Origin of the sequence: Prevotella pallens, assembly GCF_900454935.1 — a bacterium.
In the GTDB taxonomy this organism is placed as follows: Bacteria; Bacteroidota; Bacteroidia; order Bacteroidales; family Bacteroidaceae; genus Prevotella; species Prevotella pallens.
The window spans coordinates 865,072-980,414 of the sequence record NZ_UGTP01000001.1; the positions used below are offsets into that span (position 1 = coordinate 865,072).

94 protein-coding genes, 3 tRNA genes and 1 riboswitch (2 of these 98 only partly in view) are annotated in these 115,343 nt (G+C 37.1%); of the genes, 57 read left to right on the forward strand and 40 right to left on the reverse strand.

Going from position 1 to position 115,343, the window contains the following annotated elements; genetic code table 11:
• Together DX009_RS03735 and DX009_RS03740 are read right to left on the reverse strand one after the other, a co-directional pair.
• A protein-coding gene (locus DX009_RS03735) for a SprT-like domain-containing protein (protein WP_115083056.1) crosses the window boundary here: on the reverse strand, positions 1–654 show its 5' portion. Its footprint begins 9 nt before the window's first position; the window shows 654 of its 663 coding nt (coding positions 1–654); it begins with the start codon at positions 652–654; the stop codon falls past the left edge of the window.
• A complete protein-coding gene (locus DX009_RS03740; protein ID WP_115083057.1) occupies positions 654–2,075 on the reverse strand; it encodes an ATP-dependent DNA helicase in 1,422 nt (473 codons plus the stop codon). Before DX009_RS03740 ends, DX009_RS03735 begins: the two co-directional genes overlap by 1 nt.
• 306 nt (positions 2,076–2,381) lie before the next feature.
• Between DX009_RS03740 and DX009_RS03745 the strand changes: the two genes are divergently transcribed.
• Both DX009_RS03745 and rsmD read left to right on the forward strand, forming a co-directional pair.
• Positions 2,382–3,194, forward strand: coding sequence for a DUF3822 family protein (locus DX009_RS03745; protein WP_115083058.1), 813 nt, complete (start codon positions 2,382–2,384; stop codon positions 3,192–3,194).
• 45 nt (positions 3,195–3,239) lie between these two features.
• Positions 3,240–3,770 carry a 16S rRNA (guanine(966)-N(2))-methyltransferase RsmD gene (gene rsmD, locus DX009_RS03750; RefSeq protein ID WP_115083059.1) on the forward strand — a complete coding sequence of 177 codons (531 nt, stop codon included), beginning with the start codon at positions 3,240–3,242 and terminating at the stop codon, positions 3,768–3,770.
• A 486-nt stretch (positions 3,771–4,256) separates the two neighbouring features.
• Here the strand turns inward: rsmD and DX009_RS03760 are convergent, their stop codons facing one another.
• Together DX009_RS03760 and DX009_RS03765 are read right to left on the reverse strand one after the other, a co-directional pair.
• Positions 4,257–4,814 carry a hypothetical protein gene (locus DX009_RS03760; protein ID WP_115083061.1) on the reverse strand — a complete coding sequence of 186 codons (558 nt, stop codon included), beginning with the start codon at positions 4,812–4,814 and terminating at the stop codon, positions 4,257–4,259.
• Positions 4,815–5,006: 192 nt separating this feature from the next.
• Positions 5,007–5,399, reverse strand: coding sequence for a hypothetical protein (locus tag DX009_RS03765; RefSeq protein WP_006045285.1), 393 nt, complete (start codon positions 5,397–5,399; stop codon positions 5,007–5,009).
• A gap of 254 nt (positions 5,400–5,653) precedes the next feature.
• Between DX009_RS03765 and DX009_RS03770 the strand changes: the two genes are divergently transcribed.
• The 6 genes from DX009_RS03770 to DX009_RS03795 all read left to right on the forward strand — a co-directional run bounded on the left by DX009_RS03770 (position 5,654) and on the right by DX009_RS03795 (position 13,284).
• On the forward strand, positions 5,654–7,138 hold the full coding sequence (locus tag DX009_RS03770; protein ID WP_115083062.1) for a phosphohexomutase domain-containing protein: 1,485 nt from the start codon (positions 5,654–5,656) through the stop codon (positions 7,136–7,138).
• Between the two features lie 8 nt (positions 7,139–7,146).
• Positions 7,147–7,719 carry a GNAT family N-acetyltransferase gene (locus tag DX009_RS03775; protein ID WP_115083063.1) on the forward strand — a complete coding sequence of 191 codons (573 nt, stop codon included), beginning with the start codon at positions 7,147–7,149 and terminating at the stop codon, positions 7,717–7,719.
• A gap of 36 nt (positions 7,720–7,755) precedes the next feature.
• Positions 7,756–9,789 carry a TonB-dependent receptor gene (locus DX009_RS03780; RefSeq protein WP_115083064.1) on the forward strand — a complete coding sequence of 678 codons (2,034 nt, stop codon included), beginning with the start codon at positions 7,756–7,758 and terminating at the stop codon, positions 9,787–9,789.
• A 15-nt stretch (positions 9,790–9,804) separates the two neighbouring features.
• Positions 9,805–10,923 (forward strand): YncE family protein, encoded by a 1,119-nt coding sequence (locus tag DX009_RS03785; RefSeq protein WP_245944577.1) that lies wholly within the window; start codon positions 9,805–9,807, stop codon positions 10,921–10,923.
• An 11-nt stretch (positions 10,924–10,934) separates the two neighbouring features.
• Positions 10,935–11,942 carry a hypothetical protein gene (locus tag DX009_RS03790; RefSeq protein ID WP_245944578.1) on the forward strand — a complete coding sequence of 336 codons (1,008 nt, stop codon included), beginning with the start codon at positions 10,935–10,937 and terminating at the stop codon, positions 11,940–11,942.
• Positions 11,943–12,594: 652 nt separating this feature from the next.
• On the forward strand, positions 12,595–13,284 hold the full coding sequence (locus DX009_RS03795; RefSeq protein ID WP_115083065.1) for a hypothetical protein: 690 nt from the start codon (positions 12,595–12,597) through the stop codon (positions 13,282–13,284).
• A 322-nt stretch (positions 13,285–13,606) separates the two neighbouring features.
• Here DX009_RS03795 and DX009_RS03800 read toward each other — a convergent pair whose 3' ends face one another.
• Together DX009_RS03800 and rpsO are read right to left on the reverse strand one after the other, a co-directional pair.
• Positions 13,607–14,116 carry a Dps family protein gene (locus tag DX009_RS03800; RefSeq protein ID WP_115083066.1) on the reverse strand — a complete coding sequence of 170 codons (510 nt, stop codon included), beginning with the start codon at positions 14,114–14,116 and terminating at the stop codon, positions 13,607–13,609.
• A gap of 351 nt (positions 14,117–14,467) precedes the next feature.
• A complete protein-coding gene (rpsO, locus tag DX009_RS03805; protein WP_006045277.1) occupies positions 14,468–14,743 on the reverse strand; it encodes a 30S ribosomal protein S15 in 276 nt (91 codons plus the stop codon).
• 206 nt (positions 14,744–14,949) lie between these two features.
• Between rpsO and typA the strand changes: the two genes are divergently transcribed.
• Together typA and DX009_RS03815 are read left to right on the forward strand one after the other, a co-directional pair.
• Entirely contained in the window at positions 14,950–16,752 is a 1,803-nt protein-coding gene (gene typA / locus DX009_RS03810; protein WP_006045276.1) for a translational GTPase TypA, read from the forward strand.
• Between the two features lie 111 nt (positions 16,753–16,863).
• The gene (locus DX009_RS03815) at positions 16,864–17,553 is read left to right on the forward strand and encodes a porin family protein (protein WP_115083067.1); all 690 of its coding nucleotides are present in this window, start codon (positions 16,864–16,866) and stop codon (positions 17,551–17,553) included.
• 695 nt (positions 17,554–18,248) lie between these two features.
• On the opposite strand, the gene DX009_RS03820 is transcribed toward DX009_RS03815, so the two are convergent.
• Positions 18,249–19,910, reverse strand: coding sequence for an AMP-binding protein (locus DX009_RS03820; protein WP_115083068.1), 1,662 nt, complete (start codon positions 19,908–19,910; stop codon positions 18,249–18,251).
• Between the two features lie 125 nt (positions 19,911–20,035).
• Positions 20,036–21,283 carry an ABC transporter permease gene (locus DX009_RS03825; protein WP_115083808.1) on the reverse strand — a complete coding sequence of 416 codons (1,248 nt, stop codon included), beginning with the start codon at positions 21,281–21,283 and terminating at the stop codon, positions 20,036–20,038.
• Between the two features lie 183 nt (positions 21,284–21,466).
• On the opposite strand from DX009_RS03825, the gene DX009_RS03830 reads away from it, so the two are divergent.
• From DX009_RS03830 to DX009_RS03895, 14 genes are all read left to right on the forward strand, one after another.
• The gene (locus DX009_RS03830; protein WP_115083069.1) at positions 21,467–21,949 is read left to right on the forward strand and encodes a DUF4494 domain-containing protein; all 483 of its coding nucleotides are present in this window, start codon (positions 21,467–21,469) and stop codon (positions 21,947–21,949) included.
• Between the two features lie 35 nt (positions 21,950–21,984).
• A complete protein-coding gene (locus tag DX009_RS03835) occupies positions 21,985–22,656 on the forward strand; it encodes a YggS family pyridoxal phosphate-dependent enzyme (RefSeq protein ID WP_115083070.1) in 672 nt (223 codons plus the stop codon).
• Between the two features lie 54 nt (positions 22,657–22,710).
• Positions 22,711–24,291 (forward strand): NAD(P)/FAD-dependent oxidoreductase, encoded by a 1,581-nt coding sequence (locus DX009_RS03840; RefSeq protein ID WP_115083071.1) that lies wholly within the window; start codon positions 22,711–22,713, stop codon positions 24,289–24,291.
• 15 nt (positions 24,292–24,306) lie between these two features.
• Positions 24,307–24,861 (forward strand): DNA-3-methyladenine glycosylase I, encoded by a 555-nt coding sequence (locus DX009_RS03845; protein WP_115083072.1) that lies wholly within the window; start codon positions 24,307–24,309, stop codon positions 24,859–24,861.
• 792 nt (positions 24,862–25,653) lie between these two features.
• Positions 25,654–26,496: a hypothetical protein gene (locus DX009_RS03850; protein ID WP_147278666.1), complete on the forward strand. Its 843-nt coding sequence runs from the start codon at positions 25,654–25,656 to the stop codon at positions 26,494–26,496.
• Between the two features lie 19 nt (positions 26,497–26,515).
• Positions 26,516–27,349, forward strand: coding sequence for a zinc ribbon domain-containing protein (locus DX009_RS13500; protein ID WP_115083074.1), 834 nt, complete (start codon positions 26,516–26,518; stop codon positions 27,347–27,349).
• 651 nt (positions 27,350–28,000) lie between these two features.
• Positions 28,001–29,533 carry a glycosyltransferase family 2 protein gene (locus tag DX009_RS03860; protein ID WP_115083075.1) on the forward strand — a complete coding sequence of 511 codons (1,533 nt, stop codon included), beginning with the start codon at positions 28,001–28,003 and terminating at the stop codon, positions 29,531–29,533.
• A 41-nt stretch (positions 29,534–29,574) separates the two neighbouring features.
• Positions 29,575–30,429 carry a DUF4922 domain-containing protein gene (locus DX009_RS03865; RefSeq protein WP_245944579.1) on the forward strand — a complete coding sequence of 285 codons (855 nt, stop codon included), beginning with the start codon at positions 29,575–29,577 and terminating at the stop codon, positions 30,427–30,429.
• A 12-nt stretch (positions 30,430–30,441) separates the two neighbouring features.
• Positions 30,442–31,773 carry a SpoIID/LytB domain-containing protein gene (locus DX009_RS03870; protein WP_115083077.1) on the forward strand — a complete coding sequence of 444 codons (1,332 nt, stop codon included), beginning with the start codon at positions 30,442–30,444 and terminating at the stop codon, positions 31,771–31,773.
• A gap of 88 nt (positions 31,774–31,861) precedes the next feature.
• On the forward strand, positions 31,862–33,139 hold the full coding sequence (locus tag DX009_RS03875; RefSeq protein WP_115083078.1) for an MFS transporter: 1,278 nt from the start codon (positions 31,862–31,864) through the stop codon (positions 33,137–33,139).
• A 106-nt stretch (positions 33,140–33,245) separates the two neighbouring features.
• Positions 33,246–34,496, forward strand: a complete 1,251-nt coding sequence (locus tag DX009_RS03880; RefSeq protein WP_115083079.1) for a nucleotide sugar dehydrogenase — start codon at positions 33,246–33,248, stop codon at positions 34,494–34,496.
• A gap of 578 nt (positions 34,497–35,074) precedes the next feature.
• A riboswitch (TPP riboswitch) is annotated at positions 35,075–35,173 on the forward strand.
• A gap of 19 nt (positions 35,174–35,192) precedes the next feature.
• Positions 35,193–37,550: a TonB-dependent receptor gene (locus tag DX009_RS03885; RefSeq protein ID WP_115083080.1), complete on the forward strand. Its 2,358-nt coding sequence runs from the start codon at positions 35,193–35,195 to the stop codon at positions 37,548–37,550.
• Positions 37,551–37,618: 68 nt separating this feature from the next.
• Positions 37,619–38,239 (forward strand): nicotinamide riboside transporter PnuC, encoded by a 621-nt coding sequence (pnuC, locus tag DX009_RS03890; protein WP_115083081.1) that lies wholly within the window; start codon positions 37,619–37,621, stop codon positions 38,237–38,239.
• A 12-nt stretch (positions 38,240–38,251) separates the two neighbouring features.
• Positions 38,252–38,914, forward strand: coding sequence for a thiamine diphosphokinase (locus DX009_RS03895; protein ID WP_115083082.1), 663 nt, complete (start codon positions 38,252–38,254; stop codon positions 38,912–38,914).
• A gap of 12 nt (positions 38,915–38,926) precedes the next feature.
• Here the strand turns inward: DX009_RS03895 and dnaA are convergent, their stop codons facing one another.
• On the reverse strand, positions 38,927–40,333 hold the full coding sequence (gene dnaA, locus DX009_RS03900) for a chromosomal replication initiator protein DnaA (RefSeq protein WP_006045259.1): 1,407 nt from the start codon (positions 40,331–40,333) through the stop codon (positions 38,927–38,929).
• A 594-nt stretch (positions 40,334–40,927) separates the two neighbouring features.
• Here dnaA and DX009_RS03905 point away from each other — a divergent pair.
• Positions 40,928–42,235, forward strand: a complete 1,308-nt coding sequence (locus DX009_RS03905; RefSeq protein WP_115082696.1) for an IS5 family transposase — start codon at positions 40,928–40,930, stop codon at positions 42,233–42,235.
• A gap of 510 nt (positions 42,236–42,745) precedes the next feature.
• On the opposite strand, the gene DX009_RS03910 is transcribed toward DX009_RS03905, so the two are convergent.
• Positions 42,746–45,259: a YfhO family protein gene (locus DX009_RS03910; protein WP_115083083.1), complete on the reverse strand. Its 2,514-nt coding sequence runs from the start codon at positions 45,257–45,259 to the stop codon at positions 42,746–42,748.
• A gap of 96 nt (positions 45,260–45,355) precedes the next feature.
• Between DX009_RS03910 and DX009_RS03915 the strand changes: the two genes are divergently transcribed.
• From DX009_RS03915 to DX009_RS03925, 3 genes are all read left to right on the forward strand, one after another.
• The gene (locus DX009_RS03915) at positions 45,356–46,054 is read left to right on the forward strand and encodes a 5'-methylthioadenosine/adenosylhomocysteine nucleosidase (RefSeq protein WP_115083084.1); all 699 of its coding nucleotides are present in this window, start codon (positions 45,356–45,358) and stop codon (positions 46,052–46,054) included.
• 14 nt (positions 46,055–46,068) lie between these two features.
• Entirely contained in the window at positions 46,069–46,557 is a 489-nt protein-coding gene (locus DX009_RS03920; protein ID WP_115083085.1) for an S-ribosylhomocysteine lyase, read from the forward strand.
• A 184-nt stretch (positions 46,558–46,741) separates the two neighbouring features.
• Entirely contained in the window at positions 46,742–48,226 is a 1,485-nt protein-coding gene (locus tag DX009_RS03925) for a BspA family leucine-rich repeat surface protein (RefSeq protein WP_115083086.1), read from the forward strand.
• A 735-nt stretch (positions 48,227–48,961) separates the two neighbouring features.
• Here DX009_RS03925 and DX009_RS03930 read toward each other — a convergent pair.
• Complete coding sequence (locus DX009_RS03930) at positions 48,962–50,866, reverse strand: DEAD/DEAH box helicase (RefSeq protein ID WP_115083087.1); 1,905 nt, start codon at positions 50,864–50,866, stop codon at positions 48,962–48,964.
• A gap of 315 nt (positions 50,867–51,181) precedes the next feature.
• Between DX009_RS03930 and DX009_RS03935 the strand changes: the two genes are divergently transcribed.
• From DX009_RS03935 to DX009_RS03945, 3 genes are read left to right on the forward strand one after another with little or no spacing between them, the layout of a single operon-like run.
• Positions 51,182–52,141 carry a type I phosphomannose isomerase catalytic subunit gene (locus DX009_RS03935; RefSeq protein WP_115083088.1) on the forward strand — a complete coding sequence of 320 codons (960 nt, stop codon included), beginning with the start codon at positions 51,182–51,184 and terminating at the stop codon, positions 52,139–52,141.
• A 60-nt stretch (positions 52,142–52,201) separates the two neighbouring features.
• Positions 52,202–52,801, forward strand: coding sequence for a thymidine kinase (locus DX009_RS03940; protein WP_115083089.1), 600 nt, complete (start codon positions 52,202–52,204; stop codon positions 52,799–52,801).
• A gap of 44 nt (positions 52,802–52,845) precedes the next feature.
• A complete protein-coding gene (locus DX009_RS03945) occupies positions 52,846–53,955 on the forward strand; it encodes an AI-2E family transporter (RefSeq protein WP_006045251.1) in 1,110 nt (369 codons plus the stop codon).
• Positions 53,956–54,284: 329 nt separating this feature from the next.
• Here DX009_RS03945 and DX009_RS03950 read toward each other — a convergent pair whose 3' ends face one another.
• The 11 genes from DX009_RS03950 to DX009_RS03995 form a co-directional block, all read right to left on the reverse strand.
• Positions 54,285–54,608 (reverse strand): cupin domain-containing protein, encoded by a 324-nt coding sequence (locus DX009_RS03950; protein ID WP_174262614.1) that lies wholly within the window; start codon positions 54,606–54,608, stop codon positions 54,285–54,287.
• A 343-nt stretch (positions 54,609–54,951) separates the two neighbouring features.
• Positions 54,952–55,024: transfer RNA gene (locus DX009_RS03955), tRNA-Lys, on the reverse strand.
• 172 nt (positions 55,025–55,196) lie between these two features.
• A complete protein-coding gene (locus tag DX009_RS03960) occupies positions 55,197–56,588 on the reverse strand; it encodes an MATE family efflux transporter (protein ID WP_115083090.1) in 1,392 nt (463 codons plus the stop codon).
• A gap of 7 nt (positions 56,589–56,595) precedes the next feature.
• Positions 56,596–56,733, reverse strand: a complete 138-nt coding sequence (locus tag DX009_RS13295) for a hypothetical protein (RefSeq protein ID WP_006045248.1) — start codon at positions 56,731–56,733, stop codon at positions 56,596–56,598.
• Between the two features lie 2 nt (positions 56,734–56,735).
• Positions 56,736–56,981: a hypothetical protein gene (locus DX009_RS03965; protein ID WP_006045247.1), complete on the reverse strand. Its 246-nt coding sequence runs from the start codon at positions 56,979–56,981 to the stop codon at positions 56,736–56,738.
• A 22-nt stretch (positions 56,982–57,003) separates the two neighbouring features.
• Positions 57,004–57,477, reverse strand: coding sequence for an alanyl-tRNA editing protein (locus DX009_RS13505; RefSeq protein WP_115083091.1), 474 nt, complete (start codon positions 57,475–57,477; stop codon positions 57,004–57,006).
• Positions 57,478–57,480: 3 nt separating this feature from the next.
• Complete coding sequence (locus tag DX009_RS03975) at positions 57,481–59,175, reverse strand: alpha-amylase family glycosyl hydrolase (protein ID WP_115083092.1); 1,695 nt, start codon at positions 59,173–59,175, stop codon at positions 57,481–57,483.
• 174 nt (positions 59,176–59,349) lie between these two features.
• On the reverse strand, positions 59,350–60,249 hold the full coding sequence (gene fabD / locus DX009_RS03980) for an ACP S-malonyltransferase (protein ID WP_115083093.1): 900 nt from the start codon (positions 60,247–60,249) through the stop codon (positions 59,350–59,352).
• A 345-nt stretch (positions 60,250–60,594) separates the two neighbouring features.
• On the reverse strand, positions 60,595–61,512 hold the full coding sequence (locus DX009_RS03985) for an IS982 family transposase (protein ID WP_115082805.1): 918 nt from the start codon (positions 61,510–61,512) through the stop codon (positions 60,595–60,597).
• 476 nt (positions 61,513–61,988) lie between these two features.
• Positions 61,989–62,765 (reverse strand): tRNA pseudouridine(38-40) synthase TruA, encoded by a 777-nt coding sequence (truA, locus tag DX009_RS03990; RefSeq protein WP_115083094.1) that lies wholly within the window; start codon positions 62,763–62,765, stop codon positions 61,989–61,991.
• 24 nt (positions 62,766–62,789) lie between these two features.
• On the reverse strand, positions 62,790–64,343 hold the full coding sequence (locus DX009_RS03995) for a ComEC/Rec2 family competence protein (RefSeq protein WP_115083809.1): 1,554 nt from the start codon (positions 64,341–64,343) through the stop codon (positions 62,790–62,792).
• Positions 64,344–65,199: 856 nt separating this feature from the next.
• Between DX009_RS03995 and DX009_RS04000 the strand changes: the two genes are divergently transcribed.
• A complete protein-coding gene (locus tag DX009_RS04000; RefSeq protein WP_006045241.1) occupies positions 65,200–65,397 on the forward strand; it encodes a hypothetical protein in 198 nt (65 codons plus the stop codon).
• A 58-nt stretch (positions 65,398–65,455) separates the two neighbouring features.
• On the opposite strand, the gene DX009_RS04005 is transcribed toward DX009_RS04000, so the two are convergent.
• Positions 65,456–66,217 (reverse strand): hypothetical protein, encoded by a 762-nt coding sequence (locus tag DX009_RS04005; RefSeq protein WP_115083095.1) that lies wholly within the window; start codon positions 66,215–66,217, stop codon positions 65,456–65,458.
• A gap of 553 nt (positions 66,218–66,770) precedes the next feature.
• Between DX009_RS04005 and DX009_RS04010 the strand changes: the two genes are divergently transcribed.
• Entirely contained in the window at positions 66,771–67,688 is a 918-nt protein-coding gene (locus DX009_RS04010; protein WP_115082805.1) for an IS982 family transposase, read from the forward strand.
• Positions 67,689–68,130: 442 nt separating this feature from the next.
• Here DX009_RS04010 and carB read toward each other — a convergent pair whose 3' ends face one another.
• The 5 genes from carB to DX009_RS04035 all read right to left on the reverse strand — a co-directional run bounded on the left by carB (position 68,131) and on the right by DX009_RS04035 (position 77,078).
• The gene (carB, locus tag DX009_RS04015; protein WP_115083096.1) at positions 68,131–71,355 is read right to left on the reverse strand and encodes a carbamoyl-phosphate synthase (glutamine-hydrolyzing) large subunit; all 3,225 of its coding nucleotides are present in this window, start codon (positions 71,353–71,355) and stop codon (positions 68,131–68,133) included.
• On the reverse strand, positions 71,355–72,431 hold the full coding sequence (carA, locus tag DX009_RS04020; RefSeq protein WP_115083097.1) for a glutamine-hydrolyzing carbamoyl-phosphate synthase small subunit: 1,077 nt from the start codon (positions 72,429–72,431) through the stop codon (positions 71,355–71,357). Before carA ends, carB begins: the two co-directional genes overlap by 1 nt.
• 36 nt (positions 72,432–72,467) lie before the next feature.
• A complete protein-coding gene (locus DX009_RS04025) occupies positions 72,468–74,357 on the reverse strand; it encodes an amidophosphoribosyltransferase (protein WP_115083098.1) in 1,890 nt (629 codons plus the stop codon).
• A gap of 25 nt (positions 74,358–74,382) precedes the next feature.
• Entirely contained in the window at positions 74,383–76,230 is a 1,848-nt protein-coding gene (gene glmS, locus DX009_RS04030) for a glutamine--fructose-6-phosphate transaminase (isomerizing) (protein WP_006045235.1), read from the reverse strand.
• A gap of 71 nt (positions 76,231–76,301) precedes the next feature.
• Positions 76,302–77,078, reverse strand: a complete 777-nt coding sequence (locus DX009_RS04035) for a polysaccharide biosynthesis/export family protein (RefSeq protein ID WP_115083099.1) — start codon at positions 77,076–77,078, stop codon at positions 76,302–76,304.
• A gap of 393 nt (positions 77,079–77,471) precedes the next feature.
• Between DX009_RS04035 and DX009_RS04040 the strand changes: the two genes are divergently transcribed.
• The gene (locus DX009_RS04040) at positions 77,472–78,521 is read left to right on the forward strand and encodes an asparaginase (RefSeq protein WP_115083100.1); all 1,050 of its coding nucleotides are present in this window, start codon (positions 77,472–77,474) and stop codon (positions 78,519–78,521) included.
• A gap of 60 nt (positions 78,522–78,581) precedes the next feature.
• On the opposite strand, the gene dapA is transcribed toward DX009_RS04040, so the two are convergent.
• Entirely contained in the window at positions 78,582–79,469 is an 888-nt protein-coding gene (gene dapA, locus DX009_RS04045; protein ID WP_115083101.1) for a 4-hydroxy-tetrahydrodipicolinate synthase, read from the reverse strand.
• 224 nt (positions 79,470–79,693) lie between these two features.
• Between dapA and DX009_RS04050 the strand changes: the two genes are divergently transcribed.
• The 9 genes from DX009_RS04050 to DX009_RS04090 all read left to right on the forward strand — a co-directional run bounded on the left by DX009_RS04050 (position 79,694) and on the right by DX009_RS04090 (position 89,073).
• The gene (locus DX009_RS04050) at positions 79,694–81,262 is read left to right on the forward strand and encodes an LTA synthase family protein (protein WP_410525566.1); all 1,569 of its coding nucleotides are present in this window, start codon (positions 79,694–79,696) and stop codon (positions 81,260–81,262) included.
• A 74-nt stretch (positions 81,263–81,336) separates the two neighbouring features.
• Entirely contained in the window at positions 81,337–81,585 is a 249-nt protein-coding gene (locus tag DX009_RS13815; protein WP_410525567.1) for a hypothetical protein, read from the forward strand.
• A 616-nt stretch (positions 81,586–82,201) separates the two neighbouring features.
• Positions 82,202–83,500 carry an exodeoxyribonuclease VII large subunit gene (gene xseA, locus DX009_RS04060; RefSeq protein WP_115083103.1) on the forward strand — a complete coding sequence of 433 codons (1,299 nt, stop codon included), beginning with the start codon at positions 82,202–82,204 and terminating at the stop codon, positions 83,498–83,500.
• An 18-nt stretch (positions 83,501–83,518) separates the two neighbouring features.
• Positions 83,519–83,698 (forward strand): exodeoxyribonuclease VII small subunit, encoded by a 180-nt coding sequence (gene xseB, locus DX009_RS04065; protein ID WP_006045229.1) that lies wholly within the window; start codon positions 83,519–83,521, stop codon positions 83,696–83,698.
• 105 nt (positions 83,699–83,803) lie between these two features.
• Entirely contained in the window at positions 83,804–84,817 is a 1,014-nt protein-coding gene (locus tag DX009_RS04070; protein WP_006045228.1) for a branched-chain amino acid aminotransferase, read from the forward strand.
• Between the two features lie 17 nt (positions 84,818–84,834).
• Positions 84,835–85,839 carry a hypothetical protein gene (locus DX009_RS04075; RefSeq protein ID WP_115083104.1) on the forward strand — a complete coding sequence of 335 codons (1,005 nt, stop codon included), beginning with the start codon at positions 84,835–84,837 and terminating at the stop codon, positions 85,837–85,839.
• A 127-nt stretch (positions 85,840–85,966) separates the two neighbouring features.
• Positions 85,967–86,878, forward strand: a complete 912-nt coding sequence (locus DX009_RS04080) for a DMT family transporter (RefSeq protein ID WP_115083105.1) — start codon at positions 85,967–85,969, stop codon at positions 86,876–86,878.
• A gap of 98 nt (positions 86,879–86,976) precedes the next feature.
• Positions 86,977–88,293, forward strand: coding sequence for a toxin-antitoxin system YwqK family antitoxin (locus DX009_RS04085; RefSeq protein WP_115083106.1), 1,317 nt, complete (start codon positions 86,977–86,979; stop codon positions 88,291–88,293).
• Positions 88,294–88,452: 159 nt separating this feature from the next.
• Positions 88,453–89,073 carry a DUF4738 domain-containing protein gene (locus DX009_RS04090; protein WP_115083107.1) on the forward strand — a complete coding sequence of 207 codons (621 nt, stop codon included), beginning with the start codon at positions 88,453–88,455 and terminating at the stop codon, positions 89,071–89,073.
• 625 nt (positions 89,074–89,698) lie between these two features.
• Here the strand turns inward: DX009_RS04090 and DX009_RS04095 are convergent.
• The 3 genes from DX009_RS04095 to DX009_RS04105 are packed head-to-tail and all read right to left on the reverse strand — an operon-like array spanning position 89,699 to position 92,410.
• Complete coding sequence (locus DX009_RS04095; RefSeq protein WP_115083108.1) at positions 89,699–91,069, reverse strand: MATE family efflux transporter; 1,371 nt, start codon at positions 91,067–91,069, stop codon at positions 89,699–89,701.
• Between the two features lie 29 nt (positions 91,070–91,098).
• Positions 91,099–91,731 carry a DUF4230 domain-containing protein gene (locus tag DX009_RS04100; RefSeq protein ID WP_115083109.1) on the reverse strand — a complete coding sequence of 211 codons (633 nt, stop codon included), beginning with the start codon at positions 91,729–91,731 and terminating at the stop codon, positions 91,099–91,101.
• Positions 91,724–92,410: a DUF4230 domain-containing protein gene (locus DX009_RS04105; RefSeq protein ID WP_006045220.1), complete on the reverse strand. Its 687-nt coding sequence runs from the start codon at positions 92,408–92,410 to the stop codon at positions 91,724–91,726. The genes DX009_RS04100 and DX009_RS04105 overlap by 8 nt, the downstream gene beginning before the upstream one ends.
• A 219-nt stretch (positions 92,411–92,629) precedes the next feature.
• Between DX009_RS04105 and DX009_RS04110 the strand changes: the two genes are divergently transcribed.
• Together DX009_RS04110 and DX009_RS04115 are read left to right on the forward strand one after the other, a co-directional pair.
• On the forward strand, positions 92,630–93,229 hold the full coding sequence (locus DX009_RS04110) for a hypothetical protein (protein ID WP_245944580.1): 600 nt from the start codon (positions 92,630–92,632) through the stop codon (positions 93,227–93,229).
• Positions 93,230–93,404: 175 nt separating this feature from the next.
• Positions 93,405–94,322 carry an IS982 family transposase gene (locus DX009_RS04115; RefSeq protein ID WP_115082805.1) on the forward strand — a complete coding sequence of 306 codons (918 nt, stop codon included), beginning with the start codon at positions 93,405–93,407 and terminating at the stop codon, positions 94,320–94,322.
• 474 nt (positions 94,323–94,796) lie between these two features.
• On the opposite strand, the gene DX009_RS04120 is transcribed toward DX009_RS04115, so the two are convergent.
• The 3 genes from DX009_RS04120 to DX009_RS04130 all read right to left on the reverse strand — a co-directional run bounded on the left by DX009_RS04120 (position 94,797) and on the right by DX009_RS04130 (position 96,329).
• Positions 94,797–94,878: transfer RNA gene (locus DX009_RS04120), tRNA-Tyr, on the reverse strand.
• A gap of 7 nt (positions 94,879–94,885) precedes the next feature.
• Positions 94,886–94,960 (reverse strand) — tRNA-Val (locus DX009_RS04125).
• A 487-nt stretch (positions 94,961–95,447) separates the two neighbouring features.
• Positions 95,448–96,329: a DUF4339 domain-containing protein gene (locus DX009_RS04130; protein ID WP_115083111.1), complete on the reverse strand. Its 882-nt coding sequence runs from the start codon at positions 96,327–96,329 to the stop codon at positions 95,448–95,450.
• A gap of 216 nt (positions 96,330–96,545) precedes the next feature.
• Here DX009_RS04130 and ffh point away from each other — a divergent pair, with 216 nt between their 5' ends.
• The 11 genes from ffh to rpiB all read left to right on the forward strand — a co-directional run bounded on the left by ffh (position 96,546) and on the right by rpiB (position 107,672).
• On the forward strand, positions 96,546–97,898 hold the full coding sequence (ffh, locus tag DX009_RS04135; RefSeq protein WP_006045215.1) for a signal recognition particle protein: 1,353 nt from the start codon (positions 96,546–96,548) through the stop codon (positions 97,896–97,898).
• Between the two features lie 41 nt (positions 97,899–97,939).
• Positions 97,940–98,824, forward strand: coding sequence for a bifunctional methylenetetrahydrofolate dehydrogenase/methenyltetrahydrofolate cyclohydrolase FolD (folD, locus tag DX009_RS04140; RefSeq protein WP_115083112.1), 885 nt, complete (start codon positions 97,940–97,942; stop codon positions 98,822–98,824).
• A gap of 117 nt (positions 98,825–98,941) precedes the next feature.
• The gene (locus DX009_RS04145) at positions 98,942–99,121 is read left to right on the forward strand and encodes a tetratricopeptide repeat protein (RefSeq protein WP_006045213.1); all 180 of its coding nucleotides are present in this window, start codon (positions 98,942–98,944) and stop codon (positions 99,119–99,121) included.
• 13 nt (positions 99,122–99,134) lie between these two features.
• Entirely contained in the window at positions 99,135–99,368 is a 234-nt protein-coding gene (locus tag DX009_RS04150) for a 4Fe-4S dicluster domain-containing protein (protein WP_006045212.1), read from the forward strand.
• A gap of 2 nt (positions 99,369–99,370) precedes the next feature.
• A complete protein-coding gene (locus DX009_RS04155; protein WP_006045211.1) occupies positions 99,371–100,456 on the forward strand; it encodes a 3-methyl-2-oxobutanoate dehydrogenase subunit VorB in 1,086 nt (361 codons plus the stop codon).
• 17 nt (positions 100,457–100,473) lie between these two features.
• Positions 100,474–101,244 (forward strand): thiamine pyrophosphate-dependent enzyme, encoded by a 771-nt coding sequence (locus DX009_RS04160; RefSeq protein WP_006045210.1) that lies wholly within the window; start codon positions 100,474–100,476, stop codon positions 101,242–101,244.
• Between the two features lie 22 nt (positions 101,245–101,266).
• Positions 101,267–101,812 (forward strand): 2-oxoacid:acceptor oxidoreductase family protein, encoded by a 546-nt coding sequence (locus DX009_RS04165; protein WP_115083113.1) that lies wholly within the window; start codon positions 101,267–101,269, stop codon positions 101,810–101,812.
• A 779-nt stretch (positions 101,813–102,591) separates the two neighbouring features.
• Positions 102,592–103,743, forward strand: a complete 1,152-nt coding sequence (locus DX009_RS04170) for an OmpA family protein (protein WP_115083114.1) — start codon at positions 102,592–102,594, stop codon at positions 103,741–103,743.
• Between the two features lie 427 nt (positions 103,744–104,170).
• A complete protein-coding gene (locus tag DX009_RS04175; RefSeq protein ID WP_245944581.1) occupies positions 104,171–104,941 on the forward strand; it encodes an acyl-[acyl-carrier-protein] thioesterase in 771 nt (256 codons plus the stop codon).
• A gap of 218 nt (positions 104,942–105,159) precedes the next feature.
• A complete protein-coding gene (locus DX009_RS04180; RefSeq protein WP_040595638.1) occupies positions 105,160–107,175 on the forward strand; it encodes a transketolase family protein in 2,016 nt (671 codons plus the stop codon).
• A gap of 53 nt (positions 107,176–107,228) precedes the next feature.
• On the forward strand, positions 107,229–107,672 hold the full coding sequence (gene rpiB, locus DX009_RS04185) for a ribose 5-phosphate isomerase B (protein ID WP_006045204.1): 444 nt from the start codon (positions 107,229–107,231) through the stop codon (positions 107,670–107,672).
• 101 nt (positions 107,673–107,773) lie between these two features.
• On the opposite strand, the gene pyk is transcribed toward rpiB, so the two are convergent.
• The 5 genes from pyk to DX009_RS04215 form a co-directional block, all read right to left on the reverse strand.
• Positions 107,774–109,222, reverse strand: a complete 1,449-nt coding sequence (pyk, locus tag DX009_RS04190; protein ID WP_115083116.1) for a pyruvate kinase — start codon at positions 109,220–109,222, stop codon at positions 107,774–107,776.
• Positions 109,223–109,523: 301 nt separating this feature from the next.
• Complete coding sequence (locus DX009_RS04200) at positions 109,524–110,303, reverse strand: TFIIB-type zinc ribbon-containing protein (protein WP_115083117.1); 780 nt, start codon at positions 110,301–110,303, stop codon at positions 109,524–109,526.
• Positions 110,304–110,867: 564 nt separating this feature from the next.
• Positions 110,868–112,841 (reverse strand): NAD-dependent DNA ligase LigA, encoded by a 1,974-nt coding sequence (ligA, locus tag DX009_RS04205; protein ID WP_115083118.1) that lies wholly within the window; start codon positions 112,839–112,841, stop codon positions 110,868–110,870.
• A gap of 9 nt (positions 112,842–112,850) precedes the next feature.
• Positions 112,851–113,516, reverse strand: coding sequence for a B3/B4 domain-containing protein (locus DX009_RS04210; protein ID WP_006045199.1), 666 nt, complete (start codon positions 113,514–113,516; stop codon positions 112,851–112,853).
• A complete protein-coding gene (locus DX009_RS04215) occupies positions 113,507–113,902 on the reverse strand; it encodes a (deoxy)nucleoside triphosphate pyrophosphohydrolase (RefSeq protein WP_115083119.1) in 396 nt (131 codons plus the stop codon). The genes DX009_RS04210 and DX009_RS04215 overlap by 10 nt, the downstream gene beginning before the upstream one ends.
• Positions 113,903–114,061: 159 nt before the next feature.
• Here DX009_RS04215 and nhaD point away from each other — a divergent pair, with 159 nt between their 5' ends.
• Positions 114,062–115,343: the 5' portion of a sodium:proton antiporter NhaD gene (gene nhaD, locus DX009_RS04220; protein WP_112316932.1), read on the forward strand. It continues 101 nt past the right edge of the window; the window shows 1,282 of its 1,383 coding nt (coding positions 1–1,282); its start codon is at positions 114,062–114,064; its stop codon lies beyond the right edge, outside the window.

Here is a 115,343-nt window from a genome sequence, read left to right on the forward strand (position 1 = left end):
TGTCCACCCACTTTTGTCTCTTATTAATGTCATTTGTGCAGTAAGGCGAGCAAATACTTCTGCCGATACTGCGTGGGCACGCAAAGTTCGTACTCTCGAGAAGTTACGAAAGTAAGGGTCTTGCGTAACATACCAGCCGTAGTTGCTTATCTTCGACACTCTTTTCATCTGGCTTTCCAAGTTTGCTATCGCTGTTCGTGCAACGGAGCTAAGCAAATGCGAACCGTCGTTCAGTTCTATTGCCAGCACCAGAAAGGTTTCTGTCGGGTCGTCTTGGTGTGGTGCATAGTCCATCATACGCTTGCTTATGGTAATGTTTCGATGGTGTTTGCGGTTTATTTCCTCCATTCTTTGGCGAAACAAAGTGCCGTGTGCCGATGTATCTTTTAGGTTTTTGTAGGCTATTTCGTAGTGAATCATTTCGTGTATAAGCGTGTCTTCTATGAGCGATTGTGGAGTATCGTAATAGTTAGATATCGAAATAGTGAAGCTACGGTGTGTTTTTCCCCATACTCTTTGTATGCGATAGCTCATAGAACCTAACCTTTGTTTAGCGTTGGACACACGCAAGTTTGGTATTGGAAGTGTGTTTCCAAATATTTCTTCATTGTATTTGTTGAAGGCTGCTTTAAGATAAGCTATTGTTATATCCATTATTCTGCAATTTGTTTTTTGTTCCAATTCACTAAATAAAGGTGTTCAGTGGCACGTGTGAAAGCTGTGTATAACCAGTGAATATAGTCGGTTGTAAGCATTTCGTCGGTCATATAGCCTTGGTCGAGATAGATATGTGCCCACTGTCCGCCCTGCGCTTTGTGGCATGTAACGGCATATCCGAACTTTATTTGCATAGCATTAAAATATTGGTCTTCACGCAATTGCTTCATACGGTCTGCTTTTCGTGGTATATCGGTATAATCTTCCATAACACTTTGAAATAGTTTTGTGTTCTGCTCCTGTGTTAGTGCTGGTGCTTCTGCAACGAGCGTGTCGAGCACGACCACCGTGTCTAATTCTGTTTTATTATAATCTGGGAACTCTAAAGAGACGTCGGCAAAACGAAAACCATACAGCTCGCGAATGTTGCGCACACGCCGCACCACGGCATGGTCGCCGTTTGCAATGAACGAAAGATCGGTGCTGCGGTCTTTTTCCAGGTATTTGTTCTTTACCACCATAACCAAATCGCCAGTGGTAAGTTCGTCTTCACAACCAAGAATGGTATTGCGAATGCCTTGATTAAAAATGTTTGCTCGTTTGTTAGAGCGTGTTATCACCATTGTTTCGTCGGTTCCAACAGTAGCATAGCTTGATGCGATACTCTCAATAAGTTCATCGCCAGAGACAATGGAGATGTCGGCAAATCCCTCTAAACGTATTTTGGGTAATTGGGTAGCTGTGTTCCGAGAAATCATTTGGCGAATGGTGGTGGCATTCCACAATATTCCTGAATGCTGACTTTGGCGTAACACTTCGTTCAGATCGCATTCGTAGACATGTAAGCCATATCCTTGCAGTACATCGAAACGTAGTGCTGGACTTTCTTGTTCGCCTACTGGAGGTAGCTGTGCCTTATCGCCAATGAGCAACAGGCGACAATTGCCACCACTATTATAGATGTATTGTACTAAATCGTCGAGCAAACAACTACTGCCAAACATAGTGTTGTTTTGCGAAGTACTAATCATAGAGGCCTCGTCTACCATAAACAGCATATTGCGAAACATATTGTTGTTAAGTTGAAACTGACCATCGGTGCCATTAAAAGCTTTTTCGCGATAGATTTTACGATGTATGGTAGAGGCGGTTAGTCCAGCATTGAGCGAGAAAACCTTTGCAGCTCGTCCCGTAGGTGCTAACAACGACACTTTGATGCGTAGCCGAGTAACAACTCGAACAATGGCTCCAGCAAGCGAAGTTTTACCAGTTCCAGCACTTCCACGTAGTATCATAACTGCATTATCTCTTCTATCGGTCATAAATTGAGCGAAGGTTTGCAAAGCATTTCGTTGATCGTGTGTAGGCTCAAAGCCAAAGTCTTGCAATATTTGGTAAATCAATTCGTCTTGTATCATCTATTAGCACATTTTATTATGGCGGTACAAAGTTAGTTATTTTTATCTTATTGCAATTTCTTTCCATAGTATTTTACAATTTATATTATGGTGTTACTATTATTAAATCAGCCATTTGTTATATTATTTGTATACTGGTGATACTATTATTTTTAGATGAAATAAATGTGAATCATTGTTGAAATGTTGAACAACCATAGTGAAAAGGAACGAAAGGAAGCAAGCGTACCAGCAATAATCTACATTTATTGAGCGAAAAGCTACGTAATTGGAAAAAAATGCGTAAGTTTGCAGCACTTATAAACTATGGCTCAGATAGATAATAACATTCCCGATAGATGCATACGCCTAACTCTCCGTATAGGTGAGGGGAATATGTTGTTTGCCGTTGGCGACCCACAAACCGATGGCAATATAGTGTTCGAACCCTATAATGTGAACAATAATATTGCTGTAGCTGCTAATTTGCGAGAAGCCTTTAAGAAGTCGGAACTTTTACAGAGTGGCTATAAACGTGCTTTGGTTGTGATAGATACTCCCACTATGCTTGTTCCGTTAGACGAATATAGGGAACAAGATGCAGAAACACTCTACAAACACACCTTTAAATGGCAACGTAGCGAAGATATCCTAACGAGCGCAATGCCAAAACTAAATGCTGTGGCTGTGTTTGCAGTGAACAAAGACTTGATGATGGTGATTGAAAATCATTTCGACGATATACAAATTCAGCCACAAATGCAAGCAGTATGGACACATTTATATAAGTACGCATTTGCAGGTATACGCCAAAAGCTTTTTGCATACTTCCATAATAAGCGTATGGAGGTAATTAGATATCAGCGTAACAGATTTGAATTTTGCAATTCTTATGAGGCAAATAGTACACAAAACATACTTTACTATTTGCTTTACGTATGGAAGTTAATGGGAATGGATAGAGGAGATAGCGAACTTTATATGGCAGGCGATATTCCCAATATCGACAAGTTGTGTGCCGAATTGAAACAATTTGTTAGTAAATACCACGTTTTAGAACTTGCAAGCGACTTTAATAATGCTGCAATTGCAACACATAAAGATATACCATACGACCTAAAGGCATTGTATTTAGACTGAAACAAATATAAAGTTTAAGCTAAAAGAAAATAAGAACGAAACGCTATGCGCATAATAACAGGACAGTTCAAAGGCAGACACTTCGATATTCCACGTACCTTTAAGGCACGCCCTACTACCGATTTTGCCAAAGAAAACATATTTAATGTATTGAATGGGTATATCGATTTTGATGATATTACGGCACTTGACCTATTTTCTGGCACGGGAAGCATAAGCTTAGAACTTATATCGCGAGGCTGTAAAGAAGTGATAAGTGTAGAGAAAGACCGCGACCACGCACGCTTCATAGCGGAATGTATGAAGAAGATAAAAGTAGAAAACCACATACTTATACGTGGAGATGTATTTCGCTTTCTTAAAACATGTCATCAAAAGTTTAACCTTATCTTTGCCGATCCTCCATACGCATTACCAGAACTTGAAACCATTCCCAATCTTATATTCGAGCATAACTTGCTTTCGCCAGACGGAATATTTGTGTTTGAGCATGGTAAAAGTAACGATTTCTCAAATAACCCACACTTCATAGAGCATCGAAACTATGGTAGTGTAAACTTCTCTATATTTAAGTAAGTACCTGTAATTCTTCGAATAGGCATATAGCAATATAAAGCTATTTTGTTGAGCATACAATTCAGCCAGTGCAAACTCAATGGCTTCTTTAATAGCATAGAAATATCTGTTCTTCTTAGGTAAGAAATTAATCAGTTTTTTAATTCCGATTCTCCGCAAGACTCGTATAGGATACACTGATGTTTATACTGAGGCATAAGAAGTTTTTTCGTTTAAAAGTACCTTTAAGTCCATAGATATTTCCTGCGTAGTATGAGATATAATCCTACATAGGAAATGTTCTTTTCTATAGTATTCCAACTTCTTTTCTTATTGTTTTATCCCGCAAAAACCATTCTTTTGCCCCATAATATCTTATCTTTTATCTCTTGTAATAAGTTGGTTAATAGTCAATTATTCATTCGGTTGCTTATCTGTATACCTATAAAGGACCTCTAAAAACATGTACGCATAAGGATTTTACAAGTATGAAGTAATGTTGTTAGTCTATGAATATTGCCAAAATCCAACTATTATTTCGTTTGTTTTGCGATGCTTATACAAGTACATTGCACCATATCCGAGAACGTAATCGCCTGAAATCACTCCATCAGGATAGTAATCTTCGTCTATTTGAAGGAAGAAATCGAATCCATCTTCTTTTAATTTTTCAAAGTAATAGTCCTCATCTTGTATAAGCTGTGGGTACTTACCGCTTGTAATAAAGCCATACTCGTCGTCCTGGACCTCTTCAAATTCCGTAAGAGAACATTTACGAACTCCTTCCAAAGTATAGTCGTCATTGTCGCTTTCCTCTGAAAACGAGTGTACAAATACCTTTAGCGAGCAGTTTGGATAGATATTATTATCCACCATTATGTCATAACTTTCAGGCACAAAGATAGATAAGTATTCGTTTGAAGCACTTGGATTCTGAACCATCAGAAAGAATTTATAGTGTTTAAAACTATCTATATTTTTCAGAAGACAAGCAGGAATATTTCCTCCAATCCTACCTATTTCGTTACACGATGCATCTGAAGAGATATTCGCGATCTTATTCATAGCTTGTTATATTTAGTATTTTAATATTTGTTCGTAACCATTTTTTAACAAAAATACTTGTTGGTTAGGACGTAAAACAACAAAGATAAATCAACCAAATAGGGGTAGTGCATCTGTCTATTGCTTGTTAAGAAATTCCCTTATAGCCTGTTTCGTACCATATTTTTGGCAATAGAGAAATGCTTAACCACTTTATTCAGACTGCGCAAACTCAATAGCCTCTTTGATAGCATAGAACTCTTTGTTCTCTTTAGGTAAGGAATCAATCAGCTTCTTGAATTCCATTTCACCTAAAATGCACCTGTAATCGTCTAACATAATGTCCAATTCACCTTTAAATCTCGTTTTTTGCTGAGGACTTCCTTGTAGGTAAAACAAGTTGATATGCCTTTTAGCTTCATCAGCATTTGTATGCAACAGCAGTTCAAAAGCCTTTGCCTCAAACGAAGAATCGTTGATGATCAACAGCAAAGATTCAGACAGTGCAGCCTTATCAGTCTTGTTTGTCTCAATGTTCAATAAGCAATTTTGCAGCTTCTTCCTACTCTCAAAATACTGTCTTATAGCCAATCTTAGTTCTTCCATAGTTTCTTTATTTTACCTATTTATGCTCTGCTTTAAAAAAGATTGCTGCAAAGATACCATTTCTTTTGTAATATAAACTAAGTAAAGTTTGCTTATTTAGCAAACTTATTCAAATAGACTTAAAAGATAAGTTGTAAGAATTATGTAATAAGGAAAAAATAAGTACCTTTGTCCCGAAATGTAATAAGGAGATAGGACTTTAAGAATTTCTAAACACCTTTATTAATGTATAAGAACTATTTAAGATAAGACAAATGGACTGGAATAAACTGCAGAACGGCTCGGATATTAGAGGCGTAGCACTCGAAGGAATTGAGGGCGAAAGCGTAAATCTTACCAACGAAGTAACAACTGCTTTGGCACAAGCATTCGTTGCTTGGTTGGGCGAAAAGAATGGAAAGACGGCTCAAACAATAGCTGTTGGTAGCGATTCACGTATTTCCAGCCCTGCACTTTGTAAGGCCTTTGCCGATGGTGCAGCCGCTGCTGGTGCAACAGTGCTTAATTTTGGTATGGCTTCTACGCCAGCAATGTTCATGGCAACAGTAGATGAGCAGCTTCATGCAGACGGAGCTGTTATGGTAACAGCAAGCCATTTGCCTTGGAACAGAAACGGATTGAAGTTCTTTACAGCCAAAGGTGGATTGGAAAAAGCAGACATTGCACGCATCTTAGAGCTTGCACCACAGTTCATGGGTGCCGAAAAGAAAGGCAATGGAGAGGTAAAAGTCGTTGATTTTATGGCTACTTACTGCGACATACTCGCTAATTATATACGTCGTGGTGTGAATAATGGCGACCAACCATTGCAAGGTATGCATATCATAGTAGATGCAGGCAATGGTGCTGGTGGCTTTTTTGCTAACAAAGTGTTGAAGTCTTTGGGAGCCGATACCACAGGAAGTCAGTTCCTTGAGCCCGATGGTCATTTCCCAAACCATATCCCTAATCCCGAAAACAAAGAGGCAATGGCTTCTATTTGCAAAGCTGTTGTAGAACATAAAGCCGATTTAGGTATTATTTTCGATACTGATGTAGACCGCTCTGCAATTGTAGATAGAACAGGAAAGTCTATCAACCGCAATGCACTTATCGCATTGATATCAGCCGTAATATTGCGCGAACACCCTGGAAGTACTATCGTAACCGATTCAGTAACGTCAGACGGCTTGGCAAAGTTTATTGCCGACCGCAACGGAAAGCATCATCGCTTCCGCCGTGGATACAAGAATGTCATTAATGAATCGCTCCGTTTGAATGCGAACGGTGAAGAATCGTGGCTCGCAATAGAGACTTCTGGACACGCCGCACTACGCGAAAACTACTTCTTAGACGATGGAGCGTATCTCGTTGCAAAGCTTATTGTTGAGGCAGCATGTCTGCGCAAGGAAGGAAAAGAGCTTCAAGACCTTATTGCAGACCTACAACAACCTGTTGAAAGCAAGGAAATACGCTTTAAAATTGATACCAACGACTTCAAAGCATACGGCGAACAGGTGTTGGAACATATCAAGACAGCAGTTGAAAAAGAGTCTGATTGGCAGCTGGTATCGCCTAACCACGAAGGTGTGCGCATTGCTTGTAAAGGAGAAGAAGAGCAAGGTTGGTTCTTGCTTCGCCAGTCGTTGCACGACCCTGTGCTACCTTTGAACATTGAATCGAATGTAGAAGGAGGTGTCAATCGCATCACCGAGCGAGTTCTTAACTTGCTTTCCGACTTTAAAGCATTAAAGCAATAATATAAAAAATGAAGGTAAGAGTAGTATCGGCACGCCTTGAGCAGTCAGCAATCATAGCAGAAATGATAATGGAAGCTATGAATCATGAATGCTGTCAATGGTTTGCAGGACCACAACATACTTTAGACGACTTCTTCAATCTGATGAAAAAGCTCGTTGAACGTACCAATTCTCAATATTCTTACCTTAATACTCTTGTTGCCATCACGCCCGACAATAAAGTTGTAGGCGTATGTGTTAGCTACGATGGAAGTTTGTTACGCATACTTCGTAAGGCATTTATAGAAGGTGCAAAGGCAGCTTTCGGACGTGATTTCTCCGATATGCCTGACGAAACAGCGGCAGGCGAACTTTATATTGACTCGCTTTGTGTGAGTAAAGAGCATCGTGGTAAAGGCATAGCTAAGCTGTTGCTATGTGCAACTATAGAGAAAGGTAAACGCATGAACCTACCTACAGGACTGTTGGTAGATACAAATAACCCTAAAGCAGAAGCTCTTTACAACGCAGTAGGCTTTGTTTATAAAGACGATAACCAATGGGGCGGACATGCTATGCGCCACATGGTATATACATTATAATGAGTATGAAGTAACAGAAGAATTAAAATTGTAGTTATGAGATTATTGTCATTAACTTTACTTCTAGCCCTTGGAGTGGGCACAAAAGCAGAAACAACACAGAAAGATTCTATTCAAACGATAAAAGGAGTAGAAATAACAGCACGCTTAACACAGCGTGAAATCGTTCCAGCACAAAGCTTAAAGAATGCAGACCTGCAACGTCTCAATAGTCAGTCGGTGGCTGATGCTCTTCGATATTTCTCTGGTATTCAGCTAAAAGATTATGGTGGAGTAGGTGGTATAAAGACTGTGGATATCCGTAGTATGGGTACGCACCACTTAGGAATATTCTATGACGGCATAGAACTTGGTAATGCGCAGAATGGACAGATAGATCTTGGACAGTTCTCGCTTGACAATATCGATGAAATATCTCTTTACAACGGACAGAAAAGTGCTATCTTTCAACCTGCGTCCGACTTCGGTAATGCTGGTAGTGTGTATATTCGAACACGCAAACCTCGCTTCACTGATGGCAAGAACTATAATGTAAAGTTGAAAGCAAAGTATGGTTCGAGCGATTTGGTGCGCCTTTCTGCTTTGTGGGAACAACGTCTTTCGTCTGCTGTCTCTACTTCGCTGAATGCCGAACATCTTACTTCCAGTGGTAAATACAAGTTCAATTATCGCCGTGTAACGCCAAGTGGTGTTGTTGCCTACGACACAACAGCTGTCCGACAGAATGGTGATATACGAGCAGACCGTATAGATTTCAACGTAAATGGTATCTTACAGCGTGGTTATTGGAATACAAAAGTTTACTTCTACAATAGCCAACGTGGCATTCCTGGCGCTATTGTGAATAACGTTTGGCGTAGAGGTGAGCGACAAAGCGACCTCAACTTCTTTGTGCAGAATCGTTTTCAAAAGGATATTACCGACCGTTTCTCAACACAATGGTTGGCTAAATACGCCTTCTATCGTACGCATTATGTGAATAAAGACACTACACAGCTGCCTGCCGATAATCGTTTCTGGCAACAAGAGTTCTATCTTTCTTCTGCCAATGCTTACGAAATTCTACCCAATTGGAGTATTTCTGCAAGCTACGACTTTCGTTGGAACAAGCTAAATGCAGACACTTATCGTTTTGTTTTCCCTACACGTTTTTCTAATATGATAAGTCTTGCTACTGCTTTCGAAGCTCGTTTTATACGCATACAAGGGTCTGTGCTTGCTTCGTTTATACACGATAAACTCCACCCAACTACTCGTTTAATGCCAGGAATGAAAGCTACCGACAATATAACAAAGTTTACTCCAGCTCTCTTTATCGACTTTCCAATAATTGATAAAGCAACTAACGGAGCTTCTACAAAGCTTTCTGTACGAACATTTGCTAAGCGTAGCTTCCGTATGCCTACATTCAACGACCTTTATTACACTGATTTGGGAAACTCGAACCTAAAGCCAGAGAGCGCAACGCAGTACGATTTAGGAGTTGTTTTCAACAAGCAATATAATGGGCACTTGCTTAAGAACGTGCAGTTTCAGGCTGATGGCTACTATAATACTATTCACGATAAGATAATAGCATATCCAAAGGGACAACAATTCCGCTGGACAATGCTCAATTTAGGACGTGTTCATATTACGGGGATTGATGTAATGGGAGCAATAGCATTGCAACCTATTAACGATTTAGTAGTTACGGCACGCCTACAATACACTTATCAGGACGCACGCGATGTTACTAATGCATCTGATGTGTTCTATAAAGACCAAATTCCTTATATTCCGTACAACAGTGGCTCTGCTATTGTGAACCTTGCTTACCACAATTGGACCTTTAACTACAGTTTTATATATTCGGGCAAACGCTATAACCAGCAAGAAAATATACCCAACAATTATATGCAACCGTGGTATACAAGCGATGTAAGTTTGCAATACGACTTTAAAGCTTTTGGTACAAAGTGCAGAGCAATGCTGGAAGTAAACAATATACTTAACCAAAAGTACGATGTTATTCTCAATTATCCAATGCCAGGCATTAACGGTCTTGTTGGTTTACAAGTAGAATTATAATATAACAAACATACAATGATGAAGTTAAGATACGTTTTTTATAGCCTATTAATAGTTGTTTTGGCTGTTTCTTGTCGTGAAGACGATACCATTATCTATCCTTCTGAACATAGCATAGGCGATGTAACGCACACCAAATACGCAGGACTTTACGTTTTGAACGAAGGTAATATGGGTTCAAATAAGGCTACATTAGACTTCTTGGACTTAGATTCAGGAAAGTATTATCGCAATATTTATCCTTCGCGGAATCCAAATCAGATAAAAGAATTGGGCGATGTGGGCAACGATATCAAGATTTATGGCAACAGTTTGTGGCTTGTAATAAACCAATCTAATAAGGTTGAGGTTGCCAATGCACGTACAGCTGTAAGTAGAGGACACGTAGATATTCCAAACTGTCGCTATGTTGCATTTCAAGGGCGGTATGCTTACGTTAGTTCTTACGTAGGAAAGATAAGCGAAAAAAGTGTTTTGGGTGCTGTTTATAAGGTAGACACTGCCTCGTTGCAGATTGTTGATAAATGCACGGTGGGCTATCAGCCCGAAGAACTTGTAGTGCAAGATGGCAAAATATATGTTGCCAATAGTGGAGGCTACAATGGAATGTCGTCGTTAGGATACGACCGTACAGTGAGCATTATTGATTTAAACACCTTTACCGTAACTAAGACCATTGATGTTGGTATAAATCTGTTCCGTCTTCGTAGCGATAAATATGGGAAACTATGGGTTTCGTCACGTGGCGACTATGATAAGACACCTTCAAACCTCTATGTTCTTGACAACGACAAGGTAGAAAGCGAGCTGAATATAGAGGTAGACGGTTTCGATATGATAGGCGATTCGCTTGTAACATATACTAATTTGAATGGCAAACCATTATTTAAGGTTTTGGATATACGTACTCATAAAGTTGTGGACAGCAACTTCTTGAAGGTGCCAGAGAAGTTTCCGATAAAGATTGCTTATGGTTTAATGATTCATCCAATTACTGGAGACATCTTTGTTATGGATGCAACCAACTACGTTTCAAGCGGAAAACTATACTGTTTCGATAAAAATGGAAATTACAAATGGCATACGCAAACTGGTGATATACCAGGGCACGGATGCTTTTTATTAAGAAAATAAACAATATATACATGATGAAAAGACTTTATTTATCAATGGCATTCATGTCATTATCGGCACTTTTGAGTGCTCAAAACTCTCCTTATATAAAGGGAGTAGACGAGTATGTGCCCGCACCGGGACAGTTTGTAAACGAGTTACCTAAACTTACAGAGAACAATACACCCGAAACGGCAGCACAAGCGTGTACAAATGAAATTGCAGGAAAGCAGCAAGGTGGTCTTATAACATTGGGTGCTTATGGTGGATATATTACCTTTCACTTCGATCATCCTATTATAAATGTACAAGGAGCAGCCGATTTTATTGTCTATGGTAATTCTTTTGAGAATAGTTCAGAGCCAGGAATAGTAATGGTTATGAAGGATGTAAACGGCAACGGAAAGCCAGATGACACATGGTACGAGCTATCAGGAAGTGCCGATGTAGATAGTATTGGCAAGGTAAAATACAATTACGAAATTACTTATACGCCTAATCCGATGCAACCAATACCTTGGACCGATAACCAAGGAGGTAGCGGAACGATTGAGCGATTAACCTACCATACTCAAGAATATTACCCACTTTGGATAAAGAAACCGCTGACTTTTAAAGGAACTTTGCTTCCTTCTGGAAGCTATACTAACGAAAAAGGCTGGTGGGTTCAGCATGCTTTACGCTATGGTTATGTAGATAACTTGCCTAATGACCAGACCAAAGGCTTTAATATTGAGCATGCAGTTGATGCCGATAGAAAGCCTGTTAAGTTGGATCAGATAGACTTTGTACGCGTTTATTGTGCTGTAAACGACCAATGTCCTAAGCCTAATTGGACGGGAGAGCTTTCTACTGAAGTAAAAGGCGCAGAAGATTTACACCCCGAAGCAACAGCTATAGAGGCACCGCTTAACTCGAACGAAGAAACAACAGTTGTGGCTATTTACACCATCGAGGGTAAGAAAGTAACAGAAATGCAACACGGGCTAAACATTGTGAAGTTAGCAAACGGAAAAGTTCGAAAAGTATTAGTAAAGTAAGTAAGGCATAAACATTTCATAACGTAAACAGAAGACGGCAAGTGCTAATGCAGAATAGCAACTTGCCGTTTTTTATAATCTTATTTTTACGCACACAAATGTGTTTCCTCTTATCTATAGTCGCAAAGGAAACCATAAAATCAATGCATTTAGTATAGCAAAACCATAGCAGTGTAGCCATACAAACCTTAGTGTTAGAAATGGCGAAGCACACATTCGTAACACCCTCTTCAGTGTCTCGTTCTATTCTCTCTATAGTCTCACATCAATTTAATCGTAGTCAAATGGTTTTACTTACACGTAAGTAAAACTTTATTTACACGTAAGTAGAACTTTATTTACACGTAAGTAAAACTTTACTTACACGTAAATACTACTATCTGAGACTGATGAGAAAATAACGCAACCATACTTATAATGCCATTCGAACATAGTGTCAATCTTGTTTATCACATATCTTATAGAACCTATAATGCCTTATTCGGGATAAATTGTGAATAAAAAATAAAAGCAATACCCCTTTTAAATAAGTTTAAATTCAAAGCTGTATCTTTGCAATCAAATAAAAAAATCTGTTCAAAATGTACAGATTAAATATACGAACGAGTTAAAGAAACATTATTAACAAAAAACAAAAAACATTTAAAACAATATGAAGAAACTATTTTTAAGCTTATTAGCAGTGGGCTTCTTAGCCATTGCTCCAGCAACTTCATTAGCTTCTAACAGCAACATAGTAGCAACAAACTGCCCTAACGGTGGTAAAAAGGTAGACGCAAAAGCATTTACCAATAAACTTGTTAAGGAATTAAAACTCAACAAAAAGCAAGCAGCCGAGCTATTGAAACTTAACAACGAATATGCAGACATATTGGTTTGCCCAAAACAGAAGACCGATTGTAAGACAGCAGAAAGTTGTTGCAAGAAAAACGAAGCAAGTCATTGCGACAAGCAAACTAAGTCTGAATGCAAAGGCGAAGCAGGAAGTTGCTGCAAACAAGCTAAACCAGAATGCAAAAGCGAAGCAGCACAGTGCAACAAACAAGCACAAACCGAATGCAAAGGCGAAGCAGGAAATTGCTGCAAACAAGCTAAACCAGAATGCAAAAGCGAAGCAGCACAGTGCAACAAACAAGCACAAACCGGATGCGAAGGCGAAGCAGGAAATTGCTGCAAACAAGCTAAACCAGAATGCAAAGGCGAAGCAAACCATTGCGATAAGCAAGCAAAGGCTGAATGTCCAAAACGTATGTGCGAAATGAAGACTAAGCGTAATGCTTACCTTGAAGGCTTGAAGAAAATATTAACAGATAAGCAATATCAACAGTTTATGAAGATGTAAGACGTCAATAACGTTAATGAAACAAAACAAGCGGGTGCACCATAGTTTAACTCTTGTGGTGCACCCGCCTTGTTTATAATGCCTTCTTAATCTCTTTCAGTATTACAGCCCGTCTCGCTATATTTGGCATTTAAGTTTGTAGGCTAACGCTTTCCGCTGCCTTTCTAACTATTCATACTACGGCAGAACATTATTCGTTTAATAGTTTCAAAATACACCATCAACGCTTAAAGGCCGCTGTATCGCAAGCACTAGAAAACAAAAAAGAGAACGTATCCCAATAGATACATTCTCTTTATAATTAAATCTTAATGATTATTGCTTACTTAACTTCGCAACCGCATTCACTCTTATGGTGATTTTGAATAAAAGCGAGCAACATCCAAACAGTCTTCTCTTGTGCTGCAATGTAACCAGTCATAAGGTCAGCAGTAACATCATCGTGAGCATCGTTAGCTAAGTCAATAAGCTTACGCTCTTGTGCAATAAGATTCTTGAAGTAGCCTAATATGTCTTTCATACCTTCTTGACCACACTCAACTTCGTTAAGTTCTTTGATTGTTGCAATTTTTAAATACTCGCTGAACTTACTTTCAGGTATGCTACCAAGCTGAAGAAGGCGTTCAGCTATCTCGTCAACTTTCCCTGCAGCATCGTTGTATAGCTCTTCATACTTAGCGTGCAAAATAAAGAAACCATGTCCTTTCACGTTCCAATGAAGATTGCGGAGATTTGTATAGTAAATCTGGAAATCAGCCAATAACTGTGCAAGTCCTTTTCTAACTGCGTTAACCTTACTCTCTTCCAATCCTAAAATCTCTAAATTATTCATACTTTTTCCTTTCTAATTTAATTATTAGTTTCTAATTTAATTATTAGTTATCCGTCTAATTGTGATGCAAAGATAGATAAGATAAACTTACTCACCAAATGTTTTTATCTATATAATTATAGAATTAATCTATATTAACTTGTAAGATACGTATAATGAGAGCCTTATAATGCATAGAGAAAAAGATTTGTATTGTACTTTTTAGATGAGAAATACTATTTACTACATAGTATGATACTATTGATTAGATAGTATCACACTATTGATTACATTGTGTATATGAGCAGAGGCGATATAAAAAATCCCCACAAACAATAGTTGTTTATGGGGATTTGTATGTGTTTTGAAGCCTTACTTACGAAGACCAAGCTTCTTAATGATTGCACGATAACGCTCGATATCGCGTTTGTACAGATAATCAAGGAGTGAGCGACGCTTACCAACAAGGCGAGTGAGTGAACGAGTTGTAACGAAGTCTTTACGATTCTTCTTTACGTGTTCTGTTAAATGCTTAATGCGATAGGTAAACAATGCAATCTGGCTTTCTGCTGAACCAGTGTCTTCTGCCTTCTGTGCTTTGCCATATTGACCGAAGATTTCTACTTTCTTTTCTTTACTTAAATACATTTTAATTAATTGATTAATGTTGTTTGCAATTACATCATTCCATTGCGAAAGTCGCCTTAATCGTAACGAGTAGCAATGTCAAATGCATCGGTATTTCCGAAACTGCGCTGCAAAGTTACAACATTTTATTTGTTCCACAAGGCTTTTACGATTATTATTTGTAATTTTGCACCCACATTTCACTTAGGAATATTAAGATATAATAAATGCAAGATATAAGGAATATCGCAGTAATTGCGCACGTAGACCACGGTAAAACTACGTTGGTAGATAAGATGATGCTCGCTGGTAAACTCTTCCGTGATGGACAAAATAACAGCGACGAAGTGTTAGACTCCAATGACTTGGAGCGCGAACGAGGGATAACAATTCTTAGCAAAAATGTAAGTATCAATTGGAAGGGTACTAAGATTAATATACTTGATACGCCAGGACACTCCGATTTTGGTGGTGAAGTGGAGCGTGTATTGAATATGGCTGACGGCTGTTTGCTATTGGTAGATGCTTTTGAGGGACCAATGCCACAAACACGCTTTGTGCTTCAGAAGGCTTTACAACTTGGTTTGAAGCCTGTAGTTGTTGTAAATAAGGTAGACAAACCTAACTGTCGGCCCGAAGAAGTATACGAAATGGTGTTCGACCTTATGTGCGATTTGAATGCAACAGAAGACCAATTAGATTTTCCTGTTGTGTATGGCTCGGCTAAGAATGGTTGGATGGGAGCTGATTGGAAGACTCCAACCGATAATATTGATTATCTTTTAGACCTTATTATTAAGGCTATTCCTGCACCTGAGCAGTTAGAAGGTACACCGCAGATGCTTATTACATCGTTAGATTTCTCTAGTTACACAGGTAGAATTGCTGTGGGGCGTGTGCATCGTGGTACATTGAAAGATGGTCAGAATATTACTGTATGCCACAGAGATGGCAGTAAGGAACGTACAAAGATTAAAGAACTGCACACTTTTGAGGGTATGACGCACCGCAAGACCGATGCTGTTGAGTCTGGCGATATATGTGCAATTATTGGGTTGGAGCATTTTGAGATTGGCGATACCATTGCCGACTACGATAATCCAGAGGCTTTGCCACCAATTGCTGTGGACGAACCAACTATGAGTATGCTCTTCACTATTAACGATTCGCCTTTCTTCGGAAAGGAAGGCAAGTTCTGTACGTCGCGCCATATTAACGAGCGTCTTGAGAAAGAGCTTGAAAAGAACCTCGCTTTGCGTGTTGCACCTGTAGAGGGATATACAGACAGATGGCTTGTAAGTGGTCGTGGTGTGTTGCATCTTTCGGTTCTAATAGAGACAATGCGTCGTGAGGGGTACGAATTGCAGGTGGGACAGCCACAAGTAATATATAAGGAGATAGACGGACAGCGTTGCGAGCCTATCGAGGAGCTTACAATAAACGTTCCCGATGAATTTTCGAGCAAGATGATTGATATGGTAACGCGTCGTAAGGGCGAACTTTTAAGTATGAATACTGAGGGTAATCGTGTGAACATTATGTTTGAAATACCTTCGCGTGGTATAATGGGACTACGTACGAACGTGCTTACTGCAAGCCAGGGCGAGGCTATTATGGCACATCGTTTTAAGGAATATCAGCCTTTTAAGGGCGAGATTACTCGTCGTATCAATGGTTCTATGATTGCGATGGAGAATGGTACGGCATACGCTTACTCTATTGATAAATTGCAAGACCGTGGTAAGTTCTTTATCGACCCGGGAGAAGAAGTATATGGTGGGCAGGTTGTTGGAGAACACGTACACGACAACGACTTGGTTATAAACGTAACGAAGGCAAAGCAGCTTACCAATGTGCGTGCGTCGGGCTCTGATGATAAGGCACGTGTGATACCGAAAGTAGAGATGAGTCTTGAAGAGTGTATAGAATATATAAAGGTAGATGAGTATATTGAAGTAACGCCTAAGAACATTCGTATGCGTAAGATATTGCTCGACCACCTTGAGCGTAAGCGTGAGAATAAAGAATAAACATTTTTTTCTTCTTATACCTGATTGTTAAGTTGTAGAGCCGAAAAAAGTAAGCCTATAATATAATAATAAGGAGAAAAGGTCGTTTCATAAGTAAAATATAACAAACTTATGAGACGACTTTTTTTATTATTTTTATTTGTGCTCACCCTTTTTGGTGCACAGGCACAACCTAAGTGGGGAACGTGGTCGGTGGTACCACACGTTGGCGTTAGCTTTGCTAATCTAACCAATGATGCTATCGGTGTTGCAGATAACAGAATTTCGCATTCGCAGACGAGGATAGGTTTCTCGGGCGGTGCAGATGTGTATTACCAGCTGACAGACAAGTTGGCGCTGTCTGGTGGTGTTGCTTACACACAGGCTGGTTGCAACTTTAAAGATATTCCTGCCGATCTTAACGCAAAGCACGGCACTGTGTTTCATAATGCATATTTCAATTTGGGGTATGTTGATGTTCCACTGCTTGCTCACATTTATATATCAAAAGACTTGGCACTCTCTATAGGGTGTCAGCCATCTTTCCTTACAAAGGCTACATCGCACACTGAAATGCAAGACTATGAGACGGACGGGAAAGGTGGAATAAAGTACGATAAGAATGAAGTTAGTGAAGGCGATGTAAAGCATTGGTACAAGAAAACAGCCTTTGCGATACCTGTTGGCATAAGCTACGAATATGAGAACGTGATGCTGACGGCTCGCTACAACTTCGGGCTTTCAAATGTTTACGGGCACGACTTAGGCGATAGCAAAAACAGAATCATCACAGTGTCGGTAGGATACAAGTTCAATTTATAGAAGAATATAATTGCAGGCAAAGCTTGTATTTATAAGTAAGGCAAACTAGAACAATTCAAAAGCTGAACAGTATTATAAACGTTAATTTATTGATCCCTGTATAATGAGTTCGATGTTATATCGAGCTCATTTTTTTTGTTCATAGTTGATAGAGCATAGTGTTATTAAGGGGGGAAGATTATATTGCAATACAGCAACGCTATGATTTAAATATCTGTAATGAGTTTGGCTACCTTCTAACAAACGTTATGCTGATATATGTGTGCGAAACATTTCTCTTAGGTGCTGTAATAGTTTTATAGGCAACAAATAGTTTTATTTACGTGTAAGTAAAGTTTTACTTACGTGTAAATAAATAGCTACTTACGTGTAAGTAAAGTTTTACTTACGTGTAAATAAAACCATTTGATGCGTATGCAAATGGTGCGCATACATAGAGTAAATGAGAGAATGTTGTGAGAGAATTATTGCGTATTCGTGTTTCCGAGTTTTCTTTTCTCTGTGTATCGCTTTGTGTTTTGCGTTTTGTTGTGTTTTTCTTCTCGTGTTGTTTTGTTGAAAAAGTAGCCGATTAGTTTTGGTAAACAGGTTTCTTTCCAATGTATATACTAAAATATTAAGGAATGAATGGCATAAAAAAATCCTCTTCTAACCGTGTGGTCGAAGAGGATTTTTAATATCGTAGCTACCAAATATTATTTGTATAAGTAGCGTTTAATAGAGCGTTTTGGCGTTTTTATAAACTCCTCGTTCAACAGTTCTATATCTGTAAGTTTGCAATAAGCAGGCATCTGTTCGTTCAGTTGCTTTCTATTCTCCTCCATTAAGTTTTTAATATCCGCCTCGTTTAGCCCAAGTTCTTTCGCTTCTTCAAGGTCAGGATAAACCAACCCAACGAGTTTATCGCCACGTTGCACCACAAGACATTCGCTAACAAGTGGCAGAGAGCTAAGTTTGTCTTCAATTTCTTCGGGGTAGATGTTCTGCCCGTTGCTACCCAAAAGCATATTTTTAGAACGCCCCTTAATGTAAACGTTGTTGTCGGAGTCCATAGTACCAAGATCGCCAGTATGGAACCAGCCATCAGCATCAAGCACTTGGCGGGTGGCTTCATCGTTCTTGTAATATCCCAATAGCACATTTGGTCCTTTCGTAAGTATCTCGCCTGGTACATTTTCAGGGTCCGGACTATCTATGCGCACTTCTTGGTGTAATGCAGGTTGCCCACACGATGTTGGCACAAATGTTTTCCAATCTCGATAGCAAATAATAGGGGCACACTCTGTAGCGCCATAACCAACCGTAAATGGAAAGTTAATATCTTTCAAGAAGTTTTCTATTTCTCGGTTCAAAGCAGCTCCGCCTATAATAATTTCGTAGATATTGCCACCGAAAGCTTGTTTCACCTGTTCGCAAATTTTCTCTTTCACCTTCTTGTGTATTACAGGAGTGTTCAGCAAGAGCTTCATTCGGCTATTCTGAATTTTAGGGAACACACGTTTGCGTATAATCTTTTCTATTATGAGAGGTACGGCTATCATTAGCACCGGTTTAATTTCTGCAAGCGCTTGTGCAATGATAGCAGGCGATGGCATACGTGTTAGGTAGAAAATATGGGCACCAGATATAAACTCAAATATGAGTTCGAAAGCCATACCATACATGTGAGCCATAGGTAAAATGCTAATAATGTGGCTGCCCGGCTTAATCATAGAACCTAATACACTTCGTGCGAAGTCGGCATTGCTCCACATTGCGCGATAAGGAATCATTACTCCTTTCGAATTTCCAGTAGTTCCACTAGTATAATTGATAAGCGCTAATTCATCGGGACTTTGTTCACGGTAGTAGCGAACATGCTCGGCACGGAAGTATTTTGGATATTTCTTGCCAAACATTTCGTTTAGATGTTCGCGTGCAAACGTTAATTTCTCCGTTCGGCTTAGAATCAAAGAGAGGTCGGGAAGATAGAATATACCTTCGAGTGCAGGCATTTTCGTATTGTCAATCTCTGTTGCAACTACATCGCCAACAAATAGAATTTTCGCTTCGGAGTGGTTTACAATGTTGTGTATTTGTTCTGGTGTAAACTCGTGCAGAATAGGAACCGCTACAGCTCCGTATGTAAGAGTAGCCAAAAAGGCAGCAGCCCACATAGAAGAATTGCGTCCACAAAGAGCAATCTTATCGCCCTTTTGTACACCACTAGCTTCAAACATAATGTGAATTTTCTCTATTTTACGAGCCACGTCATGATATTGAAGCGTCTTTCCTTTATAATCTGTTAAAGCATCACTATCCCAATGATTAATGATACTCTTCTCTATTAATTCGTTAAAACTTGGAAATTGTTGCATTGTAAGTGTTTTTAGACGCTGCAAAGATATTCATTTTCTTGCACACTCCAAAAATATTTGTGCAATAATTGTACTTTTATGCTTTATCTGTGCAATACTTTCACTACAATAGATACAAATTCTTACTATTCGTAATGCATCGTTTTAGCTGGGTGAATATGGCTAATTAAGTAGCTTGGCGCAATAAGAACGAATACACATATTAGCAGAGTGGCAATGTTTAAAGCTATTATAAGTAGTACATTCAATTCTATTGGAACAGTGCTAACATAGTATGTCTTAGGGTCGAGCGTAACCAGTCCGGTATATTTTTGCAAGAATACTAGTCCTAAACCAATAATATTGCCCCACAGCAATCCTTTTCCAATAATGAAAGTAGCAAACCATAGGAAGATGTGGCGTATCTGAGTGTTCTTTGTTCCCATTGCTTTCAAAATACCAATCATTTGTGTTCGCTCTAAAATAATAATGAGCAATCCAGATATCATAGTTACTCCTGCAACCGAAACCATAAGCGCAAGAATTATCCAAACATTTAAATCCATAAGGTCAAGCCACGAGAATATTTGTGGATTTTGTTCTACTACCGTAGCAACAGAATAGCTATTGCCATATCGATCGGTTTTTCCCTTAACCTTATTCAATATGTTTAAGGCAATAGCATCAAGAAGTTCAAAATTGTTTACTTGCACTTCTGCTCCGCTACATTGGTCAGATTGCCAGCCATTCAGCTTATTTGTGGTATACAAGTCGGTGAAACAAATCTGCGAATCGAACTGTTTTAAGTTGGTTTCGTAGATACCCGAAATAGTAAAACGGCGAGTACGCACTCCCTGTTCGTTTACAAAATAGGCATAAATCTTATTGCCTACATTTAAATTAAGCTTCTCAGCAATGGTTTTAGATATTAGTATTTTCTGTCCACTTTGTGTATCAGAGAACACAGGAATACTACCAGCAACCATATTCTGATGTATAAAAGTAGAATCGAAGTCGCTCCCAATTCCTTTTAAGACTATGCCTAAGAAATCGTCATCGGTTTTTAAAATCCCTTGCGTATATGTATAACGTTGAACGTGCTGCACATTTGGAGTAGCCAATAGCATTCGCTTTAAACTGTCGTTTACTACTATTGGATAATTTTCTGAGCGTTGCAGAGAGTTAAAATTAGCTACTGTGATGTGGCTACCAAAACCAATAACCTTATTGCGAATAGTATGTTTAAAGCCAAGAACGACACAAACAGACACAATCATAACGGCAAGACCAATTGCAATGCCAAGTGTGGCGATACGAATGGCAGGTTTAGACACTTTTCTGCCTCGATCTTCGTTGCCATTTATCTTTCGTGCTATAAATAAAGGGAAGTTCATTTGCTTATATTCTATTGTTTTTTGTTTACTAAACGATTGCAAAGATAGAACTTTTTTTCCTTTTAATGGCATTTATAATATATCAAACCAGACTTTTTTACTACTTTTGCATTCAAGTATAAACGATATGGTTCACTCTTTGCGGTTACGCTTTAGAGAGCCCGATAAATAACAAATAAGACAATGAGAAGCAAAACTACTTCTTGGTTTGAGACCAAGGTGCGTTACGATAAGACTATGGAAGATGGTCAAAACAAAAAGGTTACGGAGGCATATACAGTGGAAGCGCTAAGCTTTTCTGAAGCAGAAAGCGCTATAACAAAGGAGATGTCGCACTATATCAGCGGTGAATTTGATGTAAAAGCTATTACTCCTGCAGCTTATGGAGAGATTTTCTTTAGCGATGCCGATAACGACGATAAATGGTTCAAGGCTCGTTTGGCATTCATTACCATTGATGAAAAGACTGAAAAAGAGAAGCGTTCTACTATAACATACCTTGTTCAAGCTCACTCTGTCAATGGAGCTGTAAAACATGTAGACGAGGTTATGGGCAAAACAATGATTGATTACGACATTGTTTCCATTGCCGATACAAAGATTATGGACGTGTTTGAGCATAAAGCAGCATCGCAGGCAGCAGATGCAAAGCCTGAATACGAATAATAAAGAAGCACAGAATACCATAAAACAACTGAACTATGTACGATGTAGCAACAAACTTACACAAAGTAAAAGATAGCTTACCCGATGGCGTTCGTTTAATTGCCATCAGTAAATATCATCCTAACGAATACATTGAAGCAGCCTATAATGAAGGGCAGCGTATGTTTGGTGAAAGCCACGAACAGGAGCTTTCCGCTAAAGAAAAGACACTACCCAACGACATTGAATGGCACTTCATAGGGCATTTGCAATCCAATAAGGTGAAGTACATTGCTCCTTACATCTCTATGATTGAGGCTGTGGATACCCTTAAATTGCTGAAAGAAATCAACAAACAGGCTGCAAAGCATAACCGCATCATCAATGTCTTATTGGAATTGCACATCGCTGAAGAGGATTCTAAGTATGGATTTAGCATCGACGATTGCCGAAAGCTATTGGAAGAAGGCGAATGGCGTGAACTAAAAAATGTGCATATATCAGGCTTAATGATGATGGCGTCGAACACAGACGATACTGAACAAATTAGAAAAGAAATGACTTTGGCTGCCAATTTCTTCGATGAAGTGAAAGCTAAGTACTTTGCCGACGACCCAGAATTTAAGGAACGGTCGTGGGGAATGAGCAGCGATTACGAGATAGCAATAGACTGTCGCAGTACGATGATTAGAGTTGGAACCGCTATTTTTGGTCCTCGAGTGTACTAATTGCTTATCTTGCGAACAACAACACCCCTTTTAAAACCAACCCCCAACTGAATTATGATACAAGAATATCAAGTACGTGTAGTACCTCAAGTGGCATATAACGAGGAGAATATAAAAGCGTTTATAGCAAAAGACAAAGGTATTGATGCACGCACTATCAACCATGTGCGCACTTTGAAACGCTCTATTGATGCTCGACACCGTGATATTTTTGTAAACTTAAAGGTTCGAGTCTATATCAACGAGGTGCCTCACGACGATGAATACATAAAGACCGAATATCCCGATGTAAGTCATTCGCCTCGTGTTATCGTTGTAGGAGCAGGTCCAGGTGGACTATTTGCAGCATTGAAACTGGTGGAATTAGGTTTGCGCCCCATTGTTTTAGAACGTGGAAAAGATGTGCGCGAACGCAAAAAAGACCTTGCAAATATATCTCGCACCCATACTATTGACCCTGAATCAAACTACTGTTTCGGCGAAGGAGGTGCAGGAGCATATTCCGATGGTAAGCTTTATACACGCAGTAAGAAGCGTGGTTCGGTAGAGAAAATACTCAATGTGTTCTGCCAACATGGTGCTTCTACAAGTATTCTTGCTGACGCTCACCCACATATTGGTACCGACAAGTTACCAAAAGTGATTGAAAATATGCGCAATACTATTATTGCTTGTGGCGGAGAAGTGCACTTTCAAACCAAAATGGTAGCATTAGAAACCGACGGCAACGAAGTTGTTGGGGTAAAAGCTGTATCTTCTTATGAGGGAGGACAACAAGAAAAGACATTCAAAGGTCCTGTTATTCTTGCCACAGGACACTCGGCACGCGATGTTTATCAGCACTTTCAAGAAACTAATATCGAAATGGAAGCGAAGGGAATTGCCGTTGGTGTGCGTTTGGAGCACCCTTCTGAACTCATCGACCAAATACAATACCACAACAAAAATGGTCGTGGTGAATATCTACCAGCCGCCGAATACGCTTTCGTAACGCAGGTAGAAGGGCGTGGCGTCTATTCTTTCTGTATGTGTCCGGGTGGTTTTGTTATTCCTTCGGCTACTGGTCCCCAACAGATTGTAACCAATGGTATGAGCCCAGCTAACCGCGGAACAAAGTGGTCGAATGCTGGAATGCTGGTTCAAATCAACCCAGAAGACATCGAAGGCGACGACTTATTGCGCATGATGCACTTTCAAGAGCAATTAGAAAAAGATACTTGGCAACAGGGAAACATGCGCCAAACAGCTCCTGCACAACGTATGTCAGACTTTGTAAACAAGCGTTTGTCGTACGATTTACCTAAATCGAGCTATGCACCAGGACTCATTTCTAGTCCGTTACACTTTTGGTTGCCCGACAATATAACCTCTCGCTTGCAGCAAGCATTTAAGAATTTCGGTAAGCAAGCGCATGGTTTCCTTACCAACGAGGCTGTGATGATTGCTACAGAAACACGCACCAGTTCGCCCGTACGCATTCTTCGCGATCACGAAACTTTTATGCACGTGCGCCTTCAAGGCTTATTTCCTTGTGGCGAAGGTGCTGGATATGCAGGTGGAATCGTCAGTGCGGGCATCGATGGAGAACGTTGTGCCGAAATGGCAAATGCTTATTTATCTCGCCTTCAGCAATAAAATACTCCGTAAAATATGGCACGATGCGCTTGGGCTGATACACATCCGCTACTTCAAAAATACCACGACAAACATTGGGGCGTACCTGTTCACGACGATAAAGTACTCTTTATGTACCTTATAATGGAATGTATGTCGTGTGGATTATCGTGGTTGCTGATGCTAAAAAAGCAAGAAATATTTCGCATTTGCTTTGCTAACTTCGACTTTAAACAAGTAGCTCGCTTCACAGCCGCCGATGTTCAGCACATTCTTAATACTGAAAGTATGCTGAAAAGCCAACGCAAAATAGAAGCAATGATTGCCAATGCACAAGCTTTTCTTCGCATTATCGAAGAGTTTGGCTCCTTCAACGAGTATATATGGCAATTCTCTAAGGGTAAGACTTTGGTTTATCCCTCTCACCAAAAACGCCTTTGCACACGCAACGCATTGAGCGATAAGGTGGCTAAAGATATGAAAAAGCGTGGCTTTAAATATGTTGGTTCGGTTATTATATATAGCTACTTGCAGGGCATAGGTATCATAAACGACCACCAAGCCGATTGCGATTGTTACAATCGGAAATAGCTTTACTTTGTAAAGATACTTCTCTTAAAAAGAGATAACCATACTTTGACTTTGTAAAAACGGTTCTTTTGCAAGGTAAAAACCATACTTTTGCAACACAAAAACCACACTTTTGAGCGGCAAAAACCACACTTTTGCAATACGTTGATAAATAGATAGTTACATAATAGATACGCTTGTAAAAAATATTTACACCTTTACATTCTTTCTCACCTAATTATAATAAGGTGTAAAGGCAATGTGAGGTAGGACTTGTATAAGTGTTTTTTCTTAGCAAAAGCAGGCTTGTGGGTAACAATAGTGCAAGATAAACATTAAAATAAGAACTTGTCAGAATGTGAGTTTGGTATAAGCATTATGCAATAAGCCTGCTTTTAATTGCAAATATACTAATTGGAAGTAATTTTACAAACCTATACCATTAAATCAGTTATAGTTTTGTATTATAGAGAAAAATACTTAACTTTGTACCGTTGGTGTTATAATAGCACCACAAATTAACTTTGCGGGTAAGAATTAGCATTTGTGCTATCTAATGAACTTCTCAGAAACTTAGGACACTTCTTGAAGAATTACAGTTCAACGTTAGGTACTATAAATGTCTATGCTCTATATGGGCATGGGCAGGAGTATCTTGAACTGTATGCATGTCCTAAGGCATTTGAGAAGAGGTATGACGATTGTCCATGCTTTTTTATGCCTAATTAATTAAAAAACTAACTTATTTATATCATTATGGGAGACAATAACCAAATGAAAACTTGCCCATATTGCGGAAATAGCATACGTTATGTGGCAAAGAAATGTAGATTTTGTGGTGAATGGTTAGATGAAGAACAGAGAAATATTCATCAAAAACCAGTTCCAAACCTTGTAAGTGGAGAAGCAAAAGAACTTGAAGAAACGTCAAAACAAGAAATATATCAAACAAATAAGGAAACAGAAGAGCACGTAAAACATAGTCACAAAAATGTTAATGGCTTATTAGGCACAAGGAAATTAATCGGTTGTTTTGGAGTTGGGCTTCTTGTTGTCGTTATTTTTGCTATAATTTGTGGGCTATCGGGGGAGACGTCCACTCCGAAAAAGGAAATCGATGAAAGCCTTTATACAGACAGCTCCACTGCATTGTCAGAAGCAGAACAGCTGCTATCTGATGATACAACTGAAACTACTGTTGAAGATAATGGCTTTGAAGATGTAGAAGCAAAGATAGAACTGCATGTGATATATAAAGATATTTTTGCTCATCTTGAGGAAGAAGATAGATTGATAAAGAAGTATTTTACAAATGATTTTCAGGAAATATGGCAACGTGTAAAAAGGTATGATGCCGTTAACCATAAAGGCGAAATAGGTTGTATTGACTATAATATATTTACACAAGACCAAGACCCTAACAGTAAAGATTATATAGAAGTACAAAACGTTGTACTTTCTAAAAATGAAAAGGGGAAGTTAAAGGCAACTGCTAAGGTGGAAATAATAGATCCTGCAGGTCCTATACATAAAGAAGTAGATATTATTCTGATGAAAAAAGGCTCAAAATGGCGTATTGACGATATTGTTAGTATAAATGGAGGGTCTTTGAAATCTACAATGAAAAATTATCTTATTAACGATCCAAATTATTGAATTAAATAAAAATATTACTATGGAAGAAATTATTGGTTCTATGTTTATGGGCTTATTGCTTTTGGTTATTTACGCAATTGCTGTTACGGTTATTGGCTTTTTCTTTAGTCATGTATTCAATAAGAAGTATCCAAACCTAAGTGCTGGCTGGATTATGGCACTCCCAACCCTTCATATTGTCAATGGAGTTGGATTGTTTTGGGTAGTAATGTATATTGTTTATGGGTTTGCATTCGCACCAAGTGTTGAACATAAAATAGGGGACGAGATAGTTGGTCATTTTTTTATTTCTTTTTTAGCTTTATTGTTCGTGGCTATTACTACGGTCTTATTGATATATCGAGGATTAAACTTCACAAAAACAAGTTATAAGAAACTTAAAAAGAGCTCAATAATAGCAACATTTATTGTAGTTATTACTACGCTGATTTGCTTGATTTTTGACATTTTTGCGAGTTTAGAAGTCTTTGTATTCTTCTTGACATCTCATGGTACGATAATCGCATTAATAGTTTATGTCCAACTAAAGTATAACGAACAACTGCAACAAATGTATGCAACTACCGATGGTGAAACTTATGAGCATACTGTTTACAATGGAGTAAGAAATATTTCCAAGAGTTTGAGCTCGCTTATACCTAATGTTTCTCTATCGTCTAAACAAGATATAAAGAACTGTCCTTACTGCGGAGAGAAGATTTTAGCTGTTGCTGTAAAATGTAAGCATTGTGGAGAATGGTTGCCAAAGGAGCAAGAGGTTAAGAAGAAATTAATACCTTGTTCTGTATGTGGAGAGGAAATAGAGGAGGGAACTCGAATATGTCCATATTGCAATGAAGAAGTAAACCAATAGTTAGTTGTTTTGTTCAGATACAAAATGTTGTAGGTAAGTCATTGAATATACAAAATATCTCTATAAAATAGTATAAGTCATAGGAATGAATATTTGCTTGTAATCATTTAATTATTATTCATAAGGTTACAAAAGAAATGCCATTCCTATGACTTTTCTTATATTGAATTTACATTGAAAACACCTTTGACTTTGTAAAGATACTTCTCTTAAAAAGAGATAACCATACTTTGACTTTGCAAAAACGGTTCTTTTGCAAGGTAAAAACCATACTTTTGCAACACAAAAACCACACTTTTGCAATACGTTGATAAATAGATGGTTATATAAAGAATATATTTGTAAAAAATATTTACACTTTTATGATTTCTCTCCCCTTACATTATATATAGTAGAACCTCCATATTAGAAAGTTCATACCTGAGTTTATGCAGGGTAAAGAGAATTTCAGTGAAAAGCCATAACACCTCTACTATATTTTATTTGTACTGATATTCAACAGAATTTTAACCGTTTCTTTCGTCTATCTCACTCCTTTTCGTTATCTTTGCATAAGATAGGCAGCACTCGATAAACTAAGAGTGAACTCTCTTTTATACTCGTTTGCACTATCTTTGCATAAGATTATCTTACTCGAAAACAACCAACCTAATGGATATAAAGAATAAAATAGATTGCTTTGTTCCTTGCGATAACGCTCAGCAAGCACAACAATATGCAACGCAATTCATAAACGAAAACGAAGTGGCAAAGGTTTTTATGCTCACTTCCGACAGTACGAACGTTAGCGAAAAAACGGCTGAAAGCATTGGCTACATACAAGTTGGAAACATTCTTTCTACGGAAACAATGTTGAAAATGGCACAAAATGCTACTACCGACTATGTGCTTTTCTATATGAAAACTTCGCCCATAACTCTGGGTTACCACGCTTTAACACGCCTTGTGCATGTCGCTACCGACACAAAGGCAGCCTTAACCTATGCCGACCGCTATTCTGTTGAAGCAGGAAAAGTGGTTCGCCACCCTGTTATCGACTATCAGGCAGGTAGCCTTCGCGACGATTTCGATTTTGGTTCGTTGGTTCTCATTAATGCAAAGATGCTTCGTGAATATGCTGAACAAACAGAAAAGGCTGGCTATAAGTTTGCTGGTTGGTATGATTTGCGCTTGTATTTAAGTAGAAAAGGTAAGATTTTCCACTTAGACGAATACCTTTATACAGAAGAGGAAGACGACTTACGCAGAAGCGGAGAAAAGCAATTCGACTATGTTAATCCTCGCAATCGTGAGGTACAAATAGAGATGGAACGCGCTGCAACAGCTCATTTGTATGCTGTTGGTGGACTGGTTGATACTAAGAAGTATAGACAACCCGACTTTACAAGTGGTAATTTTGCTGTTGAGGCTACTGTTGTTATCCCCGTTTTCAATCGTGAAAAGACCATTCGCGACGCTGTTTCGTCGGCTTTAGCACAGAAAACCAACTTTAAATACAATGTTATTGTTGTAGACAATCATTCATCTGATAGGACAACAGAGATACTTTCGGAGATTGCTAAGGCAGATAATAGGTTGCTACACCTTGTTCCTAATCGCTCCGACCTTGGTATTGGAGGTTGTTGGAACTATGCTGTGAACTGTGAACATTGTGGTAGATTTGCCGTACAACTGGACAGTGATGACCTCTATTCATCTGAACAGACGTTGCAAAAGATTGTTGATGCCTTCCACGAACAGCAAGCAGCAATGATAATAGGCTCGTATCGTATGTGCGATTTCGACCTTAACACACTCCCTCCGGGGTTGATTGACCACGCAGAATGGACAGAAGACAACGGCTGCAACAATGCGCTTCGCATCAACGGCTTAGGTGCACCACGCGCATTCTATACTCCTTTGGCGCGTGAAGTACAGTTTCCAAACACCAGTTACGGCGAAGACTACGCCATGGGCTTGGCTTTTAGCCGTCAATTCCGTATCGGGCGCATTTACGAAGAACTATATTTGTGCCGTCGTTGGGGCGGAAACAGCGATGCAGCGTTAAGTATTGACCGTGTAAACGCAAACAATTTGTACAAAGATCGCCTACGAACAATAGAACTAATAGCACGTCAGCAACTCAACAAACAAGGCGAAGAGGAGGGCGCAAAAGGTTTAGAGCCTTTTTTTACAGCCAACTGAACCAGTGGAAAGATACCCAAAAGCGGTTCAGTGATTTACGTTTGGTGAAGACAAAGCGGTTAGATGGAGGCTTAAAACTACAATTCAACCCTGCAAGAATGGTGAGTACAGGGGCAAAGATAGATAAGGCAACCATTGCAAAGCGTCCTTGCTTCCTTTGCAAAGATAATCGTCCGCAGGTGCAAATAAGTCTTCCGTTTGGTGAAGAGTTCGATATATTGGTGAATCCTTTCCCCATTTTGCCTGTCCATTTCACCATTGCGGCACGTCAACATCAGCTTCAGCTTATACAAAAGCATTATGCTGACTTGCAAAAACTTAGCGATGAATATCCAAAACTTATGTTCTTCTACAACGGTCCTAAGTGTGGCGCAAGTGCACCAGACCATCTTCACTTCCAAGGAGGCACAAGTGGCATGCTACCAATACAGGAAATGTGGAGCAAACTCGATGCTACTGCACAACCGTTATTAAGAATAAATGAGGTGGAAGGTATATTTGAGATTGTCAACTTTGCCTACCCTGCCATTGCAATCAAAAGCCGTAGCGTTGAAAACGGTGTAAAATTGTTCAGTATAGTGTACAATTCGCTGCCTCAACAGGCTGACGAGGTGGAACCAATGATGAACATTGTTGTATGGAAAGAGGGTTTAGACACAGTGTCTGTTATATTTCCACGACGCAAACACCGCCCAGATTGCTATTCAAAGGAGGGCAACGAACAATATTTAATAAGTCCAGGCGCATTGGATATGGGCGGTTTGCTTATTCTTCCACGCCAAACCGACTTTGAAAGAATAGACGAAAAGCTTTTATTAAAGGTTATGCAAGAAATCGTTTTGCCCGCTGAAACGATGCAGGAAGTAACTGAAAAGATAAGAAATAAAGGAGAATAACAATAAAGAAGAATGGAAACGAGTAATATAAAAAAGGAACCAATCGTTTCAGTAGGTATTGTTAGCGCAAGCAAATTGTGCTTTTCACTGAATGCGCCCTATACCGTTTGCAGCTTAGAACAATGTGGTAAGCAGGTTGTAGAACTATCAGAAGGTCGTATTCTATGGGAAAACAACTTCTACGATGAACTCCTTTTCGAACCAAATGATGCTCAATCGTCGTTTACACTCGAAGATGTTACCATCGGAGTAAACTTCCATTGGGAGCGAAAAGAAGCACAAACATTCTTAGGGAAGTTGCGTTTTATAGTAGAAAACAACAATATCTGCGCCATCAACGAACTTCCAGTTGAGACTTATCTTATCAGTGTAATCTCTTCAGAAATGCGTGCTACATCGTCGTTGGAACTATTAAAAGCCCACGCTGTTATATCGCGTAGTTGGCTTTTGGCACAAATGGAACAACGAAAAGCAGAAAACAACAACGCAGTAAAGCAACCTTCGCTATTCAAAACAGACGAAGAGATAGTGCGTTGGTACGATCGCGAAGACCACAAACACTTTGATGTGTGTGCCGATGACCATTGTCAGCGTTATCAAGGTATAACAAAAGCTGCCAATAAACATGTTGTAGAGGCTATTAAACAGACAGCAGGAGAGATACTAACAAGCCGTGGCGAGATTTGCGATGCACGGTATAGCAAGTGTTGTGGTGGTGCAGTTGAAGAGTTTCAATATTGCTGGGAGAATATAAGAAAGCCTTATCTGCAGGCTCTTCCCGATACAATGCCCGATACAACGTCTCTACCCAATCTTACCAACGAGGCAGTTGCACGTCAGTGGATACTATCATCGCCCAATGCTTTCTGCAATACAACCGACCAAAAGGTACTATCTCAGGTACTAAACGATTTCGATCAAGAAACAACAGACTTCTATCGGTGGATTCAAATCTACTCGCAAGCAGAAGTAAAGCAGCTCTTAGAAGAAAAACTGGCAATGCAGTTTGGCGATATTATTGACCTGATTCCTATGGAAAGAGGTAAGAGCGGGCGCATTTACAGACTTAAAATAATAGGTACACAACGTACACTCATCATTGGAAAAGAGCTTGAAATAAGGCGTGCACTTAGCAAAAGCCACCTATACAGTTCGGCATTCGTTGTTGAAAAGGTAGATATAAAAGATGGAGTGCCACAGCAATTTGTTATAAAAGGGGCTGGCTGGGGACACGGAGTAGGACTTTGTCAGATTGGAGCTGCTATGATGGGAGTGCAAGGATATCGCTACGATGAGATTTTACTACACTATTATAAAAGTGCTGAAATAACAAAAGCATACTAATACAGAGACGTCAGCAATGCGATACGTATAAGTTAGCAAATCTGTATTATTACATTAGATACTTGAAATAAAGAACTGAAACAAGCGAATGGATACGAACAAACAAACAAATATTAAAGTTTGGCTATGGCTACCCACAATATATTTTACACGAGGATTACCTTATGTTATTGTGTTTCTTGTTTCGCTGGTCTTCTTTAATCGTATGGGGCAATCGAATAGCACCATTACATTGAATACTTCGTGGACTTTTATTCCTTTTATTCTGCGTCCACTATTAGGCAGAATTGTTACAGGCTATGCCACAAAACGCTTTTGGGTGTTGGCAATGCAACTGCTTATGACAGTGTCAATGTTTGGTATAGCATTATCCATAACTACTTCTTATTGGGAAGTAACTTCTATGTCGTTCTTATTTATAACTGCATGCGCTGCCGTTGTACACGATGTGGCTGTAGCGAGATACTACAAACTTTGTATGCTACGCAAACTACCAAGTCTTAGTAGTGTACATTCTGTATTCTTGTTAATGGCTGTTGTAGTAGGAATGGGACTTCCACTGATATTAGCAGGTAATTTAGAAGTGATAAATAGAGTGGTTACAAAGTCGTGGGTAACCACCTTTTACTTTCTTGCAATTATTTTTTTAGTATTCTTTGTTTACCACGCAATAGTGTTACCACGTCCACAAGATAGACCCTCTATTCCTATTCGAAGTGGACTAACAAGGCGATGGTGGTTGGAAACTAAGACAACTTTTATGCAATTGCCTAACTATGCTATATTGCTATCATTTCTTTTATTGTTCTTGATACCCGAAGGAATGTTCTTTCGCATAGCTCCACTGTTCTTAATCGACCCCGGGAGCAATGGCGGATTGAGCCTTTCACCACAAGAATTAGGATTGGTTCAAGGTTCAGTGGGGGCTTTCTCTGCTATTGCAGGCTGCTTTGTTGGTCGTTATGCCATACAAAAGCGAGGCTTGTGGAATAATTTCTGGATTATGGTGTGTGCTATTACGTTGCCTAAGATGCTGTATATCTATCTTAGTTATAGCTTTGTTTCTTCACTCTCAATAATCAATTTATGTGTTGCAATAGAGCAGTTTGGCTTTGGTTTTGGTATCACGCCATATATACTTGTGTTGCTTTTCTGCTCACAAGGCAAGTATTCCATTTTTCGTTTTTCTTTAGCAAGTGCTGTAGCAGCCTTCTCGCTTATGGCATCGGGTTGGTTTACAGGTATTCTGCAAGAATATTTGGGCTATCAACGCTTCTTCGTTATTGTTGCTATTGTGAACATACTACCATTCGTTGTGGCTGGTTTATTGAAACGAACGATACACTTAAACGATAAGAAAATATAAATGAAATGCCTTATATAATTCCATTTATAGGCTTCCAATAAACATTAAAGACACACAATTGTGAGAAAATAGTTACCTTTGCAAGGTATTTGAAAAAACGCTTCGTATGGAAAAGAAATATAAAATAGCAGTTGCTGGAACAGGATATGTGGGTTTAAGCATTGCAACACTATTGAGCCAACATCATGATGTGATAGCTGTCGATGTTGTGAAAGAAAAGGTAGACCTTATTAATAATAAGAAATCGCCAATTCAAGACGACTACATTGAGAAATATTTGGCAGAAAAAGAATTGCAACTTACAGCTACTTTAGATGGCGAAGCTGCTTATAGTGATGCTGAATTTGTGGTAATTGCAACACCTACTAATTACGACCCAGTGCGGAACTACTTCGATACGACTCACGTTGAAGAGGTTATTAAACAAGTAGTACGTGTAAATTCGAATGCTATTATTATAATAAAATCAACCATTCCTGTGGGCTATACCGAGAGCGTACGACAAAAGTTTAACTGTGAAAACATTCTTTTTGCACCCGAGTTTCTACGCGAAAGCAAAGCATTGTACGATAATTTATACCCTAGTCGCATTATTGTTGCACGACCAGAAGGCGACGAACGATTAGATAAAGCAGCTCACAAGTTTGCCGAACTCTTAAAGGAGGGGGCTATAAAAGAGGATATCCCAACACTTTTCATGGGATTGACTGAGGCTGAAGCAGTAAAACTATTTGCTAATACATACCTTGCATTGCGCGTAAGCTATTTCAATGAACTCGATACATACGCAGAAGTAAAAGGTTTAAACACATCTCACATTATACAAGGTGTATGTCTGGACCCTCGCATTGGTTCGTTCTACAACAATCCATCGTTTGGCTATGGTGGTTATTGCTTGCCAAAAGACACGAAGCAGCTCCTGGCTAACTACTCTGATGTACCCGAAAACCTAATTCAAGCCATAGTAGAAAGCAACCGGACACGTAAAGATTTCATTGCAGACCAAGTGCTAAACAAGGCGGGATATTACGATTATAACGAACAAGGGAACTATAATCCTACAGTAGAAAAAGAATGTGTGATAGGAGTTTACCGATTAACGATGAAATCGAATAGCGATAACTTCCGTCAAAGTTCTATTCAAGGAGTTATGAAGCGCATAAAGGCGAAAGGTGCTAAGGTGTTGATTTACGAACCAACACTCGAGAACGGCACAACTTTCTTTGGTAGTTTGGTTGTAAACGACTTACAGAAATTTAAGACAGAATGTGATGAAATTATTGCTAACCGCTACGATAGTGCATTGGACGATGTAAGAGAAAAGGTTTATACACGAGATATTTTCCAATGCGATTAATGCAATAAATGAATTTATAATTCTCATCTAAATAATTCTCTTTCAAGTATTATAATATAGCTACATAACGGTTGTTGTTTTTTGTGATATCTAATTTGCAACTGATAGATATCTGAAACGAACATAACAGATATCTGAGACGAACGTTATAGATATCTGAAACGAACATAACAGATATCTGAGAAAAAAGTAGCTATATATAGTTGGTTTTTCTATACATCTGAGATGTTCTATTTAGTTTGTACGTAAATTGTAGACACTGTTTATAATTTCTCCATCTATTCTCTACTGAACTCAAAATAAGCTATATACAAGGCAAATGCTCTTGCCTTGTATAGTTTGTTTATTGCTTATTTTCAGTAACAAAAATACTACTAGGTGTTCGTTGTAAAGTAAATCACTCTTCTTACCCTTCTTGCAATAAAATAAAGGTTACTTAGGTTCTAATGTTCGATAGTAGTTAAACAAAAACACAATGGCCAATGTAAAATAAACAATAAATCTGCAAGAAAAGCGATAATTCTACCTTTCTTTGTCTATTCCATACAAATGTAGTAACTTTGCAACCGGTTATCAGAATGATAGCTAAGGGGTGCTTGTTCGTTTGAACTTGCTGAGAATAAACCCATGAACCTGATACGGGTAATGCCGTCGTAGGGAAACTCCCCTTATATTCTATTATATCAAATACATAATATGAAAAAGCAATTGATGGTTGTTGCATTAGCTTGTGCAGTGAGTGTGCAAGCTCAAAGAACTGACACATTGAAAAGTCAGGAACTTCAAGAGGTTATAGTTGCTGGAGTTAGAGCACGAAAGAATGCTCCATTTGCTGTGGCTAATATTAAAAAGGCAGAGTTGTCGAACTTCTCTGTAACAGGACGTGAGCTTCCTTTTTTGTTTGCCCATACTCCTGGTGTGTTTGCTTGGGGCGAGAACGGTCTTGGAACGGGTACGGCTGCAATGCGCATTCGTGGTGCTGGTGGCAGTCGTATCAACATAACTCTTGATGGGATTTCGCTTAATTCACCTGAAGACCAAACAGTTTTCTGGGCAAATATGAACTCTTACGGTGCACTAATGAACAGCGTACAAATTCAACGTGGTATCGGAACATCTACTAATGGTGATGGGGCGTTCGGTGGCTCTATCTCTTTGGCAACAGCTACACCAAACCATCAACCTACTGTAGAAGTGAGTGGATCGTTTGGAACATACAATACATATAATGCAGGTGTAAACTTCTCAACTGGTTTATTGGGCAATCATTTTATCTTCGATGGTGCTTACCACGAAACAGCCACAGATGGATATCTCCATGGTACGGCAGGAAGGTCGGGCTCTTACTATGGTGGGCTGACATACGTGAGCGATAACTTTCAGATAAGGTATAAAAACATCGGTAATTTTGAGAAGACAGGACAAGCGTGGAGTGGGGTAGTAGCTGGAAACGACGATGCTACGCTGATGAGTAAAGATATTAAAACCTACAAAGACCTGTACAAACGTGGATTAGGCCGTTTTAATCCACTCTACGAGAAGTTGGTATTTGACGGCAATAGTAGGACTTTCTCTACCGATGCAAATGGAAACTACCAAACGCAACGTTACAAAATGGACGATGGAAGCTATTGGAAGAAGACCACTGATAACTTCTATCAGAACCACAATATACTCTCGGCTGTATGGAAAAGCAATGTTGCTTGGTCGCATAATATAACTTTACATTATACTTATGGATACGGATATTACAGTGAGTTTCGTCCAAACTATAAGTTTAGTAAGTTTGGGCTTATAGCAACCGATGTAAATGGGAAAAATATTAAGCGTAGCGACTTTGTGAGAAAGAAGGGATTAACACAGCATACTTACGGCATTCTTTACAATGTAAATTACAAAAACGATTGCTGGGATATACTCGGTGGTATTAACTTACAGCAATTCCGTGGTAACCACTTCGGCTATCTTACATACATATCTAATAAAGGTCAGGTTCAGAACTTTAACGGATTGAAGTATTACGACTCTGATGGAGACAAGAACGACTATAGTGTTTTTGCGAAAGCAACTTACTATTTGCACACCTACTGGAGTTTGTTTGCCGACATACAATATCGTTATGTGAACTACAAAGCTAATGGCAAGAATGATAAGTTCTACGAATTGGCAAATGGTAGTTATACTAATCAGATTTTAAATATTAACGAAAACTATAACTTTGTGAACCCTAAGGCTGGTATCAGTTATAATAATGGAGGGCACAAGGCTTATTTCTCTATAGCGTATGCAAGCCGTGAACCAGAACGCAACAACTTTACAGACAACGGAAAGTATCCTGCACCTAATGCAGAACACCTATTCGATGTAGAAATAGGTTATCAATACGCAGTAAATAAATGGAATGTGGGAACGAACTTATACTATATGGGCTATAAAGATCAGTTTGTTCAGACAGGCGAACAAAGCGATATTGGCGAGAATCTTACAACAAACGTAAAAGATTCCTATCGTATGGGAGCCGAATTATCAGCAGGCTGGAACGCTACTTCGTGGCTTACATTAGAGGGTAATGCTGCTCTGAGCATTAATAAAATTAAGAACTTCGATGAGTTTGTAAATAATTGGGACAATAAAAAGATGCCATTGAAAGTGCATTACGACAACTCTACTCTCGCTTTTTCACCTTCGACTATTCTCAATGGCTTTATGAACTTTCATTATAAAGGTGCACAATTTGTTTGGCATACAAACTATGTGAGCCGTCAGTACTTGGATAACTCCGAAAACATAGACCGTTCACTCCCTGCTTTTTCACAAACGGATATAAATCTCAATTATGTTCTGAAAACCAGTAAACAGCATTGTGGGCTAAGGGAGATTGTTTTCGGACTTAATTTCAACAATATTTTCAATAACCATTATGCTGCAAGTGGTTGGGTTTACAGTGCTGTGAGTGAAAAGAATAAATACACAAACGACAACCGTTATTATCAGATAGGTTTTATGCCAATGGCTGGATTCACAATGATGGGTAACATTACACTGAAGTTCTAAAAACTAAACTACCTCTCTTTGTTATCGTGAGAGCGAAGAGAGGTAGAATATATATAAAAAAGAGCTAAATGCTAAACAATATTATTCAATACTTTCAAGATGCTAGTACCTATCAAGTATTAGACTTAGTTGGTACTATTATCGGATTAATTTATATCTACCAAGAGTACAAGGCTAGCATTTGGCTTTGGCTTACGAGTGTACTCATGCCTATTGTTTATAGCTTTGTTTATTACGAAGCAAAATTATATGCAGACTTCGGTATGCAGCTTTATTACATTGTTGTTTCTATATATGGCTACCTTTATTGGAGGTTTGGTAAGAAGAAGAAAGACAACGAAACAATTCCTATAACACGTTTTCCAAAACAGAAAATTGTACCTGTAATAGTGGCTTTTATAGCTTTGTGGAGTTCTGTTTATTATATTTTAATTACTTTTACAAACTCTACTGTCCCTGTATTAGATAGCTTTGGTAATGCCTTAAGTATAATCGGACTATGGGCATTGGCTAAAAAATACATAGAGCAATGGTGGGTCTGGTTTGTAGCAGATATAGAATTGTCGGCTCTCTATTTTTATAAAGGCATACCATTTACTGGTGGACTCTATGCATTTTATGCACTTATAGCTATTGCTGGGTATTTTAAATGGAAACGAATGATGCGAGAAGAGAAATATACGAATTAGAGAATAAAAGCAATGAGAGAACTAAAGAATGAATACGATGTAGTGATACTTGCGGCAGGCGATTTCCCTACAAACGAAACTGCAATACATATTCTGCGTACTGCAAAACATCTGATTGCATGCGATGGAGCTGTAGAAGAACTTTTGAGAATGGGAATTGAACCAGAAGTTATTGTAGGTGATGGCGATTCTGTTTCGACAGCTACAAAGGTGAAATATCAATCCATATTTCATACAATAGTAGAACAGGAAGACAACGATTTAACAAAGGCTACAAAGTATGCCTTGCAATATTTCGTTTTAAAAGGGCAGCCAACATTTTGTTTTTTGGGTACAACAGGCAAACGAGAAGACCACACATTAGGAAACATAGCATTACTTCTACATTATTATAAATGCCTAAACATTGTGCCAACAATGGTTACCAACTATGGTTGGTTTACTGTTTCGCAAGGTAAAACAACATTTGCTTCTTTTCCACACCAACAGGTAAGTGTTTTTCAGATAGGTGGCAAATGCTTAGAAAGCGAAGGATTGAAGTGGGAATTATATCCCTTTAGCGAGTTATGGCAAGGAACATTAAACGAAGCTATTGAATATTCGTTCACCATTAATAGCGATTCAACTTATTTGGTTTATCAAACGCATAAACCAAAAGAATATGGATTAGAATAAGTAAGAGGTGGCTTAAAGTTTCAGTTTAAATGAGTTCTCAATGGTTGAGAGTTCAGCTGTGAAGCCTTTATCTACTTGTAGACGCTTCTCTATTTGAGAACAACTGTGAAGTACTGTGCTGTGGTCGCGCCCTCCAACAAGTTTTCCTATACGACTTGCTGGCATTTTTGTATGTTTTTGTGCTAAGTACATACTTACCTGACGAGCCAATACTATATCTTGTTTACGTGAGCGAGAGTTTACAGCAGTGGTAGTTACGTTGAAGTGTGAGCAAACCTTATCTATTATTTCATCTATGGTTAAAGGTTCGTCGTCTATTTTTACCGAACGTTTAATTACTCTTTCTGCTAAGCGCATATCTATATTGCTGTTGTAAACAACACTATAAGCCAATAGAGAATTGATGACTCCTTCTAAATCGCGTACACTTCCATTGGCTGTTTGGGCTATAAACTGCACAACATCGTCTGGTATATTCAATCCATCGCGCTTAATCTTACTATTCAATATATCTATACAGAGCTGTACGTTAGGCTTCTCAAGCTCTGCAATAAGTCCACAAGCAAAACGTGTTAATAAACGTTCGTTCATACCTTTAAGCTCTACTGGTGGTCGGTCAGAAGCTAAAATAATACGCTTTCCATTCTTAAACAAGTGGTTAAAGATATGGAAGAAGGTATCTTGTGTCTTGGTTGCAGTTATCCATTCTTGAATATCATCAACAATTAAAACGTCTATTGTTTGATAGAAGTTAATGAAATCGTTGGTAGTATTATTCAAAACAGAGTTTGTATATTGCACCTGAAATAAGCGGGCAGATATATACAAAACACGTTTTTGTGGATAAAGCTGTTTTATTTTTAATCCTATTGCATTAATAAGGTGAGTCTTTCCACAACCAGAAGGACCAAAAATAAACATCGGATTGAACTGTGTGGTGTTTGGGTGTTCTGCAATTGACAAGCCTATAGAGCGTGGCAACTTATTGCTATCGCCTTCAATATAATTTGAGAACGACTTGTGCAAATCTAATTGTGGATCTATGTCTTGTAGAACTGCATCTAATGGCGTTGGACTTTGATTTGCACGATTAGTTGGTAGCTGTGTTTCAACATTATCAACAGTGTCCGATTGAATATCTTGCGTTAAGTTGTGAGTCTTATCGGTAACTATTCTATATTTTAGATGAATGCCTTTACCAAAGACACGGGTAAGCACTTTGCTCAACAAGTTCACATAGTTCTCTTCCAAATACTCGTATACGAATGGACTTGGGACTTGTACCAAAAGAATACTTGTGGTAGCGTCGAATGTCTCGAAAGTAATTGGTTTGAACCATGTTGTATACTGCTGCTCTGTTACATTCTCTTTAATAAGCTGCAGACACTGCTCCCAGAGTGCTTTGGGTTGAACTTTCATGCTTTAATATATATCTAAAGGGTTTCCTTATTAGTAAATAAATCAAATCATTCTCCTTAATACAAAGGCAATGCAAAGTTAGCAAAAAAAAGATGAATAGGAAATTAATACGTAGACTAAAATATAATACAGAAATGCTATAAAGTGTTGTTCGTTTGGTGCTTATAAGATTATTGCAATATAAGGTTTAAATATTAGTTTTGCATATATCTAATGTTGTATGTTCCAGATAGTTATATTGCCTTATAAGCAATATGTGTATAAAACATGAAACATAACCCTTTTGTGGTAAAAAAGTCTGATTGTCAATTAACTTACAACAGATGTTTAAAGTGTGGAACTTTAATATTTGTATTTAGACTTATTTTAAATAACAGGCATATTAACATATAAATAATATCTTACATCGTTGCGTACCATTGTTGCGCAGCACATCTATCCGCTTTTTGTTAACTACATCTAATAATTTCTACACTTATATAGTCTACCCTTATAAACCTAAAAATCCTCTGATTCATAGTATATTATGCTATAAATTATTTGCAAATATCTGCAAGTTTTTGTACCTTTACACTATAATTCTTGCAGATATTTATGCTTAAACGTACATCCAAACAGCTCTCTATGTTCTCTTCCTTAGAGGATATGCTTAGTCATCAACATCCCCTTTTCCAACTTAGTAATAAGATTAATTGGGAGAGTTTTGAAAATGCTTTTTCTCCTTTGTATTGCAGCACTAACGGTCGCCCGGCTCATCCAATTCGCCTGATGTGTGGTCTTTTAATTTTAAAACATTTGCGTAATGTGTCGGATGAAATGGTTGTTTTTCAATGGAGCGAGAATGCTTACTACCAATATTTCTGTGGTGGACTTGAATTTATGCCAAAACAACCCTGTGACGCTTCCGAGTTAGTTCACTTCAGAAATCGTATAGGCGAGGAAGGTATGGAGTTAATATTAGCAGAAAGTATCCGCGTTAATACCGACCATGATGACGAAGATCATTTTGATACTGCTTTCATTGATTCTACTGTACAGGAGAAGAATATAACCTATCCTACAGATGCGAAGTTGCATAAAAAGATAATCAAAAACGTTCTGAAGATAGTTCATGACAAGAGTCTTCCTCTACGACAGAGTTATACGCGTACGTTGAAAGGCATTTACCGTTCCCAACGTTTTCGTAATCATCCCAAGAATCGTAAGAAAGCTCTTAAGGCAGATAGACAACTAAGAACCATAGCAGGAAGATTGGTAAGAGAGCTAGAGCGTAATCTTGGGGGAAAGAAAGGGTATGAGAATATGTTTGAGCTATATTACAAAGTTCTTTCTCAGAATAGGAAGTCAAAGAACAAAGTATATTCTCTGCACGAACCAGATGTAGTTTGTATCAGCAAAGGTAAGGAGCATAAGCAATATGAGTTTGGCAATAAAGTATCTATTCTTCGCTCATGGTCAGGACTTATTCTTGGTGCATGTTCTTTTAGGAATGAATATGATGGACATACTATTGAAAAGACATTGGAACAAACCCAAAGGATGACAGGAAAGCAGGTTGATAAGTTAGCAGGAGATAGAGGGTATAGAGGTATAAAGCAGATTGGGAAGACAAAGATACTCATTCCAGACGTTCCTAAAGCTAAAGACAGCTACTACCAAAAGAAAAAGAAACACAAACTATTTTGTAAACGAGCAGGTATAGAACCAACAATAGGACATCTTAAAGCAGACCACCGATTATCTCGCAACTTTTATAAAGGTGTGAAAGGAGATGCTATCAATGTATTATTAGCTGCGGCAGCATATAACTTCAAAAGAGCTATGAGAGTTCTTTTGTACCTTATAAAAAGAATCAGCATAGAGCTTGTCAGTACAGGCTTTATGCTGAAATATAGTTTTTAAGGGATGACTATATAACGAGTTTCAGAACATTATATTGTTACATTATATAGAGATATAAAGACTGTAGTTTTTTGTGATATCTAATTTGATATTGATAGATATCTGAGACGAACGTGACAGATATCTGAGACGAACGCGACAGATATCTGTGACGAGCGTGATAGATATCTGAAGCAAGAACCTCAAAAATCTGTCTGTCCTATTTTGTTTGTGTGTAGCTAGTAAGCATAGCTTATAGGCTCACACTTATTTCCTACTGAACTTCCATTCATAAAACGTAATGATGGTTTAACTTAAAGTGCAAGAGGACTTTAACTTAAAGTACACGAAGACTTTAACCTAAAGTATAAGAATACTTTAACTTAAAGTATAGTGGGGTGATTACAAAGAATACGGTAGCCTTATTTATAGTGAATAAAAAAAAGAACTTCAACCTTACGATGCAGTTACTTTATAAATTGTATATTGCAATCGCAGTGTTGAAGTTCTTACGGTTTATTTATAGGAGGACTATTTTTTCGTTGTTTTTTGTTTTTTCTTTTCCGAATAAATAGCCACACAAATGGCAAGTAGAAGAACTATAAGAGCAGCATAAGCTATAGTTTCGGTTGTGCTAATGCTTGTTGGGTGGAAGTCGAGCACTACCTCGTGCTTACCAGCTTTCACGTTTAAGGCACGCAGAATGTAATTCACCCGACCGAGTTCGGCAGGTTGCCCGTCTATGGTAGCAGTCCAACCAGGGTAATAAACCTCTGAGAATACAACCACTCCGCCCTTTGTTGAGCTCACAGTGTAGGTCATATTGTTAGGTTCGTATTTGGTTAGTACGACCCTTGCTGTAGAATCGTTAGTTTGTGTTTGTCCGAGTATAGGCTCAAACTTCTTGTCGGCTACAGCTTCGTGGCTTACATCTATCTTGCCTACTCCTGCATATTCTGCATTAGCATCAGCCACGTATGTAAGTTTGTCTACGAACCAACCATTACCTTGTGCATACGGATTTTGTATTGAAGTAGTAGCATTGCCCTGTAATGGAACTATAAAATATTTGGCGTTGAGCATATTCAGTATGGGGAATAGCTTTCTGCCATCTACTTCCGACATAACTCCACCCTTATTAGCTATGGCTTGCATAGCAGTTTGCATCTCAGGAGCAATGTATTTATCAATCATTTCTTGATAGCGACGAAGCTTGGCTGGGTGATATCCGCCAATGCTTTTATGGAAGTACGATGTGTTGTTTTCGTTGAAGGCACCCGATGCGAAGTTTAGCACCCGGTACGATAAAGATTTATCTTTCAGTATTTGCAAATCAGTAGCAGTAGCCTGTTGTGGTGTATCGCGTTCGCTCTTAGGCACAAACATCTCGTCGTTTAAATAGCGTTTATCCACTTGCCAAAGGTCTATTAAGCAGAGAGCAGATATTCCAACAATAAGGTAGATTGCTTTAATTTTCTGTGCCTTAAATAGTAAAAGCATAGCAACACCAATTATTATAATCACGATCGAACGCCAAGCATCGGCACTTACCATAGCACCACGCATAGTAGCAATGCTCGAAAGCATCATATTCTGAACATCAGGAGTCATTCCTTGAATGCCGGAAAGCATCTGACGCTCTTGATCTGATACGAAAGGTCCCATCATACTTGGCATTAACGCTATTGCGAGAGCTACACCTGCTGTAAGCGCAAGACTAGCATAAACATACTTCATATTCTTTGTTAGCACTGTAGGTTCGTCTACAATGCGCTTTAAAGCAAGTGCCGCAAGCAACGGAATGGTAAACTCTGCTATAACTAATATGCTGGCAACAGTACGGAATTTAGCGTACATTGGTACATAATCGAGGAAGAAATTGGTAAAGCCCATAAAGTTGTGTCCCCACGAAAGCAATATAGACAGTGCAGTAGCTGCCAGCAATGCCCACTTTATTGGTGTCTTAACAATGAACAAACCCAACACAAAGAGAAAAAGAACAAAGGCTCCCACATAAACAGGACCGCTCGTACCGGGCTGCGTTCCAAAGTATTGTGGTATAGCCTCGTATAGTTGTGGCAACATATTTTCAACCTCTGGGTTAGCCTTTGCCATAGCCGTTGCATTCTGACTTAATGGAACGCTTGCACCGCCTTTAGCATCGGGCACAAGCAAAGTTAGTGTTTCGTCTATTCCATAGCTCCATTGCGTAATGTAGTCGCGGTCGAGACCTGAACTTGTTTGATTAGCACTATTCGCTTTTGTCAGTTCGCTCTTGCCACGCATACTTTCCTTCTGATATTCCCAAGTGTGGTAAAGGTTCGAAATATTGATGGCTATACCTATCAATGCTGCTGCTATGAGAATGCCCGAAGCTTTAAAGAAATGTTGTAAACGCTTTTCGCGAATAGCTTGTACAAGGTAGGCTATTACCATAAACAGAACAATGAAAAGGTAGTAGTAGGTCATTTGCACATGATTAGCCTTAATTTCAAAGGCTGTAAACACTGCAGTAACAATGAACCCCCAAAGATATTTACCTCTATAAGCCAGCACGACACCACCTATCATAGGTGGTAAGTACGCCAATGCCATTACCTTCCAAAGGTGTCCTGCAGCAATAATGATAAGGAAATAGGAAGAGAATGCCCAGATGATACTTCCTAATGCAGCCAACGACTGACGGAAGTTGAACGCACGAAGCAGAATGTAGAAACCTAAAAGATAGGCAAAAATGAACCAAACATAGTCTGGCAACCATAGATGATATGCCGACATTACCGCAGAAAGTCCATCGGTAGAATTATACGATGGAGAGATTTGATAGGTTGGCATACCACTAAAAACAGAGTTAGTCCAACGTGTAACCTCACCAGTGCGTTGTTCATACTGTGTAAGTTCCTGTCCTAAGCCTACACTTGCTTGTGAATCGTGGCGGAAAAGAATCTTGCCTTGCGATACAGGCACAAAGAAGTAAGCAAAAGAGATTACTGCAAAGATGACGATAACTATCGCATCGGGCAGACATTTCTTTAAAGTATTCATATCTTATTTGTATTTAAATTCGTTACAATGCGTGCAAAGATACAAAAAACTCATTACTTACGATTGGCTGTATTAACTTTTTCGTACCTTTGCAGTATGAAAATAGGAATTATAGTGGCTATGGACAAAGAGTTTATACAGCTCAAGTCTATTCTCGAACATACAGAAACCGAATATTGTAACCACAAAGAATTTGTGATTGGTGTGGTTGGCAACAAAGATATAGTGTTGCAAAAGTGTGGCATAGGCAAGGTAAACTCTGCCGTTGGTGCTGTAGAAATGATAAACAACTATAAGCCCGACCTTATAGTTTCGAGTGGTTGTGCAGGCGGAGCTGACACTACACTGAATGTTATGGACGTGGTTGTGGCTACAGAATGTGTTTATCACGATGTTTCGTGTGGTAGCGAAGCGGCTAAAGGTCAGATTATGGGAATGCCTGCACGCTACACATCGCCTACAGAGTTGGTAGAGAAAGCACTTTCGCTGAACTGTGTTACAGGCGAGAATAGTTTTACAGTGAGGGCTGGATTAACTGTTAGTGGCGACTATTTTGTTACTACCAAAGATAAGATGCTATCTATAATGAACGATTTCCCAGAAGCAACAGCAGTAGATATGGAGAGTTGCTCTATTGCGCAAGTGTGCTATATATATAATGTGCCTTTTGTTTCGTTCCGTGTTATCAGCGACATTCCGCTCAAAGACACCGATGCGAGTATGTATTATGACTTCTGGAGCCAGATTGCCGAAGGTAGTTTCGAGGTTACAAAGCATTTTATCAACACTCTTTAAATACAGAATTTATTATGGAAAAGATACCTTCTTTCACCATAGACCACAACCGTTTGTTGCGTGGTATATATGTTAGCCGACAGGATTTTGTAGGCAACGAAGTAGTAACCACCTTTGATATACGTATGAAAGAGCCTAACCGAGAACCTGCTTTGCACATTGGTGCACTTCACACCATAGAACATTTGGCAGCTACCTACTTAAGAAACGATGCTGAATGGAAAGACCGTGTGGTGTATTGGGGACCTATGGGCTGTCTTACGGGCAACTACTTAATACTGAAAGGAGACTTAAAATCGGTGGATATTGTAGAACTTATGCGCCGCACCTTCGAGTTTGTCGCTTCGTTCGAGGGCGAAATACCGGGCGCAGCACCCAAGGATTGTGGTAACTATCTGCTTCACGACCTGCCGATGGCGCGCTGGGAAAGTCGCAAATTCGTAGACGAGGTATTGAATAAGATTACCGAAGACAACCTAATCTATCCGTTCCGCGAAGAATAATAAGAAAAAAAACTTTTACTTTCCAAATTGTTGTAATTCTTAAAAAAAAGAATTATATTTGCAACTAAACGGAAAGGTATCGTTTACCACTGACAAAAGCGTTCATAAACATTGCCCCCGTTCCGTCCCATTGTATGAGGCAAACGGGGGTAATTTGTCTAACTAATTATAAAAAAATACGACTATGAAACCAAAACTACTTTTCTCATTGTTTGCCATAGCAATAATGCTGATGGCAGCACTACCGACGCAGGCACAAAAGAACGAAGCGTATGTCGTAGTAAGCGACGACGGCGCAACGCTCACGTTCTATTACGACGCACAGAAATCGAGCCGAACGGGTACGGTGTATGGTATCAAGGAAACCCGATACCAAGGCAGATGCCCGGCTTGGGCAGGAGTTCCCGAAGCTAATAATACATGGACTACTACGGTCGTGTTCGATACATCGTTCAAGAACTACCGCCCGACAACCACACGTTGTTGGTTTGGCGATTGCAGAGCCTTGAAGAATATCACGGGTTGGGAAAATCTCAACACGTCTGAAGTAACCGATATGACGGAAATGTTCTTTGCTTGCACTTCCTTAACCTCGCTCAACCTATCGAACTTCAACACGGCAAACGTTACCAACATGAGCATGATGTTCATGCACTGCATTGCTCTGACCTCGCTCGACCTATCGAGTTTCAACACAAAGAACGTAACCAACATGAGGCACATGTTCTTCAACTGCAAAGCACTGTCTTCGCTCAATCTTTCAAGTTTTAACACGAAGAACGTAAGAAATATGAGCAGTATGTTCTCTGTCTGCGCCAATATGACCTCGATTAATGTCTCGAACTTCAACACCGAGAACGTAACCGATATGGAAGAGATGTTCATGAGTTGCACCAAACTGACATCGCTCAATCTTTCAAACTTCAATACAGCAAAAGTTACCCGTATGGGCAATATGTTCAGTGCTTGCTCAAACCTAACCGTACTTGACCTTTCCAGCTTCAATACGGCAAATACAATAAACATGGGAGGGATGTTCAATGAATGTCAAAACCTGACTTCGCTCAACCTATCAAGCTTTAACACAACTAACGTAACCAGTATGGCAAATATGTTTCGTGGTTGCAGCAGTCTGAAATCGCTTGACTTATCAAACTTCAACACGGCTAAAGTTGGTTTTATGGATAATATGTTCGACGGATGCATCAGTCTGACCACCCTCAACATTTCGAGTTTCAATACAAAGGAAGTAATCCATATGAGGAGTATGTTTCGGAACTGCAAGAAACTGACTTCGCTCGACCTGACAAATTTCAACACAAAAGGTACAGTATCGTTCAGCGAAATGTTCAGTCATTGCGAGTCTCTGACCACCATTTACTGCAATAATGCATGGAATTGCAGCACTGCAAAGGATATGTTCAGCTTCTGCGAGAAACTCAAAGGTGCAGTGGCATACGACAAGAACAAAACCGATGGGTCGATGGCAAACCCCGATACGGGATATTTCACAAGAAAAACACCATCGGGAATTTCGGCAGGCATGTCATCGAACAACGCTACCGTAAGAACTATTTACTCTGTCAATGGCAAGAAACAGAAGGAATTGCAGCATGGAGTAAATATCGTTCGTATGAGCGACGGAACGACGCGTAAAGTGTTGAAATAAACACTACTGTTTATTTACTTCACGCAACAATAGAAAATAAAAATTAAATGCGGCATTAAACTGTAACATCATTGTATAAACCAAATATAATGATGTTGTGGTTTAATGGCTGATTGGTGTTTATTCGATAACATAGTGAGGCATAGCCACATTGCTTTATTCAGACGAGAAGATATAAGCTCTGTGTAAAGGGAGGCAATTGTAGAAAAATGTATTCTTATATAATAGAATACCGAAAAACATATTGTTTATTAGATACCTATAATAATATTTGAGTCGGAATATAGCAGAATAAAAACACTCATAATCCTCATCTATGTAAATGTCTTTTAGGTACTATAGCGTAGACGTATAAAGGATACAGTTTTTTATGATGTCTAATTCGCAACTGACAGATATCTGAGACGAACGTGACAGATATCTGTGACGGACGCGACAGATATCTAAAACAAGAGTGGCTAACATCTGAATGTTTTTTCTAACTGTTTGAGATACTCTATTTGATAGGTGAGTAGCTACTTGGCGCTGCTTATAAATTTCTACCTATATATCACAAAATCAATACATTCTGTTTGAATTGGCAATTCAGTTATTTGCAAATAATATCTTTGAATGCAATGTAATGATAGGCGAATACTCGTGCCCATAAACAAAAAGAGTCCATATCTAACCCTGATTGAGGGTTCCGATATTAGACTCTTAAAGTTCTATTGTTGGCAGAATAGTCTAATTCTGCTATTTATTCTTCTTTGGTTTTCTTCTTGCCCAGCCTTCTTCAGAGAAGTCGGGAACTTCACCTTTCAGCTTAACATCATGCTGAAAAAACTTTCGCCAATCGCCAGTCTCATTAGTCTCTAGCTGTGTTTGTGCCTTGCTTTTCGGTTTGTTTTTATTTCCTTGACGACTGCCATTAGAACGATGCTTATTAGTATCTTCGTTGTTTCGCCTACCTTTTTGTGCTCCATTGCCACGACCATTACGACCGTGCCCACTTTCTTCAGCATCGTTGCAACGCACTTCGCGCTTTTTATAGGTAGTTCCGTTGAGTGCCTTCATCACTTTGTTGGCATCTTTTTCAGGCACTTCTATGTACGAAAATTTGCTCAATAAGTCAATGTGCCCCACAGCCTGTCTTCCGTGTACGTTTTTATTTATAAACTGCATTACTTCGCCCGGATAGAATCCATCGTCTTTTCCAAGATTTATAAATAAACGTTTGTAGCCCGCTTCTGGTGTGCGCAAACCTTTTCGGTTTCGTTCGCCACGACCGTTACGGCTACCACGTTCGCCATCTCGTTCACTACGTTTACCCGATGGTTTTTCTATTTCGGGCGCATTAGCATAGTATTCCAAGAAGCGATTAAAAGTCATACTAATGATTTTCTTAATAATATCCTCTTTGTCTATATATTCAAAGTGTCGATTAATTTCCTTCAAGAACGGCTCAATCTCTTCTTCGTTAACATCAACTTTAATTATTTCGTCCATTGTTTTGTAAAGCTGCTTGCTGCAAATATCTTTTGCTGAAGGAAGCGTACCGTCTACAAATTGTTTCTGAATAATTTTCTCTATCGCCTTAACTTTAGAGCGTTCGCGCGAATGTATAATAGATATAGATGTACCTTTCTTTCCAGCGCGTCCAGTGCGACCGCTTCTGTGTGTATAGCTTTCAATGTCGTCAGGTAATCCATAATTTATTACGTGGGTCAAATCGTCTACATCTAGTCCGCGAGCAGCCACATCGGTAGCTACTAGAAATTGTACATTGTGCTGACGGAACTTCTGCATGGTTAAGTCGCGTTGTTGCTGACTAAGATCACCGTGTAAAGCCTCAGCGTTGTATCCATCGCGAATAAGCTTGTCGGCAATTTCTTGTGTTTCCACCTTCGTGCGACAAAATATAATAGCAAAAATGCTTGGATAATAATCAACAATACGCTTCAGAGCCAGATACTTATCTTTTGCGTGAACCATATAGTAAATATGGTTCACCTTTTCAGCCCCCTCATTGCGGCTGCCCACAACAATTTCCTTGTAATCGTGTAGATAGCTTTTGGCAATATTCTCAATTTCTCGACTCATTGTTGCAGAAAACAACAGTGTGTTGCGGTCTGATGGTACTCCCTCGAATATAGCATTAATACTTTCTGAGAAACCCATATTCAGCATTTCGTCGGCTTCATCGAGCACAACATTGCATACAGCATCTAACTTTGCAACACCACGTTTCATCAAATCTATAAGTCGTCCAGGAGTTGCCACAATAATTTGTGCACCTTTACGCAGCTGTCTGCTTTGCATTTCAATAGATGCACCACCGTAAACAGCAGCAACATGAAGTCCATCAATATATTTAGAGAAATCGGAAATATCATCGGCTATCTGTAAACAGAGTTCACGTGTTGGACTTAGAATAAGAGCTTGTGTTTCTTTCTTTGTTGGGTCTATTTTTTGTAAAACAGGTATGCCGTATGCTGCTGTTTTACCAGTTCCAGTTTGTGCGAGTGCAATAACATCGTTGCCATTACCTAATAAATATGGAATAACAGTCTCTTGAACAGGCATTGGTTGTTCAAATCCAAGTTCTTCTATTGCATGGCGTATTTCTTCGCTTACGCCTAATTCTTCAAATGTTTTCAAAATGTTCTTTCTTTAAAGAAGTCTGAATGAGAAATATGTATTGATTAATCAATATTATTTGAGCACATTACAACGGTGTGCTTATCCTAATTTGTTATAAAAAATTAGCTACGAAATCCCTCAAACTTCTGTCTATTATTACTTGTTCACACAATTTAGTTGTCAGCCAGCCATAATAGACAACATTATGTTTGAACGCTGCAAAGGTACTGAAATAATTTGATATATAATGTTTTCGATTGTTTATTATGCTTCTTTTATGTAAAAGTTGTATCTTTGCACCTTACAGATGAACATAGAAGAACATATAAAAGAATGGAGATAATAAAGTTTCGCCCTATATTGAAACAGGTGCTATGGGGCGGCGATAAGATAATACCTTTTAAGCAACTCAACGTCGAAATGGATCAAGTGGGCGAGAGTTGGGAAATATCTGGCGTGAAAAACAACGAAAGCATTGTAGCCAACGGGCAATACGAAGGTATGAAGCTAAACGATTTAGTAGCTTTGTTGAAAGGTAATCTCGTTGGGAAAGAGAATTATGAGCGTTTTGGTAACGAATTTCCATTACTCGTAAAGTTTATTGATGCTAAGAAACAACTATCTATACAAGTACACCCTGACGATGAACACGCTATAAGGAATGGACTGAAACGTGGTAAAACAGAAATGTGGTATATTATGGAAAGCGCACCTTATGCAACTTTGTTGAGTGGATTAAAACACAATATAACTCCGCAGGAATATAAAACAATGGTGGAAAACGATACCATAACCGATGCTTTGTGCGAATATAAAGTGCACGAAGGTGAAGTGTTTTATTTGCCCGCAGGACGTATTCATTCTATAGGTGCAGGCACATTTTTGGCTGAAATACAAGAAACAAGCGATATTACTTATCGTATTTATGACTTTAAACGTAAAGATAACGATGGAAATTATAGACAGTTGCACACAGAAAAAGCTGCAGAATGCATTGATTATAATGTAGAAGACGATTATCGCGCAAAGTATAAACCTTGTAAGAACAAAGGAATAGAACTAGTGCGATGTAAGCATTTTACAACATCGGTTTATGATTTGGACGAACCTATGCAGCTTGATTATAGCGAATTAGACTCGTTTGTGGTGCTAATGGCATTATCAGGAAAATGTATGCTTAGTACTAATGAACAAAATATAGAGCTAAGGGCTGGCGAAACTGTATTATTACCAGCAACAATACAAACTGTAAATGTATCTGGAGACGTGAAGTTCTTGGAAACTTTTGTTTAAGATTTCGCACAGGAACACAAATGATTGAATATAGGATAAATTACTTATAACGCAATAACTATGGACATAATAGACAATGTGAACGGAGAAAAGCGACGTCAAGGACGAATAGAAGTTATTTGTGGAAGTATGTTCTCGGGTAAAACAGAAGAATTAATTCGCCGACTTAGACGTGCTAAATTTGCAAAGCAGAAAGTAGAGATTTTTAAACCTGCTATTGATGTACGTTATTCGGAAGAAGAAGTTGTGAGCCACGATAAGAATGCTATTCACTCTACACCCATTAATTCGTCGGGAAACATATTACTATTGGCGTCCGATATAGATGTTGTAGGTATAGATGAAGCCCAATTTTTAGACGAAGGACTTGTAGATATTTGTAACCAACTAGCCAATAATGGCGTAAGAGTTATTGTTGCTGGACTCGATATGGACTATAAAGGAGTCCCGTTTGGTCCTATTCCTGCACTCTGTGCTATTGCCGACCAAGTAACAAAGGTACATGCTATTTGTGTAAAATGTGGTGCTCTTGCTTACGTTAGTCATAGATTAGTACCCAACGAACATAGAGTAATGCTGGGCGAACAAACCGAATACGAACCTTTATGTAGGGAATGCTATCAAAAAGTTTCGAAAGAAGAAGCACGAAAGAAAAATTAATAGCCTAAAAAGCTATAAAGAAATAACTCAATAAAAGAAGTATTATGTTTGAAGAGAAAATTACATTCGATAAATTTATACGCTGGTTTTTAGTTGCGGCTTTAATATTTGCCGTGTTCTATGTAGTAAATTATCTTAGCCACGCACTATTACCTTTCTTTATAGCGTGGTTTATTGCTTACTTGTTAAATCCAGTTGTAAAGTTTGTGCAATACAAATTGCGAGTTAAAGTACGTCCAATAGCGGTTATTATAACAATGTTGTTGGTTGTAACTGTTATCTCGTGTGTTGTTTTTGCGATTGTTCCACCAATGATAGATCAAGTAGAAAAATTAGGCGATGCTGCTAATAAATATGTATTACATACTGCCAACGGAAACCGCATAATGGTAATGGTACGTGAATGGATACAAGAATATTTACCACAAATACGCCACTATATTAACAGTGCAGACTTTACTGCTACAATAAAAAGTTCTATACCAAAACTATTTTCATTCTTAGGACAAACAGCAAGTATTGTTTTTAGTGTAATAGCATCGTTTATAACATTGCTCTATCTCTTCTTTATTTTACTCGATTACGAACGCTTAGCCAAAAACTTTATACGTATATTTCCAAAGAAACAACGACCCTTCTGGACCGACTTAATGCAAGATGTAGAGTCTGAATTGAACAATTATATTCGTGGACAGGGTCTGGTTGGACTTACAATGGGCATTTTATTTTGTATTGGCTTTACCATTATCGACTTTCCAATAGCCATCGGAATGGGAATATTAATAGGTGTACTCACTCTAATACCATATATGCATGCATTAGCATTTATTCCAATGGTATTTCTATCGTTAATTAAAGCCGTAGATACCGGACAAAATTTCTGGGTAGTATTTGGAACAGCTACATTAGTGTTTGCTATTATCCAGATTATTAGCGACCTAATAGTAACACCAAAGATTATGGGGAAGGCTATGAATTTGAACCCGGCTATTCTGTTACTCTCACTTTCTGTATGGGGATCGTTGTTAGGTTTTATTGGTTTGATAGTAGCTCTGCCACTAACCACCCTTATTATTGCCTATTGGAAACGATATGTAACAAAAGAAGATAAAGAAGATACTGTTACTATAGAAGATTGTGAAAAGCAAGAGTAGGGGAGAAAGCACTCCTTATCTCTATTGATAGATATTTAGAAAATAGAACATAAAAGCCTCGTCCTCATTCCAAAATAAGAATGGAGTGAGGATTGTGCTATTAAATAAATAGATAAACTGTATAATAAGCCAAACATATAAAACACAATGCTTCGTTATTATATAGAACACCGAAAAATATAATAAGAAAATATTTTTTTTAAATTATAAATTCTCAATTTTCTAATTACATTTTTCCCGATAATTATAAAAAATAACAAGACTATCTATGTAGAAATAGCCTTGTTAATATTTTTGTATATATAATAGCCGCAAAAATATGCTCTATTTTATCCTCTTACCATTGTAATAATCATCTTAAAACGTTGTTCTGCTTTTACAGAATGAAGCGCACCTGCTGGAATAATAAAGCTTTCTCCAGCTTTAATATGGTTGTCTATACCTTCAACATTGAGCACCATTTCTCCATCTATTACTTGAATAAAAGCATCGAAGGGCGCAGTGTGTTGTGAAAGTCCCTGTCCAGCATCGAAACTAAAAAGCGTAACACTACCAGCATTGTTATGAATTAACTCTTTGCTTACTACGCCTCCTTCTGTATAATTAACCAATTCATTGGCATTGAAAATTTTTCCTTTTTCAAACTTCATAATCTCGTCTTTTTATTTCGTTGTTATTATTAATATAAAACAAACACACAATATGTGTGCCATAAGTGTGTAATATAAAGACTGTAAATAAAATTAAAGGAAAATAATATTTAAATATGGAAAAATAAGATAGAAATGGCTGAGAAATAGATGCAAACAGTAATAATGCGAATGGTATAATGTCAGTTCTTATCTGACAAACAATAACATTTGTTACTATCTTGTCTGAACTTTTTTAGCGAAATAGTACTAAACAAACAGTAAACACAGTTATAAATTCTTATGGAATATAACAATAATGTATATAAAAAAGAAAGGATTTCGTAGCAGAAACCCTTTCTTTTTGTGATCCGCATGGGGCTCGAACCCATGACCCCAACATTAAAAGTGTTGTGCTCTACCAGCTGAGCTAGCGGATCAAACCTAATTTTTTTGAAAACGAATGCAAAGGTATATCTTTTTTTTGTAGAATCAAATTATTCGTGAAGTTTTTATTAAATTTCATACCTTAATCGATATCTTATAGACCGTAGGAATCTTAATAATGTGCACTATGTTGTAGGAAAAGAGTATTTTATGAGTAAATTAGAGTTATATTTTGGAGGCGCTAATGTTTTTAGACTTCATATTTTTTTTGTTAGATGCACTGAAACGATTTAGAACAAATTTCTTCGCCCAAAAGAATTGAAGGATACCACGCAGAGAAAGAAATAAAAGGAAAGCTATCCATAATGCATTGTTCTCCCAAAATGGTTTGGCAATATAGTAGAAAGCAAAGAAACAAACCATTGCTATAGCAGAAGTAATGAGCATTCCTTTGGTTTCTGTCATTCCAATAAATATACCATCATAAATAAAACCAGCTACTCCTGTAAGTGGAATAAAATAAGTCCAAACAAGATAAGGCAAAGATGCACAGATAACAGAACTGTTGTCGGTGAGAAGATGGAGAAAGTTTTTCCCACTAAGTGTATAAATTGCAGTAAATAGAATCACCATAATTCCGCCGAACATGAATAAACTATGTACCATTTGCATAAATCCGCTCTTGTTATTTGCACCATACAATTTTCCACTCAAAGCTTCTCCAGCATAAGCGAAGCCGTCCATAAAGTAGGAAAAGAGCGTAAACATTGTCATAAGCAATGTATTAACTGAGAGTATTAGTGCTCCTTGTTTTCCACCTGCACTGGTGAAGAATAAATTTACAGCTACTAAACATAGTGTGCGCAAGAAGATATCACGATTTACAGAAAAGAAACGCTGCCAAGCTTCTATGTGAGTAAGTGTAGATTTGAAAAGCGAGAACGATAACTGTGTAATAGTAGGCGATGTATAAAATGTTTTATTTTTAAGTCCACGGTGCACAAAAAATAAAGCTATTAGAAAACCACTCCATTGTGCAATTAGAGTGCCCGATGCAACACCTTCTATTTTCCACCCAACACCAAACACAAATAAAAGTGAGGCGAATATATTAATAAGGTTCTGCACAATGGCAATTAACATTGGTATTTTTGTGTTTTGCATACCAATAAACCACCCATTTAGTCCATATAAACCAAGCATAGCAGGTGCTCCCCAAATAACAATGTGGAAATATGAATGTACTAATGGTAAAGAACTTCCGGGAGTATTCATTGCGCAAATCATAATCCATTCTATAACAGATTGGCAAATAATAAAGATAACACCTATACCTACGCCTATAGTTAAGGCACGAAATAGCACTCTTATGGCTTCTTCCCAAACTTTTCTGCCGTATGCTTGCGATGTCATTCCGCTTGTTCCCATACGCAGAAACCCTAATATCCAATACATAATATTGAATATCATTGAACCTATGGCAATAGCTCCAATATAGTTTTCGTTTCCAATATGTCCAACAATGGTTAAATCTGCCAAACCTAAAAGAGGCACTGTGATGTTACTAACTATTGATGGAAGTGCAAGACGGAGTATTTCTTTATTTGTTTTATTCACGTTGTTCTTATCGTATATAGTCTTTTGATACTAAGTCGTAGTATAATGCTTCGAGTTCGGCAAGCGATAAATGTTCTACCGAATGTTCAATCATTCGTATTAGTTCTGTTCTTCTTGCGTCGTCGTGTATTTTATCGAAGTTCATTTTTATAATCTTGTTTCTAATTCGTTTATAGCCTCTTGCATATCAGCATCAAAAGTTGTATGGTTACAAAGAAATTCTTCTCTACCTTTGGCAAGCTGTGCATAAAGTTCTTTGTTCATCTCTTCTACGTAAGATGCAATGGCAAATTCTATGTCGTCGCGTTGTGTTTCGTTGTTAGAAAACTTGTATACACGATACTTTTGGTGTAAGAAACAATAGGCTGATTCTATACTGTCTTTACTTATCATAGGAGTTTATTTACTTGAAATATTATGGTATTACTTTAAAACGTATGCGAAATGACTTGCTGTGTTCGTCCCAATTTGTACCTAACAGCTCGAATTTGCCTATTTGTTTTGTAGAACGAACGTGTTTACCAATGCACGGACACACATCGTAATTGCCAATTCTTACTAGTCTTATTTTTTCAGAAGCATCTTCGGGCAATCGTTCTAGTGTTACGTTTTCTGGCAAATTGTTGCGTTCCACAAGTTCGTATGTTACAGGAAGGTCTTCTTCTATAAGCCTATTCATTTCATCTGTTATGGCTTTTTCTTCTTTTCGCGATGGTTTTTGTTGAAGCACGAAAGTCATTTTGCTTTTCTTTCGTTCTATGTGTGCATTTCTGCTGCGTTCTGTTCCAAACATTCTTACCATAAGTTGGTTTAGCAAATGTTCGGCTGTGTGTGCAGGTGGAAATTCCTCTTTGTTGTGTACATTGAATGTATAGTTGTCTACTTCCATAATCTAAAATTTATAGACTCTTCCATTGAGTGCAGGAACTACTATTTCTATAGAACTGTCTTTCTGCAGTACCACAGATTGATGATTGCCTGAGAGTAAGTCTACCATATTCTTCTTACCTTCTTTAATTTCCATATAATCAAATGCGTGGGCAGGTATGTTTACACGAATATGTGCTTCTGTTTTGCTAAAGTTAGCAACAATAAGTAGGGTGGTATTATTCGAACTACGCAAAAAAGCAAACTGTTTGTTGCTATCAAAGGCATCGTTTGTTTCGTTGGCATACATAAGGTCGAATGTTTTTCCATTGCTGATAGCTTTTTCGCTATTGCAGAGCGTTAATATTTTGCGATATTCTTTTTCTAATTGCACTTGTTCTGCCGACAATTTGCTACGTTCAAAGAAACCTTTACGAATGGCATCAATGCTCCAATAGTCGAAAATGGTAGACCGACCGTCTATTCCCGAGAAACCTTCACCGTCCATTCCTTTTTCGCCAAACTCTTGTCCGGCATAAATCATTATGGGATTGCACTGAAATAGGGCAGCAACAATAAGGGCAGGAATGCCTTTTTGCATATTCCCACAGAAGAAGTTGGAAGCTATTCGTTGTTCGTCGTGATTTTCAAGAAAGTATAACACGTGTTTGCCAATATCGTCGGTTGCTTGCCATTGGCGTGTAATATCGTTTGCCGAGCGATGTTCGCACATTACATCGCGTAAGCAATCGTACATACCCACCTTGTCGTACAAATAGTCGAAACCTGCTGCAATGTATGTTCTGTATTGATTAGGGTCGTATACTTCGCCAATAAAAACAATGTGAGGATATTGTGCTTTTACCTTTTCTGTTGCATATTTCCAAAACTCGTGTGGCACCATTTCTGCCATATCGCAACGAAAACCATCTATTCCTTTGGCTGCCCAGAACAATAGTATATCGGTCATTTTGTGCCATGTGTCTGGTATTGGATTGAAATGGTTGCTTCGTCCGCCCCAATCGCAATAGTCTATGCCGTAGTTTAGTTTTATGGTTTCGTACCAATCGTTGGCTTGTGGGTGTGCATCAAACCTATCGTTTCCGGTGCAACGTGCCACTGTTTCTGTGTATTCTGCTGATTTGTGGTCGGGTTTTGTTGCTTCGTTGTTTATTGAGCGTGGTATGGCTGAAGTGTCTAATGGCTCGTTCGGACAATAATAGAAGTTGTTGTTTGCATCGAAGTGTTTATTTTTATCGTCGGTTTCTCCCAAATCTTTCACGCCATTTGGTTTACAAATGCTTTTGTATTCGCGTGCCACATGGTTAGGAACAAAGTCTATAATTACTTTTAAGCCTTCGTTATGGGTTCGTTTTACCAAGTCTTCAAACTCGTTCATACGTTTCGTTACGTTGTCTGCAATGTCTGGATCTACATCGTAATAGTCGGTAATGGCGTAGGGCGAGCCTGCTTTTCCTTTCACAATACGTGGAGTTTGGCGTGGTATTCCAAATGCAGAATAGTCGGTGCAGGTGGCGTGGCGTATAATGCCAGTGTACCAAATAGTGTTTGCACCGAGCTTTTTTATTTGTTGTAGCGTTGTTTTGTTAAAGTCGCTCATTTTTCCAACTCCGTTATCGGCAATTGTTCCGTTAGGTTGGTTGTTGGTATTTTTGTTGCCGAAAGTGCGTGTAAACACTTGGTAAATTACTAATTTCATTACTTATAGCTTATATCTGGTGAAACAAAAAGAGACACAATGCCCTGTAATCCTAATGTTCGCTTTATTGGGTTTACCAACTATTTGCGAGTTGTGTAAATGGATATACAGGGGCTTGTGTCCCTACATAGGTATTATTGAGGTTGCGAAGCAAACGCTACAACCAAATATCGATTACATTCTGTGTAGCAGTAATCCGTGTGCATCTACATTTTTGTCTATTCTGCCAATCATACCCTGAAGTGCTTTGCCTGGACCGCATTCTATAAATTCGGTTGCGCCATCGGCTATCATATTTTGTACGCTTTCGGTCCAACGAACACTCGATGTAAGTTGTGCTATAAGGTTTGCCTTAATTTCGGCAGCATTGGTGTGTGGTTTTCCGTCTACATTCTGATAAACTGGGCATTTTGGCGATGTTATATTGGTGGCTTCAATGCCAGCTTGTAATTCGTCTTTTGCTGGTTGCATAAATGGCGAATGGAAGGCTCCACCCACTTTTAAAGGCAATGCGCGTTTAGCACCAGCCTCTTTTAGCAAGGCACAAGCTTCGTCGATACCTTCTTTTGAACCTGATATTACTAACTGACCAGGACAGTTAAAGTTGGCTGCAACAACCATTTTACCACCATTGGTAACTTGTTTGCAAATTTCAACCACTTTTTCGTCGGCTACGCCTATAATGGCTGCCATTGTTCCTGGATTTTGTTCGCAAGCTTTCTGCATGCTGTTAGCACGTAAGGCAACAAGTTTTAAACCATCTTCGAACGATAGTGCACCTGCTGCTACTAATGCTGAAAATTCGCCAAGAGAGTGGCCAGCTACCATATCGGGCTTAAACTCGCTGCCCAAACAGAGTGCTGAGATAACACTGTGGAGAAACACTGCTGGTTGTGTTACGTTGGTTTGCTTCAGTTGTTCGTCTGTTCCTGCAAACATTATATCGGTTATTTTGAAGCCTAAAATCTCGTCAGCTTTATCGAAAAGTTCTTTTGCTAATTGTTCGTTGTCGTAGATGTCTTTGCCCATACCTACGAACTGTGAGCCCTGTCCTGGGAATACAAATGCTTTCATTTTTTTGTTTTAATTAAATTGTTACGCTGCAAAAGTACAACAATAATATGAAACACACAAATTTCGTTCTTGTATGCTATATATAATAAGGTGTAAATAGGAATGGGAGCTATTTGTTTCTGCGTTAGATACTATTTATATGGCATTTATTGGCTCTTTATGGCTTTGTGTTTATGGGTTTAACAGTCTAACAAGTTTACAATGCACTTTAGGATATAGCTTGTTAAATACCTGAACTCGGGATAAGTTTCTTTTTATTACTCTAATTTATTTATCCTAAAACCCATTTAGCCTCAATCGTCTTAGATTGAGGCTACTCCTTTTTATCAAAAACAAACTGTTTTTTTAGAACAAAGAAAGTTGACCGTTGTGTTGTTCTATGCAGAAATCTAAATTGACTTCAGGTTTCTTTTCAAAGAAGCTATATGCAGCCATTGCTGATAATACATTCATAGCAAAATTAAGTACACTTCTATGTCTAGAGTGGACCAATTGTGCTACATTTTTCAGTTCGTCATTGATAGTTTCAATTACAGATCTTTTTCTTAAAAGCAGTCTATCATATATTGGGATTAACTTGTTTTTCATATTACTTCTTATACCTGTTACCAAGTTAATGCCATCATTGAATAATTTTTCAAATAGTCCCTTAGAGATGTATCCTTTATCGGCAAATAATTTTCCAAAAACATTATCAGTCAGCCTATTAAAGACATTCTCATCTCTATCATCTACATTGGCTTTGGTAAGCATAAAGTTGAGAATTTCCCCTCGTTCATTGCATATAAGGTGCAGTTTAAATCCAAAATACCAACCCATTGTGCTTTTGCCTCTGGTAGCATAATCCTTAAAAACCTTATTGCGGTAAATACGTTTATTATGGCAGACTGGGATACAGGTAGAGTCAATAAAGCTAATACCAGTACATCTGCCAAAACAACATATTTGCAAGAACATCATCATTTCTACCGAAACTCTAGCTTCAAGCTCCAAAAAACGATTATAGGATAACAGATGAGGAAACATATCTGCAAGATGCTCCTTGATAAAGAACATATAATAATGTTGAAAGTTACGATAAGAATTAAAATGAAAACAGATCATTATGGTTATGATTTCTGACTTGCTCATACGCCATTTACGAAGGCGATGCTTACACTTGGTATCATTAGGAAGCCCTATTTTATCAATTTCTGACTCAAATTCTTTGCAAAAGTCATCTGCAATACAAAAGATTTCGGTAATTTTGTCTTTGGTAATCATCGCTATATTAATTGTAAGTTATTGATTTTCAACTATAAAGTTACAAAAATATAACGAGATTACCAACTTTTTTGAGTATTATTCTTATCCCGAGTTCAGGTTAAATGTGTGTATGGCGAGGCGCGATAGTGCGAATGTGCGATAATTCTTTCATAGTGTTCTTTCGTTTCTTATATAGTTTCGCAACTTTTTCATAGGCTAGTTATGTTATTATTTACACGTAAGTAAAGTTTTACTTACATGTAAGTAGAGTTTTACTTACACGTAAATAAAGTTTTACTTACACGTAAATAAAGTTTTACTTACGTGTAAATAAAACCATATCATCATTGTATAGTTGATGTGGTATGCGCATATAATTGTAATAAGATGCGTAAGAAAATTGCTGCTTACACTCTACGTAGATGTAGAATGTAAGCATTGGCACTGCACAGCGTGTGTGCATGCTCTAACTATTAAGAGATAGGCTGTGATAGTTATAGAGATGGATACTCTATATTCCAAAGAAACAATGCATTGCCTGGCATACTTTCGCCAGCATCGCTACGTGTGCCTGTGTCTACTATTTTGCAGAAGTCGTCAATCGATAGTCTGCCACGTCCCACTTCTACCAGCGTGCCTACAACTGCCCGAACCATATTGCGAAGAAATCGGTTGGCAGTAATAACAAAGCACCAACTCTCGGTTTCGGCTGTATTGTCGTAAATGGAAAGTTCGGCGTTGCAACGCACCCATTGTGCTTCGGTTAGGTTGCAGATGGTTGTTTTGTTGTCGCCTCCAGCCTTACAAAAGCATTTAAAGTTGCGTTCGCCAATAAGATAACTTGCAGCCTCGTTCATTTGGTTGTAGTTTAAGGCATAAGGCATTTCGCACGAGTATGCTTTTTGGAATGGGTTTCTGGCATGGTGCATATAATAGTGATACGTGCGCGATGTGGCAGAAAAGCGTGCATGCAATTCGTTGTTTACTGGATAGGCTGCCGTTACAGCAACATCGCGCGGCAATATGCGGTTTAGTTTATAACAGAGTTGCTTGCAATCTATGCTGTTTTCTGTAAAGTCGAAATGAGCAACCATTGTGCGTGCGTGCACTCCAGAGTCGGTTCGTCCAGCACCTATAACACTTATTTTAGTGCGTAATAATGTAGATAAAGCTTTTTCTAAAACTTCTTGCACCGTTATTCCGTTAGGTTGAATTTGCCAACCGTGATAATTAGTGCCATCGTACGAGAATTGTATGAAATACCTTTGCATAAGTGGTTGCAAAGGTACGTAAATTTATTGCAAGTCAGCTTGTTTGCTGAAAAAAGTGGTTAAGCAGTACGCACAAAGCAGAAGAATATAGCAAAAAAACAGCTGCAATATGCTGGGGTGTAGCTCTTCTATGCTTGCACCTGGCAAATGGGCTATGCTATGTAGGGCAGTGTTCATAGCACCAACTATTGTTTGCAATGCTTTTCCAATAAATAGTTGCGCAACTGGCATAAAAAAGCATACAAACAACAGAACTGTGATGTAGAGAATAATGGTAGCACAAGGAATTACAATGAAGTTGGAAAGTAGGAAGTAGCAACTAAATCGTCCGAAGTAGTAAGCCACCAATGGTGCAGTGCCCAATTGTGCCGCTACCGAAACCGTAATAAGTGTCCATATCCAACGCAACAGCCAATGGTGCTGAAGTTGTTCGTACGAGAATAATCCATAAAGTGTGGGTGCGAAGAGAATAATGGAAAGCACAGCCATAAACGACAATTGGAAGCCTACGTCCCATAAGTTCTGTGGGTGTAGCACCAATAGAATAATAGCCGTAAGCGCCAATGTGTTGAGCGACGAACGGTCTCTATTCAGTAATCTAACAACACTGTACACAGTTATCATTGTTGCCGACCGCAATACTGATGGGGAGAAATCAACCAACAACGCATACAGCCAGATGAGCAGTAGCACCAACAAATCGCTAATGTGATACCGCACAAGAACATTTAAGTAGGGAATGCCTTTACAAAGATTGAATCCGAAAAGAAAGATAACATAGATAATACCAAGATGCAACCCCGACAGAGCTAAGATATGACTTGCCCCCGAGACGGAATAATCGTCTTTTACGTCTTTCGATATAAGTTGCTTGTTACCCAAAGTCATCGCAATAGTAACAGCAGCAGTCTGTTCTTCGAGTCCTACACGTGCATAAGTTCGTAACCATTGTTGTTTTGCTCGTTTTAGTTCAATCAATGTTCGGTCTGCAATGCTAAGGAACGAAAGATTTACCGCAGTCTTTTTCCAATTCCTATAGAAAATAAAAGTTTCTGCACTAATACCGTGCAAATGTAGCCAACGAGCATAGTCAAAGTCTGTATCGCAGAAGTTTACGGGCTTTTCCAACTCAGAGAAGGCAGTGATACCATCTCCTACGTGTAACCGTTTATAGTTTTCAGAAACAGTATCGCATAATATAGCAGCCTTAATTTTCATAGGGCCATCAGTTGTTTGAATAGCCAATTCAGTTTGTATAACTTTCCCGTGTTGCACAGGTTCGGTCAGCAATACCGCATTGTAGCGCAAAAGCTTTGTAGGAATAAACTTCTGCATCTCCATTTCTGTGTTTGCCATCAGCCATCCACCAATTGAAGCCACAGCAAGAAGCAATGCGCAGCTGTTAAATATTCGTCTATTCCTACTAAGAAAAATAACCACTAAACACAGCATTGCCATTGCAAGCCAACTCCATATTGGTATAATGGTTAAAGCAAATCGCCCCAGAACCATACCAATAATTAACGCTGTAGCAACTTTCACCAAAGGATTAATGTCGTTGGCAATACCTTGTTTCATAGTATAGGTAGTTATTTTTTGTTTCGTTTGCAAAAGTAATAAATATTTTTCTGCTTCTATCATTATATTAACCCATCTTCGCCCACCCCTCGTAATAAATCTCAATCGAATCATTTAACCATAATACCATTATGTATTGTTTGTACTATTAATTTCTGTTATTCTTTATTTTATTGCAGGTATAGTGTTATCTTTTTTAACCAAATGTAATATGCTGCATCTACGTTATAAAGTCAATTAATCAGTCTAATAATGAAACGAAATCTACAGAGCTCTAACAACTAATTTAAAATAAATAGTCTCCGTTCTGTATACGAACCACAACACTTCACAAACAAATTTGAGTCGCCGTCCGTTCGTTCACTACTACCTTATATATTATATCTACTACCTTATATGTATTATATCTGCTACCTTATATATTATATCTACTACCTTATATGTATTATATCTGCTACCTTATATATTATAACTATTACCTTATATGTATTATATCTGCTACCTTATATATTATAACTATTACCTTATATGTATTATATCTGCTACCTTATATATTATATACGAACGAAGATACTTCACGAACCTTATTTCTCTATATATACACAACTAATAAATGTTTACTGTTTATCAGTATATATACTTGATGTACATAGTTTTATGGCGAGAATAAAAATGCTTTAATAATATTTAACAGCAATAACCATATTATAAATGCTTAATAATCAGTGATATATAGAAGTGCTTCAGAAAAATAAAAAAAAAGTATAAAAAAAAGTATGGCTATTAAAAAAAAATATCTACCTTTGCATCGTTTTAAGAAATTAATGATCGTTTTACAGATTAAAAAGCAAAGAAAATGAAAAAGTTATTATTTGTAGCAGTAGCTTGTGCAGCTATCTCTTTGACATCTTGCAATGGTAAAGGTAAACCTGCTGGTACAGCAGATTCTTCAAAAGTTGATACAACAAAAGTTGATACAACAAAGCAAGATACAAACAAGGTTGATTCACCTGCAGTAGGCACTCATACTGATTCAACACACGTTAATAAGTAATCAAGTTACTTAGCTATTAAAGAAATCCCGCTGGACTCTTAGAGTTCAGCGGTTTTTTTTATTTATTTATGATGAACTTTTCTGATTTCTGAGTACCATTCTTGAACTTAGTTTGTTTAATAGCAATACCTTCATTAGGTTTGGTGCGTTTGCGACCAGAAATATCATAGTATGTTTCTTCTGCCACTTCAAGTCTATTCTCCTTATTTATAATGTTTATATTATTCGCTGTTTTTTCTTTATTTAGGGTGTAAATAGCTCCTGTATATTCGCTCATTCTAAACCAAGAATTGTCTGAAGCTATACACGAAAGAACGTATGTCTTATCGTTTTTAGGAGCATCGAGTGTTATCTGGTCTTCGTTCATTGTATAGGTAATATCTACAGAAGGATTCATAGGAACAGCCTGATTATTGTCTATTCCATAGTATCCCATATATATGGATACGTTCTCGCCTTGATCTGTTTGAGTAGAAAAAATTAACGATTTGTGTGGAATAGTGATTTTATTTCCTTTTATGCTTCCTTTAACCCAGCGATTGGTTACATCTGCAAATGTTTCGGGTAAGGCGACTATAGGATTCTTAACATAAACAGTTTTGTTGTCAGCCATAAAAACAACCTCAAAATCAGTTGCTTCAGATAGATTGAGTGTTGTCATTTCAAGAGATCCGTCGTCAGCCTGTTGTAGTTTAATTCCCTTTCCAGAACGGTCGTAAACTTTAACAAGTCCATCAGGACGATTAGAAAGTAATGCCTCTTGTGCATTCATACTTAAGCCAAAATTAATGGCAAGTGCTAAAAGTAATAGTTTCCTCATATATAAAAAGTTTATTAATAAAATTATTCTTCAGATATTCTGTGAACCTTGCGGTTTATTTGTTTATAGACACGTTCTAAAATGCCTATAATTAGTTATTTTTTATTGTTACAAAGGTATACAAAACGTCTGAATGTACAAAATGTTTCTAACTTAAACTGCTATTTTAGCTAAGTCTGTTTTATTTATATTCTTCTTATCTGAGGTAGCTATATTAGAGATAATTGATATCTAAGATGCAACAGATAGATATCTGAAGTGAACGTGATAGATATCTAAGACGTAGCTGATAGATGTCTGAAATAAACGTGATAGATATCTGAAACAAGAATAACTATAATTGAGAGATTTCTTGAGTCCTCTGCAATATTTTCTTGTGAGTAAACGGTAGGCATTACTTATAATTATCCTACTTATGATGATGGCGAATACTAATAATTGAAGCTAGTTTAACCTGAACTCGGGATAAGAATAATACTCAAAAAAGTTGGTAATCTCGTTATATTTTTGTAACTTTATAGTTGAAAATCAATAACTTACAATTAATATAGCGATGATTACCAAAGACAAAATTACCGAAATCTTTTGTATTGCAGATGACTTTTGCAAAGAATTTGAGTCAGAAATTGATAAAATAGGGCTTCCTAATGATACCAAGTGTAAGCATCGCCTTCGTAAATGGCGTATGAGCAAGTCAGAAATCATAACCATAATGATCTGTTTTCATTTTAATTCTTATCGTAACTTTCAACATTATTATATGTTCTTTATCAAGGAGCATCTTGCAGATATGTTTCCTCATCTGTTATCCTATAATCGTTTTTTGGAGCTTGAAGCTAGAGTTTCGGTAGAAATGATGATGTTCTTGCAAATATGTTGTTTTGGCAGATGTACTGGTATTAGCTTTATTGACTCTACCTGTATCCCAGTCTGCCATAATAAACGTATTTACCGCAATAAGGTTTTTAAGGATTATGCTACCAGAGGCAAAAGCACAATGGGTTGGTATTTTGGATTTAAACTGCACCTTATATGCAATGAACGAGGGGAAATTCTCAACTTTATGCTTACCAAAGCCAATGTAGATGATAGAGATGAGAATGTCTTTAATAGGCTGACTGATAATGTTTTTGGAAAATTATTTGCCGATAAAGGATACATCTCTAAGGGACTATTTGAAAAATTATTCAATGATGGCATTAACTTGGTAACAGGTATAAGAAGTAATATGAAAAACAAGTTAATCCCAATATATGATAGACTGCTTTTAAGAAAAAGATCTGTAATTGAAACTATCAATGACGAACTGAAAAATGTAGCACAATTGGTCCACTCTAGACATAGAAGTGTACTTAATTTTGCTATGAATGTATTATCAGCAATGGCTGCATATAGCTTCTTTGAAAAGAAACCTGAAGTCAATTTAGATTTCTGCATAGAACAACACAACGGTCAACTTTCTTTGTTCTAAAAAAACAGTTTGTTTTTGATAAAAAGGAGTAGCCTCAATCTAAGACGATTGAGGCTAAATGGGTTTTAGGATAAATAAATTAGAGTAATAAAAAGAAACTTATCCCGAGTTCAGGTTAGTTTAATATAGATTAGTCGTTAAACCCAAATTGGTCATTAGGCCACAATATGTATAGTTTTTATTACTATGATATTGTCTCCTAACATCTTTTATTTTCTTATTGGCATCTTGTCTGTCTTTGTAACTTGATGTAGCCCGCTATACATACGTTGCAAAGACAGATAATCTACCTGATAATAAAACAAAGTATGTTTAGGCTCTAATGACGGATTTGAGTTAAAACTTATATTAATTTTAGCATTCAATCTCATTTGTATACAATAAAGACCTACACGAAAACAATAATCGTATAGGTCTTTGATTAATGGTATGGATTTGTAATTTAATATTCTCCCCAAGCCTTAATGTCAATATCGTTTAACTTAACATTGCAGAAGGCTGCAATAAATGCACTTGCAAGTCGGCTGTTTGTAAGCAACGGTATATTAAGGTCGATAGAAGCACGTCTAATTTTGTAGCCGTTAGTAAGCTCTCGTGGTGTAAGATCTTTCGGAATGTTTACCACCATATCAATCTTCTTTTCGTGTAGAAGGTCTAATGCCTGTGGTTGTTTTCCTTCGTCTGATGGCCAATATACTAATGTATTATCTATACCATTCTCTGTTAGGTAGTTAGAGGTGCCACCAGTGGCAAAGAGATTGTATCCGTGGTCTTTCAACATTTTTGCAGCATCAAGCATTTCTGCTTTTTGTTTTGCTCCACCAGTAGACAGCAGTATATTTTTTGCAGGTATTCTTTGTCCAACAGAAAGCATACTCTTTAGTAGCGCAGTATAGGTATCTTCGCCAATACAGCCAACTTCTCCTGTAGAACTCATATCTACACCCAGTACAGGGTCAGCTTTCTGTAAGCGATTGAATGAGAATTGCGATGCTTTGATACCCACATAGTCGAGATCGAAGAGATTTTTGCTTGGTTTTTCTACAGGTATACCAAGCATAATTTTAGTAGCTAAGTCGATGAAATTTAGTTTCAAAACTTTGCTAACAAATGGGAATGACCGACTGGCGCGAAGGTTACATTCAATAACAAGTATATCGTTATCGCGTGCCATAAACTGTATGTTGAATGGACCATTAATGTGCAGTGCCTTAGCAATTTGTCTGCTGATGCGTTTTACACGGCGTACAGTTTCTACATAAAGTTTTTGAGGTGGGAACTGAATAGTGGCATCACCAGAGTGAACACCTGCAAACTCAATATGTTCTGATATAGCATAAGCCATGATTTCGCCATTGCGTGCAACGGCATCCATTTCTATTTCTTTCGCATGCTCAATGAATTTGCTTACAACTACTGGGTGGTCTTCACTAACGTTGGCTGCTAATTTCAGGAATCGTTCTAATTCATCGTTGTTGGAACATACATTCATAGCAGCTCCAGAAAGAACATACGAAGGGCGAACGAGTACGGGGAATCCTACACGGTCTACAAATTCTTGAATGTCTGCCATACTTGTTAGTGCACGCCACTCTGGTTGATTCACACCTATATCGTTGAGCATAGCTGAGAATTTGGCACGGTCTTCTGCATTATCAATATCTTTCGCCTTTGTTCCGAGTATGTTCACATTTTCCGCATCAAGATATACAGCAAGGTTGTTAGGAATCTGCCCACCGGTAGAGACTATAACACCATGGGGTGTTTCCAAATCAATTATATCCATAACGCGCTCGAATGTAAGTTCATCAAAATAGAGACGATCGCACATATCGTAGTCAGTCGATACTGTTTCTGGATTATAATTTATCATAATAGAGCGATAGCCCTGTTTGCGAATCGTATTTAGTGCTTGTACACCACACCAGTCGAATTCAACAGAAGAACCAATACGATAAGCACCAGACCCTAGAACAATAACACTTTTACGGTCGGTTTCAAACTTAATATCGGAATCTACCCCCGAGTAAGTTACATAAAGATAGTTGGTTTGTGCTGGATATTCGGCAGCCAGTGTATCTATTTGTTTTACAACTGGTAGAATACCATAACTCTTACGTAATTGACGAACAACTAATACAGCTTTATGCATATTATCTACTTCGTCTTCTAATCCAACTGCACGTGCAATTTGGAAGTCTGTGAAGCCGTAGATTTTAGCAGTACGGAGTAAAGTCTTATCAAGTGTGTTGATATTACAATTCTTTAATTGTTCATCAACGTCAATAATATGTTTCAGTTTATATAGGAACCAATGGTCGATTTTTGTAAGTTCGTGAATTTGGTCAACCGTATAACCCTTATGCATAGCCTTTGAGATAACGAAGATACGTTTATCCGTTGGCTCTCTCAATGCTGCTTCTATATCCTTAATTTCTAATTCTTTGTTTTCTACGAAGCCATGCATACCTTGTCCGATCATGCGCAAACCTTTTTGTATGGCTTCTTCAAAGTTACGACCAATTGCCATAACTTCACCAACAGACTTCATACTTGAGCCTAATTCTTTGTCTACGCCACGGAATTTACTTAAATCCCAACGTGGTATTTTACAAACAACATAGTCGAGTGCTGGTTCAAAGAAAGCTGATGTTGTTTTGGTAACAGAGTTCTTTAGTTCGAATAAACCGTATCCCATTCCTAATTTAGCAGCAACAAATGCAAGTGGGTAGCCAGTTGCTTTACTTGCTAATGCGGAAGAACGCGAGAGACGAGCATTCACTTCAATTACACGGTAATCTTCGCTTTTAGGATCAAAGGCATATTGTACATTACATTCGCCTACAATTCCAATGTGGCGAACAATCTTTATTGCTAATTTACGAAGTTTATGATATTCACTGTTAGTGAGGGTTTGTGAAGGTGCAATTACGATAGATTCGCCTGTATGGATACCCAATGGGTCGAAATTTTCCATATTACAGACCGTAATACAATTGTCGTATTGGTCGCGAACCACCTCGTATTCTATTTCTTTCCAGCCTTTTAAACTCTTCTCAACCAATACTTGTGGTGAGAATGAGAATGCTTTTTCACAAATCTTATCAAGTTCTTCTTCGTTATCTGCAAAACCACTACCGAGCCCTCCCAGTGCATAAGCAGCACGAATAATAACAGGATAACCTAATGTTGTAGCAGCTTTTCGTGCTTGTTCTACTGTCTCACACGCTTCGCTCTTAATAGTTTTAATGTCTATTTCGTCTAACTGTTGTACGAAAAGTTCACGGTCCTCAGTGTTCATTATAGCCTTAACAGGTGTACCGAGTACTTTTACATTGTACTTCTCAAGTATCCCGAGACGGTCTAATTCTACACCGCAATTTAAGGCAGTCTGTCCACCAAATGCTAATAGAATGCCATCAGGGCGTTCTTTTTGGATAACACGTTCTACGAAATATGGCTGTATTGGTAAAAAATAAATCTGGTCTGCTACGCCTTCTGATGTTTGAACTGTAGCTATATTTGGATTAATAAGAACGGTAGAAACACCTTCTTCACGTAGTGCTTTTAACGCTTGAGAACCTGAATAGTCAAATTCTCCAGCTTCACCTATTTTTAATGCGCCTGAACCAAGTAGCAGGACTTTTTTTATTGATTCGTCTTTCATTATTTCAGTGCTTCTACAAATTTGTCAAACATAAATACAGTATCTACTGGACCAGAACTTGCTTCTGGGTGGAATTGCGAACTGAACCAAGGATTCGTTTTGTGTCGGATACCTTCATTACTACCATCGTTCATATTTACAAATAGTTCTTCCCAATCTTTATTAAGAGTTTTTGCATCAACGGCATAACCGTGGTTTTGTGATGTAACATAGCATTGGTTTGTTCCAACCAATCGAACAGGTTGATTATGTCCACGATGACCATATTTCAGTTTAAAGATAGTTGCGTTAGCAGCCTTTCCCATAAGTTGATTTCCCATACAAATACCACAGATAGGCTTTCTACTCTCATTCATCTGTTTACGGATAATCTCTACAGCATCATTGCACATATCAGGATCTCCTGGACCGTTGGCAAGGAATAGACCATCATATTCTAATGATGTGTAATCGTAATTCCAAGGAACTCGAATTATTTCTATATTTCTGTTTATTAATTCACGCAAGATATTTGCTTTTACACCACAATCAACTAATACAACTTTTTTACCTCCACCTTCATTATAGCGAATGATTTCTTTTGTTGAGACCAGGTCTACAAAGTTAACTCCTTCATAATGCGCAGTAGGAATGTTGTCGGCTTCATCATCGAAAATAATTTGTCCCATCATTACGCCGTGTTCGCGTAAAACTTTTGTAAGTTCACGTGTATCAATACCTGTGATTCCAGGAACCTTTTCGCGCTTGAGCCATGATGCTAGACTTTCAACGGCATTCCAGTGAGAGTACTCCTCCGTATAATCGGAAACGATAAGTGCAGACACATAAATCTTGTCACTTTCCATAAATGAAGGAATATGGTTTTTCTCCATTGTAAAAGGAGGAACACCATAGTTTCCAACTAACGGGAATGTCATAACAAGCATTTGTCCTGCATAAGAAGGGTCGGTAAGGCTTTCAGGATACCCCATCATAGCTGTATTGAATACTACCTCACCTGCAACAGGCTTCTCGTATCCAAATGATTTTCCATGAAATTTTGTACCGTCATTTAAGACTAAAGTTACATTCCTCATTTTTATTCGTATGTTGATGATTTAATGTTTGCTGATTTACTTACGATAATTCTGTTCGTAGAAGTTTATGAATGCTTTGTTTACAAGTAGCATTCCTCCAGGAGTAGGATAATTCCCTGTAAAATACCAATCTCCTTTATGTTTTGGTATGGCTTTGTGTAAGCCTTCTATACTCTGGTAAACGAGTTCTACTGGAGTTGTCATTTCTATAGGTCGTAGCATCTCTACGATCTTCTCGTTGATTTCTTCTATAGTAAACGGAGCATAAATTTTACGAACAGCATTATTAATTGTCTCACCCTTAGTTTTGTTTATCTCTCTTTTACAAGCTTCATAAACTTCTGTTAAGAGTGATTCCATATTCCGTTCTTTAATTAACTGAATAGTTGCACTGAACACACAAAATTCTTCTAAGCGTGGCATATCAATACCATAATAATCAGGATAGCGGATTTGTGGTGCGCTTGATACAATGATAATCTTCTTAGGGTGGAGTCTATCGAGTATTCGTAAGATACTTTCCTTTAGAGTTGTTCCACGAACAATAGAATCATCAATGATAACAAGATTATCTTCATTTGGTGTAATGCTTTCGTAGCTAATATCGTAGACGTGCGATGCTAAGTCGTTTCGTGAATTACTCTCTGTGATAAAAGTACGTAATTTAATATCTTTCCACGCCACTTTCTCAGAGCGGATAGATTGATTTAGTATTCTCTCTATATCTTTATTGGTTGCATTGTTTCCTAATGCTTTTATTTCTTGAACCTTTCTAGCATTCAACCATTTCTCGAATCCTTGTAATAATCCGTAGAAAGCAACCTCTGCCGTATTTGGAATAAATGAAATCACAGTGTGATTTGTGTCGTAGTCAATAGCCTCTAGGACTTTTTCAGTAAGTTGCTCACCTAATTTTTTACGTTCTTTATATATATCTCTATCAGAGCCACGTGAGAAATAAATACGTTCGAATGAGCAAGCTGAATTTTCCTTAGGTTCTAATATTTGATGCAACGAACTTTCACCGTGTTTGTTTACAATCAACGCCTGACCTGGTAAAAGTTCTTTTATATCTTCACAATCTAAATCAAATGTAGTTTGAAGTACTGGGCGCTCACTAGCCAATGCCATATATTCTTCGTTCTTATAGAAGAAAGCTGGACGAATGCCCCAAGGGTCTCGCATTGCATACATCTCTCCAGACCCTGTAATACCACATATTACATAACCTCCATCGAAATATTGCATAGTGGTTTGTAATACATTTTTCATTTCGACATGGTCTTCAATATAATGTGTAATATCGAATTTCTCTAACCCTAACAGTTTTGCTTCACGGTAATTACGTTCGACTTCACGGTCTAAACGGTGTCCCATAAATTCAAGGAGCAAGTAAGTATCGCTATATTTACGTGGGCATTGACCATAATCAGTGAGATGTTCGAATATCTCACTAATATTAGTCATATTGAAGTTACCACAAAATGAGAGGTTCTTAGCTCTCCAGTTGTTGCGTCTTAAGAAAGGGTGAACATACGATAAGCCACTTTTTCCTGTTGTAGAATAGCGTAAATGCCCCATATAAAGCTCGCCTGCGAACGGTAAATTACGCTGTGCAAAATCGACATCTGCAATTTCTACTTCGGTGTAATCTTTATATTGTTTATGAATATTTGCAAAAATCTCAGTAACAGCATTCTTTCCTTCTGCTCGTTCTCGGAACATATATTCGTTTCCTGGTTGAGTTTCTAGTTTAACGCTTGCAATACCAGCTCCTTCTTGTCCTCGGTTGTGCTGCTTTTCCATCATAAGATACATCTTATTTAAGCCATACATCCAAGTTCCATATTTTTCTTTAAAGTAGCTTAGAGGCTTTAGCAATCTTAACATTGCGACACCACAATCTTCATGTATGTTCTTTTCCATTTACTAAGGTTTCTTTTTATTGTTTTTATTCTACTGTTACAGATTTAGCTAGATTTCGTGGTTGGTCCACATCTTTGCCTTTACATACAGCCACATGGTAAGCTAACAATTGTAATGGTATTGTTGCTACGAGTGGTTCTAAACAATCCATTGTATCTGGAAGTTCTATAACGGCATCTGCAATTTGCGAAATTGTTTTGTCTCCCTTCGAAACCAATGCAATAACACGACCATTTCGAGCTTTAATCTCTTGTATATTACTACGAACTTTCTCGTACATAGCGTTATGCGTAGCAATAACAACAACAGGCATATCAGAGTCTATCAGAGCAATAGGCCCATGTTTCATCTCTGCTGCTGGATAACCTTCTGCGTGTATATATGATATTTCCTTTAGTTTCAGCGCTCCTTCCAAAGCAACTGGATAGCTAAATCCTCTACCTAAGTATAAGAAGTTGTGTGCGTAAGTAAATGTTCTAGCTAAATCGGCAATTGCATCGTTTGATTTCAATACTTCTTTTATTTTTTCAGGAATAGCCGTTAATTCTTCCACAACTTTTACGTATTCATCTCGTTTTATAGTTCCTTTTGCTTCTGCTAACGTAAGTGCAAGCATAGTAAGAACTGTTACTTGTCCAGTAAATGCTTTTGTTGAGGCTACCCCTATTTCTGGACCTACATGAATATAAGTACCTGTATGTGTTGCTCGTGGAATACTTGAACCGATAGCATTACATATTCCATAGATAAATGCACCATGTTCTTTTGCTAATTCTATCGCTGCAAGCGTATCAGCTGTCTCACCACTTTGTGATAATGCTATTACAACATCGTCAGCAGAAACTACTGGGTTTCTGTATCTAAATTCGCTTGCATATTCTACATTTACAGGTATCCGGCAGAATGTTTCTAGTAATTGTTTGCCAATAAGACCAGCATGCCAGCTAGTTCCGCATGCTACAATAATAATGCGTTTTGCATTTAGTAGCTGTTGTCGATGGTCAATAATGGCACTTAATGTAACATTATCGTTATTAACATTGATACGTCCTCTCATACAGTTAATGAGGCAGTCAGGTTGCTCGAATATCTCTTTGAGCATAAAATGTGGATAGCCTCCTTTTTCAATTTGTCCAAGATTAATATCCACAGTTTTTATTACAGGTGCTAACGATTCGTTCTGTATATTTACAATCTTCAGTTCTTCACCTAATTTCATTACAGCAATGTTCTCATCTTCGAGGTAAACAACCTTGTCTGTATATTCTATGATAGGACTTGCATCTGACCCTAAGAAGAATTCATTATCGCCAATTCCTACAACGAGAGGACTCTGTTTTCTTGCAGCAATAATTGTATCAGGGTGGCGTTTATCTAAAATTGCAATAGCATAGGCTCCAATTACTTGATGAAGAGCTACTTGCACTGCAGAAAGTAAGTCTAGACTTTTTCTTGTTTGAATGTATTCTACTAGCTGTACTAATACTTCTGTATCTGTATCAGAAATGAAATGAACACCTTTACCTTGGAGTTTTTTCTTTATTTCTGCATAATTCTCAATAATACCATTATGTATGATGGCTAAATTTTTAGACTCGGAGTAGTGTGGGTGTGCATTTGTAGAAGATGGCTCTCCATGTGTAGCCCATCTTGTATGTGCTATACCAATAGTGCCTTCTATGTTTTTATCAGCACAAACGGTTTCTAATTCACTTACTTTACCTTTTGCTTTGTATACGTTTAATTCGTCGTTACTATTGATAAGTGCAACGCCTGCACTGTCATATCCTCTATATTCTAATCTTTTGAGTCCTTTTATTAGAACAGGATAGGCTTGTCTTTTTGTGCCTAAATATCCAACAATTCCACACATAATATATATAGTCCTTTTCTTTTTATTCTAGTTTTATCTTTAAACTCTTTGTTTTGTTTGTTTAATAACAATTACCTTAATATTGTAACTAATAGTGTTACAAGCGATGATGTAATACCTATAATAGAATAGAATATGCTTGTATTGCTACCGAAGAATGTATTTCTAGCTTTCACCTTATGAGGTTCAACATATATAACGTCATTCTGTTGTAGGTAATAATATGGTGAGTTTATTATATTCGCATCATTCATATTTAAGCGAACCTTGTGTTTCTCACCAGTTTTATCTTCTCTAACAAGAAGAATATTATTTCGTTTTCCATAAATAGTCATATCTCCTGCTTCAGCCAATGCTTCTACAATACTAATTTTCTCGGTTGATACAGGAATAACACCAGGGCGATTCACTTCTCCGATTACAGTGATACGGAAACTACTCATTCGAACCGATACAACTGGATTTTCTGTACGTGCCAAGTAAGGTTGTATTTTACTTTTTATAAGGTCTTCACATTCATTTTTAGTAAGCCCAGCTACATGAATTTTACCGATAATAGGAAAATTAATCATACCATCGTTATCCACCAAATAACCAGTAATAGCATTTTTGTTAGTAGATTGTCCTGTTGAATGTAAATTGAAAGGCTCTGAAGATAGAGGATCTGTTGTTTGTACTAAAATGGTTAATTCATCTTTCGGCATAATTTTCGCATCGTATAGTCCTTTAGATGCTGCCAAACTAATAGAGTCAATATTTCTCCAGTAAACCGTTTGTTCACTTGAACCGCAGCCTACCATTGCTAAAATTATGGCACATACCATAATAGGGAAAAGTAATTTCTTCATAAAATATAAGTGCGATAACGTTATTTCTTAGTCACCAAAGTGGTCTATTACATATCTCATAAATCTACCACCATAATTATGATGCAAAAATACTACTAATTTTTGAGAACGGCAAAAGTTTAATTGACTTTTATAATAAGGTACAGAAAATGGCTGATAATATTAGAGAAAATTTTTCCTTACCATTATGTTCTGTAATTCTCAATACTAGTGTCAGTTTGTAGTTATCTTATCGTTACTTATGTCTTGATGTATTCCTAGTTTTTGTTTTTACCTACTCATAGATAATAATGGCTTTATAATGAATTGAATATGAGTGAAAAAAAGATAAAGTTAAGTGAGTATTTACTAAAAATAAATTACTATCTTTGCGACAAAGATAATTATATAGTCATGAAAAGAACAGAAAAAGTTTTGTTGATCTATACTGGTGGAACTATCGGCATGGGTTGTAATCCTGCAACAGGTGCCTTAGAACCTTTAGATTTTGAGCATCTAGCCGATAATGTACCAGAGTTTAAGCTAATCCCAACAGCTATTGACACTTATCAATTTATACCTGCAATCGATTCTTCTAATATGTCTCCGAAGAACTGGGCTGATATTGTGAGAATAATAGTTGATAGATATAATAGCTATGATGGTTTTGTTATTCTACATGGTACCGATACTATGGCTTACACAGCATCTGCCTTGTCGTTTATGCTAGAAAATCTTACGAAACCTGTTATACTTACAGGTTCACAGCTTCCTATCGGTCAATTGCGTACCGATGGTAAAGAGAATTTAATGACTAGCTTGGAATTGGCTGCAGCGCATCATCACGATGGTACTCCTATGGTACCTGAGGTATGCATTTATTTTAACGGTCATTTGTTGCGAGGAAATCGTTCTACAAAGCAGAATGCCGATGAGTTGAATGCATTTGAGTCGTTCAACTTTCCCCATCTTTGTGAAGCTGGAGTGAGTTTCAATTTTCAAACGCATCATATTCTAAAGCCAGACTATAGTCAACCAATGGTACCACATTTTGAATTGGATAGTAATGTGTTTGTACTTTCGCTATTTCCAGGTGCTGAAGAAAGCATTATTCGTCATACATTTGATGCTCCTGAGCTTCGTGGTATTATTATGCGAACATACGGTAGTGGTAATGCGCCCCATGCGTCTTGGCTTGTAAATTTATTGAAAGAGGCTTCTCAGCGTGGTGTTGTTACAGTGAATGTAAGTCAATGTATTAGTGGACAGGCTGATATGAATCGTTATGATACTGGTTACCAGCTGAAAGAGGCAGGTGTAATAAGTGGTTACGATACAACTGTTGAGGCTGCTCTAACTAAGTTAATGCTTTTGCAAGCTAAGTATAGCGACCATACTATAGTGCGCGAATATATGAATAAGTCTATAGCAGGAGAGATAACAATTCCTAATACTCTGATTTAGAAATATAAAAGTGGATAGCAAATATTTGTATATTCTATATTTAAATAAAGATGAGGCTCTTTAATTGAGTCTCATCTTTTTTAATATATCGTTCATTTTCTGTTTTGTTTCAATACGTGTAGGCACAAGTGGTAGTCTTAACACGTTCTCAATCATTCCCATATCGTTTAGTAAAGCTTTGCACCCTGCTGGATTTCCGTCTACGAATAATAGTTTATAAAGTTCTGTAAACTGGTGGTGGATAATCCGTGCAGCATCATATTCTCCATTAAATTCTAATCTAATCATACGTGAGAACTCTTTTGGTAACGCATTTCCAATAACTGAAATTACACCAACTGCTCCGCTTGCTATCATTGGAAATGTTAGTGCGTCGTCGCCACTAATCACTTCAAAGTGCTTTGGTTTATTCTTTATAATCTCATCTACTTGCTCTAAACTACCTGCCGCCTCCTTTATTGCAACAATGTTTGGGAAGTCGTTGGCAATTCTTACCGTAGTTTCGGCTTTCATATTTACTCCAGTCCGCCCTGGTACATTATATAGTACAATGGGAAGAGAACTTGTTTCTGCAATAGCTTTAAAATGTTGGTATAAACCTTCTTGACTGGGCTTATTATAGTAGGGGCAGATAGAAAGAATACCATCAATTCCCTTCCAATTGGTTTGTTTTATCTCTTCCACGACAGCAGCAGTGTTGTTTCCACCACAATATTTTAATATGGGGACACGACCGTCTACAACCGAGATAATGGTTTCGGTGAGTTCGTTCTTCTCTTCGGTAGATAAGCAGGGACATTCACCTGTTGTTGCCAGAATGGCAAAGAAGTCAGCACCATTTTCTATTTGATATTCTATCAGTCTTTTTAATGCATCATAGTCTATCTCTCCATTTTGTTTGAATGGTGTTACCAATGCTATTCCTAATCCGTGAAAGATATTTTTCATATAAATATTGGCTTTAAAAGCTTTTCCGTTCTAATCAATCAAATTTTGAGGACATTTTCTTTATAAAATAAAGTAGTCCTTCTAATATTATGCAAAAATAAGAAATAAACATCAATCTACAAAGTTTTTATATCTTATTATTTGCTTTTTTGTTTTATTCTCTTTTCTGTTTTATAGAAAAATAATATCTTTGCCCCCGATTTCTTAAAGTCTGAAAGCTATAAATGATGAATTATTTTACTGCAAAACTAACTGAAATACTAAAACATACGCTTGTTATAGTGAGTATATTCTTCATTGTCAGATTGCTTTTTGCTGTCTGCTTTGTGCCTTTTACCACTTTTGAAGCGTATGCCAAGTCGTTGTCTTTTGCAGCTTTCAACGCATTGCGCTTCGACCTTCAAGTTGCTGCATACGTTGCCATTCTGCCTTTTCTCGTTATTTTGGTATGCCTTTTTGTGCGCAACAGAAGTGTAGCAGGTTGGTTGTCGAGGTTTATCAGTACTTATTATGTGGTGCTCGAAATCGTCCTCCTTATACTTGCGCTTGTCGATATTGGTTTTTACAGCAATTTCCATTCGCATATCAACATTACCTTCTTCGACTTTTTCAATGAGAATCCGTTGAGTTTGCTGCAAACTATTTGGGAAGAATACCACGTCATACTCTATCTTTCAGCGGTAGGCTTGGCGAGTTTTGGGATCTATATACTTGCCCGGAAGATTGCAAAAGGTTCGTTGAACTGCGAAAACAAGCAAGAAAGCTTGGCAGTAAACCGCAAAACCATCGTCCTCATCGTTCTGTTTTTAGTTGCCGAAGTGATATGCCTTCGTGGATCGGTATGGCGTTTCCCCTTGCAGGTAGAAGACTCGTTTGTCTCGAGCAGTAAGCAGATTAACGACCTTGTGCCCAACGCCGCCTATATGTTGAAGAAGGCTGTGAAGGAAAAGAAAAATGCTTTTGCCTTTCGTAGCATCGAGAGTTTGCTCTCCGAATATAAGTTCAAGTCGCTGCAAGAGGCCATAAACGTTTACACAAACTCGGATACGATACGTTTGCAGGGCGACACTTTGGCTGCCCTGCGCACGGCATTGTTCCGCACTGTGCCCGATACGATGAAGCACAAACAGCCCAATGTGCTGATAATCTATGAGGAAAGTTGGAGTAACTACCTGATGAATTTAGACAGTCACCGCTGCGATATGCTGCTTGGAATGCGCCGCCATTTAAAAGAAGATTTGCTCTTTCGCAATTTCCAGTCGGTAGGCAACGGCACAATCGCTTCCATTGAGAACATCGTGAGCAGTGTTCCGTTTCCTCGTTTCTTCTCATCGTCCTATCGTTTCCATTGCTTGCCGTCGTCGGTAGCGTTGCCTTTTAACGAAAGTGGCTACACCACGGAGTTTATTTCGGGTATGGACGTAGCGTGGGAAAACTGTGCCGAAGCACTGAAATACCAACACTTCACGAAGGTTACGGGTAAGTTCACACTGAAAGAGCAGCACCCTGAATACGAGTATAACAGCATCGGAGTGTTCGATCATTATCTTTTCCGCAGCATACAGGAACGGTTAGACCAGCATACAGCTAAGCCGCAAATGCTGCTGTGTATGACTACAACCAACCACCCGCCGTTTGAATTTCCCAAAGATGTGCAGCTGAAGGCAGTGCCAGACGACTATTATAATAATGAGTGCTTTGCTGAAAAGAACCACGAAGTGTTGCAAAAGTATATCACCGGCTTTCGTTATGCCAATAAAACCTTGGGCGACTTCTCGATTACACACAGGTAGACAAGCGTTGGGAGCGTTCTGTGCCGCTCTATATCTACCTGCCACCTTATCTTCGTAAAGAATGCTATCGTAGTATGACCAATCGTTGGGGAAGCCACGACGACATATTGGCTACGCTTGCACCCTTTGCTTTTCGCAATACGAAATATATGTGCTTGGGCAACAACCTGCTGAAAGAGGGTGTTGCAGACAGCACGTATTACAGTGCCAACGTGGAACAGCTGCTTGCTTGTCCTGCCTATCAGGCCCAGGCCCAGCGCATTGTAAATGCCCGCAACCTTCTTCGCATCGTGTTTTTCCAGCAAACCTTTGCGAAATGCTAATGCCATTGGCTTGGTTTCTATGAATACAAACTATGGGGTAGTTGCCGTTTATTAAGAAAAAATATAATGCAGAATGGCAGGTAGGGGTGTGATTTATCACCTTCCCGAACAAAAGAAGAAGCAGCCTAAATATGATGAAGGCAAAGAATCGTACCCCTATATTACGCTACAATTTTGTAAAGATAACATTGTTAAAAAGTGACAACTACGTTTTGACATTGCGAAAGCGGCTCTTTTGCGCTGTAAAACCTACGTTTTTGTGTTGCAAAAGAGCCGCTTTTGGAATGCAGAACAATAGGTTTTGGAATGCGCTGACGATGAGATGATTACGTAATAGTTACGTTTGTGAAAAATATTTACAGGCATATTTCTCTCTTTTCGTTCATAAAATAGATAGTTCCCATTTAGTTTCCGTTACTTGGAAGCCCTTTTGTGGTTGCTGTGTAAATAGGCAGTGTTAAACGTGCGGGGTAGCTACAGTAAAACGAGAATATTTTTATCGCTTTCCGTCATCATGGACTGAAGACCGTGTTGGAAAAATAAAAGATTTTTAATACCATTGTAGTTTTATTCCAATTTTATTCTTATCTTTGCGACTGAAAGGACAAAAACATATATGGAGAACGCTCTAACACTCTATGAACTCAACTCTTTGGTTGTCGAACTTATTGATAAAGTTATGCCAAGCTCGTATTGGGTTGAGGCTGAAATTGCAGACGCAAGAAAAAGTAAAGGGCATCTTTATTTAGAGTTAATAGAGAAAGACGAAAGTACCAATATACCCATAGCACGTGCTTCTGCCAAATGCTGGCGTTCTTCTTGGTTGATGATAGGACCCCATTTCGAACGTGTTGCAGGCGTAAAACTTCGAGCAGGTTTACAAATAATGATACAAGTGCATGCTCAGTTTCATGCGCAGTATGGCTTTTCGTGGATAATAGATGATATAAATCCCGAATACACAATGGGTAGTATGGCTCGTAAGCGTAACGAAATAATAGCCCAACTAAAGTCGGAAGGTGTGTTTGAGTTGCAAAGGGAATTATGTCTGCCTTTGTTTTCACAGCGTATCGCCGTTATTTCTTCGGCTTCAGCAGCAGGGTATGGCGACTTCTGTAATCAATTACAATATAATGAATATGGATTTCGCTTTCAAATGCAACTCTTTCAGGCTTTTATGCAAGGCGAACAAGTTGAGCAAAGTATAGTTGCAGCATTGAATTTAATAAGCACGAAAGAAGATGATTTCGACTGTGTGGTAATTATTCGAGGTGGGGGAGCCACTGCCGACCTTAGTGGCTTTGATACGTTAGTATTGGCAGAAAATGTTGCGAACTTTCCATTACCAGTTATAACAGGTATTGGGCATGAGCGCGATGAAAGTATTCTTGATATGGTGGCACATACAAGAGTAAAGACACCAACAGCAGCTGCAGCATTCTTGATAGACCATCTGGCAGCAACGTTAAACCGCATAGAGCAGGCACAGATTTCTATTCAGCGAATGGTGGAACATAGAATACAACACGAAAAACTGCATTTGCAACAACTATCGACCCATATACCCATACTTTTCTCAATGGTAAAAAACAGAGAGAATGCACGTTTAGACGACTATTGGCATGCGCTTTTACAACGTGTAATGTTGCATTTGCAGCAAAGTAAAATGAGGGTAGAACTCCTTTCAAATAAGGTTATTCCTGCAACTACAAATAAACTTATGGCAGAACAACACAAATTGCAGTTGCTGGAACAACGAGTAGATGGTGTAAACCCAGAACGAATGCTACGTTTAGGTTATAGCTTAACCTATAAGAATGGATATGTGTTGCGTAATGTAAACGAAGTAAAGGCGGGCGACGAAATTATAACGCGTCTTGAGGGGGGGATAATAACATCGGTAGTGAAGAAATAAATAATTATGAAATAGAGAATGAAATACGAAGAAGCTCTTAAAAAATTAGAAGCCATTGTAGATAAAATGGAACGTGGCGATATGAACATAGATACGATGGCAAACGAGTTAAAGAAAGCTCAAGAATTGATAAAAGTGTGCAAAGATAAACTGACACATACTGATGAAGAAATAAAAAAGTTACTCGAAACAAAATAACAGAGAAGCTTAAATAGTAAATAAAAACAATAAACAATTAATAACCGCCACGTCTTTATATCTCTTATGTAAGAAATATAGAGATAAGGCACAAGATTTAAGATTATGAAAAAAATAGATTGGGAGAACCTTTCGTTTGGTTATGAAAAGACCGACTATAATGTTCGGTGTTACTATCGTGATGGTAAGTGGGGAGAAATAGAAGTATCTTCTGATGAAAACATAAATATACACATGGCTGCAACGTGTTTGCACTATGGTCAGGAAGCTTTTGAAGGTTTGAAAGCATATCGTTGTCCTGATGGAAAAGTACGTGTGTTCCGTCCAGAAGAGAATGCAGCTCGTTTGCAACGTACATGTCGTGGTATTGTAATGCCAGAACCTCCAACCGAACTTTTTGTAGAAATGATAAAGAAAGTTGTACGCTTAAATCAAGAATATATACCCACTTATGAAAGCGGTGCAACACTTTATCTCCGTCCATTGCTTATAGGAACAGGCGCACAGGTAGGTGTTCGTCCAGCAGAAGAATACTTGTTGCTAATATTCGCAACTCCTGTTGGTCCTTATTTTAAAGGCGGTTTCTCTACTAATCCGTATGTTATTATGCGCAACTTCGACCGTGCAGCTCCATTAGGAACAGGTACTTATAAGGTAGGTGGTAATTATGCAGCATCGTTAAAAGCTAACCAAATAGCACACGAAAAGGGATATGCTTCTGAATTTTATCTCGATTGTAAAGAAAAGAAGTATGTAGACGAATGTGGAGCTGCAAACTTCTTTGGTATTAAAAATAATACTTACGTTACTCCAGAATCTACTTCTATTTTGCCATCTATTACAAATAAGAGCTTGATGCAGATAGCCGAAGACCTTGGAATGACAGTAGAACGTAGACCAATACCAGAAGAAGAACTTGCAACATTCGAAGAAGCAGGTGCTTGTGGTACGGCTGCAGTTATATCACCAATCTCTCGTTTAGACGATTTAGAAGAAGGGAAGACTTATAACTTTGGTGAGAAACCAGGTCCATGGTCATCTAAATTGTACGAAACACTACGTGGTATACAATACGGAACAATTGAAGATACGCACAATTGGACTATGGAAGTGATGTAAGATAAAAGATTTTTTAGATGAGTAGACTCTTATCTTTCGTCTTATTGTCCTTTATTGCGCTTGTATCAGTAGCGCAAAATAAGCAGTACTATTGCCCGCAATTCGTTGTCGGGCAAAGTGCTTCTTATAGTTATGTGGCTAACTTAGACTGGAATTATAAAGACGATTGGCTGTTCAACAATGTGTCTTTTATGTTCTCACTTCAGTCTTTCGATGGCGAGTTAAACAACGACTTTAGTTTGAAAGTATTGGAAACAGATGAAAACAACACTACTTTCGAACTCAATATAACGAAGGTAGCAATACCAAAGAGTTTTACAGTTGAGGAAGACAAGTTACTTGTAGAACAGATTCAGCAGACTTTCCGATGCATAAAGCCTGTTATAAAGGTAGAGTGGGGAAGACAACAATGGATATTAGTAAACCAAACAGACTTGTTATTGAACTTTTACGACTTCCTAAAATCGCAGTTTCCTAATAAGAAAGTTACCAAGGAAATGTTTGCAGAAGAGATAAAACATTTTCCAACGAAGATGATTAAAGCTGTCTTCTTGGGCTTTTGTCCTGGTCTTGATGCGTGGCTTAAAGCTTATTGGCAACCTTACGCAATGCCAGTGTTCGAATTTAAGACGATGAAACACTCTGAAACGACACAAGAAAACGTCGATAAATATTGTAGAATGAATGGTTCTGCTTATGTATCTGACGATAAAACATTGCATATAGAAGTTGATATAGAAACGGCACGAGAGCGTTACGATTATAGTGGACCAATTGAAATGAAAGATGATTCGATTGCCACTTCCGGTGGGAAAGCTACTATTAAGAACGATAACACAACCTTGCAAGTCCAGTCTTTAAATTCTGTAACAGCTGAAAATAAGCCTGCTTTATACTTCATTCAGCGTCATAGAATACTTAATTTCGCTACTGATTCGTGGGTAAAAAGCCTAACCGATAACGTAAATGTTAAACCAAACGAAGTGAAAAGTACAACTAATATAGTATTGAAACGAAATTAACTATCTACTAAAGGGCTATTCTGATATATAGCACGCAAAGTATTTATACCTTATATATAGTTGTCTGTCCAATTATATCTTGTGCATAAACTACCATTATAAACAAAATCTGTATACCTTTGCACCTATGAATAACAACGAAATATCTAATAAAGCTAAGTCGAAAGGATTGCTAGCCCACATTATAGCATTGGTGGTAGTAATGATATGGGGAGGAACGTTTGTTAATACACGTGTATTAATAGACCGAGGTCTACTTCCTGAAGAAATATACGTGTTACGAACCTTGTTGGGGTATATATGTATATGGTCTATTTCGCCTAAGAAACTGTTTTGTGATACACTAAAAGACGAACTTATAATGGTGTTATTAGGCATCTTTGGTAGTTCGCTTTACTTTCTTACAGAAAACTATGCTTTAAAGCTAACAGTGGCAAACGATGTTAGTTTTATTGTTTGTACCACTCCGTTAGTTACTGTTATATTAGCTTTACTATTCCTTAAAGGTATAAAAGCGAGTTTTTCTCTTGTTATAGGCTCTGTTCTTGCCTTATTAGGTGTAGCACTTGTTATTTTTAATGGACATTTTGTGTTACAATTAAACCCTTTAGGCGATATTCTTGCATTGGCTGCTGCTACGAGTTGGGCTATTTATTCGTTGGTAATGAAGAAATTTGCATCTAATTATTCTCCTTTCTTTATTACGCGTAAAGTATTTTTTTACGGACTTATAACCATTCTTCCAATCTTTGCTGTACACCCTTGGACATTTCCGTTAGAACAATTGTTTACAGCTGAAATTGGTTTTAATTTGTTTTATCTTGGAGTTGTTGCTTCGTTTGTGTGCTTTGCTGCATGGGCGTGGGTTATGACACAGTTAGGTGCATTGCGTGCTTCTAATTATATTTACTTTAATCCTGTAACCACTGTAATAGCGAGCGCAATAGTTCTGAACGAACGTATGACGCCTATAGCATACGCTGGTAGTGCATTCATTCTTATTGGAGTATTTGTTGTAAATAAGTCTAAGAATATCTGATAAGATAAGGTACAGACACCAAAAGATAAAAAAGACAGATAAAACAACGTTGGTTTTCAACTTCTTTTGTATATTTGCACACCAAATATAAAGAGTTTATGAAACAATTTCTCTTATTTCTTGTTATTTTGTTGTTGCCAGTTTCGTTATTAGCACAAGAGCGTATAAAATATCGTATTCCTAAAAATGCAATATTCTACAATCGTAATTGGAAGGGTGTAAACTCTGCTAAACAGGCATCTTATTACCGCATACTATCTGTAGACAAGCAAGGACAAAAGGTATTTTACGACTATAACATCTCTGGACAGCTCTATGCAGAAAAGCATTATATAAGCATTAATAAAGTAGACGACAGGCTTACTGTGCTTAATGGTGTTGCGCTTACATTTTATAAATCGGGACGAATAGAATCTATTATGATGTATAGCAATGGGAAAGCTAATGGGAGAGCGGTGTCGTTTTTTGCTAATGGTAGTATAGGAATGAAGCTAAACTATACGAACGGAGTGTTGAACGGTACAACGTATACTTATTCTGAACGTGGAAAACTGGAATATACTGCGGTTTGGAAAAATGGAACAAGGGTGAGCGAATATGCTGGAGGTACTGATAAATATATAAATAAAGCTACGGGGAAAGACGATTTTGTGGAGAAATATCGCACCGTTAAAAAGGCTACGCGAGAACAACAACATAATGATGTTACTGAAACAAAACCGAAGCCGACACAATCTAATGTTAGAGAAATACCAATGGACGGATATGAACAATTCGGAAACACTCAACGCCAACGCCCTTTAGCTACAGATTCTCAAAATATATCTACAACCGATTTAGCATTAAACGTAAAGTATCCTCCTACCGAAGATATATCTACAACTCCCACAGAGAAGAAAAATATAACAAGCAACAACAAGCAGTTTAAGTTTGGACCATTATACGAACTATTAGTAGATGGAGACCAACGTACCAACGAAATGCGTTTTTTTGATGCTATAGGAGCTTCGTATGGATTAACATTGGCGCAAGTAATAAAAGGTTATGGAGCACAAAAAGAGCTAACCTATAGTTATAATATGCAGTACGATGAGGCTACAAACAAAGATATTGTTACTGGAACACACCCTCGACAGATGGGATTTTGGGGTGTTGGAATGGGCGATCGCTTTACAACACAGCGTGTAAACTTATATACGTGGTCGGAAGAAGAAATGTTAGACTTTGCAGAAGAAGTACTTTCGTTTGGATATAAGTTGCTTGGTGGTGGCGATTACCGTTCAATGAATGGTAATTTTGTATTAGAACACCCCACGCATAATAAGATAGGCGATAGCTTTGCTGTGGTTGTGTCGTTTGCACACTTAGATGGAGCTTATGCAAACCTGTACCATATAACGCTAGATACAAAGTAGTTGGCTCGTGTTGCAAACAATAATGCCATTGTAAACGAAAGTATTTCTGCTTGATATACTATGTTGCAATGTAAACCTATAAGAAAGATTAACTTGTATACTGCTTGGCTGATTTAAGAAAAATCACTACTTTTGCATACACACATACATTTTTATCAGATGAAAGTTATAAAAAATACATCGTTGCTTTTATTATGTGGACTACTCTCAATGTCTGTAGTCTCTTGTAAAAAAGAAAAGAAGACGGATAACATCATAACCAAAATTAAACCTAAAACGGTATCATCGCGCGGACCACAGCAGCTTTCCAACTTTGAATATAAGAAACAAGTAGAGTGGTTGGGCAGTTCGTATACCATTAGTATTAAACGCCATGCCGATAAAAACCTGCCAATGGTTACGGATAGCGATGGAAAAAAATACTACGATAATAAAGTTGAGGTTGTGATTATGCGTGCCGATGGTACAGAATTTTTTAAACGCACATTTCAAAAAAACGATTTTAAAGCATTCACCGATAATAAATATGGCAGAGAAGGAGCATTTATAGGTTTTATGTTCGATAAAGTTGAAGGCGAGTATTTAAAGTTTGGAGCAAGTGTAGGTTCTCCTGATCCTAACAGCGATGAGTTTATTCCAATAGATGTAACCATTAACAAGATGGGAACTGTAAAAATAACATCGTCTATTCAGTTAGATACCGATAGTGATGATGCCGAAAAACAACCACAAGGAAAACCTAAAACAGAGTTGGAAATGGCTGAAGACGAAGGTATGTAGAACCAACATTGTAGAACCATAACTTCAGGTTTATTTATCCATAGATATACAAAAGTCAATTAGTTTAGCACCGTTGCTCATATTGTAGGGCATCGGTGCTAAATTGTTTTAGCAATGATGCTAAAGTGTGAGAATACATTTTGCACGTAAATATGCATATTTTTCATCGTATTTCTTGCTCGGTTACAAGCTGTTTGTGTTATGAAAATAAATTACATTTTTTAATGCCTATATTCTTTCTGTTCAAAACCATCGTACCTTTTTTATAAACCGTCCGTACTTTCCAATAAAACCGTCCGTACTTTTTAGCAAAATCGTCCGTACTTTTTTGTGAAATCGTCCGTACTTTTTTGTGAAAACGTCCGTACTTTTTTAGCGAAAAGTATATTCTTTTTCTTAGAAAAGTATAATGTTTTTGCAAACAATTGAATATCAATTAATTGTATATTTGTATTCGTCGCATCTGTTGTTGCCTTTGCAGCAGAGAATATGAACCGTAAAAATTGTATGTAGCGAATGAATTTTTCTGGCAAATGCAGTCCGACGATAGAATTGCCTGTATATTTTCTGTAATAAAAATTCAGACTAATTTTATCGATGAACAAAGAAATACCAAGCGAAAAAGCTATTTTGGCAGAATAGCTTCCTTCTTATTTGCAAGCTTGTTTAATTCTTTCCTAAAGAAATAATAGTAGAGCATACCAGCAGTGGTTAAGCCAAATGGAAACGCATACCATATTCCTTGTATTCCAAAGTTAAGTTTTATTCCAAGCAAAAAACCAATGGGCAAACTAATTAAGAAGAAGGCAACGAAAGCTGTAGGTACGAGTGGTTTTACATACGAAAGACCACGCATTGCATTACCGTATGCGCATTGCAAACCATCGCCTATTTGGTAAATCATTAAAGGCCATATAAGTTGTGCTACCATCTGGCAAACATCTTCGCTATCGGTAAAAATAGCTCCCATTTGGTTACGATAAATAAAAACAGGAATAGCAACAATAAAGGCTATCAACATAATGAGATGGAAACCTGCCGACGACGATAATTGTACTGCTTTATAATCGCGTTGCCCCATAAAATAGCTCACACGTATAGCAATGGCAGCTCCCATACCATAATAAACCATATAAAACAGCTGCGAAATGGAAAGCATAACCTGATGGGCTGCTAAAGCTTTTGTTCCAATCCACCCCACCATAATAGAACTTAAACTAAAAGCAGCTGTTTCCATACCCATTTGTAGGCTTAAAGGGAAACCTATGCGAAGAAAAAATATAAGGTCGGCACGATTAATGGACTGTTTTAAAAAACCATGGTGATATATCTTGTATCTTTTAGATGCGAAGAATATAATTGTAATTACAATTGCCATTAGAATGCGCGAAGTCATGGTAGAAATTCCTGCTCCGTATAAGCCAAGTTCTGGAAATCCTAACTTGCCATATATTAAAACATAGTTGCCCACAATGTTGAATACATTTCCACCTAACATAATCCACATTGGTATTTTAGTGTCGGTAGTTCCATCAAACAACTGTTTAAAGGTATTGAACCAACAAAAGAAAGGTAACGATATAAGATTTACAATGAAGTAGGGACGCATTAAAGGAAGTAGTTCTTCTGGCTGACCCAATTTATCAAGATTTAAATAAAGTAAGAACATTGCAGCCACAAGTAAAACAGCCAATAGCGTGTTTACTAATAGTGCATTCTTAAGCATTCCGCCAATTTTGTTGTTTTCTTCTCGTGCATAAAGCGAACCAACAATGGGAGTTAAACCGTATGCAAAGCCCAATCCAAATACTAAAACCAATACAAACATATTGTTTACGAAGGCAGCAGCACCAAGTTCGGTGGTACTATGCTGTCCAATCATTAAAGTATCGGCAAGTCCAAGAATAATTGTCCCTATTTGTCCAATAATTATAGGCAGACCTAACTGTGTAAGCGATTTGTAATGTGTGTAATAAGGTTTAAGAATTGTGTACATGTATTTGTTTCCTGAATGTTTTTGAATTGCTATTTTGGTTTGCTTCTTTTTTCAAATTCCACTCTAACATTTTTGTATCCCATTGCCTTTAGCATTTTTTCGAATTGTTGTTGCGCATTGTTTTCTGCTGTGGCAATATTCTCTTTAGTGAAACAACGTTTTAGCATTTTTTTGTAAGCAATGTTGTATAGTTTCTCTTTATCATCAGCCGACCATGACCCACTTTCGAAAAACGATTGCGTGCGTGCCTCGTCTATGAAATTACGGTCCAATAATTCAACATTAGGCAATGTAGCAACAACAATAGAGTCGTTCTCCACATGAAGCCATTGTGGTTTCGCTTTGTGTAAGTCTATTCCTAAACGTAATGTTCCATAATAAATACGAACCAATTCGCGATCTACAAAGATGCTTTTCCGTACCGTATCAACAAGTTCTTCGTCGTTGATTGCAAGAAATTCCCATTGTCCTATGCTCTGAATAGATTGAACTTGTTGTGGTGTAACATCTATTCGTTGGTCTACATTCACCGATACTGAATTTGTATTGGTAATCCATTTCACAAGAGCAATGCCAACTGCAATGAGCACTGCAATGCCAAGCACTTGTAACCAGAAGGTTTTAAATGTTCTCCCGGCAAACTTTTGTATCTCGTTACTCATCTTTCTTATTGTTCTGAATAGTTGAATTTTCAATAAATCGTGTAATATCAGCCATTGTAAACTGCTTTCGGAAACTAATAGTAATGTTTTCTTGCTTATACCCAAGCATTTTCAACATCGGAATTAGTTGTTTTGCAGCACTCTCTTGCGCATGTTCTATAATACCCATCTGTCCGATAGAATTAATAATCTGCTTTCTGCCTTGTCGTTCGTAGTTTGTTAGTTCAGCATCGGTAAAGTTATGGCGCATAAACGGCACAAACTCTTTCATTCCTTTGTGGTCTATCTTTGTACTGGTAAGAACAATACGAGGATCGGGCAGAATAATCGTAATTTTCCCATTACCCTCTTTCTTTACATTCTCTTCGTTAAAGTCAGAGAAATCTATATATGCCTTTACAACAGCATCGAGTGGTATTGCAACACGCCGGTCGCCAAATGGAAGATTTATAGAAAACTTCTTGTTAAAGAATGTTCCTTCTGCTTTAACTTCGTCGGTGTGCGTTATAATTTTGTGTATTCTATATTCTGAAGTGTACAAACGAGAGCTTTTTTGCACCCGTTCTACCAACATCGGAATTGTATCTATTGCTTTAGAAGCATCTGGTGTTTCGCTTTTCTTGCCGCACGACATTAGCAAGAATACTGTTAAAATGAGATATGCTAAGCTACTTTTCATAACTGTTAGTTTAGTGGTGCAAAGTTACTATATTTTTGTTGTATAAGCAAATAAAACAATTTGTTTGCTTGCCAAAGGCTATTAATATGGAAATAAAAATGTAGAATAATAAAATATTCAACTTGGTTTATAATCTTCTCCATCTTTTTTCACTATATTTGCAGGCATAATTACAAACTTATGTTTATGAATAATATGAAAGAAGCAACAACCGATGCTATGAAAGAAACAACAGGCAAAGTTGTAAACGAAAAGGAGAAAGCGACAACTGAAAACATTGAAACAATAAAAAAAACGATGGAGAATACTGATGGTATTGACCCTAAATTGCCACGTTTTTTAGCAATTTGGTCAGGTTTTTGCATTGTTCTGTATGCATTGGGCTATTTTGTAGGCTCTTGGATAGTTTATTTGTATTGTGCTGCACCTTTAATTGCGTGGTGTACATTTGGTTTTACCTTCATTCGAAAGAAGAAAAGACTTGCGACTTACAATTTTATAGAACGTAGATTATTAACAGTATGGACATTTGTTGCTTTTGTAACAGCTATCTATGTTGTTTCTTTGAAAAGTGGACTTAGTAATTTTGTACCATTCTTATTGAGTCTACTAAGCATTGCCTTTTCTGGTATATGTATGAAAATGGTAGAACGAACAAATAACACTAGTGTTAGTTTATATTTAGTATTCACATTTTATCCGCTCTTAAACTTAATAAACGGAAATTATAATTTCAATTTAACAGATAAAATTATATTACCTTTATTCTTACTTGTCGTACTTACAGATGGCTTAGTAAGTAGAGATAATGTTTCCTAAGAAAAACTAAGTCTATAAGCTATGAAACTGTAATTACATTCATTCTTTCAGAAATAAGTACTAGCTTTCTACTAACCTGAACTCGGGATAAGAATAATACTCAAAAAAGTTGGTAATCTCGTTATATTTTTGTAACTTTATAGTTGAAAATCAATAACTTACAATTAATATAGCGATGATTACCAAAGACAAAATTACCGAAATCTTTTGTATTGCAGATGACTTTTGCAAAGAATTTGAGTCAGAAATTGATAAAATAGGGCTTCCTAATGATACCAAGTGTAAGCATCGCCTTCGTAAATGGCGTATGAGCAAGTCAGAAATCATAACCATAATGATCTGTTTTCATTTTAATTCTTATCGTAACTTTCAACATTATTATATGTTCTTTATCAAGGAGCATCTTGCAGATATGTTTCCTCATCTGTTATCCTATAATCGTTTTTTGGAGCTTGAAGCTAGAGTTTCGGTAGAAATGATGATGTTCTTGCAAATATGTTGTTTTGGCAGATGTACTGGTATTAGCTTTATTGACTCTACCTGTATCCCAGTCTGCCATAATAAACGTATTTACCGCAATAAGGTTTTTAAGGATTATGCTACCAGAGGCAAAAGCACAATGGGTTGGTATTTTGGATTTAAACTGCACCTTATATGCAATGAACGAGGGGAAATTCTCAACTTTATGCTTACCAAAGCCAATGTAGATGATAGAGATGAGAATGTCTTTAATAGGCTGACTGATAATGTTTTTGGAAAATTATTTGCCGATAAAGGATACATCTCTAAGGGACTATTTGAAAAATTATTCAATGATGGCATTAACTTGGTAACAGGTATAAGAAGTAATATGAAAAACAAGTTAATCCCAATATATGATAGACTGCTTTTAAGAAAAAGATCTGTAATTGAAACTATCAATGACGAACTGAAAAATGTAGCACAATTGGTCCACTCTAGACATAGAAGTGTACTTAATTTTGCTATGAATGTATTATCAGCAATGGCTGCATATAGCTTCTTTGAAAAGAAACCTGAAGTCAATTTAGATTTCTGCATAGAACAACACAACGGTCAACTTTCTTTGTTCTAAAAAAACAGTTTGTTTTTGATAAAAAGGAGTAGCCTCAATCTAAGACGATTGAGGCTAAATGGGTTTTAGGATAAATAAATTAGAGTAATAAAAAGAAACTTATCCCGAGTTCAGGTTACTATCAATTATAGCAACTAATAAGGAAATAATATTTCTTTATCTTCGCAAACATAATGGTGCTACGACAACGAAATGAATAAGCAGTTAGAATCTTTGTCAGCTGTACACATAACATACAATGTGAGATTATAACTGTTCTGTGAAAACATTTTTACTATAAAATAATAGTTTTGAGTAATCTTAAAAAGAAAGCTCAAAACTATTATTATATTTCATAGAATTTTTAATTATAAATTCAGAATTTGTAATTACATTTTTAAATTTTCTAATAATAAATTCTAGAGTAATAATAATAATCTTCCTAATTGGCATAAAAAAAGCACCTCCGATGTGGAGATGCTTTCTTTTTTGTTGTGGGTAGTGATGGATTCGAACCACCGAAGCTAGAAGCAGCAGATTTACAGTCTGCCCCATTTGGCCACTCTGGAAACTACCCTTTAATGTGGGCGTTGACGGATTCGAACCGCCGACCCTCTGCTTGTAAGGCAGATGCTCTAAACCAACTGAGCTAAACGCCCTTGCTTTTCTTGTAAGCGGTTGCAAAAGTAAGTATATTATTTTAAACTTACAAGTTTTATCAAACTTTTTTCAAACGTAGTATTTAGAACTCTCTATACACCTTATATATAATATAACGATTCTGTTTAAGTTTAACCTAAATTGGTTATTAAACTGTAACATAGTTGTATTTTGTTTATACCATAATTTTTCTGTAACACAGTTTGCCTTTCTAATTTTTTATTTCATCTATGGATGTATTATAAAACCAATAAAGCAATTTTATAATAAAACAAAACAACGAAGTTCTTGCAACTTGTTTAGGCTTAACGATATGTTACAAAAAGAAATCAACCGATTTATCTAAATAGGTAAATCGGTTGATTTCTTTATTGTGTGGTAAATAAAATATATTCTGTTCTTTTTAGAAATCTACACCAGCTATTTATATTATTGTTGGGAGAAGTCTTACTTACTGATATGTTTTTTCGAATTTATATTTTCGCTCTAAATAGAATCTTTTGGTAGTGTAGATTTACTATTCGAAGATTTTTGTCCAGAAGATAAACCTATACCATCAAGTATTTCGTCTACAACCGAACCAGCCATCTCTTTTACTTTATCTTGTGCAGGGGCAATAACTTTCTCTTTCAAGAGTTTTTCCGCTTCTTTTTGGAAGTCAGATTGAACATCTATTTTTGTTTTCTTGTAATATTTCTCTGCAGCCAACCTTAGTTGGTCTTTATTTAGTGTAAAAATGTGGTTGAGTACGCCCACCGAAACAATATAACTTTTTCCGGCAATATTTATTTTTCCCACCGAACCAACAAAGTAGTTATCAACACTCACTAAGTTGTCCATAGCGCCACTTATAATTTTTTTTGTAAACACATCGTTAAATGTTTGCAATGCTTTTGAAGTTAATTCATCGGTAGAATCATTAACAGCCGAAGTTGTAACGTCGTTTATAGTAGAAGTTACAACATCAGACAATACACGTTTATGTTCATCGGCAGAAGGGCACGTGAAAATTAAGAGAAAAATAAGTGCCACAAATGCAATAAGAAAACCAATAAAGCAGCCATAATGTTTTTTAGGTTTCTCTTGAATAGGTCTTTCTATGTATACATTTTCTATTGGTTGTGCTTCTACATGAGGAATATCGTTAAAAGGCGTACCAGTTACAACAGAATCATTCCCTAATTTATTGGTTTTATCATTTTCGTTCGCCATTAAAATAGGACGCAATTCGTCTATTTGCCATGCAGGTTGCCATTCATTTGAATTTGAAGCCATCAACAATGTGGTAGCTTCTATTTTGCGTTCAGCAAGTTCTTTTAAATTATATGGACCTTGTTTTTTGTTATCAACGTTAATATAATATTCCATTTCTTTCAATCTTATTATTTTGTTAAAACTTATAAGTTGCGAAATTATATATTATTTTTAGATAGACAAAATTTTTGCTAGCTTTTTATCTGTTAATGATTTTCATTAGATTATAAAAACTATGAACCACAAAAAAAATACATTTTTTCTTTGTCATTATTTATCTTATTTATTATCTTTGCATATATTTATTTCGAAAAGAACACATATAGCATAATGTTTGAAAATTTAAGCGATAGACTTGAACGCTCCTTTAAAATATTAAAGGGAGAGGGAAAGATTACAGAAATAAACGTAGCAGAAACGTTGAAAGATGTTCGTCGTGCATTGTTAGATGCCGATGTCAATTATAAGGTTGCGAAATCATTTACCGATACTGTAAAGCAAAAAGCTTTAGGAATGAACGTTTTAACAGCCGTGAAGCCAGGACAGCTTATGGTGAAAATTGTTCATGATGAATTGGTAAAATTGATGGGTGGCGAATCAGTTGGTTTAAAATTAGAAAATAAACCAGCCATAATCTTAATGAGCGGATTGCAAGGTTCTGGTAAAACAACGTTTTCTGGTAAATTAGCCAATCTGTTAAAAACAAAAGAACATAAAAAACCATTGCTTGTAGCTTGCGACGTATATCGTCCTGCAGCTATTCAACAATTAAAAGTTGTAGGCGAATCGGTAGATGTTCCCGTATATAGCGAACCCGATAGCAAAAATGTAAATGCTATTGCCGAGAACGCTATAAAAGAAGCAAAATCTAATGGAAACGATGTAGTAATTATAGATACTGCTGGACGCTTAGCTGTTGATGCAGAAATGATGGACGAAATAGAAAGTCTGAAAAAGCATGTAAATCCCGACGAGGTTTTATTTGTTGTAGACTCTATGACAGGTCAAGATGCAGTAAACACAGCAAAAGAATTTAACGACAGATTAGACTTTGATGGTGTTGTATTAACCAAACTCGATGGCGATACACGTGGTGGTGCTGCATTATCAATTCGAACAGTTGTAACCAAACCTATAAAGTTTATTGGTACAGGAGAGAAAATGGACGCATTAGATGTGTTCCATCCTGCAAGAATGGCTGATCGTATATTAGGAATGGGCGATGTTGTTTCGCTTGTAGAACGTGCCCAAGAGCAATTCGATGAAGAAGAAGCAAAAAGGCTTCAAAAGAAAATACAAAAAAATAAATTCGATTTCAACGATTTCTACAACCAAATACAGCAAATCAAAAAAATGGGAAATCTAAAAGATCTTGCTGCAATGATTCCTGGTGTAGGAAAAGCTATACGCGATGTTGATATTGACGATAATGCTTTTAAAGGAATAGAAGCAATTATACAAAGTATGACGCCAAAGGAGAGAACTAATCCGGAAATATTAAATAACTCTCGACGTCAGCGTATTGCAAAAGGGTCAGGTACCAATATACAAGAGGTAAATAGACTCATAAAGCAATTCGAGCAGACACGTAAAATGATGAAAATGGTTACGGGGTCTAAAATGGCAGGAATGATGGGTAAAATGAAAAATATGCCAGGAATGCCAAAGATGCCTAAACTATAGTTCAAAAAGAATAATATAATAAAACCTACATTCAAGACCTTATGAATTATAAACTTATTGATGGAAAAGCTACCGCAACAGCTATTAAAAAGGAAATTGCGGAAGAAGTACGTAAAATTGTAGAAGCTGGAGGAAAACGACCACATCTTGCAGCTGTACTTGTTGGACACGATGGCGGGAGTGAAACTTATGTGAAAAATAAAGTGTTAGCTTGTGAGGCTTGTGGCTTTAAATCTTCGCTAATTCGCTTTGAAAGCGATGTTACAGAAGAAGAACTGCTCGCATGTGTAGATAAACTAAATAAAGACGATGATGTAGACGGCTTTATAATGCAACTTCCATTGCCCAAACATATAGACGAACAAAAAATAATAATGGCAGTTGACTATCGTAAAGATGTAGATGGCTTTCACCCAATAAATGTTGGACGAATGTCTATTGGTTTACCATGCTTCATATCAGCAACACCATTAGGAATGTTAACTTTACTCCAACATTATAATATTCCAACATCAGGAAAGAAATGTGTTATTCTTGGCAGAAGTAATATTGTTGGTAAACCAATGGCACAACTAATGATGCAAAAACAATTTGGTGATGCAACTGTTACAGTGTGTCATTCTCATTCAAAGACTTTGAAAGAAGAATGTTTGGCTGCCGATATTATAATTGCAGCTATCGGAAAACCAGAATTTGTTACGGCAGATATGGTAAAAGAAGGTGCCGTTATACTAGATGTAGGCACAACTAGAGTTCCAGATTCATCTCGACCAAGTGGATTCAAATTAACAGGAGATGTAAAATTCGACGAAGTTGCACCTAAATGTTCTTATATAACACCCGTTCCTGGTGGAGTAGGTCCTATGACAATATGTTCTTTAATGAAGAATACACTGGCAGCAGGAAAAAAAGAATACTATAAATAAGAATTATTCTGATAAAATTGATATCACAAAATTGATATCATAAAAATAAAAACAACGCGAATAGATTTTCACCTAATAATTTATTACAAAATAACTATAAACGAAAGGAGGACTATTATGACTGCGGAAGAATTTTTCCGACAGGGCAATGAATTCAAAAAGAAAGGCGATTTAAAGAATGCAATGAATTGTTACCTAGAGGCAATAGAACTCGATCCAGAGTCTCCAGCCTTAGAGGCAAAGAAAATGTTAGAAGACATTTTCAATTTTTACAACAAGGACGCTTATAATCCTTAAAAATACAAAAACAATGAGCAAGATTAAAGGAGCAATTGTCGTAAACACAGATAGATGTAAAGGCTGCCAATTGTGTATTGTTGCCTGCCCTAAAGATGTGATTGACATGGCTCAAAAAAAAGTAAATGTACACGGATATACATACGTAGAACCTGCACACGCTGATTTATGTATTGGTTGTGCAGCATGTGCAACTGTATGTCCTGATGGTTGTATTACCGTATACAAAAAAAGAGTGGAGGAATAAGAATGGCAGAAAAAGAAGTAACATTAATGAAAGGCAACGAAGCTATTGCTCACGCTGCTATACGTTGTGGTGCAGATGGATATTTCGGCTATCCTATTACTCCACAAAGTGAAATAATAGAAACATTAGCATTATTAAAACCATGGGAAACAACTGGTATGGTTGTTTTGCAAGCAGAAAGCGAAACTTCTTCTATTAATATGATTTATGGAGGAGCTGGTGCTGGAAAAAGAGTTTTAACATCTTCTTCTTCTCCTGGTGTAGCTTTAATGCAAGAGGGAATAAGTTATATGGCAGGTGCCGAACTTCCAGGTGTTTTTGTAAATGTACAACGCGGAGGACCTGGATTAGGAACAATACAACCTAGTCAGAGTGATTATTTCCAAGCAACAAGAGGAGGTGGTAATGGAGATTATAACGTTATAGTTTTAGCTCCTAATTCTGTTCAGGAAATGGCAGATTTTGTAGATTTAGCTTTTGAATTAGCATTTAAATATCGTAATCCTGCTATGATTCTTTCTGATGGTGTAATTGGCCAGATGATGGAAAAAGTAGTTTTACCTCCTATGAAACCTCGTCGTACAGAAGAAGAAGTTGAAAAAGAATGTCCATGGGCTAGTATGGGACGTAAAGGTGGACGTGTTCCAAATATCATTACATCACTTGAATTGAAATCTGAAGTAATGGAAAAAAGAAACTTACACCTACAAGAAAAATACACAAAAATAAAAGAAACGGAGACACGTTTCGAAATAAGCCAATGTGAAGATGCAGATTATGTGATTGTAAGTTTTGGTAGTGCATCTCGTATTGGAGAAAAAGCTATGGAATTAGCACGCGAACAAGGTCTGAAGGTCGGTTTATTCCGCCCAATAACTCTGTGGCCATTCCCAAGTAAAGAGCTTGTTGAAATCTCTAAAGGAAAGAAAGGTATATTGGTAAGTGAGATTAATGCTGGACAAATGGTCCAAGATGTTAGACTTGCTATAGATGGTACTCTACCAGTTGAACATTTTGGAAGATTAGGTGGTATTGTTCCAGAGCCAGAAGAGATAGTTAAAGCACTAAAAGATAAACTTGTAAAATAAAAACGGAGGAATGCCTAATGGCAGAAAATAATATAATTTCACCAGAAAATTTGGTATACGAAAAACCAAAACTAATGAACGATACGACAATGCATTATTGTCCTGGTTGTTCACATGGTGTTGTGCATAAACTCGTAGCAGAGGTTATTGCCGATATGGGTATGGACGAAAAAACAATTGGTGTGTGTCCTGTAGGTTGTGCTGTTTTTGCTTATCGTTACCTTGATATTGACTGGCAAGAAGCCGCACATGGAAGAGCACCAGCAGTAGCTACAGCTATAAAACGACTTTGGCCAGACCGTTTGGTCTTTACTTATCAAGGAGATGGAGACTTAGCTTGTATAGGAACTGCAGAAACTATTCATGCTCTTAATAGAGGAGAAAATATAACTATCATATTCATTAATAATGCTATTTATGGAATGACAGGAGGACAAATGGCTCCTACGACATTGTTAGGGCAAAAAACGGCAACTTGTCCTTTTGGTCGAGTTCCAGATATTCATGGTTATCCACTTAATATGACAGATCTGGCAAGTCGATTAGATGGAACTTGTTATGTTACTCGTCAGAGTGTTGATACAGTCGCATCTATTAATAAAGCAAAAAAAGCAATTCGAAAAGCATTTACAGCAAGTATGCAAGGTAAAGGCAGTTCTCTTATTGAAATTGTGGCAACTTGTAATAGTGGTTGGAAACTTAGCCCAGTGAAAGCTAATGAATGGATGCGTGAAAATATGTTCCCACATTATCAAAAGGGAGATCTTAAAGATGAAACGGGAATGTAAACTAATTTAAAGCATTCACAATATGAAGAAAGAAATAATAATTAGTGGTTTTGGAGGACAAGGCGTCCTCTCTATGGGAAAAATATTAGCTTACTCAGGTTTAATGGAAGATAAGGAAGTAACGTGGATGCCTGCTTATGGACCAGAACAACGTGGTGGAACAGCTAATGTTACAGTAATTGTAAGCGATGAACGCATATCTTCTCCTATATTAAGTAAGTATGATGTTGCAATTGTGTTAAATCAACCTTCGCTCGAAAAGTTTGAGCCAAAACTTAAGCCAGGTGGAATACTTATATATGATGGATTTGGAATAAGCACACCACCTGTTCGTTCTGATATTAAGATTTATCGTATTGATGCAATGAATAAAGCTGCTGAGATGAAGAATTCTAAAGTATTTAATATGATAGTGCTCGGCGGATTACTAAAGGTTTGTCCTGTTGTAAGTTTAGAAGGATTAAATAAAGCTTTATTTAAGACTTTGCCTGAACGTCATCATCATTTAATTCCTTTGAATATGGAGGCTGTAGAAGCTGGTGGTAATATTATTCAGGAAATTAGATAAATAGCATAATTTCTAAGAATTATAAGAAAGAGGTTTGTAGAATGGTTACGAACCTCTTTTTTGTTAAAATGTAAACGAAGATACTGAGAACTATTTCTCAGAATCTTTTAAAGAACCAAATTCGCAGTAATCTCAAACAGATATTAGCCCCCAACAATACTTCTTTTAATTGGAAATAGACCCTTTGTTTTTTATTTAAATGCAGCTAAATTTTAATTACAAAATGAAAAACTGTAATTATAATTTTTAATTTTCTTATTATAAATTCTGCTAAACCTCCTTTCTTTGCTCTTGATTTTTTCCTTTTCCTGCTTTTACTAGACACCTTTTTCTTATATTTGGTAACTTTTGTAGATACTTTATTTGTTATAGGTGTTGGATAGTTGCATACAAGTGAACATATATGTAAGAATAATAGATTGGCTTTTCCAAATTTAGTTTACTCTTTTTTATTATATCAGCAAAAAACATAGATGATTAAATGAATGTAAACTGATAAATATTTTCAGCATCTCTTTTTCTATATAAGATAGGAGCGTGTAACTTTATTGATGCAACTATATTTTATTAGTATTATAAACAATAGAAACAACTTATTTTAAAACTCTAAAATGGGTAAAATAATATGTTTCTTGGCAATTTGACCATATAAAACATAAAAAAAAGACCTTTTTACACACTTTTCGGGAAAAATATTTGGTCATCTGCATATTTTTCTATTACTTTGCACCGTAATATAAAATTTTTATTTAAAAGGGTATTAATAAATTTTCAGAGAAATGAAAAAGTTAGGTTTATTGTTCGCTGCCTCAATATTCGCAGCATCTGCATCTGCTCAGACAGTTGCAGAAAGTAAGACTTTCGACAACATTTACATTGGTATTAATGGTGGTGTTGCTACTAAAACAACAGGTCACAAATGGTTAAGCGATCTTAATGCAAATGCAGGTCTTCGTCTTGGTCGCTATTTTACTCCAGTATTCGGTTTAGCAGTTGAGGGTAACGCTTATTTCTCAAACAAACCTTGGTATTCAACAGGTACTGTTGTACGTGCTACAAATGTTAGCTTACTCGGTACAGTAAATTTGAGCAACTGGTTTGGTGGTTATAAAGGTGAGCCTCGTGCTTTTGAAGTTAGCGCTCTTTATGGTCTTGGTTGGATGCATATATTCACAAACAACGAAATGTTTGAGAAGGCAACAGAAAATCAACGTAATCGTATGACATCTAAAGCTGCTCTTAATTTCGCATTCAATTTCGGTGCTGAAAAACAATGGCAGTTCTATGTTGAGCCATCTATCAACTTTGCATTCTTAGGCAAGTCTCATTCAAAGAATATTACTGTTAATCCATCAGGTACATTCAATTATAACGACTACAATGTTGGTTATGATTACAAGACTGCAGCACAAGATGGTCAACCAGCTTACAACATCAACAATTCATTCGTTCAATTGAACGCTGGTATCATTTACAAGTTTGCAAACTCTAATGGAACTCACAACTTCACAATTGTAACTCCACGCGATCAAGCTGAAATCGATGCACTTAATGCACAAATCAACGAACTTCGCAACCGTAAACCAGAAGTTATCACTAAGGAAGTTGAAGTTGTTAAGGAAGTACCTTCAGTTAAAGTTAAGGAATTCACAGTTTCTGACCTCGTATTCGTAACATTTGCTCAAGGTAAGTACAATCTTACAAGAGAAGCAAAAGCTGCTCTCGATAACATTAAGGAAGGTAGCCATGTTCAAGTTGTTGGTACTGCTTCTCCAGAAGGTTCTGCAGCATTCAACCAGAAGTTATCTGAAAACCGCGCAACAGCAGTTGCAAATTACCTTTCTGGTCGTGGCGTAATTGTAGACGAAGCTACTGGTAAGGGTGTTCAAGGTGTAACTTCTAACCGTCTTGCAGTTGTTTACGTAAAATAAAAAAATAAATAGAATAATTAAATTTTAGATTACACAATTAATCCTCAGTACGAAAGTACTGGGGATTTTTGTTTTACATAGTGAGTAATAAAATTATCTAAACTATGTATAACCTTGATTGCGATTAAAGTCTCTAAATTTTATAATTATAAAAAATAATTTTGTAATTATAAAATAAGATTTTATTATTATATTTTTATTGAAATCAAATCATATTTTTGCAGTCTTTTATTTAGTACAAATATATTTTTCATAGAATCATCTTCTCTATTTTTTCTATATGTTCTATTCTGGTGCGATTCATAATCTCGTTTAAATAGGTTGTTTTAAATTTTCCGTATAAAACGAAATTAATATATACGCTATGCAAATTTTCATAAGAATATCGTTATTTTTGCAAGAGTATATAATTAATCGTATATCGGATATGAATAACTTACCAAAGATAGGCAAATATAATTTTGTTGCAGAGCCATTTCATTGTGATTTCACAAAGCATTTATTTATCGGGCATTTAGGAAATAATCTTCTGAATGCTGCAGACTTTCATAGTAATGATAGAGGATATGGGGTAAACTATTTGAACTCTGTAAATAAGACATGGGTGTTGAGTAGACTTTCTGTCGAGTTAGATAAAATTCCTGCTATTTATGAAGATTTTGTTGTAGAAACTTGGATAGATAGCGTGATACGTTATTTTACCAACCGTAATTTCAAAATAACCAATAAAGATGGATATGTGTATGGATACGGAAAAAGCATTTGGGCAATGATAGATACAACAACTCGCCAACCTGTAGATATTCTGAAAACAAGTAATGAAACAATTTCTGAATATTTAGAAACCGACTATGCCAACCCCATAAAAAAATCTTCGAGGGTAAAATTAGATGATGATTTGAAGCTACAGCAATCAATACTTACAACTTATAGCGATATAGACATAAATGGGCATGTAAATTCTATAAAATATATTGAACATATATTAGATCTTTTCCCTATTGAGTACTATAAAAAATACCGAATTAAGAGGTTTGATATAGCCTATATAATGGAATCTCACAATAATGATAAGCTAAACTTTTATACCAATATAGATAGTATAAACGAATGTAATAATGCAGTGTCTGTTAGAGTTACAAAATCGGGTTTTAAAGAGGAAAAAGAAGTGTGCCGATGTCAATTTTCATTCGGTTAAAAAAGTATTGAAAGTGAAGATAAATATAATAAACTTGTCGATATTTATTTGGAATGCATATATGCAAACGAGGAATGTGTGTTCACAAAAAGTCTTTCAATGAGTTTATTATAAAATAATGCGAAAAAATAGCAATAAAGCATTTGGAATTTTTGTATTTCCCCAATTATTCATTATATTTGCAAATAGAATAAATATATATTATTAATCTAAATTTTATGAACAACAACAAAGTTATGGACCGCGCAGCGGACAATATCAGAATACTTGCAGCCTCAATGGTAGAGAAAGCAAGGTCAGGACACCCTGGAGGTGCAATGGGAGGAGCTGATTTTATAAATGTTCTTTTCTCAGAATATCTGATATTTGACCCAGAGCAACCAAATTGGGCAGGTAGAGATAGATTTTTTTTAGATCCAGGCCACATGTCTCCAATGTTGTATGCGGCATTAGCACTTCAAAATAAATTCACAATAAACGAATTAAAAGAATTTCGTCAGTGGGGATCTCCAACTCCAGGACATCCAGAACGAGATATAAAGAGAGGAATTGAAAATACATCAGGACCATTAGGACAAGGTCATGCTTTTGCTGCAGGTGCTGCTATTGCAGAAAAATTTCTTGAAGCTCGATTAGGCAAAGAAGTAATGCAACATAAAATCTATGCTTACATTTCTGATGGTGGAATTCAAGAGGAAATATCGCAAGGAGTAGGGCGTATTGCAGGCAATTTAGGTTTAAATAATCTAATAATGTTCTACGATGCTAATAATGTTCAGTTGTCTACCAAGTGCGATGAAGTAATGAACGAAGACACTGCTGCAAAATATAAGGCATGGGGTTGGAATGTTTTAACTTGTAATGGTAATAATGTAGAGGATATAAGAAAAGCACTTGATGCAGCATTAACAGAAACGGAGCGTCCAACACTTATTATTGGTAAAACTATTATGGCTAAAGGTGCACTTATGGCCGATGGAACAAGTTATGAACATAGTATAAAAACACATGGAGCTCCACTTGGTGGCGATGCATATATAAATACTATAAAAAATTTAGGTGGCGATGTAAACGATCCATTTAAAATTTTCCCCGAAGTAGCAGAACTTTATGCAAATCGTTTAGAAGAACTAAAAACAATAGTTGCTAAACGTCATGCAGAAGAACAAAAATGGGAGGAAGCTAATCCAGAAAAGGCAGTTCTATATAAAGAATGGTTTAGTGGAAAAGCACCAAAAATAGATTGGACAGCTATAAATCAGAAAAAAGATGTAGCAACACGTGCAGCAAGTGCTACATGTTTAAGTCTACTTGCAGAACAAGTTCCAAATATGATATGTTCATCTGCTGACCTTTCTAATTCAGATAAGACAGATGGCTTTTTGAAAAAGACAAAAGATATTGTACGCAACGATTTTTCTGGTGCATTCTTTCAAGCAGGTGTTAGTGAATTAACAATGGCTTGTATGTGTATTGGTATGATGTTGCATGGTGGAGTTATTACTGCAATGGGAACTTTCTTCGTTTTCTCAGATTATATGAAGCCAGCTATCCGTCTTGCTGCATTAATGCAAATTCCAGTAAAATTTATTTGGAGTCATGATGCCTTCCGAGTAGGGGAAGATGGACCAACACATGAACCTGTTGAGCAAGAAGCACAAATAAGGTTGATGGAGAAATTACAGAATCATTCGGGAAAAGATGCATTACGTGTTTTCCGTCCTGCTGATTCAGACGAGACAACTATTTGTTGGGAAATGGCAATGGACAATGTAGATACACCAACAGCTTTAATACTTTCTCGTCAGAATGTAACTAATCTTCCTGAAGGAAACAATTACGAGTTAGTAAGAAAAGGGGCATATATTGTAAAAGGTTCTGATGAAAATTACGATATAATACTTGTTGCGAGTGGTTCTGAAGTTTCAACTTGCATTGCAGGAGCTGAACTTTTAAGAGCCGAAGGAGTGAAAGTTCGTATAGTAAGTGCTCCATCAGAAGGTTTATTCCGTTGTCAATCGGTAGAATATCAAGAGAGTGTTCTTCCAAAGAATGCAAAAATCTTTGGTTTAACAGCTGGACTTCCTGTAACTTTGCAAGGACTTGTTGGTGCAAATGGCACAGTTTATGGTCTGAATAGTTTTGGTTTTTCAGCTCCATACAAAGTTCTTGATGAAAAATTGGGCTTTACAGCTCAAAATGTTTATGAACAAGTTAAATTATTTTTAGCATAACACTAACCGAGCCTTGCAGAATTTCTGCGAGGCTCTTAACGACTTTAACGCTTATGGAAATAAAAACAGTAGGTATTGCCTGCGATCACGCTGGCCTTCCATTAAAGAAATTTGTTATTCAGTATCTTGAAGAACATAAACTGCCTTATAAAGATTTTGGTTGTAACAGCGACTTAAGTTGTGATTATCCAGACTATGCCCATCCACTGGCAGAAGCGCTTTCAAATGGTGAAGTTTATCCAGCTATTGCTATTTGTGGTAGCGGAGAAGGTATGTCTATTACACTAAATAAACATAAAGGTGTAAGGGCTGGTTTGGCTTGGAATAAGGATATAGCAGAACTTATTCGTCAGCATAATGATGCAAATGCACTGGTTTTACCAGGTAGATTTGTTGATAATAAGACTGCGGAGAAGATAATGGACGCTTTTTTCAAGGCAACTTTCGAAGGTGGACGTCATGAACGTCGTGTACAAAAGATTGATATTGAAAAATAATTATCAGCTAAGTAATAAAAAAAGAGAGTTCTTAATTAAATAGGAACTCTCTTTTTTTGTATGATATAATAAATTCTTATTTATATCTGTCTTTTTTTATTTCAAATTCTCTTCCTGTTGTCTAAATGAGAATTATAAGTGTCTTCGAAAACAGCACTTACTGTGTTTATTTCCAAGAAAGTGGTTACTCCTCCTTTGCCCATTTCTCCAGAAATGTAAGCTATTTTATCGTTAGGTGCTATATATTTTCTCTGGCGCAACATTCGTAGAGCAGCTTTAAAAAGTTCGTGTTTCGACTTTTTTTCTTGTTGGTATATTGGGATTAATCCATAGCTAAGATTCAACCAACGTTGCAATTTGTCGTGGTAACAAATTGCCAATACAGGATTTGGTCCGCGAAAGGCTGCTAAATTACGTGCGGTTTTACCAGTGTCGCCATCTGTTATAATGCCTTTTACGCCCAGATGTTCGGTTGCTTCGATGGCACATTTAGCTAAAAATTCTCTTTGTCCCATATCATCGCTAAGTGGAATTTTTAAAAATCCTTCTCGGTGTGCATCTTTTTCTGCGCGTTCTGCAATTGTTGCCATTGTACGACAAGCTTCAACTGGGTATTTTCCACTTGCAGTTTCTCCACTTAACATTAGTGCATCTGTGTAACCATAAATAGCATTTGCAATATCGGTTACTTCTGCGCGTGTTGGACGAGGGTTATTTATCATTGTATGGAGCATTTGTGTTGCAACTATTACTGGTTTACGTTTTGCAATACATTTTCTAATTATGTTGCGTTGAATACCAGGAATTTGCTCTATAGGAACTTCTATACCTAAATCTCCTCGTGCAATCATTATTCCGTATGATGCTTCTATAATTTCATCGATATTGTCGACACCTTCTTGATTTTCTATCTTCGAAATTATCTTTATATCCGAATTATGTTCGTCTAAAATATCTTGAACTGCTTTAACATCGGCTGCAGAACGAACAAAAGAGTGTGCAATGAAATCTATATCTAAATTAATAGCTAATTTTATGTTTGCAATATCTTTTTCGGTTAAAGCGGGTAAATCTATGTGAACACCAGGAACATTTACGCTTTTCCGTGCTCCTAATATACCATCGTTCATTACTTTTGCAATAAGCATTGGCCCATCAATTTCAATAACTTCCATATCTATTGCACCGTCATCGAATAGTAAATGCGCACCAACTTTAACATCGTTTGCAATATCTTTATAAGAGACATTTATGATATCGTGGGTAGTTTCTATATCGGGGCGTCCAAATATTTTTATTATTTCGCCAGTTTTGTATGGAATAGGGTTTGCAACACTTGTAGTTCTTATTTCTGGTCCCTTTGTATCTATAAGTAATGCTATGTGTTGCGAAACGGCACGTGTGTTTTCTACAATTTTTTTTATTCCTTCTGCTGGTGCGTGGGCTGTATTCATACGAACAACATTCATTCCTGCGAAGAATAATTTACGTAGAAAATCAATATCGCATCTAAAGTCGCTGATAGAACAGACTATTTTTGTTTGTTTCATATTCTGTGTTGTTTATTTAGTTAGATATTACCGTAAAAAGAATATATAGGAAAGTTGATGTGATAAGCATAATACCAACGAATATAAGGAAGCAGATTGTGGCCTTTTTACCTATACTGCTAACTTGTAGCGTTTGTTTTTTCTGTTCTACCTTTTTAGTTTCTAATAATGGAACTGCTATTGTTGATTCAGTACCACAATAAGGACAATTACATTTTACTGTAACTCCCTCTTCTGCCTGAATACTAAATTCTCGTTTGCAGTGTTTACAATTAACTTGAAAGTAGCGTAATACCATACTTTATCTTACATCGTCTATTAAAAACCTATTGTTTTCTATTTTTAATTTAATAAGTCGCTGATCGGTTGTTCCGTTTTGTGATAACCTTACTTTATACCAATCTTTATCGTAATAGGAAATTCTTAAATTCCGAATTAGTTCATCTGCATTTTCTAATCCAGAAAGTGTACCGAATAATCCCCACCAAGCTGTTTGCTTATCTAAATCGAAAGCATTTTCGTTATCTCCGTAAAGAATGCGCTTACAATTATTGGTTAAATACGACTCATATTGTGTTACGTCTGCTCCAGAAAGAACTGCATTTATATAGAACGAGTGGAGAAAAGTGCAAGCCATTGTTTGTAGTCGCTTTTGTTTTTGGGCTAAAACAGATTTCGCTTGTAGCATTTCTCGCACTTTCATTACTGAATCGCGATGATGTTGTCGCTCAATTCTTATAAGTTCTTTTTTTTGTTGTTGTTGCCAATTAAAGTAAAGAAAGCCTCCAACAATAAGAATACTTAAGAACAGTATGAAGATTATTGTTTTAAACCAATTATTATTCTTCTTTACCGTATCTTTGGTATACTTATTTTCAGATAGCGGTCTCACATTTTCGTTTTGGAGACTTTTTTTCTGCGTTAAGAGTGCTTGCCTATCTGTAGTTTCCGTCTGTTTATTTGGTATTAAGATAGACAATTTTTGTCCACAATATGGACAAGTCGAAGTGGTTCTAAGCACATTATCGACAGAGATTCTAAACTTCTTTCCGCACCTTTTACAAGTTACTTGATAGAGCATTTTTATTTTCTTGCAAATTTAATACTTTTATTTTAGATAATAAAATATTTTTTCTTATTGCCATAAACTTTTTATGTAAATACTTTGGCTGAGTAGTTACGAAAAAACAATAAAAAACTTATATGGGTAAAGGTGTACATAATTTATAACGAATAGATAAATGTGTAGAAATTATGAGTAAAAGTACAAATGTAACGGCAAAGAAGAAAGGTTATTTATTGCTGAAAAATTTACCATAATATACTCCTAAAATTTTATAATTAAAATCTACAAGGTTTATAATAACAAAATAAAAATTTATAATTACAGATTTTTATTTTGTTATTATAAATTTTCACGAACTCCTCAAAGTAATTATTCTGCATAGAATATCCCGGCCTATAAATATATGTTCGTATGCTTATTCTAGAATAAAACAAATGGGTTGGAAACAATATTATTGAAATTAGAAATTATAACCCCTGAGCAAACATTGTTCTGCTCAGGGGGGTATTAAAAACTATTGATGTTCAATAAAACTTATAAATAAGCTATATTGGGCACTGTTTTTCTATTTTTATGAAACTACTTGTTTGTGAATTTGCTAATAAAATCGTCTTCCGAAATTATGTCTATTCCAAGTTGTCGTGCCTTTTGGTTTTTACTTGATGTACTATTTATATCATTGTTTATGAGATAGTTTGTAGATTTCGATACACTTCCCGTAACTTTTCCACCTTGACTTTCTATATATGCCTTTAGTTCGTTTCGGTTCTTATAGTGGTGCACATCGCCCGTAATAACAAAAGTAAGTTCGTTGCAAAGAGTTCCTTTTTGTGTTGGTGCAACTTCTTTTATTTTAAGTTCTGTGAGCAGATGTTCTACTATTTCTTTATTTTTTTTGTTTTGCATCCATTTCACAAAACTTGTACTTTTCTCCGGTCCAATGCCTGAAATGGTTGCAAATACAGCAAAATTAGTGGTAGATTGTGCTATATTAATGAGTTCTGTTAACGAATATGCAGAGAGTAAACGTGTGCAAACATCAATTCCAACAAGTGGAATAAACAAGGAATACAAAAACTTTTTTGGTTCTACACTTCTTGCTTTTTCTATTGATTTCAATAAGTTAGAAACACTTTTATTGCCAAATCCATCCATTGTGCTAAGCTCTTCGGCATATTTATCTAAATGGAATAGGTCGGCATATTCTTTTACCCAACCAAGATTAATAAATTTTTGTACGGTTTGTTCGGAAAGCCCATCAATATTAACCCCATCTTTTGAAACAAAACGTACAAATTTTTTTAATTGTTTGGCAGGACAATTCAAATTGGTACAATGTAATGTTCTTGTAGAACTATTTTCGCTTTCTATTATTTCTGTATCGGCTTTACATACTGGACACGAATTAGGAATAGTAAATGTACCAATTGTTTCAATAACATTGATAACCTTTGGTATAATCTTATTAGATTTTATTACTTCTATTTTTGTTCCTTGTCCACCTATCCTTAGTCTTTCGCATTCAGATATGTTACATAGGCTAGCTCTCTTTACAGTTGTCCCTTCTAAACTAACAGGTTTAAAAACTGCAACAGGCGAAATGGTAGAAGCAGCGCACGACCATTCAATATATTCCAATTCGGTTGTTGCACTTTCATCTTTCCATTTAAAAGCGTAACCAGCTCGTGTGGCATGATGTCCTGTAACATTTCCTGATGCGGCATATATAGTGTCGTCGAACGAAATAACTAAACCATCAACAGGATAGTCAAACGAGTTTAGTTTTTCGGTCCATTCTTGCACTACATTTCCTATATTTTCCTGTGTAGGGTGAGATATTAGTTGGTGTTCTACAGTTTTAAAACCTAATTTTTCTAAGAAATCCATTCTATTTCCCCACGATACAATGTCTTCATCTGTATGAACTAATGTAAAAGGAATCCAATGAATATGTCGAGATTTTACTTCGTTTATGTTCTTTAGTGTTAATGAACCCGATGCAAGATTACGTGGATTAGCATATTCTTCGCCCATTTCCATATTAAATACATTGAAGTCGGAGTAACTTATAATAGCTTCACCACGAATAACTATATGACCAGTGTTCTTAATTCGTGGTAAAATTCCTTCGATAGCAGCTGCTAAATGAGAAATATTAGTACCTATATGACCATCGCCACGTGTTACCACTTTCGATAATTTACCATTATCGTAAGTAACAACTAAGGTTAAACCATCTAATTTCCACGAAAGCCAAATAGGTTTTCCTTCTGCCCATTTAGCAAGATCGGCAACACTCTTTGTTTTTGCAAGCGAAAGTGCAGGAAATTCGTGTTCTTCTTTTTCGCCAACAATATTATCGGCACTCACATTAATAGTAGGCGAATCGGGTAGGGTAATACCTGTTTCTTCCTCTATACGTTTAAGTTTATCGAAAATAGAATCCCATTCATGGTCCGACATTATTTCAGTTTTACCATTATAATATGTATCTGAAGCCTGATTGAGTTTATCGACAAGCTCACGCATTATAGCTAATTTATCTTCTTGCATAGTGTTCAGTTATTTATATATAAAGAAAGAGCCACCGTTGCTCTCGCAAAATCTTTTTAGAAGTTGTTGAATATATTCTGCATTCTGTTTTACTAATTCTTCATTACCATCATATCCGTTAATTAACACCAACAAATGTGTGGTGTTGATAGTAATTTTTGTACGTTCATTGTCGGAAGTTGGAGTTCCAACACCACCAAAATCATCTCTATAAACAGGTAATCCCTGAATGTTTATCGTTCCGCGTCCAATACCTTTATATGGTTCTCCTTCTTTTCCTATTCCTAATTTTAGGGTATCTCCAATAATCTTATCTGCATCAAAGCCACCAATGCTATAACCATATTTCATAGAAGCAAGATTAATAAGATCTACCAGCGTGTTTATTTGGTAAAGAGCCTTTCCTTGTAATATACGTCTGATTAAAGCTTCTGAAGCAGGACGATAACGTGATGGATCTTTACCGCAAATGCGATAAATATGGCGAGTGGCTGCAATTCCAGAAATTTCTTTTAGTGTATCAACCGTAAGTTTATTTCTAAATTCTTCTCCAAGCGTATCAATATCTTTCCAAAGTTCTTGAGAAAAATTCGAGTTTTTCACTTTTGCTTCAACGCATGCGCCAACAAAGTTAGGGCATACATTTTCAATTTCTTTCCCTACAATTATTTCCATATCGTCTTTATAAGTTTTTTATCGGCAGCTGTCCATTCTAAAGAGTCAAATTCAGAGGTATTCAACCACTTTGCATTGAGATGAACAAAAAGCTTGAAATTATAATTGTGTGCCCTACAATCGTAAGCCGTAAGAATAATATTAAAATCGGGATATTCATAAGTAATACTTCCTAATTGTTTACCAACATCTATGTCCCAATCCATTTCTTCTTTAATCTCTCTACGTAATGCATCGTAGTCGTTCTCATTCGACTTTACTTTTCCACCGGGAAATTCCCAATGTTCGGCAATATAAGTTGGACCCTTTCTTAGTCGCTGCGTGCAAAGAATTTTATCTTCTTTACGAATAATTGCACAAACAACTTTTATAGTTCTTTTCTCCATCTTACCACTATTTTTCTACAAATGTACTACAAATAAACTAATATCTAATGATTTTTGCAAAAATATACTATTAAAGACTTTCCACATCATATCTTTTATATACCTTTGTGGCGCTTTTACGAATATACAATTTAATAATTAATAATAAAATAAAAAGAAATGTCTACTTTAACCATTGCGATTATAGTCGTGTTTGTTCTTGGCTACGCATCGATAGCCATGGAGAGCTTAGTGAAAATAGATAAAGCTGCCATAGCTTTGTTGATGTTTGTATTCTGTTGGACATTATATATGTTCGATCCAACACCGTTTGTTCAGTTAATGCATGCAGGGAATGTATCAGAATGGACAGGAAACGTAACAGATTTTGTTAATAAACTCATTATAGAACATTTAGGAGATACTTCAACTACCTTGTTCTTCTTAATGGGAGCAATGACAATAGTTGAAATTGTAGACCAAAATGGTGGTTTCAATTGGGTAAAGGGCGTTATGCAAACAAAAACTAAACGTGCTTTATTATGGCGTATAGCTTTTATGACTTTCTTTTTGTCGGCTATCTTGGATAATCTCACAACAAGTATAGTTATGATAATGATACTTCGTAAACTCATTTCCGATAAACAAGACAGAATGATTTATGCAGCATTAGTTATAATAGCGGCTAATTCCGGAGGAGCTTTCTCACCAATCGGCGATGTTACAACTATTATGTTGTGGAATGCAGGAATGATAACTGCAGTAGGAGTTATTAGCGAAATATTTGTTCCTTCTGTTATTTCTATGCTTATTCCTGCGTTTATTTTGCAATATATGCTAAAGGGCGAGTTATCTCAACCTACTAATTCTGAAACAGAAACATCTGAAACTGGAGAATTTGGAAGTACAGAACGAAAAATAGTATTTATAGTTGGTGTAGGTGGTTTATGCTGTGTTCCCATTTTTAAGTCAATAACACATCTTCCACCATTTGTAGGTATTATGCTTGTTTTGGGATTATTGTGGAGTATAACAGAATTGTTCTATAGAAATTTGCATCGTAAAAAGGGAGATGGTGTAAGTTTTTCTAAACGTGTAACAGCTCTTTTGTCTCGTATAGATATGTCTACCATACTTTTCTTCCTTGGAATCTTAATGGCTGTTGCATGTTTAGAGGAAATTGGTGTATTAATGAATCTAGGAAAATCGTTGAATGTTGTATTTGATGGTAATCATTATGCTGTAACAGGAATTATTGGTGTGCTATCGTCTATAGTAGATAATGTTCCTTTAGTTGCAGGAAGTATGGGAATGTACCCAATTGAAGCATCAGGAGATATGGCAGTTGATGGAATTTTCTGGCAACTATTAGCATATTGTGCAGGTGTCGGAGGTTCAATGCTTATTATTGGTAGTGCAGCTGGCGTTGTTGTTATGGGATTAGAAAAGATAACCTTTGGTT

Excerpts from the sequence above, each read along its gene's own strand:
- DX009_RS04095 (WP_115083108.1), bottom strand. The coding sequence starts at position 91,069 with ATGTACACAATTCTTAAACCTTATTACACACATTACAAATCGCTTACA.
- DX009_RS04175 (WP_245944581.1), top strand. The coding sequence starts at position 104,171 with ATGAATAACTTACCAAAGATAGGCAAATATAATTTTGTTGCAGAGCCA.
- DX009_RS04090 (WP_115083107.1), top strand. The coding sequence starts at position 88,453 with ATGAAAGTTATAAAAAATACATCGTTGCTTTTATTATGTGGACTACTC.
- DX009_RS13500 (WP_115083074.1), top strand. The coding sequence starts at position 26,516 with ATGGAAGAAATTATTGGTTCTATGTTTATGGGCTTATTGCTTTTGGTT.
- DX009_RS03945 (WP_006045251.1), top strand. The coding sequence starts at position 52,846 with ATGTTTGAAGAGAAAATTACATTCGATAAATTTATACGCTGGTTTTTA.
- truA (WP_115083094.1), bottom strand. The coding sequence starts at position 62,765 with ATGCAAAGGTATTTCATACAATTCTCGTACGATGGCACTAATTATCAC.
- DX009_RS04025 (WP_115083098.1), bottom strand. The coding sequence starts at position 74,357 with ATGGAAAAGAACATACATGAAGATTGTGGTGTCGCAATGTTAAGATTG.
- DX009_RS03885 (WP_115083080.1), top strand. The coding sequence starts at position 35,193 with ATGAAAAAGCAATTGATGGTTGTTGCATTAGCTTGTGCAGTGAGTGTG.
- typA (WP_006045276.1), top strand. The coding sequence starts at position 14,950 with ATGCAAGATATAAGGAATATCGCAGTAATTGCGCACGTAGACCACGGT.
- DX009_RS03830 (WP_115083069.1), top strand. The coding sequence starts at position 21,467 with ATGAGAAGCAAAACTACTTCTTGGTTTGAGACCAAGGTGCGTTACGAT.
- DX009_RS04010 (WP_115082805.1), top strand. The coding sequence starts at position 66,771 with ATGATTACCAAAGACAAAATTACCGAAATCTTTTGTATTGCAGATGAC.
- dnaA (WP_006045259.1), bottom strand. The coding sequence starts at position 40,333 with ATGAAAGTTCAACCCAAAGCACTCTGGGAGCAGTGTCTGCAGCTTATT.
- DX009_RS03935 (WP_115083088.1), top strand. The coding sequence starts at position 51,182 with ATGGAGATAATAAAGTTTCGCCCTATATTGAAACAGGTGCTATGGGGC.
- DX009_RS03770 (WP_115083062.1), top strand. The coding sequence starts at position 5,654 with ATGGACTGGAATAAACTGCAGAACGGCTCGGATATTAGAGGCGTAGCA.
- DX009_RS04035 (WP_115083099.1), bottom strand. The coding sequence starts at position 77,078 with ATGAAGAAATTACTTTTCCCTATTATGGTATGTGCCATAATTTTAGCA.
- DX009_RS03825 (WP_115083808.1), bottom strand. The coding sequence starts at position 21,283 with ATGAACTTCCCTTTATTTATAGCACGAAAGATAAATGGCAACGAAGAT.
- dapA (WP_115083101.1), bottom strand. The coding sequence starts at position 79,469 with ATGAAAAATATCTTTCACGGATTAGGAATAGCATTGGTAACACCATTC.
- DX009_RS04105 (WP_006045220.1), bottom strand. The coding sequence starts at position 92,410 with ATGAAAAGTAGCTTAGCATATCTCATTTTAACAGTATTCTTGCTAATG.
- DX009_RS03820 (WP_115083068.1), bottom strand. The coding sequence starts at position 19,910 with ATGCAACAATTTCCAAGTTTTAACGAATTAATAGAGAAGAGTATCATT.
- DX009_RS04170 (WP_115083114.1), top strand. The coding sequence starts at position 102,592 with ATGAAAAAGTTAGGTTTATTGTTCGCTGCCTCAATATTCGCAGCATCT.
- DX009_RS04070 (WP_006045228.1), top strand. The coding sequence starts at position 83,804 with ATGAAAAAAATAGATTGGGAGAACCTTTCGTTTGGTTATGAAAAGACC.
- DX009_RS04165 (WP_115083113.1), top strand. The coding sequence starts at position 101,267 with ATGAAGAAAGAAATAATAATTAGTGGTTTTGGAGGACAAGGCGTCCTC.
- DX009_RS03785 (WP_245944577.1), top strand. The coding sequence starts at position 9,805 with ATGATGAAGTTAAGATACGTTTTTTATAGCCTATTAATAGTTGTTTTG.
- glmS (WP_006045235.1), bottom strand. The coding sequence starts at position 76,230 with ATGTGTGGAATTGTTGGATATTTAGGCACAAAAAGACAAGCCTATCCT.
- folD (WP_115083112.1), top strand. The coding sequence starts at position 97,940 with ATGAATTATAAACTTATTGATGGAAAAGCTACCGCAACAGCTATTAAA.
- DX009_RS03815 (WP_115083067.1), top strand. The coding sequence starts at position 16,864 with ATGAGACGACTTTTTTTATTATTTTTATTTGTGCTCACCCTTTTTGGT.
- carA (WP_115083097.1), bottom strand. The coding sequence starts at position 72,431 with ATGAGGAATGTAACTTTAGTCTTAAATGACGGTACAAAATTTCATGGA.
- pnuC (WP_115083081.1), top strand. The coding sequence starts at position 37,619 with ATGCTAAACAATATTATTCAATACTTTCAAGATGCTAGTACCTATCAA.
- DX009_RS03925 (WP_115083086.1), top strand. The coding sequence starts at position 46,742 with ATGAAACCAAAACTACTTTTCTCATTGTTTGCCATAGCAATAATGCTG.
- DX009_RS04075 (WP_115083104.1), top strand. The coding sequence starts at position 84,835 with ATGAGTAGACTCTTATCTTTCGTCTTATTGTCCTTTATTGCGCTTGTA.
- rpsO (WP_006045277.1), bottom strand. The coding sequence starts at position 14,743 with ATGTATTTAAGTAAAGAAAAGAAAGTAGAAATCTTCGGTCAATATGGC.
- DX009_RS03840 (WP_115083071.1), top strand. The coding sequence starts at position 22,711 with ATGATACAAGAATATCAAGTACGTGTAGTACCTCAAGTGGCATATAAC.
- DX009_RS03740 (WP_115083057.1), bottom strand. The coding sequence starts at position 2,075 with ATGATACAAGACGAATTGATTTACCAAATATTGCAAGACTTTGGCTTT.
- DX009_RS03920 (WP_115083085.1), top strand. The coding sequence starts at position 46,069 with ATGGAAAAGATACCTTCTTTCACCATAGACCACAACCGTTTGTTGCGT.
- DX009_RS04110 (WP_245944580.1), top strand. The coding sequence starts at position 92,630 with ATGAAAGAAACAACAGGCAAAGTTGTAAACGAAAAGGAGAAAGCGACA.
- DX009_RS04210 (WP_006045199.1), bottom strand. The coding sequence starts at position 113,516 with ATGGAAATAATTGTAGGGAAAGAAATTGAAAATGTATGCCCTAACTTT.
- DX009_RS04130 (WP_115083111.1), bottom strand. The coding sequence starts at position 96,329 with ATGGAATATTATATTAACGTTGATAACAAAAAACAAGGTCCATATAAT.
- DX009_RS03915 (WP_115083084.1), top strand. The coding sequence starts at position 45,356 with ATGAAAATAGGAATTATAGTGGCTATGGACAAAGAGTTTATACAGCTC.
- DX009_RS04005 (WP_115083095.1), bottom strand. The coding sequence starts at position 66,217 with ATGAGGAAACTATTACTTTTAGCACTTGCCATTAATTTTGGCTTAAGT.
- DX009_RS03975 (WP_115083092.1), bottom strand. The coding sequence starts at position 59,175 with ATGAAATTAGTAATTTACCAAGTGTTTACACGCACTTTCGGCAACAAA.
- rpiB (WP_006045204.1), top strand. The coding sequence starts at position 107,229 with ATGGAAATAAAAACAGTAGGTATTGCCTGCGATCACGCTGGCCTTCCA.
- DX009_RS04180 (WP_040595638.1), top strand. The coding sequence starts at position 105,160 with ATGAACAACAACAAAGTTATGGACCGCGCAGCGGACAATATCAGAATA.
- DX009_RS03985 (WP_115082805.1), bottom strand. The coding sequence starts at position 61,512 with ATGATTACCAAAGACAAAATTACCGAAATCTTTTGTATTGCAGATGAC.
- DX009_RS03875 (WP_115083078.1), top strand. The coding sequence starts at position 31,862 with ATGGATACGAACAAACAAACAAATATTAAAGTTTGGCTATGGCTACCC.
- DX009_RS04050 (WP_410525566.1), top strand. The coding sequence starts at position 79,694 with ATGATGAATTATTTTACTGCAAAACTAACTGAAATACTAAAACATACG.
- DX009_RS03790 (WP_245944578.1), top strand. The coding sequence starts at position 10,935 with ATGATGAAAAGACTTTATTTATCAATGGCATTCATGTCATTATCGGCA.
- DX009_RS03780 (WP_115083064.1), top strand. The coding sequence starts at position 7,756 with ATGAGATTATTGTCATTAACTTTACTTCTAGCCCTTGGAGTGGGCACA.
- DX009_RS03940 (WP_115083089.1), top strand. The coding sequence starts at position 52,202 with ATGGACATAATAGACAATGTGAACGGAGAAAAGCGACGTCAAGGACGA.
- DX009_RS04155 (WP_006045211.1), top strand. The coding sequence starts at position 99,371 with ATGGCAGAAAAAGAAGTAACATTAATGAAAGGCAACGAAGCTATTGCT.
- DX009_RS03880 (WP_115083079.1), top strand. The coding sequence starts at position 33,246 with ATGGAAAAGAAATATAAAATAGCAGTTGCTGGAACAGGATATGTGGGT.
- ffh (WP_006045215.1), top strand. The coding sequence starts at position 96,546 with ATGTTTGAAAATTTAAGCGATAGACTTGAACGCTCCTTTAAAATATTA.
- DX009_RS03860 (WP_115083075.1), top strand. The coding sequence starts at position 28,001 with ATGGATATAAAGAATAAAATAGATTGCTTTGTTCCTTGCGATAACGCT.
- DX009_RS03905 (WP_115082696.1), top strand. The coding sequence starts at position 40,928 with ATGCTTAAACGTACATCCAAACAGCTCTCTATGTTCTCTTCCTTAGAG.
- DX009_RS03910 (WP_115083083.1), bottom strand. The coding sequence starts at position 45,259 with ATGAATACTTTAAAGAAATGTCTGCCCGATGCGATAGTTATCGTCATC.
- DX009_RS13815 (WP_410525567.1), top strand. The coding sequence starts at position 81,337 with ATGACCAATCGTTGGGGAAGCCACGACGACATATTGGCTACGCTTGCA.
- DX009_RS04115 (WP_115082805.1), top strand. The coding sequence starts at position 93,405 with ATGATTACCAAAGACAAAATTACCGAAATCTTTTGTATTGCAGATGAC.
- DX009_RS04100 (WP_115083109.1), bottom strand. The coding sequence starts at position 91,731 with ATGAGTAACGAGATACAAAAGTTTGCCGGGAGAACATTTAAAACCTTC.
- DX009_RS03870 (WP_115083077.1), top strand. The coding sequence starts at position 30,442 with ATGGAAACGAGTAATATAAAAAAGGAACCAATCGTTTCAGTAGGTATT.
- xseB (WP_006045229.1), top strand. The coding sequence starts at position 83,519 with ATGAAATACGAAGAAGCTCTTAAAAAATTAGAAGCCATTGTAGATAAA.
- DX009_RS03895 (WP_115083082.1), top strand. The coding sequence starts at position 38,252 with ATGAGAGAACTAAAGAATGAATACGATGTAGTGATACTTGCGGCAGGC.
- DX009_RS04150 (WP_006045212.1), top strand. The coding sequence starts at position 99,135 with ATGAGCAAGATTAAAGGAGCAATTGTCGTAAACACAGATAGATGTAAA.
- DX009_RS03845 (WP_115083072.1), top strand. The coding sequence starts at position 24,307 with ATGGCACGATGCGCTTGGGCTGATACACATCCGCTACTTCAAAAATAC.
- DX009_RS04160 (WP_006045210.1), top strand. The coding sequence starts at position 100,474 with ATGGCAGAAAATAATATAATTTCACCAGAAAATTTGGTATACGAAAAA.
- ligA (WP_115083118.1), bottom strand. The coding sequence starts at position 112,841 with ATGCAAGAAGATAAATTAGCTATAATGCGTGAGCTTGTCGATAAACTC.
- DX009_RS13295 (WP_006045248.1), bottom strand. The coding sequence starts at position 56,733 with ATGAACTTCGATAAAATACACGACGACGCAAGAAGAACAGAACTAATA.
- DX009_RS03745 (WP_115083058.1), top strand. The coding sequence starts at position 2,382 with ATGGCTCAGATAGATAATAACATTCCCGATAGATGCATACGCCTAACT.
- DX009_RS03965 (WP_006045247.1), bottom strand. The coding sequence starts at position 56,981 with ATGATAAGTAAAGACAGTATAGAATCAGCCTATTGTTTCTTACACCAA.
- DX009_RS03795 (WP_115083065.1), top strand. The coding sequence starts at position 12,595 with ATGAAGAAACTATTTTTAAGCTTATTAGCAGTGGGCTTCTTAGCCATT.
- DX009_RS03775 (WP_115083063.1), top strand. The coding sequence starts at position 7,147 with ATGAAGGTAAGAGTAGTATCGGCACGCCTTGAGCAGTCAGCAATCATA.
- DX009_RS04145 (WP_006045213.1), top strand. The coding sequence starts at position 98,942 with ATGACTGCGGAAGAATTTTTCCGACAGGGCAATGAATTCAAAAAGAAA.
- DX009_RS04000 (WP_006045241.1), top strand. The coding sequence starts at position 65,200 with ATGAAAAAGTTATTATTTGTAGCAGTAGCTTGTGCAGCTATCTCTTTG.
- pyk (WP_115083116.1), bottom strand. The coding sequence starts at position 109,222 with ATGAAACAAACAAAAATAGTCTGTTCTATCAGCGACTTTAGATGCGAT.
- carB (WP_115083096.1), bottom strand. The coding sequence starts at position 71,355 with ATGAAAGACGAATCAATAAAAAAAGTCCTGCTACTTGGTTCAGGCGCA.
- DX009_RS03765 (WP_006045285.1), bottom strand. The coding sequence starts at position 5,399 with ATGGAAGAACTAAGATTGGCTATAAGACAGTATTTTGAGAGTAGGAAG.
- DX009_RS04200 (WP_115083117.1), bottom strand. The coding sequence starts at position 110,303 with ATGCTCTATCAAGTAACTTGTAAAAGGTGCGGAAAGAAGTTTAGAATC.
- xseA (WP_115083103.1), top strand. The coding sequence starts at position 82,202 with ATGGAGAACGCTCTAACACTCTATGAACTCAACTCTTTGGTTGTCGAA.
- DX009_RS04085 (WP_115083106.1), top strand. The coding sequence starts at position 86,977 with ATGAAACAATTTCTCTTATTTCTTGTTATTTTGTTGTTGCCAGTTTCG.
- DX009_RS04080 (WP_115083105.1), top strand. The coding sequence starts at position 85,967 with ATGAATAACAACGAAATATCTAATAAAGCTAAGTCGAAAGGATTGCTA.
- fabD (WP_115083093.1), bottom strand. The coding sequence starts at position 60,249 with ATGAAAGCATTTGTATTCCCAGGACAGGGCTCACAGTTCGTAGGTATG.
- DX009_RS04040 (WP_115083100.1), top strand. The coding sequence starts at position 77,472 with ATGAAAAGAACAGAAAAAGTTTTGTTGATCTATACTGGTGGAACTATC.
- DX009_RS03760 (WP_115083061.1), bottom strand. The coding sequence starts at position 4,814 with ATGAATAAGATCGCGAATATCTCTTCAGATGCATCGTGTAACGAAATA.
- DX009_RS03800 (WP_115083066.1), bottom strand. The coding sequence starts at position 14,116 with ATGAATAATTTAGAGATTTTAGGATTGGAAGAGAGTAAGGTTAACGCA.
- DX009_RS04215 (WP_115083119.1), bottom strand. The coding sequence starts at position 113,902 with ATGGAGAAAAGAACTATAAAAGTTGTTTGTGCAATTATTCGTAAAGAA.
- DX009_RS03835 (WP_115083070.1), top strand. The coding sequence starts at position 21,985 with ATGTACGATGTAGCAACAAACTTACACAAAGTAAAAGATAGCTTACCC.
- DX009_RS13505 (WP_115083091.1), bottom strand. The coding sequence starts at position 57,477 with ATGGAAGTAGACAACTATACATTCAATGTACACAACAAAGAGGAATTT.
- DX009_RS03995 (WP_115083809.1), bottom strand. The coding sequence starts at position 64,343 with ATGAAACAAGGTATTGCCAACGACATTAATCCTTTGGTGAAAGTTGCT.
- rsmD (WP_115083059.1), top strand. The coding sequence starts at position 3,240 with ATGCGCATAATAACAGGACAGTTCAAAGGCAGACACTTCGATATTCCA.